Origin of the sequence: Mycobacterium sp. DL99 (assembly GCF_004762045.1) — a bacterium.
Lineage (GTDB): Bacteria > Actinomycetota > Actinomycetes > Mycobacteriales > Mycobacteriaceae > Mycobacterium.
This window is the reverse complement of sequence record NZ_SJOM01000007.1, coordinates 4,698,874-4,811,419: the sequence shown is the minus strand read 5'-3', so window position 1 is coordinate 4,811,419 and position 112,546 is coordinate 4,698,874. Positions and strand designations below refer to the sequence as shown.

The 112,546-nt window shown below is 66.0% G+C and carries 110 protein-coding genes, 1 tRNA gene, 2 rRNA genes and 1 other annotated feature (1 of these 114 cut by a window edge); of the genes, 81 read left to right on the top strand and 32 right to left on the bottom strand.

The features are described from left to right. A protein-coding gene (locus EYZ64_RS23450) for an ATP-binding protein (protein WP_135457173.1) crosses the window boundary here: on the bottom strand, positions 1-81 show its 5' portion. Its footprint begins 3,087 nt before the window's first position; the window shows 81 of its 3,168 coding nt (coding positions 1-81); it begins with the start codon at positions 79-81; its stop codon lies off the left edge, out of view. A gap of 84 nt (positions 82-165) precedes the next feature. On the opposite strand from EYZ64_RS23450, the gene EYZ64_RS23445 reads away from it, so the two are divergent. Beyond that, positions 166-441 (top strand): ribosomal protein L7/L12, encoded by a 276-nt coding sequence (locus EYZ64_RS23445; protein WP_135457171.1) that lies wholly within the window; start codon positions 166-168, stop codon positions 439-441. Positions 442-447: 6 nt separating this feature from the next. Here EYZ64_RS23445 and EYZ64_RS23440 read toward each other — a convergent pair whose 3' ends face one another. The 3 genes from EYZ64_RS23440 to EYZ64_RS23430 form a co-directional block, all read right to left on the bottom strand. Then, complete coding sequence (locus EYZ64_RS23440; RefSeq protein ID WP_135457169.1) at positions 448-936, bottom strand: DNA-deoxyinosine glycosylase; 489 nt, start codon at positions 934-936, stop codon at positions 448-450. After that, the gene (locus EYZ64_RS23435; RefSeq protein ID WP_502702985.1) at positions 933-1,637 is read right to left on the bottom strand and encodes a polysaccharide deacetylase family protein; all 705 of its coding nucleotides are present in this window, start codon (positions 1,635-1,637) and stop codon (positions 933-935) included. Before EYZ64_RS23435 ends, EYZ64_RS23440 begins: the two co-directional genes overlap by 4 nt. 88 nt (positions 1,638-1,725) lie before the next feature. Continuing rightward, positions 1,726-3,555, bottom strand: a complete 1,830-nt coding sequence (locus EYZ64_RS23430; protein ID WP_135457167.1) for a flavin-containing monooxygenase — start codon at positions 3,553-3,555, stop codon at positions 1,726-1,728. A 130-nt stretch (positions 3,556-3,685) separates the two neighbouring features. On the opposite strand from EYZ64_RS23430, the gene EYZ64_RS23425 reads away from it, so the two are divergent. From EYZ64_RS23425 to EYZ64_RS23405, 5 genes are all read left to right on the top strand, one after another. Beyond that, on the top strand, positions 3,686-4,741 hold the full coding sequence (locus EYZ64_RS23425) for a 2,3-butanediol dehydrogenase (RefSeq protein ID WP_135457165.1): 1,056 nt from the start codon (positions 3,686-3,688) through the stop codon (positions 4,739-4,741). Continuing rightward, entirely contained in the window at positions 4,738-5,517 is a 780-nt protein-coding gene (locus EYZ64_RS23420) for an acetoin reductase (protein ID WP_135457163.1), read from the top strand. Before EYZ64_RS23425 ends, EYZ64_RS23420 begins: the two co-directional genes overlap by 4 nt. 45 nt (positions 5,518-5,562) lie before the next feature. Next, positions 5,563-6,849 (top strand): GAF domain-containing protein, encoded by a 1,287-nt coding sequence (locus tag EYZ64_RS23415; RefSeq protein ID WP_210115560.1) that lies wholly within the window; start codon positions 5,563-5,565, stop codon positions 6,847-6,849. Continuing rightward, positions 6,849-7,958, top strand: coding sequence for an adenylate/guanylate cyclase domain-containing protein (locus tag EYZ64_RS23410; protein WP_135457159.1), 1,110 nt, complete (start codon positions 6,849-6,851; stop codon positions 7,956-7,958). Before EYZ64_RS23415 ends, EYZ64_RS23410 begins: the two co-directional genes overlap by 1 nt. Positions 7,959-8,034: 76 nt before the next feature. Continuing rightward, complete coding sequence (locus EYZ64_RS23405) at positions 8,035-8,709, top strand: DUF305 domain-containing protein (RefSeq protein ID WP_135460204.1); 675 nt, start codon at positions 8,035-8,037, stop codon at positions 8,707-8,709. Here EYZ64_RS23405 and EYZ64_RS23400 read toward each other — a convergent pair. After that, entirely contained in the window at positions 8,706-9,794 is a 1,089-nt protein-coding gene (locus tag EYZ64_RS23400) for a HAMP domain-containing sensor histidine kinase (protein WP_135457157.1), read from the bottom strand. The genes EYZ64_RS23405 and EYZ64_RS23400 overlap by 4 nt on opposite strands. Continuing rightward, positions 9,791-10,507, bottom strand: coding sequence for a response regulator (locus EYZ64_RS23395; RefSeq protein ID WP_135457155.1), 717 nt, complete (start codon positions 10,505-10,507; stop codon positions 9,791-9,793). Before EYZ64_RS23395 ends, EYZ64_RS23400 begins: the two co-directional genes overlap by 4 nt. A gap of 99 nt (positions 10,508-10,606) precedes the next feature. Here EYZ64_RS23395 and EYZ64_RS23390 point away from each other — a divergent pair, with 99 nt between their 5' ends. The 6 genes from EYZ64_RS23390 to EYZ64_RS23365 all read left to right on the top strand — a co-directional run bounded on the left by EYZ64_RS23390 (position 10,607) and on the right by EYZ64_RS23365 (position 16,807). Beyond that, positions 10,607-10,813: a heavy-metal-associated domain-containing protein gene (locus EYZ64_RS23390; RefSeq protein ID WP_044519704.1), complete on the top strand. Its 207-nt coding sequence runs from the start codon at positions 10,607-10,609 to the stop codon at positions 10,811-10,813. A 13-nt stretch (positions 10,814-10,826) separates the two neighbouring features. Next, positions 10,827-11,654, top strand: a complete 828-nt coding sequence (locus tag EYZ64_RS23385) for a DUF8832 domain-containing protein (protein WP_135457153.1) — start codon at positions 10,827-10,829, stop codon at positions 11,652-11,654. After that, the gene (locus EYZ64_RS23380) at positions 11,651-13,867 is read left to right on the top strand and encodes a heavy metal translocating P-type ATPase (RefSeq protein ID WP_135457151.1); all 2,217 of its coding nucleotides are present in this window, start codon (positions 11,651-11,653) and stop codon (positions 13,865-13,867) included. Before EYZ64_RS23385 ends, EYZ64_RS23380 begins: the two co-directional genes overlap by 4 nt. A gap of 100 nt (positions 13,868-13,967) precedes the next feature. After that, on the top strand, positions 13,968-14,360 hold the full coding sequence (gene lpqS, locus EYZ64_RS23375) for a putative copper homeostasis (lipo)protein LpqS (RefSeq protein ID WP_135457149.1): 393 nt from the start codon (positions 13,968-13,970) through the stop codon (positions 14,358-14,360). Positions 14,361-14,459: 99 nt separating this feature from the next. Further along, a complete protein-coding gene (locus tag EYZ64_RS23370) occupies positions 14,460-15,548 on the top strand; it encodes a PLP-dependent cysteine synthase family protein (protein WP_135457147.1) in 1,089 nt (362 codons plus the stop codon). Continuing rightward, positions 15,545-16,807 carry an MFS transporter gene (locus tag EYZ64_RS23365; protein ID WP_135457145.1) on the top strand — a complete coding sequence of 421 codons (1,263 nt, stop codon included), beginning with the start codon at positions 15,545-15,547 and terminating at the stop codon, positions 16,805-16,807. Before EYZ64_RS23370 ends, EYZ64_RS23365 begins: the two co-directional genes overlap by 4 nt. On the opposite strand, the gene EYZ64_RS23360 is transcribed toward EYZ64_RS23365, so the two are convergent. After that, on the bottom strand, positions 16,788-17,657 hold the full coding sequence (locus EYZ64_RS23360; RefSeq protein WP_135457143.1) for an AIM24 family protein: 870 nt from the start codon (positions 17,655-17,657) through the stop codon (positions 16,788-16,790). The two genes, EYZ64_RS23365 and EYZ64_RS23360, sit on opposite strands and share 20 nt — an antisense overlap. A gap of 118 nt (positions 17,658-17,775) precedes the next feature. On the opposite strand from EYZ64_RS23360, the gene EYZ64_RS23355 reads away from it, so the two are divergent. The 3 genes from EYZ64_RS23355 to abmR all read left to right on the top strand — a co-directional run bounded on the left by EYZ64_RS23355 (position 17,776) and on the right by abmR (position 19,653). Continuing rightward, positions 17,776-18,804, top strand: a complete 1,029-nt coding sequence (locus EYZ64_RS23355; RefSeq protein ID WP_135457141.1) for a zinc-binding dehydrogenase — start codon at positions 17,776-17,778, stop codon at positions 18,802-18,804. A gap of 28 nt (positions 18,805-18,832) precedes the next feature. Continuing rightward, positions 18,833-19,036: a hypothetical protein gene (locus tag EYZ64_RS23350; protein ID WP_135457139.1), complete on the top strand. Its 204-nt coding sequence runs from the start codon at positions 18,833-18,835 to the stop codon at positions 19,034-19,036. 77 nt (positions 19,037-19,113) lie between these two features. Further along, positions 19,114-19,653, top strand: a complete 540-nt coding sequence (gene abmR / locus EYZ64_RS23345) for an ATP-binding transcription factor AbmR (RefSeq protein ID WP_135457137.1) — start codon at positions 19,114-19,116, stop codon at positions 19,651-19,653. Here the strand turns inward: abmR and EYZ64_RS23340 are convergent. From EYZ64_RS23340 to EYZ64_RS23330, 3 genes are read right to left on the bottom strand one after another with little or no spacing between them, the layout of a single operon-like run. Further along, positions 19,650-21,815 carry a molybdopterin-containing oxidoreductase family protein gene (locus EYZ64_RS23340; RefSeq protein WP_135457135.1) on the bottom strand — a complete coding sequence of 722 codons (2,166 nt, stop codon included), beginning with the start codon at positions 21,813-21,815 and terminating at the stop codon, positions 19,650-19,652. The genes abmR and EYZ64_RS23340 overlap by 4 nt on opposite strands. A 36-nt stretch (positions 21,816-21,851) precedes the next feature. Then, on the bottom strand, positions 21,852-23,744 hold the full coding sequence (locus EYZ64_RS23335) for an ABC transporter ATP-binding protein (RefSeq protein ID WP_167857939.1): 1,893 nt from the start codon (positions 23,742-23,744) through the stop codon (positions 21,852-21,854). After that, entirely contained in the window at positions 23,741-25,486 is a 1,746-nt protein-coding gene (locus EYZ64_RS23330; protein ID WP_135457133.1) for an ABC transporter ATP-binding protein, read from the bottom strand. Before EYZ64_RS23330 ends, EYZ64_RS23335 begins: the two co-directional genes overlap by 4 nt. Before the next feature lie 147 nt (positions 25,487-25,633). On the opposite strand from EYZ64_RS23330, the gene EYZ64_RS23325 reads away from it, so the two are divergent. Both EYZ64_RS23325 and EYZ64_RS23320 read left to right on the top strand, forming a co-directional pair. Next, positions 25,634-26,197 carry a DUF3558 domain-containing protein gene (locus tag EYZ64_RS23325; protein WP_135460202.1) on the top strand — a complete coding sequence of 188 codons (564 nt, stop codon included), beginning with the start codon at positions 25,634-25,636 and terminating at the stop codon, positions 26,195-26,197. A 26-nt stretch (positions 26,198-26,223) separates the two neighbouring features. Then, entirely contained in the window at positions 26,224-26,751 is a 528-nt protein-coding gene (locus EYZ64_RS23320; protein ID WP_286175105.1) for a DUF3558 domain-containing protein, read from the top strand. On the opposite strand, the gene EYZ64_RS23315 is transcribed toward EYZ64_RS23320, so the two are convergent. Next, the gene (locus EYZ64_RS23315) at positions 26,748-27,269 is read right to left on the bottom strand and encodes a SixA phosphatase family protein (protein WP_210115559.1); all 522 of its coding nucleotides are present in this window, start codon (positions 27,267-27,269) and stop codon (positions 26,748-26,750) included. The genes EYZ64_RS23320 and EYZ64_RS23315 overlap by 4 nt on opposite strands. Before the next feature lie 117 nt (positions 27,270-27,386). On the opposite strand from EYZ64_RS23315, the gene EYZ64_RS23310 reads away from it, so the two are divergent. Then, positions 27,387-28,538 (top strand): metallophosphoesterase family protein, encoded by a 1,152-nt coding sequence (locus EYZ64_RS23310; RefSeq protein WP_135457129.1) that lies wholly within the window; start codon positions 27,387-27,389, stop codon positions 28,536-28,538. Then, positions 28,535-31,168 (top strand): AAA family ATPase, encoded by a 2,634-nt coding sequence (locus EYZ64_RS23305; RefSeq protein WP_135457127.1) that lies wholly within the window; start codon positions 28,535-28,537, stop codon positions 31,166-31,168. The genes EYZ64_RS23310 and EYZ64_RS23305 overlap by 4 nt, the downstream gene beginning before the upstream one ends. Before the next feature lie 107 nt (positions 31,169-31,275). On the opposite strand, the gene EYZ64_RS23300 is transcribed toward EYZ64_RS23305, so the two are convergent. Next, a complete protein-coding gene (locus EYZ64_RS23300) occupies positions 31,276-32,493 on the bottom strand; it encodes an acyl-CoA dehydrogenase family protein (protein WP_135457125.1) in 1,218 nt (405 codons plus the stop codon). Positions 32,494-32,558: 65 nt separating this feature from the next. Then, a complete protein-coding gene (locus EYZ64_RS23295) occupies positions 32,559-33,155 on the bottom strand; it encodes a TetR family transcriptional regulator (protein WP_135457123.1) in 597 nt (198 codons plus the stop codon). Between the two features lie 122 nt (positions 33,156-33,277). On the opposite strand from EYZ64_RS23295, the gene EYZ64_RS23290 reads away from it, so the two are divergent. Genes EYZ64_RS23290 through EYZ64_RS23265 form a run of 6 tightly spaced genes read left to right on the top strand, consistent with a single transcriptional unit; the run spans position 33,278 to position 37,173 of the window. Continuing rightward, positions 33,278-34,021 (top strand): hypothetical protein, encoded by a 744-nt coding sequence (locus EYZ64_RS23290; protein WP_135457121.1) that lies wholly within the window; start codon positions 33,278-33,280, stop codon positions 34,019-34,021. Beyond that, a complete protein-coding gene (locus EYZ64_RS23285) occupies positions 34,018-34,740 on the top strand; it encodes a hypothetical protein (RefSeq protein ID WP_135457119.1) in 723 nt (240 codons plus the stop codon). The genes EYZ64_RS23290 and EYZ64_RS23285 overlap by 4 nt, the downstream gene beginning before the upstream one ends. An 8-nt stretch (positions 34,741-34,748) precedes the next feature. Continuing rightward, the gene (locus EYZ64_RS23280) at positions 34,749-35,345 is read left to right on the top strand and encodes a cytochrome c oxidase subunit 3 (protein ID WP_135457117.1); all 597 of its coding nucleotides are present in this window, start codon (positions 34,749-34,751) and stop codon (positions 35,343-35,345) included. A gap of 2 nt (positions 35,346-35,347) precedes the next feature. Beyond that, entirely contained in the window at positions 35,348-35,614 is a 267-nt protein-coding gene (locus EYZ64_RS23275) for a cytochrome C oxidase subunit IV family protein (protein ID WP_135457115.1), read from the top strand. 25 nt (positions 35,615-35,639) lie between these two features. Next, complete coding sequence (locus EYZ64_RS23270; RefSeq protein ID WP_135457113.1) at positions 35,640-36,908, top strand: alpha/beta fold hydrolase; 1,269 nt, start codon at positions 35,640-35,642, stop codon at positions 36,906-36,908. Further along, a complete protein-coding gene (locus tag EYZ64_RS23265; protein WP_135457110.1) occupies positions 36,892-37,173 on the top strand; it encodes a hypothetical protein in 282 nt (93 codons plus the stop codon). Before EYZ64_RS23270 ends, EYZ64_RS23265 begins: the two co-directional genes overlap by 17 nt. A 25-nt stretch (positions 37,174-37,198) precedes the next feature. Here EYZ64_RS23265 and EYZ64_RS23260 read toward each other — a convergent pair whose 3' ends face one another. Together EYZ64_RS23260 and EYZ64_RS23255 are read right to left on the bottom strand one after the other, a co-directional pair. Continuing rightward, a complete protein-coding gene (locus EYZ64_RS23260; RefSeq protein ID WP_135457108.1) occupies positions 37,199-37,708 on the bottom strand; it encodes a hypothetical protein in 510 nt (169 codons plus the stop codon). 8 nt (positions 37,709-37,716) lie between these two features. Then, a complete protein-coding gene (locus EYZ64_RS23255) occupies positions 37,717-39,399 on the bottom strand; it encodes an ABC transporter family substrate-binding protein (RefSeq protein WP_210115558.1) in 1,683 nt (560 codons plus the stop codon). 124 nt (positions 39,400-39,523) lie between these two features. Here EYZ64_RS23255 and EYZ64_RS23250 point away from each other — a divergent pair, with 124 nt between their 5' ends. After that, a complete protein-coding gene (locus EYZ64_RS23250) occupies positions 39,524-40,852 on the top strand; it encodes a DoxX family protein (protein WP_286175104.1) in 1,329 nt (442 codons plus the stop codon). Positions 40,853-40,854: 2 nt separating this feature from the next. Here EYZ64_RS23250 and EYZ64_RS23245 read toward each other — a convergent pair whose 3' ends face one another. From EYZ64_RS23245 to EYZ64_RS23235, 3 genes are read right to left on the bottom strand one after another with little or no spacing between them, the layout of a single operon-like run. Further along, positions 40,855-42,699, bottom strand: a complete 1,845-nt coding sequence (locus EYZ64_RS23245) for an ABC transporter ATP-binding protein (RefSeq protein WP_135457104.1) — start codon at positions 42,697-42,699, stop codon at positions 40,855-40,857. Beyond that, entirely contained in the window at positions 42,696-43,634 is a 939-nt protein-coding gene (locus EYZ64_RS23240; RefSeq protein WP_135457102.1) for an ABC transporter permease, read from the bottom strand. Before EYZ64_RS23240 ends, EYZ64_RS23245 begins: the two co-directional genes overlap by 4 nt. Continuing rightward, the gene (locus EYZ64_RS23235) at positions 43,631-44,608 is read right to left on the bottom strand and encodes an ABC transporter permease (protein ID WP_135457100.1); all 978 of its coding nucleotides are present in this window, start codon (positions 44,606-44,608) and stop codon (positions 43,631-43,633) included. The genes EYZ64_RS23240 and EYZ64_RS23235 overlap by 4 nt, the downstream gene beginning before the upstream one ends. Before the next feature lie 162 nt (positions 44,609-44,770). On the opposite strand from EYZ64_RS23235, the gene EYZ64_RS23230 reads away from it, so the two are divergent. The 3 genes from EYZ64_RS23230 (at position 44,771) to EYZ64_RS23220 (ending at position 45,676) form a co-directional block, all read left to right on the top strand. Beyond that, the gene (locus EYZ64_RS23230; RefSeq protein WP_135457098.1) at positions 44,771-45,028 is read left to right on the top strand and encodes a hypothetical protein; all 258 of its coding nucleotides are present in this window, start codon (positions 44,771-44,773) and stop codon (positions 45,026-45,028) included. Positions 45,029-45,102: 74 nt separating this feature from the next. Continuing rightward, complete coding sequence (locus tag EYZ64_RS23225; protein ID WP_135457096.1) at positions 45,103-45,363, top strand: hypothetical protein; 261 nt, start codon at positions 45,103-45,105, stop codon at positions 45,361-45,363. A 76-nt stretch (positions 45,364-45,439) separates the two neighbouring features. Next, positions 45,440-45,676 carry a hypothetical protein gene (locus tag EYZ64_RS23220; protein ID WP_135457093.1) on the top strand — a complete coding sequence of 79 codons (237 nt, stop codon included), beginning with the start codon at positions 45,440-45,442 and terminating at the stop codon, positions 45,674-45,676. Here the strand turns inward: EYZ64_RS23220 and EYZ64_RS23215 are convergent. Further along, complete coding sequence (locus EYZ64_RS23215; protein ID WP_135457092.1) at positions 45,673-46,104, bottom strand: hypothetical protein; 432 nt, start codon at positions 46,102-46,104, stop codon at positions 45,673-45,675. The genes EYZ64_RS23220 and EYZ64_RS23215 overlap by 4 nt on opposite strands. A 178-nt stretch (positions 46,105-46,282) precedes the next feature. Between EYZ64_RS23215 and EYZ64_RS23210 the strand changes: the two genes are divergently transcribed. The 6 genes from EYZ64_RS23210 to EYZ64_RS23185 all read left to right on the top strand — a co-directional run bounded on the left by EYZ64_RS23210 (position 46,283) and on the right by EYZ64_RS23185 (position 54,379). Next, the gene (locus tag EYZ64_RS23210) at positions 46,283-46,987 is read left to right on the top strand and encodes a response regulator transcription factor (RefSeq protein ID WP_135460199.1); all 705 of its coding nucleotides are present in this window, start codon (positions 46,283-46,285) and stop codon (positions 46,985-46,987) included. Beyond that, positions 46,965-48,572, top strand: coding sequence for a sensor histidine kinase (locus tag EYZ64_RS23205; RefSeq protein WP_135457090.1), 1,608 nt, complete (start codon positions 46,965-46,967; stop codon positions 48,570-48,572). Before EYZ64_RS23210 ends, EYZ64_RS23205 begins: the two co-directional genes overlap by 23 nt. A 130-nt stretch (positions 48,573-48,702) precedes the next feature. Beyond that, on the top strand, positions 48,703-50,475 hold the full coding sequence (locus tag EYZ64_RS23200; RefSeq protein WP_286175323.1) for a glycosyltransferase family 39 protein: 1,773 nt from the start codon (positions 48,703-48,705) through the stop codon (positions 50,473-50,475). 55 nt (positions 50,476-50,530) lie between these two features. Then, positions 50,531-51,817: a bifunctional glycosyltransferase family 2/GtrA family protein gene (locus tag EYZ64_RS23195; protein WP_135457085.1), complete on the top strand. Its 1,287-nt coding sequence runs from the start codon at positions 50,531-50,533 to the stop codon at positions 51,815-51,817. Then, positions 51,814-53,754: an ArnT family glycosyltransferase gene (locus EYZ64_RS23190; RefSeq protein WP_135457083.1), complete on the top strand. Its 1,941-nt coding sequence runs from the start codon at positions 51,814-51,816 to the stop codon at positions 53,752-53,754. Before EYZ64_RS23195 ends, EYZ64_RS23190 begins: the two co-directional genes overlap by 4 nt. 133 nt (positions 53,755-53,887) lie before the next feature. Beyond that, complete coding sequence (locus EYZ64_RS23185; protein WP_135457081.1) at positions 53,888-54,379, top strand: beta-class carbonic anhydrase; 492 nt, start codon at positions 53,888-53,890, stop codon at positions 54,377-54,379. A gap of 124 nt (positions 54,380-54,503) precedes the next feature. Here the strand turns inward: EYZ64_RS23185 and EYZ64_RS23180 are convergent, their stop codons facing one another. Then, the gene (locus tag EYZ64_RS23180) at positions 54,504-54,917 is read right to left on the bottom strand and encodes a PaaI family thioesterase (RefSeq protein WP_135457079.1); all 414 of its coding nucleotides are present in this window, start codon (positions 54,915-54,917) and stop codon (positions 54,504-54,506) included. 119 nt (positions 54,918-55,036) lie between these two features. On the opposite strand from EYZ64_RS23180, the gene EYZ64_RS23175 reads away from it, so the two are divergent. The 4 genes from EYZ64_RS23175 to EYZ64_RS23160 all read left to right on the top strand — a co-directional run bounded on the left by EYZ64_RS23175 (position 55,037) and on the right by EYZ64_RS23160 (position 59,989). Further along, positions 55,037-56,371: an MFS transporter gene (locus EYZ64_RS23175; protein ID WP_167858170.1), complete on the top strand. Its 1,335-nt coding sequence runs from the start codon at positions 55,037-55,039 to the stop codon at positions 56,369-56,371. 95 nt (positions 56,372-56,466) lie between these two features. Beyond that, positions 56,467-57,405 (top strand): sulfate adenylyltransferase subunit CysD, encoded by a 939-nt coding sequence (gene cysD / locus EYZ64_RS23170; RefSeq protein WP_135457075.1) that lies wholly within the window; start codon positions 56,467-56,469, stop codon positions 57,403-57,405. After that, on the top strand, positions 57,405-59,249 hold the full coding sequence (gene cysC, locus EYZ64_RS23165; protein WP_135457073.1) for an adenylyl-sulfate kinase: 1,845 nt from the start codon (positions 57,405-57,407) through the stop codon (positions 59,247-59,249). Before cysD ends, cysC begins: the two co-directional genes overlap by 1 nt. Then, positions 59,246-59,989 (top strand): 3'(2'),5'-bisphosphate nucleotidase CysQ, encoded by a 744-nt coding sequence (locus EYZ64_RS23160; protein ID WP_135457070.1) that lies wholly within the window; start codon positions 59,246-59,248, stop codon positions 59,987-59,989. Before cysC ends, EYZ64_RS23160 begins: the two co-directional genes overlap by 4 nt. A 5-nt stretch (positions 59,990-59,994) precedes the next feature. Here EYZ64_RS23160 and EYZ64_RS23155 read toward each other — a convergent pair whose 3' ends face one another. Continuing rightward, positions 59,995-60,486 carry a hypothetical protein gene (locus tag EYZ64_RS23155; RefSeq protein ID WP_135457068.1) on the bottom strand — a complete coding sequence of 164 codons (492 nt, stop codon included), beginning with the start codon at positions 60,484-60,486 and terminating at the stop codon, positions 59,995-59,997. A 43-nt stretch (positions 60,487-60,529) separates the two neighbouring features. On the opposite strand from EYZ64_RS23155, the gene EYZ64_RS23150 reads away from it, so the two are divergent. Together EYZ64_RS23150 and EYZ64_RS23145 are read left to right on the top strand one after the other, a co-directional pair. After that, the gene (locus tag EYZ64_RS23150; protein WP_135457066.1) at positions 60,530-61,126 is read left to right on the top strand and encodes a cysteine hydrolase family protein; all 597 of its coding nucleotides are present in this window, start codon (positions 60,530-60,532) and stop codon (positions 61,124-61,126) included. A gap of 73 nt (positions 61,127-61,199) precedes the next feature. Beyond that, positions 61,200-61,670 (top strand): Rrf2 family transcriptional regulator, encoded by a 471-nt coding sequence (locus tag EYZ64_RS23145; protein ID WP_135457064.1) that lies wholly within the window; start codon positions 61,200-61,202, stop codon positions 61,668-61,670. Positions 61,671-61,679: 9 nt separating this feature from the next. On the opposite strand, the gene EYZ64_RS23140 is transcribed toward EYZ64_RS23145, so the two are convergent. Further along, complete coding sequence (locus EYZ64_RS23140) at positions 61,680-62,063, bottom strand: VOC family protein (protein WP_135457061.1); 384 nt, start codon at positions 62,061-62,063, stop codon at positions 61,680-61,682. A gap of 55 nt (positions 62,064-62,118) precedes the next feature. Between EYZ64_RS23140 and EYZ64_RS23135 the strand changes: the two genes are divergently transcribed. Beyond that, the gene (locus tag EYZ64_RS23135; RefSeq protein ID WP_135457059.1) at positions 62,119-62,643 is read left to right on the top strand and encodes a GNAT family N-acetyltransferase; all 525 of its coding nucleotides are present in this window, start codon (positions 62,119-62,121) and stop codon (positions 62,641-62,643) included. Then, entirely contained in the window at positions 62,643-63,659 is a 1,017-nt protein-coding gene (locus tag EYZ64_RS23130; RefSeq protein ID WP_167857938.1) for a nitronate monooxygenase, read from the top strand. Before EYZ64_RS23135 ends, EYZ64_RS23130 begins: the two co-directional genes overlap by 1 nt. Before the next feature lie 86 nt (positions 63,660-63,745). Here EYZ64_RS23130 and EYZ64_RS23125 read toward each other — a convergent pair whose 3' ends face one another. Genes EYZ64_RS23125 through EYZ64_RS23115 form a run of 3 tightly spaced genes read right to left on the bottom strand, consistent with a single transcriptional unit; the run spans position 63,746 to position 66,615 of the window. Next, complete coding sequence (locus EYZ64_RS23125; protein ID WP_135457055.1) at positions 63,746-64,630, bottom strand: DUF4097 family beta strand repeat-containing protein; 885 nt, start codon at positions 64,628-64,630, stop codon at positions 63,746-63,748. A 33-nt stretch (positions 64,631-64,663) separates the two neighbouring features. Beyond that, positions 64,664-65,308 (bottom strand): response regulator transcription factor, encoded by a 645-nt coding sequence (locus EYZ64_RS23120; RefSeq protein ID WP_135457053.1) that lies wholly within the window; start codon positions 65,306-65,308, stop codon positions 64,664-64,666. Continuing rightward, positions 65,296-66,615: a sensor histidine kinase gene (locus EYZ64_RS23115; protein WP_167857937.1), complete on the bottom strand. Its 1,320-nt coding sequence runs from the start codon at positions 66,613-66,615 to the stop codon at positions 65,296-65,298. The genes EYZ64_RS23120 and EYZ64_RS23115 overlap by 13 nt, the downstream gene beginning before the upstream one ends. 150 nt (positions 66,616-66,765) lie before the next feature. Between EYZ64_RS23115 and EYZ64_RS23110 the strand changes: the two genes are divergently transcribed. Continuing rightward, positions 66,766-67,191 carry a DoxX family protein gene (locus tag EYZ64_RS23110; RefSeq protein ID WP_135457051.1) on the top strand — a complete coding sequence of 142 codons (426 nt, stop codon included), beginning with the start codon at positions 66,766-66,768 and terminating at the stop codon, positions 67,189-67,191. A 3-nt stretch (positions 67,192-67,194) separates the two neighbouring features. On the opposite strand, the gene EYZ64_RS23105 is transcribed toward EYZ64_RS23110, so the two are convergent. Beyond that, the gene (locus EYZ64_RS23105; protein WP_135460197.1) at positions 67,195-67,608 is read right to left on the bottom strand and encodes a VOC family protein; all 414 of its coding nucleotides are present in this window, start codon (positions 67,606-67,608) and stop codon (positions 67,195-67,197) included. Positions 67,609-67,659: 51 nt separating this feature from the next. Between EYZ64_RS23105 and EYZ64_RS23100 the strand changes: the two genes are divergently transcribed. The 6 genes from EYZ64_RS23100 (at position 67,660) to EYZ64_RS23075 (ending at position 73,521) form a co-directional block, all read left to right on the top strand. Then, positions 67,660-68,541, top strand: a complete 882-nt coding sequence (locus EYZ64_RS23100) for an LLM class flavin-dependent oxidoreductase (RefSeq protein WP_135460196.1) — start codon at positions 67,660-67,662, stop codon at positions 68,539-68,541. A gap of 385 nt (positions 68,542-68,926) precedes the next feature. Beyond that, the gene (locus tag EYZ64_RS23095) at positions 68,927-69,328 is read left to right on the top strand and encodes a hypothetical protein (RefSeq protein ID WP_135457049.1); all 402 of its coding nucleotides are present in this window, start codon (positions 68,927-68,929) and stop codon (positions 69,326-69,328) included. 168 nt (positions 69,329-69,496) lie between these two features. Continuing rightward, positions 69,497-70,852 carry an LLM class flavin-dependent oxidoreductase gene (locus EYZ64_RS23090; protein WP_135457047.1) on the top strand — a complete coding sequence of 452 codons (1,356 nt, stop codon included), beginning with the start codon at positions 69,497-69,499 and terminating at the stop codon, positions 70,850-70,852. Between the two features lie 13 nt (positions 70,853-70,865). After that, the gene (locus EYZ64_RS23085; protein WP_286175102.1) at positions 70,866-71,924 is read left to right on the top strand and encodes an ABC transporter substrate-binding protein; all 1,059 of its coding nucleotides are present in this window, start codon (positions 70,866-70,868) and stop codon (positions 71,922-71,924) included. Beyond that, positions 71,921-72,802 (top strand): ABC transporter permease, encoded by an 882-nt coding sequence (locus EYZ64_RS23080; RefSeq protein WP_135457045.1) that lies wholly within the window; start codon positions 71,921-71,923, stop codon positions 72,800-72,802. Before EYZ64_RS23085 ends, EYZ64_RS23080 begins: the two co-directional genes overlap by 4 nt. Beyond that, positions 72,778-73,521: an ABC transporter ATP-binding protein gene (locus EYZ64_RS23075; RefSeq protein WP_135457043.1), complete on the top strand. Its 744-nt coding sequence runs from the start codon at positions 72,778-72,780 to the stop codon at positions 73,519-73,521. Before EYZ64_RS23080 ends, EYZ64_RS23075 begins: the two co-directional genes overlap by 25 nt. Positions 73,522-73,582: 61 nt before the next feature. On the opposite strand, the gene EYZ64_RS23070 is transcribed toward EYZ64_RS23075, so the two are convergent. The 3 genes from EYZ64_RS23070 to EYZ64_RS23060 form a co-directional block, all read right to left on the bottom strand. Beyond that, positions 73,583-73,927: a hypothetical protein gene (locus EYZ64_RS23070; RefSeq protein ID WP_135457041.1), complete on the bottom strand. Its 345-nt coding sequence runs from the start codon at positions 73,925-73,927 to the stop codon at positions 73,583-73,585. Between the two features lie 199 nt (positions 73,928-74,126). Continuing rightward, positions 74,127-74,768: a GntR family transcriptional regulator gene (locus tag EYZ64_RS23065; protein ID WP_286175101.1), complete on the bottom strand. Its 642-nt coding sequence runs from the start codon at positions 74,766-74,768 to the stop codon at positions 74,127-74,129. Positions 74,769-74,806: 38 nt separating this feature from the next. Beyond that, complete coding sequence (locus EYZ64_RS23060; RefSeq protein WP_210115557.1) at positions 74,807-75,964, bottom strand: acyl-CoA dehydrogenase family protein; 1,158 nt, start codon at positions 75,962-75,964, stop codon at positions 74,807-74,809. A gap of 542 nt (positions 75,965-76,506) precedes the next feature. On the opposite strand from EYZ64_RS23060, the gene EYZ64_RS23055 reads away from it, so the two are divergent. From EYZ64_RS23055 to EYZ64_RS23045, 4 genes are all read left to right on the top strand, one after another. Next, complete coding sequence (locus EYZ64_RS23055; protein WP_135457038.1) at positions 76,507-77,796, top strand: hypothetical protein; 1,290 nt, start codon at positions 76,507-76,509, stop codon at positions 77,794-77,796. Positions 77,797-77,883: 87 nt separating this feature from the next. Continuing rightward, positions 77,884-78,048: a hypothetical protein gene (locus EYZ64_RS32100; protein ID WP_167857936.1), complete on the top strand. Its 165-nt coding sequence runs from the start codon at positions 77,884-77,886 to the stop codon at positions 78,046-78,048. A 217-nt stretch (positions 78,049-78,265) separates the two neighbouring features. Next, complete coding sequence (locus tag EYZ64_RS23050) at positions 78,266-78,514, top strand: hypothetical protein (RefSeq protein WP_135457036.1); 249 nt, start codon at positions 78,266-78,268, stop codon at positions 78,512-78,514. A gap of 18 nt (positions 78,515-78,532) precedes the next feature. Then, positions 78,533-78,742 carry a hypothetical protein gene (locus EYZ64_RS23045; protein WP_135457034.1) on the top strand — a complete coding sequence of 70 codons (210 nt, stop codon included), beginning with the start codon at positions 78,533-78,535 and terminating at the stop codon, positions 78,740-78,742. Between the two features lie 265 nt (positions 78,743-79,007). On the opposite strand, the gene EYZ64_RS23040 is transcribed toward EYZ64_RS23045, so the two are convergent. Continuing rightward, positions 79,008-79,080 (bottom strand) — tRNA-Arg (locus EYZ64_RS23040). Between the two features lie 105 nt (positions 79,081-79,185). Between EYZ64_RS23040 and argS the strand changes: the two genes are divergently transcribed. From argS to rho, 6 genes are all read left to right on the top strand, one after another. After that, on the top strand, positions 79,186-80,835 hold the full coding sequence (argS, locus tag EYZ64_RS23035) for an arginine--tRNA ligase (protein ID WP_135457032.1): 1,650 nt from the start codon (positions 79,186-79,188) through the stop codon (positions 80,833-80,835). 83 nt (positions 80,836-80,918) lie between these two features. After that, positions 80,919-82,256, top strand: a complete 1,338-nt coding sequence (lysA, locus tag EYZ64_RS23030) for a diaminopimelate decarboxylase (RefSeq protein WP_210115688.1) — start codon at positions 80,919-80,921, stop codon at positions 82,254-82,256. Beyond that, a complete protein-coding gene (locus EYZ64_RS23025; protein ID WP_135457028.1) occupies positions 82,253-83,572 on the top strand; it encodes a homoserine dehydrogenase in 1,320 nt (439 codons plus the stop codon). Before lysA ends, EYZ64_RS23025 begins: the two co-directional genes overlap by 4 nt. Further along, positions 83,569-84,669 carry a threonine synthase gene (gene thrC, locus EYZ64_RS23020; protein WP_135457026.1) on the top strand — a complete coding sequence of 367 codons (1,101 nt, stop codon included), beginning with the start codon at positions 83,569-83,571 and terminating at the stop codon, positions 84,667-84,669. The genes EYZ64_RS23025 and thrC overlap by 4 nt, the downstream gene beginning before the upstream one ends. A 5-nt stretch (positions 84,670-84,674) precedes the next feature. Further along, positions 84,675-85,622: a homoserine kinase gene (gene thrB, locus EYZ64_RS23015; protein WP_135457024.1), complete on the top strand. Its 948-nt coding sequence runs from the start codon at positions 84,675-84,677 to the stop codon at positions 85,620-85,622. 313 nt (positions 85,623-85,935) lie between these two features. Then, the gene (gene rho / locus EYZ64_RS23010) at positions 85,936-88,035 is read left to right on the top strand and encodes a transcription termination factor Rho (RefSeq protein ID WP_135457022.1); all 2,100 of its coding nucleotides are present in this window, start codon (positions 85,936-85,938) and stop codon (positions 88,033-88,035) included. A 51-nt stretch (positions 88,036-88,086) separates the two neighbouring features. Here rho and EYZ64_RS23005 read toward each other — a convergent pair whose 3' ends face one another. After that, entirely contained in the window at positions 88,087-88,692 is a 606-nt protein-coding gene (locus tag EYZ64_RS23005; protein WP_286175100.1) for a TetR/AcrR family transcriptional regulator, read from the bottom strand. Between the two features lie 125 nt (positions 88,693-88,817). Between EYZ64_RS23005 and fadD1 the strand changes: the two genes are divergently transcribed. The 18 genes from fadD1 to EYZ64_RS22915 all read left to right on the top strand — a co-directional run bounded on the left by fadD1 (position 88,818) and on the right by EYZ64_RS22915 (position 104,978). Next, a complete protein-coding gene (gene fadD1 / locus EYZ64_RS23000; protein ID WP_135457017.1) occupies positions 88,818-90,371 on the top strand; it encodes a fatty-acid--CoA ligase FadD1 in 1,554 nt (517 codons plus the stop codon). A gap of 70 nt (positions 90,372-90,441) precedes the next feature. Beyond that, positions 90,442-90,798 carry a YciI family protein gene (locus EYZ64_RS22995; protein WP_135457015.1) on the top strand — a complete coding sequence of 119 codons (357 nt, stop codon included), beginning with the start codon at positions 90,442-90,444 and terminating at the stop codon, positions 90,796-90,798. Continuing rightward, positions 90,795-91,988: an RNA polymerase sigma factor gene (locus EYZ64_RS22990; protein WP_135457013.1), complete on the top strand. Its 1,194-nt coding sequence runs from the start codon at positions 90,795-90,797 to the stop codon at positions 91,986-91,988. The genes EYZ64_RS22995 and EYZ64_RS22990 overlap by 4 nt, the downstream gene beginning before the upstream one ends. Positions 91,989-92,104: 116 nt before the next feature. Continuing rightward, on the top strand, positions 92,105-92,347 hold the full coding sequence (gene rpmE / locus EYZ64_RS22985; RefSeq protein WP_019344296.1) for a 50S ribosomal protein L31: 243 nt from the start codon (positions 92,105-92,107) through the stop codon (positions 92,345-92,347). An 84-nt stretch (positions 92,348-92,431) separates the two neighbouring features. Next, positions 92,432-93,508 carry a peptide chain release factor 1 gene (gene prfA / locus EYZ64_RS22980; protein WP_135457011.1) on the top strand — a complete coding sequence of 359 codons (1,077 nt, stop codon included), beginning with the start codon at positions 92,432-92,434 and terminating at the stop codon, positions 93,506-93,508. Beyond that, a complete protein-coding gene (gene prmC, locus EYZ64_RS22975; RefSeq protein WP_135457009.1) occupies positions 93,505-94,374 on the top strand; it encodes a peptide chain release factor N(5)-glutamine methyltransferase in 870 nt (289 codons plus the stop codon). Before prfA ends, prmC begins: the two co-directional genes overlap by 4 nt. Before the next feature lie 30 nt (positions 94,375-94,404). Next, positions 94,405-95,067 (top strand): L-threonylcarbamoyladenylate synthase, encoded by a 663-nt coding sequence (locus tag EYZ64_RS22970; RefSeq protein ID WP_135457006.1) that lies wholly within the window; start codon positions 94,405-94,407, stop codon positions 95,065-95,067. Positions 95,068-95,077: 10 nt separating this feature from the next. Continuing rightward, complete coding sequence (locus EYZ64_RS22965; protein ID WP_450070148.1) at positions 95,078-96,322, top strand: glycosyltransferase family 4 protein; 1,245 nt, start codon at positions 95,078-95,080, stop codon at positions 96,320-96,322. 266 nt (positions 96,323-96,588) lie between these two features. Further along, a complete protein-coding gene (locus tag EYZ64_RS22960) occupies positions 96,589-97,035 on the top strand; it encodes an ATP synthase subunit I (RefSeq protein ID WP_135457002.1) in 447 nt (148 codons plus the stop codon). Positions 97,036-97,045: 10 nt separating this feature from the next. Then, positions 97,046-97,822 carry a F0F1 ATP synthase subunit A gene (atpB, locus tag EYZ64_RS22955; protein ID WP_167857935.1) on the top strand — a complete coding sequence of 259 codons (777 nt, stop codon included), beginning with the start codon at positions 97,046-97,048 and terminating at the stop codon, positions 97,820-97,822. Positions 97,823-97,903: 81 nt separating this feature from the next. Further along, a complete protein-coding gene (locus EYZ64_RS22950) occupies positions 97,904-98,164 on the top strand; it encodes a F0F1 ATP synthase subunit C (protein WP_003888102.1) in 261 nt (86 codons plus the stop codon). A 9-nt stretch (positions 98,165-98,173) separates the two neighbouring features. Next, positions 98,174-98,689 carry a F0F1 ATP synthase subunit B gene (locus EYZ64_RS22945; RefSeq protein WP_135457000.1) on the top strand — a complete coding sequence of 172 codons (516 nt, stop codon included), beginning with the start codon at positions 98,174-98,176 and terminating at the stop codon, positions 98,687-98,689. Further along, the gene (locus tag EYZ64_RS22940) at positions 98,690-100,024 is read left to right on the top strand and encodes a F0F1 ATP synthase subunit B/delta (RefSeq protein ID WP_135456998.1); all 1,335 of its coding nucleotides are present in this window, start codon (positions 98,690-98,692) and stop codon (positions 100,022-100,024) included. Positions 100,025-100,070: 46 nt separating this feature from the next. Then, complete coding sequence (gene atpA, locus EYZ64_RS22935; protein WP_135456996.1) at positions 100,071-101,720, top strand: F0F1 ATP synthase subunit alpha; 1,650 nt, start codon at positions 100,071-100,073, stop codon at positions 101,718-101,720. Between the two features lie 7 nt (positions 101,721-101,727). Continuing rightward, on the top strand, positions 101,728-102,651 hold the full coding sequence (locus EYZ64_RS22930) for a F0F1 ATP synthase subunit gamma (RefSeq protein WP_135456995.1): 924 nt from the start codon (positions 101,728-101,730) through the stop codon (positions 102,649-102,651). 41 nt (positions 102,652-102,692) lie between these two features. Next, complete coding sequence (gene atpD, locus EYZ64_RS22925) at positions 102,693-104,120, top strand: F0F1 ATP synthase subunit beta (protein WP_090428634.1); 1,428 nt, start codon at positions 102,693-102,695, stop codon at positions 104,118-104,120. Between the two features lie 30 nt (positions 104,121-104,150). Continuing rightward, positions 104,151-104,516: a F0F1 ATP synthase subunit epsilon gene (locus EYZ64_RS22920; RefSeq protein WP_135456993.1), complete on the top strand. Its 366-nt coding sequence runs from the start codon at positions 104,151-104,153 to the stop codon at positions 104,514-104,516. Positions 104,517-104,531: 15 nt separating this feature from the next. Further along, positions 104,532-104,978 (top strand): DUF2550 domain-containing protein, encoded by a 447-nt coding sequence (locus EYZ64_RS22915; protein WP_167857934.1) that lies wholly within the window; start codon positions 104,532-104,534, stop codon positions 104,976-104,978. Here EYZ64_RS22915 and EYZ64_RS22910 read toward each other — a convergent pair. Then, positions 104,972-105,544, bottom strand: a complete 573-nt coding sequence (locus EYZ64_RS22910) for a cob(I)yrinic acid a,c-diamide adenosyltransferase (protein WP_135456990.1) — start codon at positions 105,542-105,544, stop codon at positions 104,972-104,974. The two genes, EYZ64_RS22915 and EYZ64_RS22910, sit on opposite strands and share 7 nt — an antisense overlap. Before the next feature lie 97 nt (positions 105,545-105,641). On the opposite strand from EYZ64_RS22910, the gene murA reads away from it, so the two are divergent. The 3 genes from murA to EYZ64_RS22895 all read left to right on the top strand — a co-directional run bounded on the left by murA (position 105,642) and on the right by EYZ64_RS22895 (position 112,295). Continuing rightward, positions 105,642-106,898 carry a UDP-N-acetylglucosamine 1-carboxyvinyltransferase gene (gene murA, locus EYZ64_RS22905; RefSeq protein ID WP_135456989.1) on the top strand — a complete coding sequence of 419 codons (1,257 nt, stop codon included), beginning with the start codon at positions 105,642-105,644 and terminating at the stop codon, positions 106,896-106,898. A gap of 374 nt (positions 106,899-107,272) precedes the next feature. Further along, positions 107,273-108,790 (top strand): 16S ribosomal RNA (locus EYZ64_RS22900). 380 nt (positions 108,791-109,170) lie between these two features. After that, positions 109,171-112,295, top strand: a 23S ribosomal RNA gene (locus EYZ64_RS22895). Together the 16S and 23S rRNA genes form the textbook arrangement of a ribosomal RNA operon. Before the next feature lie 152 nt (positions 112,296-112,447). After that, positions 112,448-112,533, top strand: a sequence feature (5S ribosomal RNA rRNA prediction is too short). The last annotated feature ends 13 nt before the right edge of the window (positions 112,534-112,546 follow it).

Below are 112,546 nucleotides of genomic sequence, written 5' to 3'. Positions count from 1 at the left end.
GGGCGCCCCGCACGCATCGCAATACCGGGCACCCGCTCGCGGCTCGGTACCACACGCGCGGCACGTCGCAGTTTCCGTCATTCGAAGCCCCCGCCATCGGAGAACCTGCTGCAACGAGGATAGAACGCAGCAACGCCGAAAGGGCAGGGATGCGACACTTGCACGATGGGACTTTTCGCCGACCGTGACGAATCGAGCAACGACCTGCGCCGACGCGTCGAGCAACTGGAGCGCCGGGTCGCCGCCCTGGAACGGGCAGCCTCGGCGGCCGGGCACCCGGTGTCACTGCCGGCCACGGGTCAGCCCAGTGAGATGATGGCCAGCCAGATGGTCCGCCAGCTCGTCCTGCAGGGCAACAAAATCGGCGCAATCAAACTGTTGCGCGATGAGACCGGGCTGCGGCTCAAGGAGGCCAAGGACATCGTGGACCGGCTGGCCTGACCGAGCCTAACCGTCCAGTGCTGTCCGCCAGGCGTCCAGTTTGTTCTCGTAGCGCATCGTCTGTGCGGGGCTGGTCGACGGTACTCGCACACTGGGCAGCGACGGCGTGCCGACCAGACGCCGGTAATTGGCTTCGGCGGCTGCCCCGTTGAACACCACCCGCTCGAGCGTGGGATGTAGGGCGAAGAACGCCGCAAAGTCGTTGGGCACCATGCTGTCCCGCTCCACGGCCGAATCCAGGCTGCCCACCCGGTGGCAGGACCGCAGTACATCCCACACGGCAACCTGGTGTGCGCACAGGGCCGTCACCCGATCCGGGTAGGGCACATCGGCACTGAATCCGAAGAGGGAGCCGGTGATCCGCCAGAACGCGTTACGGGGATTGCCGTAGTACTGACCGGCAGTCAGCGACATCACGCTGGGCATATTGCCCAGGATCAGTACCCAGGGCGCCTCGCCCAGGATGGGATCCAACCCGTGCAGCAGCTCGGTCATCGGTACGTCAGCAGTTCGGACACGGTGACGAACCGGTAACCAGCCGAGCGCAATTCGTCGATGATGCGGGGGACCGCGGCCCGCGACGACTCGCGGCTGTCATACATGGCATGCAGCAGGACGATCGAGCCCGGCCGCGCCTGGGAGACGGTTTCGGCCACGATCGCATCGGCACCGGCTCCGGTGGCCGAATCGGGTTCGACGTCCCAGGTGACCATGGTCCGATCATGGGTGGACAGGTAGCGCGGCAGCGTCCAGAGCTTCTTGCCGTAGGGCGGTCGGAAGGTGATCGGACCGTGGTACCCGGTGGCCCGGATCGCTGCGTCGGTCCGTTCGATCTCGTTCGCGACGGTGGTCGGCGACATCAGCACCATCCGCGGATGCGAGTAGCTGTGATTGCCGATCTCGTGGCCTGCCGCGGCGATCGCGGTGCCGAACTGCGGCGCGACAGTCAACTCGGCGCCGGTGAGGTAGAACGTGGCCCGAACGCCCGCGTCATCGAGCATCCGCAGCACGCCCGGGGTGTGGCTCGTAGGGCCGTCGTCAAAGGTCAGCGCAACGACTTTGGCCGAGGTGTCGACTCGATTCACCACCTGCCCGGCGAGCGCGAAAGTACGCGAGTTCATCACCCGGTAGCCACCGGCGAGCACGGTCACCGCCACGGCGAGCAGGACAACCAGACTCCATATCCATCGGCGCACTACTGTTGTATACCAAGCACCGCACACACGCGGGCGCCCCGAACGGTGTGGGGGTTATGTCACGTTCGGGGCGCCATGTCGTGAGTCGTCAGCTCAGGTGGTGGACCTCCTGCAGTCCGTACACCGGCGTTGCCAGGCCCTCATAGCGGGCCTTGAGCTGCAACGCCAGATACAGCGAATAGTGGCGGGACTGGTGCAGATTGCCGCCGTGCAGCCACAGATTGGGCTGTTGGGTGGGCTTCCACATGTTGCGTTGTTCGCCTTCCCACGGCCCCGGATCCTTCGTGGTGCCCGAGCCCAGGCCCCACACCTTGCCGATCCGGTCGGCGACTTCCTGACTGATCAGGTCGGCGGCCCAGCCGTTCATCGAGCCGAACCCGGTGGCGTAAACCACCACATCGGCGGGCAGCTCGGTGCCGTCGGCCAGGATCACCGAGTCCTCCGTGAGGCGGTCCACCTCGCCGTGGGCCAGTTTGATGCTGCCGTCGGCGATCAGCTCGCAGGCACCGACGTCGATGTAGTAGCCCGAGCCGCGGCGCAGGTACTTCATGAACAGGCCGGAGTCGTCGTCGCCGAAGTCCAGGTCGAATCCGGCTGCTTCCAATCGCGCGTAGAAATCCTTGTCGCGCTGGCGGATTGCATCGTAGATGGGCCGCTGGAAGTCGGCCATGATGCGATAGGGCAGGGACGCGAAGGTGAGATCGGCCTTCTCGGTGGTCATTCCCGCGGCGACGGCCCGCTCCGAATACAGGTCGCCCAGGCCGAGCTCCATCAGCGAGTCCGATTTCACGACGTGTGTCGAGGAGCGCTGCACCATCGTGACGTCGACGTAGTTCTCGTACAACGCTTTACAGATGTCGTGGGCGGAGTTGTTCGAGCCGATCACCACGACTCGCTTCCCCGGATACCGGTCCGGGCCGGGGTGGTGGCTGGAATGGTGCTGCTCGCCGCGGAAGGTCTCCTGGCCCGGGAGCGTCGGGATGCTGGGCTTGCCCGACATGCCTGTCGCCAGCACCAGCTGCGCCGGCCGCAGCGTCACGGGTTCGCCGTTGCGGTTCACCTCGACGGTCCACCGCTGTTCGGCTTCGTCGTAGGACGCCGACAGGCAGGCGGTCGAGCTCCAGTACGGCACCTCCATGACCCGGGTGTAGAACTCCAGCCAGTCGCCGATCTTGTCCTTCGGCGCGAACACCGGCCAGTTGGCCGGGAACGGCAGGTAGGGAAGATGGTCGTACCAGACCGGATCGTGCAGGCACAGCGACTTGTAGCGGTTGCGCCACTGGTCGCCGGGGCGTTCGTGCTGGTCGACGACGATGGCGGGCACACCGAGCTGGCGCAGCCGCGCGCCCAGTGCGATACCGCCCTGGCCACCGCCGATCACCACGATGTAGGGCTGCTCGGTGTAGCCGAGCGTGAGGTCCTCGTCGAGGCGTTTCTCGGACCAGGACCGCCGGTCCGGATCGGAGCCGTGCACGGCGCCCAGCGGCCGGTTGGCGCCCTTGCGCTCCTCGTGGCCCTTGAGCTCCTGCAGGGTCGTCAGCAGGGTCCAACCCAGCTCGTCGCGCAGGCGCAGGTGCCCCTTGCCGCGGCCCACCGCGGTCTCGAACTCGATGAACGCCGAGGTGACGACGTGTTCCCCGTCGAATTCCTCGGTCGGGGTCTCCGCCGTCCGGAACCCGGACGGGTCGGTGTCCGCCAGCCGCGCGGTCAGCATGTCGGCGATGCCGTCGTGGCCCTCGAGGGTCTTGAGGTTCCAGGTGAAGGCGACCAGGTCACGCCAGAAGCTGTCGGTCGCGAACTTTCCGACGACGCGTTCGACGTCCCGGTCGGCCAGTGCGGATTCGAAATCTGCCAGCCAGGCGTCAACCCGTTCCTGCGGTGACAGTGTGGCCAGCGGTGCGGCGGTGGTCTGTGTCATGTGGCACAGCCCACACCGTGTCGAACACCGCAACAAGGGTTGCACGGGGTTGCAACTGACCCGGCGTTTGAGACCGCAACGTCTTGCAACCCTTACGGCGCACCCGGCAGGTCGCCTAAGAACGTCCACTATGAAAGCAGCCGTGTACTACGGACCGAACAAGGTCGAAGTCGCCGACGTCCCCGAGCCCGACCCTGCCCCGGGCACCGTCAAGGTCAAAGTCGGCTTCAACGGAATTTGCGGCACTGACCTGCATGAATACTATGCAGGACCGATCTTCGTGCCGACCGAGCCGCATCCGCTGACCGGCCGGCAGCTGCCGCTGACCATGGGCCACGAGTTCTCCGGGACCATCACCGACGTGGGTGCGGGCGTCACCGGCTTCGCCCCGGGAGACCGGGTGGCCGTCGAGCCGATTTACCGATGCGGACACTGTGCACCGTGCCGGGCGGGCGCCTACAACATCTGTCAGCAGATCGGTTTCCACGGTCTGATGTCCGACGGCGGCATGGCCGAATACACCGTGGTGCCGACCGACATGCTGCACCGGCTTCCCGACAACGTCTCCCTCGAGCTCGGCGCGCTGGTCGAGCCGATGTCGGTGGCCTACCACGCCGCCACCCTCGGTGAGGTCGGCCCGCTGCACACCGCGGTGATCTTCGGGGCCGGACCGATCGGAATCGGTCTGTGGTTCGCGCTGCGCGGCAAGGGACTCGACGACGTGTTCGTCGTGGAACCCTCGCCCACCCGCAGGTCCGCGATCGAGTCGCTCGGCGCCTTGACCCTGGACCCGACGGCCGTCGACGTCCCGGCGTTCATCGCCGATCACACCGGAGGACGCGGTGCCGACGCGGCATTCGATGCCGCGGGCGTGGCCCCCGCGATCGAGGCAGCCACAGCGTGTGTGGGTGCGCGCAAACCGACGGTCAGCGTTGCGATTTACGAGAAGCCGCTGACGACACCGTTGCTCAACCTGGTGATGAACGAGTCCAGGATCCAGGGTTCGCTGTGCTACACCTCGGCCGACTTCGAGGCGGTCATTGATCTCATGGCGCGGGGGGTGTACGACACGAGGGGATGGGTCACTTCCATCGCCATCGACGACGTGATCGACGAGGGATTCGAAGCCCTGCACGCAGGCAAGAAGATGAAGGTTCTGGTCGACCCGAGCGGAGGCGCATCGTGACATTGCAGAGCAAGGTGGTGCTGGTGACAGGCGCGGGCCGGGGGATCGGTCGGGGCATCGCGCTGCGGCTGGCGCGGGAAGGTGCCGACCTCGCACTGGTCGACGTGGTGCCGGACGGTATCAACGCTGTCGCCGAGGAGATAGCCGAAATCGGCTCGAAAACAACGACTTTCGTCACCGACGTGAGTGACCGCGACTCGGTGTACGCGGCGGTCGAGCATGCCGCGGCCGCTCTGGGTGGGTTCGACATCATGGTCAACAATGCCGGGGTGGCGCTGGTCGGACCGATCGCCGAGGTCACGCCCGCCGACGTCGCCCGGGTGTGGTCGATCAACGTCGACGGCGTGCTGTGGGGAATCCAGGCTGCCGCAGCCAAGTTCATCGAGCTTGGCCGGCCGGGCAAGATCATCAACGCCTCGTCGATCGCCGGTCATGACGGCTTCGCCATGCTCGGGGTGTACAGCGCCACCAAGTTCGCGGTGCGTGGCCTGACCCAGGCCGCGGCCAAGGAGTACGCGTCGGCGGGCATCACCGTCAACGCCTACTGTCCAGGCATCGTCGGCACCGACATGTGGGTCCAGATCGACAAGCGGTTCGCCGAGCTGACCGGTGCCGCCGAGGGGGAGACATTCCAGAAGTACGCGGGCGGCATCGCGTTGGGGCGGCCGGCAACACCCGAGGACGTGGCCGGATTCGTTGCTTATCTGGCCGGACCGGATGCCGATTACATGACTGGTCAGGCGGGTCTCATCGACGGGGGGTTGGTGTATCGGTAGCCGGAGTTTGGCGTCCCGATGTGATGTGGAGCACAATCGGCGATGATGGCCGGTTCATCGATACCTGAGCCCGCGGTCTCGCCTGGTGAGGATCCGCGGCGGTACGCCATGCTCTTGTCGGCGGTGTACGACGCGACCATGTCGGGTGACCGCGCGCCTGCGCGTCCTCGGGCGGTGATCGAAGACTCCTGGAACAGGTTGCGCGCCAAGGGGATAAATCCGGATCATCACATTCCGCCCCAGGTCGAGACGACCGGCCTGGACTTGCTGCGGCAGCAGTCCGGACTCATCGCTGTGCTCGACGATGTGTCGCGAGGGCTGGACTCGGTGATCGATGAGGGCCACAACATCCTGGTGGTGGCGGATGCCAGGGGTCGGGTGCTGTGGCGCTCGGGCTCGCCGCGCGTGCTCAGCCTCGCCGACCGCCTCGGTTTCATCGAGGGCGCGACGTGGAGTGAGAACGCGGTGGGCACCAACGGGATCGGTACCGCGCTGGCCTCCCATCGTGCGGTGCAGATCTTCTCGGCTGAGCATTTCCTGCGCAGCCACCACCCGTGGACGTGTGCCGGCGCGCCGATCCGAGATCCGCGGACCGGTCAGGTGATCGGCATCGTCGACGTGTCCGGCCCGGCCTCCACCGTGCATCCGACGACGGTCGCCCTGGTGGACCTCGTGGCGCGGCTCGCGGAGTCGCAACTGCGCGAGGCGCATGACAGAACGTTGAACCGGCTGCGCGCGGTGGCGGCGCCCATCCTGGCCAGGGTGGGCAGCCCGGCGCTGGCCGTCGACGCGGACGGCTGGGTCGCGGCGGTGGACTCCTTGCCGTTGCACAACCGGATCTTGTTGCCCGAGAGCGGGTTACCCGGCCGGGTGTGGATTCCGCCGTTGGGCATGTGTGATGTCGAGGCGCTGCCGGGCGGGTGGCTGGTCCGGGTGGCTGACGACGCCGAGCCCAGTGCGGCGCCGTCGCGGGTCATCCTCGACCTGCGCGATGGCGAACCGTCGCTGGAGATGGCCGGCCAGTTCGGCAACTGGCGGCGCAGCATCTCCAGCCGCCACGCCGAGATCTTGCTGGTCTTGGCGACCAGTCAGCAGGGCCGGTCGGCGCCGGAGCTGGCGGAGGATCTCTATGGCGATCGGTCCAGGGTGGTGACCGTGCGCGCCGAGATGTCGCGGCTGCGTAAGCAGTTCGTCGGCCTGCTAGCCGGTAAGCCGTACCGGTTCGGGGACTCGGTGGTCGTGGACGTCCGTTATCCCCAGGACATGTCGACACTGCTGACTTCCTCGACAGCTCCGGCGGTCCACGCGGTGCGTGGGTATACCTTGACCTGATGGTGGCCGATCTCACGCTCTTGGACGGGCTCGACGGTGAGGCCGGCGCGCAGCGTGCCGAGCTTGTCGAATGGCTTCTGGCCCGAGGTATCAGCGCCGACCAGATCCGGCAGGCCGGTACCCCGATGCTGCTGGCCTCGCGCCGGGTGGCAGGGGACGACGGCACGTACGTCTCGACCCGCGAGATCAGCGAGCAGACCGGGATGGACGTCGAGCTCGTGCAGCGACTGCAGCGGGCAATGGGGCTGGCGACTGTCGAGGACGCCGATGCCGCGGTGCTGTTGCGCGCCGACGCCGAGGCGGTGGGCTTCGCCGAGCGGTTCCTGGAGCTGGGTATCGCGCCCGACCAGATCGTGTTGATCACCCGGGTGCTCTCGGAGGGGCTCGGCCGAGCCGCCGAGGTGATGCGTTACGCCGCGCTGGCGGCAGTGTTGACGCCGGGGGCGACGGAACTGGAAACCGCCAAGGCGAGCGAGGCGCTGGTGGCCGAGGCGGCCCCGCTGATCGGGCCGATGATCCGGGACATGCTGTTCGTGCAACTGCGCCACGCGATGGAGACCGAGGCGGTCAGCGCTTCCGAGCGGGCCGAGGGCGTGCCGCTGCCGGGTGCCCGGTTGGTCACCATCGCGTTCGCCGACATCGTCGGCTTCACCCGGCTGGGTGAGGTCGTGCAGCCCGAAGACCTTGAGCGGCTGGCGAATCGGCTGGCCGACGCGGCACGTGAGGTGGCAGTAGGCCCGGTGCGGCTGATCAAAACCATCGGTGATGCGGTGATGTTCGTCAGCACCGATCCGGCGGCACTGCTGGACGCGGCCCTGCAATTGGTGGCCGCCACCGAAACCGACGAGGAATTCCCTCGGCTGCGGGTCGGGCTGGCGACCGGGCCGGCGGTGAGCCGGGCCGGTGACTGGTTCGGTGGTTCGGTCAATCTGGCCAGCCGGGTCACCGGGGCGGCGCGGCCCGGGACCGTACTGGTGGCCGAGTCCACCCGCACGGCGATCGGCGAGACCGAAGGCGGCGAGAGCCGGTTCGGCTGGTCGTTTGCCGGAGCCCGTCACCTCAAGGGCGTCAAGAATGACGTGAAGCTCTTCCGGGCCCGGCCCGCATAGAGATCTCCAGAGCTTTATCGAATCTTCATCGAACCACTAGAGCAGCCACATCGAGTCTCGGGACGCTTGAGATGTGATGAAACTGATGATGCTGAGCGCCGGCGCGGTGGTCGCGGCGGCCCTGGTGGCCGGCTGTAGCAATGACCAGGCTGACCGGACTGCCGAGCCGATGACGAACACCCAGAGCACCTCGGCGGCAGCGAGCTCACCGGTCGCCGGCGAGGCTCACAACGATGCCGACGTGATGTTCGCCCAGCACATGATTCCGCACCACCAGCAGGCGGTCGAGATGAGCGATGTGCTGCTGGCCAAGCAGGGCATCGATGCGCGGGTGACTGATCTGGCCACCCAGATCAAGGGTGCCCAGGCCCCGGAGATCGAGCAGATGCAGGGCTGGCTGAAGCAGTGGGGCAACCCCCCGATGCCCCCCATGCCGCCGATGCCGGAGCAGGGCCACGGAAACATGGGCCACGGCGACATGGGCCACGGAAATATGGGTCAGGGTGGCATGCCCGCCATGCAGGGCATGGTGTCGGACACCGATATGACCGCGCTGCGCAACGCCCAGGGCGTCGAGGCGGCCAAGCTGTACCTGACGCACATGATCGCTCATCACGAGGGCGCGATCACCATGGCGCAGGATGAGATCAAGGATGGTCGTTACCCCGCTGCGGTTGAGATGGCCCACACCATCGTGAAAACGCAGCAGGCGGAGATCGACACCATGCGCCAGATCCTGGGTTCGCTCTAACCGGTCGGCAGGATGATCGTGAAGGTGGTCCCAGCGCCCGAACTGCTGACGCTGATGCGGCCGCGGTGCGCTTCGACCAGGGCCTTCACGATCGCCAGTCCGATACCGGACCCGCCGTGGTCGCGGTCGCGTGCGGCGTCGGCCCGGTAGAACCGTTCGAAGACATGGGGCAGATGCTCGGCGGGGATGCCCTCGCCGGTATCGGCCACCGTCAGCATGACGCTCCTGTCGGCGGCCGTGCCGGCATCGATCGTCACCCGGCCCCCGGTCGGGGTGTGTCGCAGCGCGTTGTCGAGCAGATTGCCCAGGATCTGGGCCAGCCGGTGCGGGTCGGCCCACAGCGACGGCAGGCTCTCGTCCGCCCGCCAACTCAGCGTCACCCCCTTGTCGTCGAACCGGTCCTGGGCCGCGGCGACCGCGGCGGCCACCAGGGTGTCCGTCGCCACGGGGACCGGGGTGACCGTGGTGGGGCTTTCCTCTGCCTTGGCCAGGGCGCCGGCGTCGTCGGCAAACCGGACCAGGCGGTGGGTCTGCTGGCGCAACATCGAAACGGTCTCGGGGTCAAGAGCTCTCACGCCGTCCTCGATGGCCTCGAAGTAGGCCTCCAGTACCGAAACCGGAGTCCGGATCTCATGGGCAAGATCGCTGAACAACCTGCGGCGGCTGGCGTCGACGGCCTCCAATCGCCCGGCCATCTGATTGAAAGAACTCGCCAGGGAGTCGAACTCGTCACCGAGATGGGCCGGCGGAACCCGCGAGTCGTAGTGGCCGTCGGCGATGGCCGTGGCGGCCTGCGACACCTGGGTCAGCGACTTCTGCAGACGCCTGCCGAAATACCAGGTGACGATCAGGGCTGCCAGTATGGCGACGCACGACGCCACCCCGACCGAGATCACCGTGGCATAGACATAGGCCTCTTCGGCGTGCATCTGCTCGGCCGAGTCGCCGGATACCCCTGCGCGGTGCAGATGTTCGCGGAACAACGGCGGACCGACGATGGCGGCCACCAGTCCGGTGGTGCCTGCTCCGGCGACGAGCACCAGGGCCTGGGCCGAGAGCAGTCGGGTGCGCAGGCCGACGCTCACCGTTGGCCGTCCTGCCCGGTACCCATTCGGTATCCGACCCCGCGCACCGTCATCACGTACAGCGGATCGGCAGGGTCGTCGCCGAGTTTGCGGCGGAGGTGACCGATATGGACGTCGACGAGGTGTTCGTTGCCGACGTAGGTGGTCTCCCAGACGGATTCGAGGATCTGGCGACGGCTGAGCGCCACCCCGGGGCGGGCCGAGAGCGCGGCGAGCACGTCGAATTCGGTGCGCGTCAGCATGATCGGATCGTCATCGAGGAACACCTGGCGGCCATTGACGTCGATACGCAGCGCGCCGAACACCCGGCCGTCGGTCGCGGCGGGGGAGGAGACGCGCGGGCGGCGCAGCATGGCCCGGATCCTGGCCACCAGTTCCCGCGGGCTGAACGGTTTGGTCATGTAGTCGTCGGCGCCCACCGACAGGCCGACGATGGTGTCCATCTCGGTGTCGCGGGCGGTCAGCATCACCACGTAGGCATCGGAGAACGTGCGCAGCGATCGGCAGACTTCCACGCCGTCGATACCCGGCAGGCCGAGGTCGAGGACCACTACGTCGGGGTCGACCTCACGGGCCAGTCGCAGTGCCTCGGACCCGTCGTGGGCGAGGGTGACCTCGAACTGTTCGCGGGTCAGATAGCTGGCGATGACCTCGGCGAGTGGCGCTTCGTCGTCGACCACCAGGGCCCGGTAGCCGCCCGGAATGTGCTCCATCAGCCCATAGTGCAGGAGTGAGGTAGGGGACATAGGATTTTCATACCCTAGGGGGGTATAGTATGAAGCGATATCGAATCCGGTTCAGGAGGAAACTGTATGAGTACCCAGACTGTCACCGTCACCGGGATGACCTGCGGGCATTGCGTCACGTCGGTGCGTGAAGAGGTCGGCGGCCTTCCCGGCGTGCGCACCGTCGAGGTCGACCTGTCGACCGGGCTGGTGACCATCGACAGTGACAGTCAGCTCGATCCGTCCGCCATCAGCGACGCGGTCGCCGAGGCCGGCTACGCCGTCGCGGGTTGAGCAGGGGTAGATCATGAGTGCGCCGCAGAAGCTCATCGGGTTCGTTGTCGGACTCGTCGTGGTTTTCGCCGTGTCCTTCGGGATCGGTTCTGCGGTCACGCCGAGCAGTGTCCCCGCCGAAGGCCACGACGCCGGCCACGGTTCAGCCCATGGGGCGGGGTACACGCTGCAACTCGATGAGACTGCGCTGCCGTCCGGCACCGAGGTACCGATGCGGTTCCGCATCGTCGACGGCTCCGGCGCCCCGGTGACCGACTACATCGAGAGCCACGAAAAGCTGCTGCATCTGATCGTGGTGCGCCGCGATCTCGCCGACTACCAGCATGTGCATCCCGTACTCGACGATTCCGGCACCTGGAGCGTTCCGCTGGATCTGACCGAGCCCGGCGACTATCGGGTATTCGCCGACTTCGTGCCGGCCGACGGTCGTGCGGTCACGCTCGACGCGGACATGGCCGTTGCCGGGAAGTACCAGCCGCAGCCGCTGCCTGCACCTGCCACCACTGCGACGGTCGACGGTTACACCGTCTCACTCGCCGGGGTGACCAGGGCGGGGCAACCATCGGAGTTGACGCTATCGGTCAGCCGCGACGGCAAGCCGGTCACCGATCTGCAGCCGTACCTGGGCGCCTACGGGCATCTGGTCGCGGTGCGTGCGTCGGATCTGGCCTACCTGCACGTCCATCCGATGAGCGATGCGGCCGACCCGTCCACCGCGCCCGGTCCGCAGATCGCGTTCCACACCACGCTTCCCAGTGCCGGTGAGTACCGGCTGTTCCTGGACTTCAAGCACCGCGATGCGGTGCACACCGCCGAATTCACCGTTGAGGGGACACCGTGAGCACCGCCACCGGACACGTCGTACTCGAGATCGGCGGGATGACGTGTGCCTCGTGCGCCGGACGTATCGAGCGGAAGCTCAACCATCTGGACGGCGTCACCGCGACGGTGAACTTCGCCACCGAGAAGGCCACCGTCGACGTAGCGGGTGAGGTGACGCCCGAGCAGCTGATCGAGGTCGTCGAATCCGCGGGCTACACAGCACAACTGCCCGCCACCGAACCGGGTGGGAGCCATGTCGAAGGCGATCCGACCGTCGCGTTGCGCACCCGGCTGATCGTGTCGGCGGTGCTGACCATCCCGGTGGTGGCCATGGCGATGGTCCCGGCGCTGCAGTTCACCAACTGGCAGTGGCTCTCGTTGACCTTGGCCGCGCCGGTCGTGGTGTGGGGCGCGCTGCCGTTCCACCGGGCCGCCTGGAGCAACCTGCGCCACGGCACCGCCACCATGGACACGCTCATCTCGATGGGCACCATCGCGGCGTTCGGCTGGTCGCTGTACGCGCTGTTCTGGGGTACCGCCGGAATGCCGGGTATGACGCATCCGTTCTCGCTGTCGATCTCTCAATCGGACGGCACCGGCAACATCTACCTGGAAGTCGCCGCGGGAGTCACCACCTTCATCCTGGCCGGCCGGTATTTCGAGGCGCGATCCAAGCGGCGTGCCGGGGCGGCGTTGCGCGCGTTGCTCGAGCTCGGCGCCAAGGACGTCGCGGTGCTGCGAAACGGTGTGGAACAACGCATTCCGATCGAGTCGCTGGCCATAGATGACGAGTTCGTGGTCCGGCCTGGCGAGAAGATCGCCACCGACGGAGAGGTGGTCGACGGTTCGTCAGCGGTGGATGCCTCGATGCTCACGGGCGAATCGGTGCCGGTCGAAGTCGCCCCGGGAGACCAGGTGGTCGGCGCGACGGTCAACGTCGGCGGTCGGCTCGTGGTGCGGGCCAAGCGAATCGGATCCGACACCCAGCTGGCCCAGATGGCCCGGTTGGTCGAGGATGCGCAATCGGGCAAGGCGCAGGCACAACGCCTGGCCGACAAGGTTTCCGCGGTGTTCGTGCCGATCGTCATCGCGCTCGCGGTGGGAACCTTGGGTTTCTGGATGGGCACCGGCGGATCGGTGGCGGCGGCCTTCACCGCCGCGGTGGCGGTGTTGATCATCGCCTGCCCGTGTGCGCTGGGCCTGGCCACACCGACGGCGCTGTTGGTCGGCACGGGCCGCGGTGCCCAGCTCGGCATCCTGATCAAGGGGCCCGAGGTGCTGGAGTCGACCCGTCGCGTGGACACCGTGGTGCTGGACAAGACCGGGACGGTGACCACCGGGGCGATGACGCTGCTCGACGTGTTCACCGCGCCCGGAGAGGATCCCGCCGAGGTGCTGCGGCTGGCCGGTGCGGTCGAGGACGGCTCCGAGCATCCGATCGCGCGGGCCATCGCCAAGGGCGCCCGCGAGAAGGTCGGGGACCTGCCCCCGGTGGAAGATTTCACCAACTTGGCGGGCCTCGGGGTGCAGGGCGTCGTCGACGGCCATGCCCTGGTGGTGGGCCGGCGTCAGCTGCTGGCCGACTGGTCGCAACAGTTGCCCCAGGAGTTGGATGCCGCGATGCGCGAGGCTCAGGCGCTGGGCCGCACGGCGATTGCCGTGGGGTGGGACGGGCAGGCGCGCGCGGTGCTGGTGGTCGCGGACTCGGTCAAGCCCACCTCGGAGGAGGCGATCGGGCAGCTGCGTGCCCTCGGTCTGGAGCCGATCATGCTGACCGGCGACAACGAGGCGGCAGCGCACGCGATCGCCGAACAGGTTGGTGTGCAAGAGGTATACGCCGAGGTCCTGCCGCAGGACAAGGTCGATGTGATCAAACGCCTGCAGGACGAGGGCCGGGTGGTGGCCATGGTCGGCGACGGTGTCAACGACGCCGCGGCGCTGGCCCAGGCCGACCTCGGCCTGGCCATGGGGACCGGTACCGATGTGGCGATCGAGGCCAGTGACCTGACCTTGGTCCGCGGTGATCTGCGGGCGGCCGCAGATGCCATCCGGTTGTCCCGGCGCACGCTGGCCACGATCAAGGGCAACCTGTTCTGGGCATTCGCCTACAACGTCGCCGCGTTGCCTCTGGCCGCAGCCGGACTGCTCAACCCCATGTTGGCCGGCGCCGCGATGGCGTTCTCCTCGGTGTTCGTGGTCAGTAACAGCCTGCGGCTGAGACGATTCCGATGATCGCGGATCAATCACAGGCTGGATTCGATTCACGCACAACCGGAATCGTGGGTATCGCGTGGTTACAGTTGGAAACATCGTGATATCGCGCAGCTCTCGCATGCACTCACTGTCACGGCTGGCAGCCATGATGGCGATTGTCTTGTGGGCCGGGGTACTCACCGGGCAGTGGCAGGCGACGAGCCACGACCACCCGACGCATCTGCCGCACGCGGTCTCGGCAGCGATCGGCGAGGGCGCCGATCTGATGATGCTGGACCACCCGCACGTCAGTGATGGTTCGCCTGCACACATGCCGGATGGCTTCACCGCCGCCGTTCTGCCCAGGCCCTCCGTTACCCCCGCAGCGCTTTCGGTTGTGGCGCTCGTCCTCGGCTGTGCGGTGGTGTGCGCGTGCGCCGCGGTGCGCGCGCAGCGAGGTCCACCCGGCCGACACGGTGTCCTCCTCGCCGGACAGGAACTTCTGACCCGGATCTGTATCGCACGCCGCTGATCTGCCGGCGGGGGTGCCGGCGCTCGATGCGCCGTTGCCCCAACGCTGTCCAGGTCAGTTGCCGCGCGCGGCCGCGGCGGATACAGAAACGGCAAATCCATGAACCATGCCCTGTCCACCCGTTCATTCCACATCCTGCGCCGAAACCATGGTCCCAACACCATGGTCGGTCACACTCCCACCCTGTGGGTGTCCACTCCGTTCGCCGACGCCGGGCGCGGATTCTGGGCGAAACTCGAAGGTTTCAACCCCGGCGGCATGAAGGACCGGCCCGCCATGCACATGGTCGAGCAGGCCCGGGCCCGCGGCGATCTGAAACCAGGTGGCCGCATCATCGAATCAACCAGTGGCACATTGGGCCTGGGGCTGGCATTCGCCGGCACGATCTACCACCACCCGGTGACCCTGGTGACCGATCCGGGTCTGGAACCCATCATCGAGCGCATGTTGACCGCCTACGGTGCCCAGGTATCGATGGTGACCGAACCGCATCCCACCGGGGGCTGGCAGCAGGCCCGGCGGGACCGGGTGGCCGACCTGCTCGCAACCGATGAAAACGCCTGGTACCCGGACCAGTACAACAACCCGGACAACGTCGAGGCCTACCGGCCGCTGGCGCTGGAACTCAATGCCCAGATCGGTCATGTCGACGTGCTGGTCTGCTCTGTCGGCACCGGCGGGCATTCGGCCGGGGTGGCGCGGGTGCTGCGGGAGTTCAACCCGGATCTGCGCCTGATCGGGGTCGACACCATCGGCTCGACGATCTTCGGCCAACCTGCCGCGACCCGCGTCATGCGGGGCCTCGGTTCGAGTATCTATCCCCGCAACGTGGATTACGCCGCGTTCGACGAGGTGCACTGGGTCGCACCGGCCGACGCGGTGTGGGCCGCCCGGACGCTGGCGTCGACGTACTACGCGAGTGGGGGCTGGAGCGTCGGGGCAGTCGGTCTGGTCGCCGGCTGGGCAGCCCGAAACCACCCGGCCGGCACCACGATTGCCGCGGTGTTCCCCGACGGCCCGCAGCGCTACTTCGACACTGTGTACAACGACGACTACTGCCGTGAACTGGGTCTGCTCGATCACCAACCTGCCGATGAACCGGAGACGATCGCCAACCACGCCGACCGCGTGGTGCAGACCTGGACCCGCTGCGAGACGGTCGTCGACCCCACGGTGGTGGCTCGATGAGCGGACTCATCACTCAGTTCCGCAGTTTCGACCTGCCGAGCCGGCTGCTGATGGTCAACCAGTTCGGCATCAATCTCGGCTTCTACATGTTGATGCCGTACCTGGCCGGCTACCTCGCCGGGCCGCTCGGTCTGGCGGCGTGGGCGGTGGGCCTGGTGCTGGGAGTGCGCAACTTCTCGCAGCAGGGCATGTTCATCGTCGGCGGCACCCTGGCCGACCGGCTGGGCTACAAGCCGCTGATCGTCGCCGGGTGTCTGTTGCGCACTGCGGGGTTCGGTCTGCTCGTCGTCGCGGATTCCCTGCCGGCGATGCTGATCGCCTCGGCGGCAACAGGTTTCGCCGGAGCGCTGTTCAATCCCGCGGTGCGGGCCTATCTGGCCGCCGACGCCGGTGACCGGCGGCTCGAGGCCTTCGCCACGTTCAACGTGTTCTACCAGGCCGGGATCCTGCTGGGCCCGCTGGCGGGAATGGCGTTGCTGGCCTTCGATTTCCGGGTGACCGCCGCTGCAGCGGCCGGAGTCTTCGCGGTGCTGACCGTGGCCCAGCTGCTCGCTCTGCCGCGGCACCGCCCCGAACCGGTCACCGAGCGGAGTTCGGTACTCGACGACTGGCGCAGCGTCATCGCCAACCGCGGGTTCGTGTTGTTCGCGCTGGCGATGATCGGCTCCTACGTGCTGTCCTTCCAGGTCTATCTGGCGTTGCCGCTACAGGCTGCGGCGCTGCGGCCCGGGAACGAAACGGCACTGGTGGCAGCCGTGTTCGTGGTGTCCGGCCTGATCGCGGTGGGCGGCCAGTTGCGCATCACGCGGTGGTTCTCCGACCGCTGGGGCCCGCGCCGCAGCCTGGTAGTGGGTCTGCTGGTGCTGGCGGCGGCCTTCGTCCCGATGGCCGTGGTGCCGGACGGCGACCGGTTCGGTAGCGCCGCCGCGGTGGCCGCACTGCTCGGCTCGTCCGCGCTACTGGCCCTCGGCTCGGCCGCGGTGTTCCCGTTCGAGATGGACACCGTCGTGGCGCTGTCGGGCGATCGGCTGGTGGCCACCCACTACGGGTTCTACAACACCGTCGTCGGAGTCGGGATCCTGCTGGGCAACGTGGCGACCGGCTCGCTGATCGGCGCGGCGCGCGCCGCGGACCTGGCCGAATTGGTGTGGCTGGGCCTCACGGCAATCGGGCTGGTATCCGCGGCCGCGCTCTACGCGCTGACTCGGGACGGCGGGAAGCTGGCGCCCAGCGCACCGCTTACTGCATCGGAACCGTGACACCCTCCGAGGGCTGCACGATCACGAAGCCGTTGCCGTGGAACGCGACCTGAATGGCCTCGCCGGAGCCCCTGCCGATCAGCGCGCCCGCCTTGAAGCTGGTCTTGAGTTGGGTCTGCAGGTGCGCCGACCACGCCACGACGGCATTGGTGTCGGCGAAGGTCGGGGCCTCCGAGGCGTTGAGCACCACGGGCGGGCCGTCGGTGGTCAGCGCCACCCACCCGGTGCCGCGCAGGGTGGTGTTGAACAGGCCGCCGGTGGCGATGCTGCCGCCGCGGACCCGTTCGATGTTCCAGTCCAAGCTCGATGAGAAGGCCAGCACGTTCTTGCCGCTGATCGACAGACCTGAGTTGGACAGCTGCAGCAGGTGTACGTCGAAACCCTGATCGGCCAGGAACACATCGCCCTGGCCCTGGCAGCGCATCAGCGGAAGGCCTTCACCGGTGAGAGCTTTCTTGATGAACTTCGACGCGCCACCACCCTCAAAGGCGAAGTCGACGTTGCCCTGGTAGGCGACCATCGAGCCCTGCCGGGCCATGAAGGGTTCGCCGAGGCGTACCCGCAGCATCTTCTTGTTCTGGTTGGCGATCGGCGTCGCCTCTTTCTCGCTGAACCGCCCGTCGACGAGATCCCCGCTGATGCCGTTGAACCCGTCACCCGTGGGTTGGGTCTGAACCTGGGGCTGTGGCTGTTGCGGGGCCTGCTGTGGGGCAGCGCCCATCGGCGCCTTGCCGGCCTGACCCTGATGGGACACCTGGTCGGTCCAGGATTGCCCGTCCCACCACCGGTATTCGTAGCGGCCCTCGGGGTCGGGCAGCCAGCCGGGTTGCCAGTTTCCGTTCACAGTCATTCCTCGAATCGTCGGGTGGAGGCGAAATCGACACCAGGCTACAAGTCGTGGATCTCAGCAAGTACCGTGACGACTACGGTAACTTCGTCCAGATGTCCGGCGAGAGGTTCGGTGGTTGATGAAAGCCGTTATCGCGCAGCGTGGTTCGGTGAGCGTCGAGGACGTCGTCGAGCCGGTACCCGGCCATGGGCAGGTACTCGTAGCCCCTCTGGCCTGCGGGATCTGTGGGTCCGACCTGCACCTGGTCGAGTCACAGGCCGCGATGCCGGACCTGATGCCGGCCATCGTGCTCGGGCACGAGTTCGTCGGTGAGGTGCTCGACTACGGTCCCGGCACCGAACGCATCGTCCCGATCGGTACGGCGGTCACGTCCGTCCCTTACCTGGACACCGGCGACGGGCCGCAGCTGTTGGGGCTCTCCCCGGGGGTGACGGGCGGGCTGGCCGAACGCCTTGTTCTGCAAGAGAAGCGCCTGGTCCCGGTGACGGGCGATGTCCCCGTGCACTACGCGGCCTTGGCAGAACCTCTGGCGGTGGGTGTGCACGCCGTTGCCGCGGCCGACTTGCAGCCTGGAGACGCCGTGCTCGTCGTCGGTTGTGGGCCGGTGGGGCTGTCGGTCATCGCGTGCCTCAAGGCGGCCGGGGTGGGGCCCGTCGTCGCGGCGGATTTCTCGCCCGGCCGCCGTGCTCTGGCTGAGCAGATCGGCGCCGACATTGTCATCGATCCCGCGGTGACCAGCCCGTACCAGAGCTGGGCCGAGCTGGCCGGCGCCCCGGTGCCCATGTCTCCGCTGATGGATACGCCGCAGCGAGCCAATACGGTGGTGTTCGAATGTGTCGGAGTACCAGGCATTCTGGCGACCGTGATGGACTCGGTGCCGCCGCAGACCCGGATTGTGGTGGTCGGGGTGTGCATGCAGCCGGACACCATCACACCCGTAATCGGCACCACCAAGGAACTCTCGATCCGGTTCGTGTTCGCCTATCGCCCCGACGAGTTCGCCAGGGCCCTGGACTGGATCGTCAGCGGCACCGTGGACGTGGCGCCGTTCGTGACGGCGACGCTGCCGCTGGATTCGGCCACCGATGCCTTCGCGGAACTCCGGCAGCCTGACAAACACTGCAAGATTCTGCTGCTGCCCACCTGAGCGGCCGGTCAGCTGGCATTCTGGTGCCATGGCAAAGGAAATCGACCCGATCCGCGCCCAGGGTGCGCTCGCGGTCTTCAAGCAGCACCCCGGCATGGTGCTGTTCGCGGTGTCGCCGGCGATCGTGGTGCTGGGCGCCGTGTGGTGGATAGCCGGTCCAGGGTGGGCGGGGCTGCTGCTGGTGGCCCTCGTGCTCGCCGGCGGCGCCGCACTGCTGCTCAAGCGCAACTGACCGCTTAGCCGCAAAAACCGCGTTCGCCGTGGGTGAACGCTGTCCCATCTGCGGTGTAACGGTGTAATCATGTAATCATGTACAAACATCAACACCATCGCCGGTCTGCAGATGAGGCCGCCGAATGGTTCGCGGGGCGACTGCCCGATACCTGGTTCACCGGCGACCCGACCGTGATCGTCGACCGTGAAGAGATCACCGTCATCGGCCGGCTTCCCGATGCCACAGACAATCCAGAAGGCGAGACCGCTGCCCGCGCGTCCGGGCGGGCAGCCCGGTTCCGCGAGGAGACTCGTGGCGAGCGCATGCGCATCGCCGACGAGGCGCAGGGCCGTTTCGATCGCAAGGTCTCCTGGGGTGTCGAGGTCAGTGCCGGCGACGGCGGCACCGAGCGAATCCTGTTCACCCACATCGCCGTACCGGTGATGACCCGGCTCAAGCAGCCCGAGCGGCAGGTGCTCGACACCCTGGTCGACGCGGGCGTGGCGCGGTCGCGCTCGGACGCGCTGGCCTGGTCGGTGCGCCTGGTCGGTCAGCACACCGAGGAGTGGCTGGACAAGCTGCGCGACGCCATGAAGACGGTCGACGATCTGCGCTCCGAAGGCCCCGGCGCCTAGACCCGCTCGATCCCGACGTACACCGAGCCCAGCGTCGAGGTCTGCGAGAGCGGATCGATCGATGTGCGGTCGGCCAGCAGATTGCGGTTGACCCCGTAGGAGTCCGGTGCGCCGCCGTGTCGCGTGTCGAATACCCGTGAGCCCCAGCCATGGTCGAGCACGACGACCCCGCGGCGGGGCCGGTCGCTGAGGGCGGCCGTCACTTCCAGGCGCCCGACCGGCGAGACCACCCGCACCCGGTCGCCGGCCGCGATGCCCAGCGCTGCGGCGTCGTCGGGGTGGACGAGCACCTCGTTGCCCTTGCCTGCCGGATGCAGGCCCGGCAACTCGTTGAGCCACGAGTTCATCGAGTGCCGTCGGCGCCGGTTGCCCAGCAGGAACGGGAAACCCTCGGGCGCCCCGAGATCCGGTGTGGCGAGCAGTTCACGGGTCCGCGTCACGAACTCCGCCGGCGCCGCACGGACCTTGTGGTCCGGCGTCCGCAACGCCTCGCGGAACCGGCCGAACTGCCGGGGCCCGAGCACCAGGCCGTGCGGGTGCGCTTTGAGCTCGCGCCAGGTGAGCTTGTGCCCGTCGAACTTCCGTGAGGTGAGGATGATCAGGCGGTCCATCCACTGCGGCCCGAACGACAACCCGGGCCGCCCGAAGCGCTTTCCCAGCCACCGGGTAGCGCGGACAAAACCGTTGAGACCTCTGGCGCCGAACAGCGGACGGCGCATGGCCAGCGCCAGATCGGTGAATATCCGCCATTCCTCGCGGGCACCGTCCGGCGGCTCGACAGCCTTCACGCCGTACTGCACATAGGGCTCGTCGTGCATGCCGCTGGTGAAGGCCAGCAGATCATCGCGTTCCAGCCAGTGCACCGCGGGCAACAGCCAGTGCGCATGCCGGTGGCTCTCGCGCTGCACCAGATCGATGGCCACCAGGAGATCCAGCTGGGCCAGGGCCTCGTCGAGGCTGGCCCCGTCGGGTCCGGAGACCACGGGGTTACCGGAGTTGATCACCAATGCCCGGATCTGACCGCGACCGGGTGTGGTGATCTCGTCGGGCAGTTCGGCCAGCGCGTGGGCGCCGGCCACCAGATCCCGCCCGGCCAGCCGGCTCGTGTGCGGGCGGGTCGCCGCCAGCCCGGCCAGTCGCAGCGTGTCGACATAGCCGGGCTCGAAGCGGCGTCCACCCGGACGGTCCATCCGCCCGGTGATCAGGTTGAGCACGTGCCCCAGCCATTCGGCCACCGTGCCCGCGGCCTGCAGCGACACGCCGGTGCGCGTGATGGCCATCGCCCCTGGCGCCGAGGCGAATTCGCGGGCCACCTGCTCGATGACGTCGCGGGCGATGTCGCACCGCGCGGCCAGGTCGTCGAGGTCGGCTTCGGTGGTCAGGGCGCGCAGATTGCCCACCCCGGTGGCCAGCTCGGCGCAATCGCCGCGGTGCTCGCGCCCCTCGTCGAGGATCACCTTGACCATCGCCAGCAGTAGCGCCCAGTCCTGGCCGGGGCATACCGCCAGATGCAGATCGGCGGCCTGCGCGCTCTCGGTACGGATCGGGTCGACCACGACGATGCGCGCACCCTGCTTCTGGCGAGCCAGCGCGCGACGCCAGCCGCCCGGCACCGATTCCACCCAATTCCAGGCGCTCACAGCGGGATTGGCCCCGACGATCAGGAAGTAATCGCAGTTGTCGACATCGGACACCGGCACCATCAGTGGCGATCCGTACATGGCCTCGGCCACCACGTGCAGCGCGTTCTGGTCCACCGATCCGACCGCGTACCGGTTGTGCGTGCCGATGGCGTCCAGCCAGGCGTTCATGAACACCAGGTTCGACGACGAATATCCGGCCGGATTGCCGTAGTAGGCCGCCACCGCATCTGGGCCCCCGGCCTCGATGATGCGGTTCATCCGCTGCGCGATGTCGCTGATCGCCTCGTCCCAGCTCGCCTCGACATAGGTGTCACCGACCCGGCGCATCGGCGCGATGATGCGCCGCGGGTGTTCCACGACCTGACCGGCGGTGCGGCCCTTGGCGCAGAAATCTCCCCAGGTGTGCGGGTTGAGCTTGTCGGCGGCGATCTTGACCACGTGGTTGTCCTCGACCGTCACCTCGAGGCCGCACGAGGCCAGGCAGTACCGGCAGAACGTATGCACGGTACCGGTCGCCATTACACCGACACTACGGTTTGTAACGGATTTCGGGCGCTAAACCCGGGTCATTTCCCAGTACCGGCCATGCCGCGACATGAGCTCCTCGTGGGTACCGCGTTCGATGATCCGGCCGGCGTCCATCACCAGGATCAGGTCCGCATCGCGGATCGTCGAAAGCCGGTGGGCGATGATGAAACTCGTCCGGTCCCGGCGCAACTCGGCCATCGCCTGCTGGATCAGCAGTTCGGTGCGGGTGTCCACCGCGCTGGTCGCCTCGTCGAGCACCAGCACCCGCGGCCGGGCGAGCACCGCCCGCGCGATCGTGATGAGCTGCTTCTCGCCGGCACTGATGGCGCCGCCGTCGTCGTCGACGCGGGTGGCGTAGCCATTCGGGAGGGTGCGCACGAACCGGTCCACATGGGCCGCCCTGGCCGCCTCGATCACCTCGTCCTCGGTCGCGTCCGGTCGGCCGTAGGCGATGTTGTCGTAGATGGTGCCGCCGAACAGCCAGGTGTCCTGCAGCACCATGCCGATCGAGGACCGTAGCGACTGCCGGCTGACCGTCGAGATGTCTACGCCGTCGATCAGGATCCGGCCGGAGTCGACGTCGTAGAACCGCATGAGCAGGTTCACGCATGTCGTCTTCCCTGCACCGGTGGGGCCGACGATCGCCACGGTGCTGCCGGCTTCGGCCACCAGCGACAGGTCCTCGATCACCGGGGTGTCCGGGAGGTAGCTGAAATTCACCCGGTCGAATTCGACGCGGCCCGTGTGGATCTGCAGCGGGGGATCCGGGTCGGGCGACTGTTCCTCGGCGTCGAGCAGGTCGAAAACACGTTCGGCACTGGCGATCCCGGACTGCAGCGTGTTGTACATCCCGGCCACCTGGCCCAGCGGCTGGTTGAACTGGCGCACGTACTGGACGAATGCCTGGATGCTGCCCAGGGTGATCTGCCCTCCCGCCACCTGCAGGCCGCCGACCACCGCGACGGCCACATAGCTGAGATTGCCGATGAACATGGTCGCCGGCCCCACCAGGCCCGAGAAGAACTGCGCCCCGATGCTGGATCGGTAGACCTCCTCGTTGAGTTCGTCGAACCGCCGTTGCGCTGCCTCCCGGTGCCCGAACGTCTTGACGATGGTGAAACCGCTGTAGGTCTCTTCGATATGGGCGGCCAGCCGCCCGGTGTTACGCCACTGCGCCACGAACAGCGGCTGAGAGCGGCGGGTGATCCAGTGGATCACCCACAGCGACAGCGGCACGGTGATGACGGTCAGCAGCGCCAGCAGCGGCGAGATGGTCAGCATCATCGCGAGCACCGCGAACACTGTCAGCAGTGCGGTCAGCAGCTGGCTGACTGTCATGGACACCGAGGTCTGAATGTTGTCGATGTCGTTGGTGACCCGGCTGAGTACCTCGCCGCGCTGCCGGGAATCGAAGTAAGACAGCGGAAGCCGATGCAGTTTGTCCTCGACCTCGGCCCGCAGCGCCACCATAGTGCGTTGCACGGTGACGTTCAGCAACCGGGCCTGCAACCAAACCAGCACGGCGGCAAGCACATACAGGCCCAGCGCCAACGCGAGGGTGCGGGCCACCGCAGCGAAGTCCACCCCGTGACCTGGGACCACGTTCATGCCCGACAGCAGGTCGGCGAACGTGGTGTCGCCGCGGGCCCGGGCCGCCGCGATGGCCTGCTCCTTGGTCTGCCCCGCGGGTAGCCCGCGCCCGATCACGCCGTTGAACAGCAGGTCCGTGGCGTGGCCGAGAATCCGCGGGCCGATCACCCCGATCGCGACACCGGCCACGCCGAGCAGCACCACCGAGATCGCCAGACCGCGTTGCGGCACCAGGCGTCTGAGCAGACGCAGGGCCGACCCGCGGAAGTCGCGGGTGTGTTGGGGAGGTGCGACGGGCGTCCCCGAGCGACGCAGCACGGGCCCCGTCATCGCCGGTCTCCGGCGGTGATCGCCTGCGATGCGGCGAACTCGGCGTAGGTGGGGCAGTCGGCGAGCAGTGACTCATGGGTGCCGATGCCGACGACGCGGCCGTCCTCCACCACGACCACCTGATCGGCCTCGACCACCGTCGAGATCCGTTGCGACACGATCACGACGGTCGCGTCGGCCGATACCTCGCGCAGGGCGGCGCGTACCCGGGCATCGGTGTGCACGTCGAGTGCCGAGAACGCGTCGTCGAACAGATAGACCGCGGGCCTTCGGATCACCGCCCGGGCGATCGCGAGCCGCTGGCGCTGGCCACCGGAGAAGTTGATGCCGCCCTGGGCCACCGGGCGCTGCAGTCCGTCGGGGTGAGCGGCAACGAAGTCGTCGGCCGCCGCGATCCGCAGCGCCTCCCACATTTGTTCGTCGGTGAGTTCCTGCCCCGGTGCCGCGCCGTAGCGCAGGTTCTCGGCGACGGTCCCGGAGAACAGGTAGCCGCGCTGGGGGACCAGGCCGATCGACGCCCACAGCTGTTCGAGGTCGAGTTCTCGGACGTCGAGGCCGTCGATGCGGACCGCCCCGGAGGTGACGTCGTAGAACCGGCAGATCATGGCGAGCAGGGTGGACTTGCCCGAGCCGGTGGACCCTACGACCGCGGTGGTGGTACCGCGCCGGACATGCAACGAAACCTGCTGCAGCACCGGGCGATCGGCGCCGGGGTAGCTGAACGATGCGTCGTCGAAGGCGATCTCGCCGGTGAGAGTTCGCGGTCGGACCGGATCGTGCGGGCTGGTGATCTGGGGACGGGTGGACAGCACGCCGGTGACGCGCTCGGCGCACACCGATGCGCGCGGGATCATCACCGCCAGCACCGCCGCCATCAACACGGCCATCAGGATCTGCATGAAGTAGGCCAGGAACGCGATCAGCGAGCCCACCTGCATGTGCCCGGCATCGATGCGCAGCCCGCCGAACCAGATCAGTGCGACGCTGGAGATGTTCATGACCAGGGTGGTGGCCGGCAGCATCAGCGCCTGCCACCGCCCGGCGTCCAGTGCGGTGGCCGAAAGGGCCTGGCTGGCCTCGGTGAACCGGCGCTGTTCGACGGGTTCGCGGGCGAACGCCCGGATCACCCGGATGCCCGACAGCTGATCGCGCAACACGCGGTTGATCCCGTCGATCAGCCGTTGCATGCGACGGAAGATCGGCCACAGGTGGCGGATGATCCAGTAGTTGGTCAATGCCAGCACCGGCACGCTGACGAGCAGCAGCCACGACAACCCGGCATCCTGGTGCAGCGCCATGAGGATGCCGCCGACCGACATGATCGGAGCGGTGATCAGGATCGTGGCGGTCATCTGCAGCAGCTGCTGGATCTGCCCGACGTCGTTGGTGGTTCGGGTCAGCAGCGATGGGGCGCCGAAGCGGCCGGTCTCCTCGGCCGAGAACGTGGTGACATGGTGGAAGATCGCCGAGCGCAGATCGCGGCCGAAGCTCATGGCTGCCCGCGACCCGAAGAACACCGCGCCGATGGCGCATGCCACCTGTAGACCGGTGACGCCCAGCATCACTCCGCCGAGCTCGACGATGTGCCCGGTGTCGCCCTTGGCCACCCCGTCGTCGATGATGGCCGCGTTGACCGTCGGCAGGTACAGCGAGGCCAGGGTGCTGATCACCTGAAGTGTCGCGACGACCGCGAGCAGCCGCCGGTACGGCCGCACGTACTGTCGCAGCAGCGCCCAGAGCATCTGGCTACTCTCGCACACCGGCGCGGTGTCGTCGGTGTCCAGCCGCCGTCGTGTCCTTGCTGGTGAAAGTCCAGGTCAGTCGGCATGTCGGGATAGGGCATAGGTGTTGCCGCTACAGTGCATGGCGTGACTGTCCGCACGGCCGCCATGCCACGATTCGCCCACGCCAGAGCCTTCGCGGTGTTGGCTGCGGCAATGGTTCCGGTGTTCGCCGCCTGCTCGTCCGGCGAGCCGGCATCCCCGCAGGTTCCGCAGACCGAGTCGCCGAGTGCCGGTGGAACGGGCAAGCACGGCCCGCACTTTCCGCATTGCGGTGGCGTGACCGACCAGACGGTGACCGAGTTGACCCAGGTGCAGGGGCTGGTCAACACCGCGACCAATTCCTCGGGCTGCCAGTGGCTGCAGGGCGGCAGCATCCTGGGACCGCACTTCTCCTTCACCTGGTTCCGGGGCAGCCCGATCGGCCGCGAACGCAAGACCGAGGAGCTGTCGCGGACCAGCGTGGAGGACATCAACATCGAGGGCCACGGCGGTTTCATCGCCGTCGGGGAGAACCCGCTCAAGGCCGGTGACGTGAACCTGTGTGAGATCGGCATCCAGTTCGACGACGATTTCATCGAATGGTCCGTGAGCTTCGATCAGAAGCCCTATCCCGATCCGTGCGAGGTCGCCAAGGAGCTGACCCGCCAGTCGATTGTGAATTCCAAATGATGAAGCGACTTGGGATCAGAGGACCGATGGCTGTGCTCGCCGGGCTGGCGGTGTTCGTCGGGCTGACCGGCTGCACCACCACGGTGGACGGCACCGCGGCCAAGGAGGGGTCCAGTGGCGGCCCCAGCAACAACAAGTCCGAGAAGACCTACCCCAACCTGCTCAAGGAATGTGATGTCCTGACCCAGGACATCCTGGCCAAGACGGTGGGTGCCGACCCGCTGGACATCCAGAGCACGTTCGTCGGCGCGGTGTGCCGCTGGCAGGCGGCCAACCCGGCCGGCCTGGTCGACATCACCCGGTTCTGGTACGAGCAGGGCAGCCTGGCCAACGAGCGCCAGACCGCCGAGAAGCTGCAGTACGCGATCGAACAACGCCGGATCGCCGGTGTCGATTCGATCGTCATGAGGCCCAACGGGCTCAACGGTGCATGCGGCGTGGCCAGCGACGCGGCCGGTGTGGTCGGTTGGTGGGTCAATCCGCAGGCGCCGGGAATCGATGCCTGCCCCATGGCCATCAAGCTCATGGAACTGACGCTGGCCACCAACTCCTAGCGAGGCACGTGGAAACGCACCAGCGTCGCGCCGCCGAGCTCGAGCTGGTCCCACGGGTGGCTGGTGCGCAGCGTGGCGATCGCCGAGGTCGGGAATTTCAACGAAATGCTCTCCGCCGCAGCGCGGTTGGATCCGTCGGCCAGTCCGAGCGCGACGGCGGACATGGCGGGTTCGTGCCCGATGACCAATACCGTGGAAGGGTCGGTGCCGAAACGTGACGACACACCGTTGATCTCGTCGATGACGGTGCCCGGCCGGGCGTCGTAGATGCGTTCGGCGAACTGCACGGGTGCCTCGATGCCGGTGCGTTCCAACGTCTGACGGGTCCGCGTCGCCGTGGAGCACAACACCGCGTCCACCGCGGGAAAATTGGCCCGGATCCAGTCGCCGGCCAGCGCGGCCTCCCTGATGCCGCGGGCGGCGAGCGGACGGTCGTGGTCGGCCACCCCGTCGGGATAGTCCGACTTGGCGTGGCGCATCAGCAGCAGGGTTCTGATCGGACTGATCGGGTCGGCCATTCCAACCAGGTTAGGCCATGCCGCTGCAGGTCCCAGGACTTGTCGGCCCCCGGTTTTAGACTCGCCTTGCTCGGAAGATGAACCCACAGGCAATGGACACAGAAGGGACGGGGCCCGATGCGTTTTCTGCATACCGCCGACTGGCAGCTCGGCATGACCCGTCACTTCCTGAATGGTGAGGCGCAGCCCCGCTACTCGGCGTCGCGCCGGGAGGCTGTGGCGGCCCTGGGCCCCGTGGCCGCGGCCGCGGGTGCGGAGTTCGTCGTGGTGTCCGGGGACGTCTTCGAGCACAACCAGTTGGCCCCGCGTGAGGTCAGCCTGTCGCTGGAGGCCATGCGGGCCATCGGCGTGCCGGTGTATCTGCTGCCCGGCAACCATGACCCGCTCGATGCCGCGTCGGTCTACACCAGTGCGCTGTTCACCGCCGAATGCCCGGACAACGTCGTGGTCCTCGATCGTGCGGGCGTGCACGAGGTGCGGCCGGGGCTGGAAATCGTGGCGGCGCCGTGGCGCTCCAAGGCGCCGACTTCGGATCTGATCGGGGACGTGCTGGCCGATCTGCCCGCCGACGGTGTCACCCGCGTGGTGGTCGGCCACGGTGGCGTCGACATCCTCGATCCGGACAAGGACAAGCCGTCGCTGATCCGGCTGGCCGGCGTCGAGGACGCGCTGGCGCGCGGTGCGGTTCACTATGTGGCATTGGGGGACAAGCACTCCCGCACCGAGGTCGGGTCGACCGGCCGGGTCTGGTACTCGGGCTCACCCGAGGTGACGAACTACGACGACATCGAATCCGATCCGGGACATGTGCTGCTGGTCGAGATCGACGAGACCGATCCGCACCGCGGCGTCCGGGTCGACTCCGAGCGGGTGGGCCGCTGGCGGTTCGTCACGCTGCGCCGTGAGGTGGACACCGACCGCGACGTGGCCGATCTGGACCTGAACCTGGATCTGTTGGAGGACAAGGAACGCACCGTGGTGCGTCTGGCGCTGTCGGGCTCGCTGACGGTGACGGACAAGGCCGCACTCGACGCCTGCCTGGACCGTTACGCCCGGCTGTTCGCCGCGCTGACGCAATGGGAGCGGCACACCGAGATCGCGGTCCTGCCCGCCGACGGAGAGTTCGACGACCTGGGAATCGGCGGGTTCGCGGCGGCAGCGGTGGACGAGTTGGTGGCCACCGCCCGCACCGACGGCGCCGGCGCCGACGACGCGCGGGCGGCACTGGGGCTGCTGCTGCGCCTGGTTGAGCGGGGGAGTGCGGCATGAAACTGCACCGCCTGGTCCTGACCAACTACCGCGGCATCACCCACCGCGAGATCGAGTTCCCCGATCACGGTGTGGTGGTGGTCAGCGGCGCCAACGAGATCGGCAAGTCGTCGATGATCGAGGCGCTGGACCTGCTGCTCGAGGCCAAAGATCGCTCGGGCAAGAAGGAAGTCAAGCAGGTCAAGCCGACGCACGCCGATGTCGGTGCCGAGGTGATGGCCGAAATCTCCACCGGCCCTTACCGGTTCATGTACCGCAAGCGCTTTCACAAGCGCGCCGAGACCCAGCTGACGGTGCTGGCGCCGGTCCGCGAGCAGCTCAGCGGCGACGAAGCTCATGAGCGGGTGCTGGCCATGCTCGCCGAGACGGTGGACACCAACCTGTGGCAGGCCCAGCGGGTGCTGCAGTCGAGTTCGACGGCACCGGTCGACCTGTCGGGCTCGGATGCACTGGCCCGGGCACTGGATGTGGCCGCGGGCGAGGCGGTCGCGCTCTCCGGGGACGAGCCGCTGCTGATCGAGCGCATCGACGCGGAGTATCTGCGCTACTTCACCGCCACCGGTCGGCCGACCGGCGAGTGGGCGGCAGTGACGAAGCGGCTCGCGGCCGCCGAGGGTGAGGTGGCGCAGTGTGCTGCCGCAGTGGCCGAGGTCGACGACGCGGTGCGCCGGCATGCCGAACTCACCGTCGAGGTCGCCGGTGTCGCCGGTCAACGCGAACAGGCCCGGGCCGGCCTGGCCGCGGCCCGCAAGGCCGCCGATGAGGTTGCCGCACTGCTGCAGCGGCTCAAGGAGGCCGAGGTGGTCGCCGAGGCCGCCCGGGTAGCCCAGGCCGCGTCGGCCTCTGCGCTCACCGAACGCCGACGGCTGCGCGCCGAGCTCGAAGAGCGCGCCGCCACCATCACCGAGTTGCAGGCCGCCCTTGGTGTGACCGAGGGTGAAACCACCACGGCCCGTGAGGTTCACGAGGCTGCCGAGGAAGCGGCCGAACAGGCTCGGGTGGCAGCGCAGGAACATGAAGCCCGGGTGGAGACGGCCCGCACCACGCTGACGCGCATGACCGATCGCGACGAGGCCGACCGGCTGGCCACCCGGCTGAGCAAGATCGACGCCGGAGTACGGGATCTGGACCGGATCAAGACTGAACTCGCTGAGATCACCCTCGACGATGCTGGGATGCGGACCATCGAGACCGCCGCGGTGGCGGTGGAACGTGCCGCGGGACAGGCTGAACTCGCCTCGGCGCGAATCGAACTCGTGGCCGTCGCGGACTGCGATGTCCGGGTGGATGAAGCGCAGGTATCCCTGGAGGCGGGCCAACCCTGGTCGGTCAACACCACTGCAGACACCGAGATCGATGTGCCCGGGGTGCTCACGGTCCGCGTGGTGCCGGGCACCCCCGCCGCGCAGACACAGGCCCGTCTCGACGAGGCGCAGAACGCGCTGACCGCCGTGCTGGCCGCGGCCGGGGTCGGCGATGTGGAGGCCGCGCGTGTCCTCGACGCCCGACGCCGGGAACTGCTCGGTAGCCGGGACCGGTTGCGCGCCACGGTCGATGCGCTCACCGGTGAGGACGATCTGGCGGATATGCGCTCACGGCTGACGCAGTTGCGGGCCGGCCAGCCCCACGAGGCCGGGCTGTTCGAGCTGGCCGGGCCCACCGACACCGCCACCGCCCGAACCGAGCTCGACACCGCTGTGGCAACGCACCGCCAGGCGGTGGCCGACAGTGAGACCAGCCGCAAGGTGGTGGCCGCCGCGGCCAAGAAGCTGTCGGAGAAGTCGACCCGGCTCAGTGTGCTGCGCGACAAGCTCACCACGGCCCAGGCGGAGATGACGGTGGCCGGCGGCCGGTTGGAAGTCCAGCGCGCGCAAACCGGCGACGACGAGCTGGCCGTCAAGGCCCAGGCCGCCGATGAGGAGGCCGGTGCCTCCGCGGGCCGGGTGGCCGCGCTCCGTACTGAATTGTCGGCCAACGAACCGGATTCGGTGAAGGCCGCGCTCGACGAGGCGGCGCGCCGCGCCGCGCTGCTGGACACCCGTCACGAGACGGCGGTCGAGGGGTTGCGGGAGGTGTCCGCTCAACTCAAGGTGTACGGCACCCAGGGGCGTAAGGGACATCTGGATGCCGCCGAGACCGAACGTGAACATGCCCATGCCGAGTATCTACGGGTGCACCGCCGGGCTCGCGCGGCCGAGACGCTGCGGTCGGTGATGGCGCGCCACCGTGATGCCACCCGGCAGCGCTACGCCGATCCGTTCCGCCTCGAGGTGCAGCGGCTGGGCCGGCTCGTGTTCGGTGAGGATTTCGAGGTCGACGTCGACAGCGATCTCAACATCCGGACCCGCACATTGTCGGGGCGGACGGTCCCGTACGAATCGCTGTCCGGCGGCGCCAAGGAGCAGTTGGCGATCGTCGCGCGGCTGGCCGGTGCGTCCATGGTGGCCAAGGAGGACAGCGTGCCCGTCATCATCGACGACGCGCTCGGTTTCACCGATCCGGCCCGGTTGACCAAGATGGGCGCGGTGTTCGACGCTGTCGGCGGGGATGGGCAGGTCATCGTGTTGACCTGCAGCCCGGAGCGCTACGCGAGCGTCGGCGGCGCACACCACATCGAACTGAGCGCCTGACGCAGGACGTGTCGTCGTTTTCGACGCCGGGGTCGCCTCTCTGTGGCGGCCACGACCCAGACGTAGGAAATGAAGCGGACCCTAAGTCTGGGACGTCACTCCCGCACTCAGAAGTAGGCGTTGGCCGGAACGGGCGTGCCGTGCAACAGGTTCTGGCCGATCACCCGTGCCTTGTAGGCCACCGGGTTGTGCAACGTGATCGTGCGGATGTTGCGCCAGTGCCGGTCCAGGTTGCGCTGCCGGGAGGCGGCACTGGCCCCTCCGAGTTCCAGCAGTCGGGTGGCGGCTTCGGGGGCGACGTCGTCGAGGTGGACTTTGACCTTGGCGACTTTGAGCTGCGCTTCCGCGGCGAGGCGAGTATCGGGAACCCCGTCGACCGCGGAATCGGTCGCGGCTCCGATCGCCGCGGCTGCATCAAGGACCGCGGCCCGCGCCACATAGGCCGTACTGGCGAGAACCCCGAGCTGGCGTTGCAGCAGGGGATCGTCGGTCGGCCGCTCGGTGACGGCATGGCTGAAGTTGCGTTCGCGGGAGCGCAGTAGCGTCACACCGTCGTCGACGACATTGGCCAGGATGCCGGCGACCACCGCATGGATGAACAACTGGAGCGAGGCGTATTGCACGGTCGGCACCGGTTCGGCGTCATACGGTGTGTCGGTGAGTATCTCGTCGGCGGCGACGGCGACGTCGGTGAATGTCGTGGTACCCGTCCCGGTGCGGCGCTGACCGAATCCGTCCCAATCGTCGACGAGCCGCACTCCTTCCCGGTCGGTGGGTACCAGGACGTTGGCCACCGAGTCGTGGTCGGTGGTTGCGGTGACAGTCAGATAGTCCGAGAACAAGGTGCCGGTGCTGTAGTACTTCTCGCCGGTCAGCCGGAACCCCGACCCGGCTGGATCGGCCAGCAGCCGGGTGTTGAACACCAGGCTGCCCACGGCCAGGGAACCCTTCTCGCTGAACGCGTTACCGAAGATCTTTCCCTCGGCGATCTTGCCCAGCCAGCGCTTGGACACCGGATCGTCGGCACTGCGCAGCCGCTCCTCGGTGAACCAGAAGTGGGTCCGGAAGATGTGGGCCACGACGGGATCGGCCTTGGCCACGTCAATCACCGCGGAGAACAGCTGCGGCACAGTGAATCCGGCACCACCGAGGGACTCGGGCAGGCGCAGGGTGCCGAACCCGGCGCGCTTGAGCGCGGCGACCTGATCGAAGGGATTCTCGTCGTTGAGGTCGCGGTCCTTGGCGCCCGCGGCGATCGAGGCCAGCAGGTCATCCCACTCCGGCGTACCGGGCAAAACACGGGTCACGTTCTCGACGGTCGTCATGGCACCGTTGTATCCGCATCGCCTATGGGTGGGCACGCGTTTGGATCAGCCCGAACCTAAGCCACCTAGACCGCCCGCAGGCCATACACATACGTGGTCAGGTACTCGGCGATCACCGGGGCCCGGACTTCGGCCGCGTCCGGGATGGTGATCAGCAGCGCGTACAACCCGACCAGAAATGACACGCCGTTGTGCATCACGTCCACGTCGGCAGGGATCTCATTGCGTTCCTGCGCCCGCTGCAACTCCTCGACCACAGCGACGATCACGGGATGACCGGCCCACTCCTCGGACGGTGGCCGGGTGGTGGAAAAGTGCAGGGCCAGAAAATCTTTGAACAAACGGAGACCAAGGCGCCGTTCGAGTTTCTCCAGCATGCGGACGGATTCGGCCAGGGTGGCCCGCACATCGTGCGGTGTGGCGAAGAACCGGGTGAGTTCGGTGGCCATGCGGACCTGCTCGCGTTGTTCCAGCTCCACCAGGATGTGTTCCTTGGTGGGGAAGTGGAAGAAAAAGGTGCCGTGGGCGACACCGGCGGCCGACGCGATCGCAGCGGTATCGGCCGCCGCCATGCCGTCGCGTTTGAACTCGGAGATCGCGGCCCCCAGCAGCCGTTCCCGCGTCTGGAGGCCTTTGCGGCTGCGTGGTGGTCCAGTGCGCACGGCCCGATGCTACGACACCGACAAACTGACTGCGCTCAGTATTGACTCTTTCAATTCGTGCCTGCTGCCGTTACGGTTTCGACAACAAGTGGTTCTGACTCAAGTCAGTTTTGGAGGTTGGCGTGCAGATCCTGGAGCAGGTTCAAGACCTGCCTGAAGCCGGGAACATCAAGGCCCAGTGGGTGAGCCTGTGGACCGGGCCGGTTGTCGGCGCAGTGCTGCTGGTGGCGCTGCTGGCGTTCCCCGGCTTCTGGCCGCCGATGTCGCCGACCTGGAACGCACAACAGGTCGCCGAGTTCTACGCCGATCACAACGCCTGGATCCGATTCAGCCAGGTGACGTTCAACCTGTGCGGGATCCTGATCCTGCCGTTCTTCATGGTGATCGTCGTCCAGATGAAGCGTATGAAGACCCAGAGCCATGTGTTCGCGTACTGCTACCTCACCGCGGCGGTCAGCGGCGCCACGATCTTCGCGCTGTCCAACGTGTTCTTCCTGGTGGCCGCGTTCCGTCCGGACCGCAACCCCGAGCTGATCCTGCTGCTCAACGACCTGGCCTGGATCGTGTTCGTCGCGCCGGTGGGCATGGTGGTGTCGCAGTTCGCGCTGCTGGCAGTCGCGGTCTACTTCGACAACGGGCCCGACCCGGTGTTCCCCCGATGGGTAGGGCATTACTCGCTGGCCACCGCAGTGGCCATGATCCCGGCGGCGGGCGCGGCGGTGTTCCACACCGGGCCGCTGGCCTGGGACGGCGTGCTGGCCTTCTGGTTGCGCAACGGTGCCTTCGCGGTCTTCGTCGTCGTGATGTTCTTCGTACTGCGTCGCGCGGTGCTCAACCAGGCCGTCAACGAGGGCGTCGTGGCATGACCCTGGTGACCGCCGCATCCCCGGGCAAGCCCGATGTGCGGTTGATGACCTGGTTCTTCCCGATCTGGTACGGAGCTTTCGGCGTCATCATCTGCATCCTCACCCGGGTGACACCGCCACCGCGGCCCGATGTCACCGCGGCCGACAAGGTGGCGTTCTTCACCGAACACGGTCTGACCATCAAGATCGGCTTCTGCCTGCTGCTGATCCTGCTGGGCGGTGCGGCGATGACCAACGGACTGGTCGCCTATCAGATCAAACGGATGTCGGTGGGGTCGGTGTTCGCCTACGGCTACATCGGCGGCATGGGCGTCGGCGCGCTGCCCGGGTTTCTGTTGGTGTCGGTGTGCTTTCTGACCGCGGCCTTCCGGCCCGACCGTGACCCGGAACTGATCAGCTTGCTGTATGACCTCGGAATGCTTTCGTACAACGGCTCATTGGGCTGTTTCACGGCTGCCTACCTGGTGTTGGCGATCGCCATCCTCTACGACAAGAACAACGTGTTCCCGGCCTGGTTCGCGTACGTGACCATCTGGCAGATCATCACCGAGGTCATCGCCACCCAGATGTTCGTCTTTTCGTCGGGACCGTTCGCATGGAATGGCTCGATCGCGTTCTGGTGGGCAGTGGTGGTGTTCTCGGTCTGGCTTTCGGCACTGATCGTGCTGTTGCGGCAGGCCGCGATGCGTGAGGGCGCGGAAGAGTCGGGACTGGAATGAGTGACGCGATGACGAGTAATCCCATTCTGGCGCAATCTGACTCGCAACGCCGAGCCACGTCCGGACATCTGCCGGGCGACGGCCACATGTGGGTGATGGTGCTCGGTGATCTGGTCATCTTCGGTGGCTACTTCATCGTCTTCATGATCTACCGGACCATGCATCCGGACGAATTCCTCCGTGCTCAACAGCATCTCGACATAACCATCGGGGTCGTCAACACGGTGATCCTGCTGACCAGTTCCTGGTTGGTGGCCCGAGCCGTGCTGGCCGCCCGGGCCGGTCGCCCCGAGTCCGCGATCCGGCTCACCTATGCCGGCGGTGTCGGCGGCGTGATGTTCATGGCCTGCAAGGGTTATGAATGGGTGGTCAAGATCCGGGCCGGCCACACCAACTCCGAGATGTTCTACTCGTTCTATTACGTGCTGACGGGTGTGCACCTGATCCACGTGCTGATCGGGCTCATCGTGTTGGGTGTGATCGTGCGGGAATTGCGCAATCCGGCCCGCCGTCGGACATCGGTGGTGGAGGCGGGCGCGGTCTACTGGCACATGGTCGACCTGCTCTGGGTGATCATCTTCGGCCTGCTGTACGTGGTGAGGTGATCATGACCGACAAGGCCGTGACTCAGACGTGGCTACTGCTGGTCGCCATCACCGTCGGATCCTGGTGGCTGGCGCCGGCCCAGTACTCGGATGCCCTCCGAGCCAGTGTGCCGATCACCGCGCTGGTGCTCGCGCTGACGCTGATCAAGTCTCGGTTGATCATCCGGCAGTTCATGGAGGTCCGGACCGCGCCGACGTGGCTCAAGCTCGCCACCGACGGGTGGCTGGTGGTGCTGTTCGGGGCGATCTTCGCCATCTATCTGATCTGAACGTTGCGCGGCACAATGGAGCGCAATGACGATGAACGCCAAGCGCAGGCGGGTGCACGACAAACTGGCTGCGCTACCGGGGGCGCGGGCGGTGCGACGCCCGGTCAGTCCGGGTTCCGACGAGCAGTTCGACCTGTTCTACGTACGGGCCGGGCGCAAATCGGCGCACCCGGTGGTGATCATCCCGGGTGGTCCCGGCGTCGCATCGATCCAGCCCTACCGCGCTCTGCGCAGGCGCGCGGCCGCGGCCGGATTCGACGTGATCATGATCGAGCACCGGGGCATCGGGATGTCGCGGCATACCGATGGGGGTGCGGATCTGCCTCCGGCGGCCATCACCGTCGAGCAGGTGGTGGATGACATCGCCGCGGTGCTCGACGACGCCGGTGTGCACGAGGCGGTGCTCTACGGCACGTCGTACGGCAGCTACATCGCCGCGGGGTTCGGGGTGCGGCATCCCGACCGGATCGCGGCGATGGTGCTCGACTCTCCGCTGCTGTCCACCGCCGATATCGAAGTCATGCGCAGTGCCATTCGCGGGCTGCTGTGGGAGGGCACAGACCCGGAGACCGCCGGCCTGGCGCCCAAGGTGCGCCGCCTGGTGGCCGATGGGGCGTTGGCCACCAGAGGGGGAGAGCTGGCCGGCCTGCTCTATGGGTTGGGCGGTGCCGCACTGCTGGACCGCCAACTCGATCTGCTGCTGCGCGGGCGCACGCTGGTGTGGTCGGGTCTGGCCCGGCTGAGCCGGCTCTCGACGCGAAAAGCGCCGTACCGCAACGAGGTAGATCTTGTCGGGCGGATCGCGTTTCGCGAGTTGAACTACGCCGGCGTGCCCGACGGCCTGCCGCTGGACCCGGCTCTGGAGATGGCCGACATGATCGGCAGCGCGAAGTTCTACGAACCGTTCGAAGCCGAGCCCTTCGACTTGCTCGCCGAGCTGCCGGAGTTCCACTGGCCCACCGTCGTGCTGTCCGGTGGCCGGGATCTGACCACTCCGCCGGCTGTGGCCGAGCGGATCGCGGCACTGGTCCCCGAATCCGTGTTGGTTCGGATGCCGACGGTGGTGCACAGTGTCGTCGACACCCGCGAGCGTGCTGCGTTCGCGGTGATCCGTGCGGTGCGCGACGGTGTGGCCGAACAACTTTCGGCCACCGCCGCCGAGCTGGACGCCCTGCCTGCGCGTCCCGTGATCCGGGTGGCGGTGTCTGCGATCGCGGTGGCCACTGTCGTGGAGACGGCGCTGCCCACTGCTCTGTCACCGGGACGTCATCCCGGCGATGAGGGAACACGATGAGCGCGAAGCGCTTCGAGACGACGCACGTCAGCCGCATTGGTTCTCGCTCGGGGTCGATACGACCACCGGCGGCCATTATCTGTCGATACCGGTGAGCCTCCAGATCGTCGATTACGCGGAGTTTGACGCGATCGACGACGCCGAGTATCGGGCATTTGCCGCCGACCCTGCCTCGGCGATCCCGTTGGCGGACGGGTGCCGGCGCCGTGAGTGCGACGACCGTCTGATCGTGCCGCCGCCGCCCAACCGCGGATCGGCGATCTGAATTCGGCTTGTCCGACTCGGCAACCTCAGTCGTCCGAGGCGATGATGACGGTGGCGGCGGCGCGCTGACGGCAGACGGCGACGAACTCATGGAACCCGTTGAGGCCGACAACCCATCCATACGAGTGCTCGTTGCCCTCCCTCGGCACGCTGAGCCGATAGATCTCATCGGCGGTGCTCAGGATCGGTGATGTCCATGCCATCACCAACTCACGCGACAGCAGGAACTCTGAGCTGACCCAGGGGCTCAGGTTGGCCGCAGGCCACGACCACAGGGACGCCACTGCCTCTGCCCGTGAACATCGCTGGAAGCCATCGGAATTCAGGGACTCGAGTCGATACGGACCATGCACGGGGTCAGGTTTCCCCGTCCACGGGGAAGCGCAGTCGTCGCCGTAGCGGGGATGGGCGAGGACACTGTTGATCACGTCTGTGCCGGACCCCGTGGCCGGGATCGCGAACGTCAGCAGGGTGCACCAGCTGTACATCCCGGGGGCCATGTGCACGGTGATGTCATCGACCAGCTCCAGGTGCACGGGCACGACTACTTGAGGAAGCCGACCTTGGTGTAATCGGTGTCGGCCAGCCCCGGGGCCCCGAAATTGGCCAGGTTGCTGCGCACCGCCACGTTGCCGGGTGATTGGAACAGCGGGAGGCTGAACACCTCGGCGAACAACATCTGGTCGAGCTCGTTGGCCAGGGCGCGCGACTTGACCGGGTCCAGTTCTTCCAGCGTCTGCTCGATCTTGGCGTCCACCTCAGGGCTGCCGATCCTGCCGAAGTTACTGGCCCCGTCCTGCGTATAGATCTGGGTCAGCGAGCTCAACGGGAAAGCGTCGCCGAGGAAAGCGAACTGGGCAATGTCGAAGTCGCCCTTGATGATGTAGTTGGTGAAAAATCCCGTGCCCGGCTTGGTGTCGAGCTTCAGGTTCACCCCGATCTGGCCGAGCATGTTCTGCGCGATCTGGGCCACCTGCCGGGTGCTGCCCGCGTCGTAGAACACGTTGCGGATGACGAGTTCCTTGCCGTCCTTCTCCCGGAACTGCCGTCCCTCAGGCACTTTCCAGCCCAGCGCGTCGAGTTCGGCCTTGGCTTTCTCGGGATCGAAGGCCACCGACGCCGCGTTGTCCTGATAACCCTGCTGGCCCGCGACGTAGATGTGGTTGTTCAGCGGCACCGGATTGTCGGTGAGACCCCGCTGGGTGATGTTGGCGATGGCCTGCCGGTCGATGCCCTTGGCGACCGCGCTGCGCAGGGCCGGATCGGCCAGGATCGAGCCGGGTGCGCCGTTGAAGGTCAGGTGGTACCAGCTGGCCGACGGCGCCCGTCGGATGCTGATGCCCGCGGTCTTGCGGGCGATGGTCAGTTCATCCAGCGACGCGGTACCGGTTGCGTCGATGGTGTTGTTCTGCAGCGCCGGGATGCGTGCGGCGTCATCGAGCACCAGGTAGGTGATGGTGTCCAACACGGGAGGGGGACCCCACCATTTCGGGTTGCGGCTCAACGTGATCCGCTGCGCGCCCCGGTCGATGTTGGACACCACGAACGGGCCCGCCGACGGCCCGGGCTGGGTGAGTTGAGCCTTGTTGAAGGCCTCGGGGGTGGCGGTCATGCTCTTGGGCAGCAGGCTGCCGTTGCCGGCGAACATGCCCTGCCAGTCGGCGTAGGGCTTGGCGAAGGTCATCACGGCCTGGCGGTCGTCCACGCCGCGGGTCACCGAGGCTACCCGCTCGAAGCCGTTGGGCGCGGCGATGACGAACGCCGGGTCCTTGCCGCTGTTGGCCTCGGTCTGGGACTTGATGTCCTCCCAGGTGATCGGGGTGCCGTCGGTCCACACCGCCTTGGGATTGATCGTGTAGGTGACAACCTGCGGGTTGGTGCCGGTCAGTTCGACATTGGTGAAGTAGTTGGTGTTCACGCTCGCCGACCCGTCGGCCGCGATCACGAAGGCGCGGGGCATCGTGGATCTGGTGAGCGCGCCGACGTCGCCGGTGTTGCCGTCGAGGTGCAGCGGGTTGAAGTTCGGCGGGAACTCGGTCAGTGCCAGGCGAAGGTTGCCGCCCTGGCGCAGGTTCGCCACATCCTGCGGATTCATGTCGTTCGTGGTGCCCACCTCGGCGTTACCCCCGGCCGACGGGGTTTCCCGCTCGCCGCCCGAACACCCGGCCAGGGCCAGTGCGGTGACCGCTGCGACGACGGCGAGGCGTCGGATCTTCAATCCGTTCATCTCGCCGATGCTAGAGGGAGCCGGGGCAATTTGGGGACAGGACCCCGAGGTGTCAGTTGGCGGTTGCTGGGTCTGCGGGGGCCGATACCGTGATGACGGGGTGTGGTTGACGGGGAGGGGCGTCGTGACAGACACAGATGCAGGCGATGTTCGCTGGCCGCTTGCGACGCGGATCGGCTTCCGGTTCGGATCCTGCTACTTCGGCCTGTTCGGCCTGGCCTGCCTGCTGGGGTTGATCCCGATCCTGCTGGCTGGGGTGGGGATCAGGCTGCCGTGGTCGTCGGTGTCGGGGCTGATCGCGACGCTGCGCCCGCCCATCGAGTGGACGGCGTCGCACATTCTGGGGCTGCGGGTCGAGAGTACGCAGGTGGGCAGCGACAGCGCCTTCCAGTGGACCGCTCTGTTTCTCATGGTGGTGGTGTCGACGGTGGCCACGCTGCTGTGGTCGGTGCTGGACCGCCGTCGCGGCGGGTATCCGCGGATGTGGGCCTGGATGTCGCTGTACTTGCGGCTCGTGCTGGCCGCCGCGATGTTCTATTTCGGGATGGCCAAGGCCATCCCGACACAGATGCCATTCGTCCTGAACCGCCTGGTCGAGCCGTTCGGCAATTTCAGCCCGCAAGGCGTGCTGTGGACGCAGGTGAGCATCTCCCAGCCGTACCAGATTGCGCTCGGCTCGGCTGAACTGCTTGCCGGTGTGCTACTGCTCATCCCGCGGGCGGTGCCGGCGGGAGCGCTCCTCTGCGCAGTCGACATGACGCAGGTCTTCCTGCTCAACATGACCTACGACATCCGACTCAAGACGGTCTCGTCGATGCTGCTGATGATGAGCCTGTTCCTGCTGGCTCCGTATGCCGCGCGGCTGGCTGCGGCGCTCTTCTCCGATCAGGCGGTCCCTGCGGCGCGTACACCGCAGCTGTTCGCCGCCCGGCGGGCCAACCGGATTGCGCTGGTGGCCCAGTTGATTCTCGGCGCGAACCTGCTCGGCGTCATCGCCGTGCAGAACTGGCGGCAATGGGCCAGACCGGTCCCGGAGTTGTACGGCATCTATCAGGTCGACGGTTTCTCCGCCGAAGGCTACCGGCGTGATCCGCTCCTGACCGATGAATTACAGTGGCGCCGAGTGATTTTCGACCGATCGTTCAGCATGGTCGATCCCGTGAGGCTGACCATCCAGCACATGGACGATTCGTTCGAGGAGTACGGCGGCACCATCGACCCGGGCCGGCATTTCATCGACCTGAACCACTACGTCGAGGTGGGTACCTTCAAGGAGACGCCGGTGCGGGTGCGCCTGACATATTGGTGGCCGGGTCCGAACCGGTTGGTCATCGACGCCGACGACTACGCCGGGCACCGCATCCACGCCTGGTGCACCAAGGTGGATCCGAATTCGTTTCCGGTGGTGGAACGTGGGTTCAGTTGGGTCCGTGAGGGCTCGTACAACAGGTGAACTCAGTCGACCGGCTTTGGTTGCGGAACCGCGGCCAGCAATTTGCGGGTATAGGCGTGCCGCGGGTTGGCGAACACCTCGTCGCCGGAGCCCTGTTCGACGACCGCCCCCTTGTGCATCACCGCGACATCGTGAGCCAGGTGCTTGACCACCGACAGATCGTGGGAGACGAACAGATAGGCCAGGCCGAACCGGTCCTGTAGGTCCAGCAGCAGGTTGATGATCCCGGCCTGGATCGAGACATCGAGAGCGGAGACCGGTTCGTCGAGTGCGATGATCTTGGGCTGCAATGCCAGGGCGCGGGCGATCCCGATGCGCTGTTTCTGCCCGCCGGAGAACTCGGCCGGATAGCGGCCCGCGTCGGTGCGTCGCAGGCCCACCAACTCGAGTAGCTCGGCCACCCGCTCGTCGATCCGCGGTTTGTCGAAACCGTTGGCGGTCAACGGCTCTGCCAACACATCCGACACCGGCAGCCGCGGGTCCAGTGAAGCCACCGGATCCTGGAACACCACTTGAAGGTCGGTGCGCAGGGCGCGGCGCGTTCGCCGGTTCAGGGTGGCCACGTCGGAGCCGAGGACTTCGATCGAACCCGACTGCGGTGCAGACAGATTCAGAATCTGGTGCAGGGTGGTGGATTTGCCCGATCCGGACTCGCCGACGATGCCGAGGGTGCGGCCGCCGCGCAGGTCGAAGCTGACGTCGTCGACGGCCCGGACCTCACCGACCTGCCTGCGCAGCACCGCCCCTTTGGTCAGTTTGTAGGTCTTGGACAGGTTGCGCACCCGCAGCACCACGTCGGCATCGGCGGGCCGGGCCTCGGGGGCGGCGGTGGTGCCGGTGCCGGTCACCTGATAGATCTCGGCGGCGCTGTGCCCGCTGACCTGGTCGGTGCGGATGCAGGCGGCGTGGTGGCCCGGCGCCAATTCGATCAGTTCGGGTTCGGCGGCGTCGCACTCGTCGATGGCCAGCGGGCAGCGCGGGGCGAAGGGGCAGCCGTGCGGCGTCGTGGTGAGCGACGGCGGCGCCCCGGGGATCGGGACCAGGCGGGTGCCCTGCGGGGCATCCAGGCGTGGCACCGAGCCGAGCAGGCCGACGGTGTAAGGCATCCGGGCCTTCTCGTACAACCGGGTCACCGGAGCGTCCTCGACAGCCCGCCCGGCATACATCACCAGGGCGCGGTCGGCGAATTCGGCCACCACCCCGAGATCGTGGGTGATGATCAGTACCCCGGCGCCGGTGACGTCGCGTGCGGTCTTGAGTACCTCGAGAATCTGGGCCTGCACCGTGACGTCGAGGGCGGTGGTGGGCTCGTCGCAGATCAGCAGATCGGGGTCGTTGGCGATGGCGATGGCGATGACCACCCGCTGGCGTTCGCCGCCGGACAACTCGTGCGGGAAGGCCCGGGCACGCTGCTCGGGTTGAGCGATGCCCACCAGCTCGAGCAGTTCGACGGCCCGGATACGGGCCGCGCGTCGGCCCAGATCGCGGTTGTGGACGGTGAGAGCCTCGGCGATCTGATCGCCCACGGTATAGACCGGCGTGAGCGCGGACATCGGGTCCTGGAACACGGTTCCGATGGTGTTACCGCGGACCTGTGACATCTGCGCGTCGGACAAGCCGACGAGCTCCTCGCCGCGCAGCCGCACCGATCCGGAGACTTCGGCGAATTCGGGCAGCAGCCCGACGACGGCCATGGCACTGGCCGATTTCCCGGCGCCGGATTCGCCGACGAGCGCGACCACCTCACCGGCGCCGACGTGAAAGTTGAGGCCCCGCACCGCGTGTACCACGTCGGTGTCGGTCGGAAAGTCCACGGTCAGGCCGGATACTTCGAGTAGTTCGCTCATCGGCGTGCCTTCTTGCGTCGCAGCCGGCCGCTTCCCGGGTCGAGTGCGTCGCGCAGGCCGTCACCGATCAGGTTGGCACACAGGATGATCAGCACCAGTACCCCGGCCGGGAACAGGAATACCCACGGGAACGTGGTGGCGGATTTGGTGCCGTCGGCGATCAGAGTGCCCAACGATACGTCGGGCGCCTGGATGCCGAATCCCAGGTAGCTCAAACCGGTTTCGGACAGGATCGCCACCCCGACATTGAGCGCGGTGTCGATGATCAGGATGGATGCCACGTTGGGCAGGATGTGCCGGACGATGATGCGCCAACTGCTGACACCCATATAGCGTGCAGCCAAAACGAATTCGCGCTCCCGCAGGCTCAGGGTCATCCCGCGCACGATGCGCGAACTGATCATCCAGCTGAACGCCGAGAGCAGCACGATCAGCCAGAACACCCGGTCGGACTGGCTCAAGCGCGGCGTGACGATCGCGATCAGGATGAAGCTGGGTACCACCAGCAGCACGTCGACGATCCACATGAGCGTGCGATCGCGCCAGCCGCCGAAGTATCCCGCCACCGATCCGACCGTGGCGGCGATGACGGTCGAGATGAACGCCACGCAGACACCGATCAGCATGGATTTCTGCATGCCGCGCAGGGTTTGGGCGAAGATGTCCTGCCCGAGTGCGTTCGTGCCGAACCAGTGGTCGACCGACGGCGGCTCTTGCAGCGCGTAGTAGTCGAGGTCCGAATAGCTGTAGGGAAGCACCGAGGGCAGCGTGTAGCAGGCCACGAACATGATCACGAGCAGTGCCAGCGAGACCACGGCGGGCCAGTTGCGCAGGAACCGCCGGAACACCAGGGTGCGCCGGGTGGCGAACTCCTCGGTGTGCAGACCGGAGCGGGCCGCGGCGGCATCACCGGTGGGGGCGGAGGTCTGGGTCATGTGACTCTCACCCTCGGGTCGAGCATCGCGTAGATGACGTCCGAGAGCAGGCCGGCGACCAGGATCACGGTGCCGGTGAACACCGTGATGGCCGCGATGATGTTGGTGTCCTGGGTGGCGATGCCCTGTACCACCCATTCGCCCATGCCGTGCCAGCCGAAGATCTTCTCGACGAACACCGCACCGGTGACCAGCCCGGCCACGCCGTACGCGAACAGGGTGGCCATCGGGATGAGTGCCGTTCGCAGCCCGTGCTTGAACAGGGCGCGACGCCGGGTCAGCCCTTTGGCCCGCGCGGTGCGGATGAAGTCCTGGCCGAGCACGTCGAGCATCGCGTTGCGCTGGTAGCGGCTGTAGCCGGCGATGGCTATCAGCGCCAGCGTGAGCGTCGGCAGCACGAGGTGCTGAAGCCGGTCGACGAACTGGTCCCAGGCGCCGCCGACGGGCACCGGCGCCGTTTCCCCCGTGTACTCGAAAATCTGGACGCCCAGTACCGAGTTCACGTTGAGCGCGGCGAGGATCAGCATGTTGGCGATCACGAACGATGGTGTGCTGATCACCAGCAGGGACACCACGGTGATGACGCGGTCCGACAGCCGGTACTGGCGGATCGCACCCCAGGCCCCGACCACCACGCCGATCACGGTGCCCGATATCGCGCCGATGACGAGCAACCGCAAGGTCACCCCGATGCGTCGCCACAACTCGTCAGCTACCGGCTGGCCGGTCACCGTGGTGCCGAAGTCGCCGCGGACCGCGTCGGCGGCCCAGTTCGCGTAGCGCAGCGGAATGGGCTGGTCGAGGCCTAGCTCAGCGGCTTTTGCGTCGATCGCGGACTGCGGTGGCCGCGGATTGCGCTGCTCGAGACTGTCGAGCGGTTTGAAGTTCAGCGACGTCAAGGTGAACGTCAGAAACGATGCCAGGGCCAGCAGCACGATGTAATTGAGCAGCCGGCGCGCCAGAAAGCGCGTCATCCGGTTCTTCCCACCCACGGCTGCATGCCAGACAGGGTAGATCAGCCGGAACCTGAATCCGGTCACCGTCGTGATGTGAGATCACGGGCGCGCCCGCACTCGGTGGGTAACTGACAGTCGAGCCACAGCCTCGGCATAGAAATCGGGAGTTCACTGAATTACATGAAGGTCAGCGGGCTCAAGAATGTGAAAGTGATCGCTGCGGTAACCGGTGGTGCGGCAGTGGTGGGGCTGGGAGTCATCGGAGCTATTTCGGACAGTGTCGGGGCCCCCGGCTCGCCGGCGCTCGCGTCCGGATCCCACATGAACGTCGGCCAGACCAGCACGGATACGACGCCTCCGACTGCACCGGCGGTTTCGATGGCCGTACCTGGGATCAGGGGCTATACGCCGCCGTCCGGGTTCGCCGTCACCCACTGATCGCCGGGCGAGGCGCCTGGTAGTGGTTTCGCCTCCGGCCGCATCGGATATATGAGGCGGCGGGAGGTGAGCGCATGGGTAGCGCGAAGGAAAACAATCAGCGAAATCTGAAATTGATCTCTGCCGGCATCGGCGCGATCGGCGGGTTAGCCACAGCGATGCTCGGAGTCGGGGTGGGCGGTGGTCTCACCGGCGCCCAGCAGCGGGTCGAACCGCCGGCCATCACCACAGGACAGACCGTCACTCCGACGACTCCGCCGACGGCTCCGGAGACATCCGAGGCCTCACCGACGGTATCGGCGACGACTCCGCCTGGGTTTGCCACTCCGCACTGATCACGGCTGATCCCGTAAGCCGGTACGCGACGCGGCCGGTTTACCTTGCCCGTGGGTCCCGGGTAGGGAGGTCTGTATGACAGGAGCCGAACGCAACAAACGGACCAACCATGCGATGGCCGGTGTGGGAGCGATCGCACTGGTAATGATGTGCGCCCTCGGCGCGATGCTGGCCGAGGCGCCGACGAGCACAGCGGTGCCTGCGGTCAATGTCGGTGAAACCGTAACGAAGACAACAGCTCCCAGTGAGTTGGAAACGTCTTTCGCGAAGCCGACGGTGAAAGCGGAACTGCCCGACGGCTACGGCAACTAGGGGAAGGGCCGACGGTTCGGGGCCTCACCGATGCTGGTGACGGTCGGCCTTTCGGTTGATGCCGGCCCGGTGCGGGTGGCCCGGACCAGGACCCGGTCGTCGACCCCGAACGGGGTCTGGGCGGAGGCCGGCAAGGTGTAGCTCTGGATGAACCCGTCGTTGCTGCGCACCGTGACCGAGGTGGCCGTCAGTTCGGTGATCGTGCCGGTTTGCGTCAGCGCCGTGGTGTAGCTGCCATCGTGGTCGGCCAGCACCGACTCGCTGTGGACGGTGGCCGGGTCGGGCCGGTCTCCCGGCCCGGGCATGCCGGGCGGTGGCCCGGGAAAGCCCGAGCTGTGGGTTTCGGTGGCGGCGTAGATCGTCGCGCCGCCGAGCCCGGCAATCGCCGCCGCAATGCCGACTGCGGCGGCCGTGTGTCGGATGCTCATGCGGTCCACGGTGCAGGCATTGTCTGTGAGTCGGCTGTGTGCGTGCTCTGCGCCGGATATGGCCTTCTTTCACAGCTGGCGCATAGACAGCGCTCAGTTCGGGCCTATCGAGCCGGCGAATACTGAACGGGTGAGCATGACGACCAATGGCACCGATTCCGAGTCCGGGCGCGCTGTCATGCGCCGCGCCGACGGCAACCCGATCCAGGTCCTGGTGGTTGACGACGAGCCCGTATTGGCCGAACTGGTGTCGATGGCGCTGCGCTATGAGGGTTGGGACATCGCCACGGCAGGAGATGGCGCGAGCGCGATCACCGCGGCCCGGGAGAACCCGCCGGATGTCGTCGTCCTCGACGTGATGCTGCCCGACATGAGCGGTCTGGACGTTCTGCGCAAACTGCGCGAGCAGATTCCCGGCCTGCCGCTGCTGCTGCTGACCGCCAAGGATTCGGTGGAGGACCGCATCGCGGGTCTCACCGCGGGCGGCGACGACTATGTCACCAAGCCTTTCAGCCTGGAGGAAGTGGTGCTGCGGTTGCGGGCACTGCTCCGGCGCACCGGGGTGACGAGCGAGGACGGCGGCGCGAAGATCATCGTCGGCGATCTCGTGCTCGACGAGGACAGTCATGAGGTGACCCGCGGCGGTGACTCGATCACATTGACTGCCACCGAGTTCGAGCTCCTGCGATTCATGATGCGCAACGCCAAGCGGGTGTTGAGCAAGGCCCAGATCCTGGACCGGGTGTGGAGTTACGACTTCGGTGGCCGGTCCAACATCGTCGAACTGTATGTGTCGTATCTGCGCAAGAAGATCGACAGCGGGCGCGATCCGATGATCCACACTCTGCGCGGTGCGGGTTATGTCCTCCGTCCCGCGCGCTGAGGTGACTGCCGGGACCGGAAGCGCCACTCGGTGGTGGTCACCGCGGACCTGGTCGCTGCGCGCCCGGCTGGTTGTCACCCAGGTGGCCCTGCTGGCCGTGGTGTGCGCCAGCATCGGGGTGGCCACAGAGTTTGCGCTGCAGCGGTTTCTGATGCACCAGCTGGACGAGCAACTCATCGAGGCCGGAAGGCGCTCGGCGGCCATCTTCGAATTGCCGCCTCCGCCACCGGGATCCCCGCCTCCGCCGGGGATGCGCGGCCACCATCGCGTGCCGTTCGATCCAGAGGAAGGGCCGGGCCCCGGATTTCTCAACGCGCCAGGGCAGGCCGCTCGCACGGTCGGTGCCGTGGTGTCGCCCCATCGGCCCGTGGATGCCGGGGTGATCACGGGTGAAGGGGAGCGGATCGAGGTGACCGCAGCCGCGGCGGCACAGCTGGCCCAGATTCCGGGAACCCGGGATCCCCAGACCGTCGACCTCGATGGGTTGGGCCGCTACCGGCTGATCGGCCTGCACCCGCGCCACGGCGGCTCGCAGATCATCGTGACCGGCCTGCCGACCGCCGTCGTCGACGACACATTGTTGTGGGTGCTGGGAATGTTCTGTCTGCTGGCGGCCATCGCATTGATCGCCGCGACGACCGCGGGCACGCTGATCATCCGGCGTCAACTCGCCCCGCTGTCACGGGTTTCGGCGGCGGCACGGAAAGTGGCCGATCTCGAACTCGATCGTGGGGAAGTGCAGTTGCCCACGCGGATCGTGCCCGTCGACCCGGCCGTCGCCCACACCGAAGTCGGTCAGCTGGGCACCTCGCTGAACCGGATGCTCGACCGCATCGCCGGCGCGCTGTCGGCCCGCCACGCCAGTGAGACCCGGGTACGCCAATTCGTCGCCGATGCCAGCCATGAGTTGAGAACGCCCCTCGCGGCGATCAGGGGTTACACCGAGCTGGCCCAGCGCAAACGCGATGACCTGCCCGCCGATGTGGCCCACGCGATGAATCGGGTGGAGTCCGAGACGACGCGGATGACGCAACTGGTCGAGGACATGCTGTTGCTGGCCCGCCTCGATGCCGGCCGGCCCCTGGAACGCGAGAGCGTGGACCTGTCCCGGCTCGTGGTCGACTCGGTCAGCGACGCGCACATCGCCGGCCCCGACCACCAGTGGGCACTCGACCTGCCCGAGGACCCGGTGATGGTCGAGGGGGATGAGGCCCGGCTGCATCAGGTACTGGCGAATCTGCTGGCCAATGCCCGGACCCACACCCCAGCGGGAACCTCGGTCACGGTTGCGCTGAAGCCCGGCAACAATGACGAGGGCGCGGTACTGCTGAGCGTCGCCGACGACGGCCCCGGTATCCCGGCGGCATTGCTGCCCGACGTATTCGAGCGGTTTGCCCGCGGCGATTCGTCGCGGTCACGACGGGAGGGCAGTACCGGGTTGGGTCTGGCGATCGTCGCCGCAGTGGTCAAGGCGCACGGTGGCACCATCGAGGTGAGCAGCACCACCGGTTCGACCGAGTTCGTGGTGCGGCTGCCTGGGACGAGCTCACAGGGCACACACAGGACGGACCAATCGGACACCTAGCGGCCGCGGCAAACATGGAGGAGTGACCCTTGTTGCCGCAGATCCCGCTGCCGAGCAGGAGACGGCAACGCCGGCTGCCTCGGGGCCCGGCCGCACGAATCCCGGCCCCTCCAGCCCTGTCGCCCGACACATCGCGCTCGCGGCGTTGTTGGCCGGCACGGCCGTGCTCTATCTGTGGAACCTGTCGAGCAGCGGGTGGGCCAACGCGTTCTACTCGGCCGCGGCGCAGGCCGGGGCCCAGGACTGGACCGCCATGCTGTTCGGGTCCAGCGATGCGGGCAATGCCATCACCGTCGACAAGACACCCGCGGCGTTGTGGATCATCGACCTCTCGGTGCGCCTGTTCGGACTGAACTCGTGGAGTGTTCTCGCGCCGCAGGCGTTGATGGGTGTCGGAGCGGTCGCGATGCTCTACGCCGCGGTGCGCCGGGCCGCCGGCCCGTGGGCCGGTCTGCTGGCCGGTACGGTGCTGGCGCTGACGCCGGTGGCCGCATTGATCTTCCGGTTCAACAACCCCGACGCACTGCTGGTGCTGCTGCTCGTCACGGCGGCCTACTGCGTGCAGCGCGGGATCGAAAAGGATGCCAGCCGTTGGTGGTTCGTGGGCGCCGGGGTCGCGGTCGGCTTCGGGTTCCTCGCCAAGATGTTGCAGGCGTTCCTGGTGCTGCCGGCCGTTTCCGCCGCGGCGCTGATCGCCGGAGACCGCCCACTGGGCCGGCGGGTGCTCGATGTCGTCGCCGCCGGTGTCGCCATGGTCCTCAGCGGTGGTTGGTATCTGGTGTTGGTGGAGCTGTGGCCGTCCTCGGCACGGCCCTATATCGGTGGTTCGCAGAATGACAGCATCGTCGAATTGGCCCTGGGCTATAACGGTTTGGGACGACTGACCGGGGACGAGACGGGCGGCCTTGGAAACCTCAACTTCGATGTCGGGCCGGGCCGGTTGTTCGGATCCCAGATGGGCGCCGACATCGCCTGGCTGCTGCCCGCCGCCCTGATCTGCCTGGTGGCCGGGCTCTACCTGACCCGCCGCGCGGCCCGCACCGATCCGACCCGTGCCGCTCTGATCCTGTGGGGCGGTTGGCTGTTGGTCACCGCGGTGGTGTTCAGCTTCATGAACGGCATCGTGCACCCCTACTACACCGTCGCACTCGCCCCTGCGATCGGCGCGGTGACCGGGATCGGCGCCACGCTGCTGTGGCGGCACCGCGCCGATATCCGTGCCGCCACAGCGATGTCGGGTGCGGTTCTCGTGACCGCGATCCTGACGGCGGTACTGCTGGCCCGCCACGACGATCCGTATCCGTGGCTGCGGGCCGCGGTGGCAGTCGGCGGAGTGGGGGCGGCGGTACTTCTGCTCATGGTGGGACGGCTGGATCGCCCGATGGTGCGGGTGACCGCGGCGCTGGCCGTCGGGGCCTGTCTGGCCGGTCCGGCCGCATACTCGATCGCCACCGCGGCAAGTCCGCACAACGGGGCGATACCGTCCGTCGGGCCGTCGCGCGGCGGCGGTTTCGGCGGACTGTTCGCCGCACCGGAACCCGGTCCGACTCTGACCGCGACGCTGGCCGCCGATGCCGACCGCTACACCTGGGCGGCAGCAGTGGTGGGTTCGTCCAATGCCGCTGGATACCAATTGGCCACTCGTGCACCGGTAATGGCCGTCGGCGGTTTCAACGGCACCGATCCCGCGCCGACGCTTCAGGAGTTCCGACAGCTGGTCGACGACGGCGCGATCCACTACTTCATCCGCTCCCACATCATGGCGGGCGGATTCGGCGGACATATGCCGAGCGGCAGCCAGGCGTCCACCGAGATCGCGGAATGGGTACAGGCCCACTACAACCCGGTCGCCGTCGACGACGTGACCATCTACGACCTGACACAGCGTGCGACGAACACATAGCAGGCGCATAGCTTCGCCCCACCCAGATCACAAGCCGCCGGAGAACGATGAAGTCATGACAACCTTGGTCCAAGACCCCGAGCAGCGGTTCCAATTCGCGTCACGGCCCAACGCCGCACTGGCCGCCCGGGAGGCCGGGGTTCCAGTGCTCGACATTGTCGTGCCGGTGTACAACGAGCAGGCGGCGCTTGCCCATTCGGTACGGCGGCTGCACCGCTACCTCGAAGAGAACTTCGCCGTGCCCGTCCGCATCACCATCGCCGACAATGCCAGCACGGACGACACCCCGCGTATCGCCGCCGAACTCGCCTCCGTACTCGACGGTGTGCGGGTGGTGCGACTGGAGGAGAAGGGGCGCGGACGCGCACTGCGCGCCGTGTGGTCAACCTCGGACGCACCGGTGCTGGCCTACATGGACGTCGACCTGTCCACCGATCTGGCCGCGCTCGCGCCGTTGGTGGCGCCGCTGATCTCCGGTCACTCCGACCTGGCCATCGGCACCCGGCTGGGTCGCGGCTCACGGGTGGTCCGCGGAGCCAAGCGCGAGTTCATCTCGCGCTGCTACAACCTGATCCTGAAATCAACTCTGGCAGCTCGGTTCTCCGATGCCCAGTGCGGATTCAAGGCGATCCGGGCCGATGTTGCCCACCGGCTGTTGCCGTATGTCGCCGATACCGGGTGGTTCTTCGACACCGAGCTGCTGGTGCTGGCCGAGCGCAGTGGCCTGCGTATCCACGAGGTGCCGGTGGACTGGGTGGACGATCCGGACAGCCGGGTCGACATCGTCGCCACCGCCACCGCAGACCTCAAGGGCATCGGCCGGTTGCTACGCGGATTCGCCAACGGCTCGATCCCGGTGAACACCATCGCCGCGCAGCTGGGATCGTCGCGGAAATCGGGTGCCCCCCAATCCCTGCTGCGCCAGGCGGTGCGCTTCGGCGCCGTCGGCGTGGTGTCCACGCTGGCCTATCTGCTGCTGTTCACGGCGCTGCGGGCCGGCGTCGGCGCCCAGGCCGCCAATCTGGTGGCCCTGCTGGTGACCGCGATCGGAAACACCGCCGCCAACCGCCGTTTCACGTTCGGTATCGCCGGCGCCGGCAACATCACCCGCCATCATCTTGAGGGGTTGACGGTGTTCGCGATCGCGCTGACGATCACCAGCGGATCCTTGGGACTCCTGCACTTCGTGGCGCCCGTGCCGCACCGCGGCGTCGAACTTGCAGTGTTGGTGGCAGCCAACCTGTTGGCCACCGTGGTGCGCTTCGTACTGTTGCGGGGGTGGGTATTCCATCCCTCGCGGACGCGGCGTGCCGCCGGGTCGAACCGAGAGACAGGGCTATGACGACCATCGTTGACACGGCACCGGCTTCCGCGGAAGCGACCGCGGAATCTCCGAAGGCTCTCACCCCGCGCTGGGTTCGCCCCTCTTACTGGGCTCTGCTGGCCGGCACCGCGGTGCTCTACCTGTGGGGCCTGGGATCGTCGGGATGGGCCAACAGCTACTACGCAGCCGCGGCCCAGGCCGGCACCCAGTCCTGGAAGGCCTGGCTGTTCGGGTCATTGGACGCCGGGAACGCCATCACGGTGGACAAGCCGCCGGCCGCGATGTGGGCAATGGGGTTGTCAGGCCGGCTGTTCGGCTTCAACGAGTTCACCATGCTGCTGCCACAGGCACTGATGGGCATCGGTGCGGTGGCACTGCTCTACGCCACCGTGCGGCGGACCAGCGGTCCGGGCGCCGCGCTGATCGCCGGGGCGGCGCTGGCGTTGACGCCGGTGGCGGCCTCGATGTTCCGCTACAACAATCCCGATGCGCTCCTGGTACTGCTTCTGGTGCTCGCCGCCTACTTCATGGTGCGCGCGGTCGGCCCGGTATCGGCCAGGGCCAGCGCCGGGTGGGTGGCACTGGCAGGATGTGCGCTCGGTTTCGCCTTCCTGACCAAGATGCTGCAGGCGTTCCTGGTCGTGCCGGGCCTGGCGTTGATGTTCCTGGTGGCCGCACCCGCGGTCGGTATCTGGAAACGATTGGGCACCTTGCTGATCGGCGCGGCGACGATGGTCATCTCGTCCGGTTGGTACATCGCCCTGGTGGCATTGTGGCCGGCCGACTCCCGGCCCTACATCGCCGGTTCGACCGACAACAGCCTGCTGCAACTGGCATTCGGCTACAACGGCCTGCAACGCATCATGGGGCAGGAGGGCCCGGGGCCCGGCCACGGCCCGGGCGGCCCCGGACCCGGTCAGGGACCCGGCAGCGGCGCAAATCTGATGTTCGGCGGCGATCCGGGCATCGGCCGGATGTTCGGAATGTCCATGGGTACCGAGGCATCGTGGTTGTTGCCCGCCGCGCTGATCGGCCTGGTCGCCGTACTGTGGCTGACGCGGCGCACCGCGCGGACCGCCGGGCTGCGGGCCGGCCTGCTGATGTGGGGCGGCTGGCTCCTGGTCACCGCCGTGGTGTTCAGCTTCATGGACGGGATCATCCACCCTTACTACACCGTGGCGCTGGCGCCTGCCGTGGCCGCGGTCGTGGGCATATCGGTCGCCGAATTGTGGCGGGTTCGTGCACGGCTGGCTTCGCGGCTGGTACTGGCGGTCATGCTGGCCGGCACCGGGGTGTGGGCGTTCGTCCTGCTCGACCGGACCCCCGACTGGCTACCGGCGCTGCGCTGGATCGTGCTGGTCGGCTCGGTGCTCATCGCGGTGGTCCTGGCTGTCGTCGCCCACCGTCCCGGCAGGCTGACCGCGGTGGTGGCCTTGGCCGCCATGATGTTCGGCTTCGGTGCGACCGCGGCCTACACCGTGGAGACGGTGGCTGCGGGTCACAGTGGTGGACCGATCGCGATGTCGGGTCCCGAGCGGGACTCCGGGTTCGGCGGTCCAGGTGGACCGGGCGGCCCGCCGCCGGGCTTCGGGCGCGCCGATGATCCGGCCCTGGCCGAGCTCATCTCGGGCGCCGAAGGGCGTTGGGCCGCAGCGAGTGTGGGTTCGATGATGGTCAGCGACCTCGAGCTCAGGACGGGGGAGTCGCTGATGGCAATCGGCGGGTTCACCGGCAGCGACAATTCGCCGACACTTGCGCAGTTCCAGCAGTACGTCGCAGACGGTCAGGTCCGGTACTTCCTGGATCGGCCCGAGGGCGGTCGCGGTGGGCCTGCAGGGCCGCCGCGCGAAGAGCACGGGAGTGCCGCAGAGATCACCGACTGGGTGAAGGCGCACTTCACCAAGACCCTGGTCGGCGACACTCCGGTGTACGACCTGTCGTCGCCACGTCCCTGACGTCCCGACTGCGGCGGCCGTCCTGCACCCCCCGGCAGGACGGCCGTCGCTCGTTCCACGCAGCGGGCACCCCATCGACTCAGCCTGATTCTGCGGCTAGCCGTGCCGCCCATTGCGGGGTTAGCGTCGAAATATGTCTGTCACCGATCAGTACCTGGCCAACAACGAGGTCTATGCCGCGACCTTCACCGGGCCGTTGCCGCTGCCGCCGAGCAAGCACGTCGCGGTGGTGGCGTGCATGGATGCCAGGCTGAACGTGTATCGGATCCTCGGTCTGGGTGACGGCGAGGCACACGTCATCCGCAATGCCGGCGGTGTCATCACCGATGACGAGATCCGGTCGCTGGCCATCAGTCAGCGGCTTCTGGGGACCAAGGAGATCATCCTGATCCACCACACCGATTGCGGCATGCTGACTTTCACTGATGACGGTTTCAAACAGCAGATCCAGGACGACACCGGTATCAAGCCGAACTGGGCGGCTGAGTCATTCGTCGACCTCGAAGAGGACGTGCGTCAGTCATTGCGGCGGATCGAGGCCAGCCCGTTCGTCACCAAGCATGAGTCGTTGCGCGGCTTCGTCTTCGACGTCGCCACCGGCAAGCTCAACGAGGTCACGCTGTGAGGATGCCTCGTCAGTGCGTCGCGCAGGGCTGAAGCTGGCGTTGGTAGCGCTACGGCGGGAATCCGGCCGTTTTTTCGCCACAGCGCTACGAACGCGAACGTCGCACCTGATTTTCGCGGCAGGCTCACCCAACCTTGTACGTCGCGATGGCCTTGGCCACCGCCTCGCCGTCGGGCGTGACGATATCGATGTCGCAGTTCACCAGGGACCTGCCCTGGCGCAGCACGCGCCCGAGGCCGATCAGATCGGTCGCCCGCGCCGGCGCCAGATAGCTGATGGTCATCGAGACCGTCACTCCGCGAAGCGAATCCGGAACCTCGGCCTGAGCCCAGGCCGCGGCCATCACCGTCACGTCGGCCAACGCCGCGATCGCACCGCCGTGCACCATGTCGGCGATCGTGATGTTCGAAGGATCCCACGGCAACCGCAGCCGGACCTCGGGGCCCTCCAGCGTTTCGGCAACGATCCCGAGCTTGGTCACGAAAGGCGACTGGGGCAGGAAATCCGCCATCACGGCCGGGCCGGTCTGGATACTCATGGCCGCCAGTGTGTGCCGACGGCGGTCGGCGTCTCAATTACCTGCGGGGTAACCGTCCCGGCTCGTGGGGGCGGGCAGCTGTGATGTCAGTACCCGAGAATCCGCCCTTCCCGCGGGGCATGGCGCTGCTGGTGGCCGGCAGCCTCTTCATGGAAATCCTGGACGCGACGATCATCACGCCGGCCATCCCGCTGATCGCCGCCTCGTTCGGTGTCGAGGCCATCGACGTCAATGTGGCGATCTCGGCCTATCTGGTCACGGTGGCGGTGCTGATCCCGGCCAGCGGCTGGTTGGCCGACCGATTCGGCACGCGCCGGGTGTTCATCGGGGCCATCGCGGTGTTCACCTTGGCCTCGGTCGGCTGTGCGGCGAGTACGTCGCTCCCGATGCTGGTGCTGATGCGGATATTGCAGGGGGTCGGCGGCGCCATGATGGTGCCGGTCGGCCGGCTGGCCGTGTTGCGTCAGAGCGGCAAGTCGGACCTGGTGCGTGCCATCGCATTGCTGACCTGGCCGGCGCTGACCGCGCCTGTGTTGGCCCCCGTTCTGGGCGGGGCGATCGCGACGCTGGGCAGCTGGCGATGGATCTTCGCGGTCAACATTCCGATCGGCGTGATCGGAATTGTTCTGGCGCTCAAACTCGTCCGTGGCGAGCCACAGCGCACGGCCCGATCTTTGGATTGGCCGGGTCTGCTGGCGCTCGGCTCGGGGATTGCTGCGGCCCTGATCGCCCTGGAGAACATCCGGGTCTCGGGGACCGACTGGGGTCTGGTCGGCGGGTGCGGCGCCGCAGCGGTCCTGCTGCTCGCCGGCGCGGTGTGGCGGCTGCTCAGCGCGACGGCCCCGCTCGTGCAGTTGCGGGTGCTGCGGGTGCACACGCTGCGCATCACCGTGGTGGCCGGGTCGCTGTATCGACTGGTCATCACCGCGGTGCCGTTCCTGCTGCCGCTGCAGTTCCAGCTGGAGTTCGGCTGGACGCCGCTGGCCGCCGGTGTCATGGTGGCCGCGCTGTTCGCCGGGAACCTGACCATCAAGCCGGCCACCACGCCGCTCATGCGCAGATTCGGCATCCGCACCGTGCTCCTGGTCAACGGGCTGGCCTCGGTCGCGTGTTTCGGCCTGCTGGCCCTGTTGCGGCCGGGCCTGCCGGTGGTCGTGATGGCCGTCGTTCTCTATCTGAGCGGGGCGCTGCGGTCGATCGGCTTCACTGCATACAACAGCCTGGCGTTCTCCGATGTCGAGGGGGAGGAGCTGACGCATGCCAACACGCTCAACGCCTCGGTGCAGGAGCTGGCCGCCGGGCTCGGCATCGCGGTGGCGGCGTTACTGCTCAGCCAACTGACCTCATATTCGGTGACCTACCTGGTTCTGGGCGCTTTGCTGGCGCTGACCCTGCTCGCCACGGTGCTCCTGCCCCGGCAGGCGGGTGCCCACGTCAGCGGGCACCGGGCCTGACGGGTAGACCACCATTGACACCGCGGCGACCGGGCGGCTAGATTCCTGGCCATGCTTGCAATTCTGGCCATTCCTACCAACTTAATGGGGAAGTGATGACCACCGCGCAGAAATCCGATCAGCAGACCGGCCGTGCCGGCCACTACGAGCTGAGCCACCTGCGGTCCCTGGAGGCCGAGGCCATCCACATCATCCGCGAGGTCGCCGCGGAGTTCGAGAAGCCCGTGCTGCTGTTCTCCGGCGGCAAGGACTCGATCGTCATGCTGCACCTGGCGGTCAAGGCGTTCGCGCCGGGGCGGCTGCCGTTCCCGGTCATGCACGTCGACACCGGCCACAACTTCGACGAGGTCTACGCGGCCCGCGACGAACTCGTCGAGCACTACGGTGCGCGGCTGGTCGTCGCCAAGGTGCAGGACGATATCGATGCGGGGCGTGTGGTGGAGACGATCCCGTCCCGCAACCCGATCCAGACCGTCACGCTGCTGCGCGGCATCCGGGAGAACAAGTTCGACGCGGCCTTCGGCGGGGCCCGGCGCGACGAGGAGAAGGCCCGCGCCAAGGAGCGCGTGTTCTCCTTCCGCGACGAGTTCGGCCAGTGGGACCCCAAGGCCCAGCGGCCCGAGCTGTGGAACCTGTACAACGGTCGTCACCACAAGGGCGAGCACATCCGTGCCTTCCCGATCTCCAACTGGACCGAGTTCGACATCTGGTCCTACATCGGCGCCGAGAAGATCAAGCTGCCGTCGATCTATTACGCGCACCAGCGCAAGGTGTTCGAGCGCGACGGCATGCTGCTCGCGGTGCACAAGTACATGCAGCCGCGCAAGGACGAACCGGTGATCGAGAAGACCGTGCGGTTCCGCACCGTCGGCGACGTCACCTGCACCGGGTGCGTCGAGTCAACGGCCGCAACGGTTTCTGAGGTGATCGCCGAGACCGCGGTGTCTCGGCTCACCGAGCGTGGCGCCACCCGCGCCGATGACCGGATCTCCGAGGCCGGAATGGAAGATCGCAAGCGAGAGGGTTACTTCTGATGTCGACGCTTCTTCGCATCGCCACCGCGGGATCCGTCGACGACGGCAAGTCCACGCTGATCGGACGGCTGCTGTTCGACTCCAAGGCTGTGATGGAGGATCAGCTGGCCGCGGTCGAGCGGACCTCCAAGGAACGTGGCCACGACTACACCGACCTGGCTCTGGTCACCGACGGCCTGCGGGCCGAGCGCGAGCAGGGCATCACGATCGATGTCGCCTACCGCTATTTCGCCACGGCCAAGCGCAAATTCATCATCGCCGACACCCCGGGTCACATCCAGTACACCCGCAACATGGTGACCGGGGCTTCCACCGCACAGCTGGTGATCGTGCTGGTCGACGCGCGCCACGGCCTGCTCGAGCAGTCCCGCCGGCACGCGTTCCTGGCCTCGCTGCTGGGCATCCAGCACATCGTGCTGGCCGTGAACAAGATGGACCTGATCGACTGGGACCAAGAGCGTTTCGAGGCGATTCGCGACGAGTTCCATGCGTTCGCCGCCCGGCTGGACGTGCACGATGTGACGACGATCCCGATGTCGGCACTCAACGGCGACAACGTGGTGACCAAGTCCGATGTGACGCCCTGGTATGAGGGACCCTCGCTGCTGAGTCACCTCGAAGACGTCTACATCGCCGGTGACCGCAACCTGGTCGACGTGCGTTTCCCGGTGCAGTACGTGATCCGTCCGCAGACTCACGAGCACGCCGACCACCGCAGCTACGCCGGCACCGTGGCCAGCGGCGTGCTGCGTCCCGGTGACGACGTGATCGTGCTGCCGGCCGGAAAGCCCACGCGCATCACCCAGATCGACGGCCCCAGCGGTGTCGTCGAAGAGGCGTTCCCGCCGATGGCGGTGTCGATCAGCTTGTCCGACGACATCGACATCTCGCGCGGCGACATGATCGCCCGGCCCAACAACCAGCCCCGGGTCACCCAGGACTTCGACGCCACCGTGTGCTGGATGGCCGACGAGTCGTCGCTGGAGCCCGGTCGCGAGTACCTGATCAAACACACCACCCGCACCACGAGGGTCAAGATCACCGGTCTGGACTACCGCCTCGATGTCAACACCCTGCATCGGGACAAGTCCGCCAGTGCGCTCAAACTCAATGAGCTGGGCCGTATTTCGCTGCGTACCCAGGCCCCGCTGCTGCTCGACGAGTACAGCCGCAACGCGGCCACCGGATCGTTCATCCTGATCGATCCCAACACCAACGGCACCGTCGGCGCCGGCATGGTGTTGCGCGACACCCGCAACGAGACCGCGAGCCCCAATGCGGTCCGGCACGATTCGCTGGTAACCCCGGGGGATCGACTCAGCCGTGGCCGCACCGTGTGGTTCACCGGCCTGTCGGGCTCGGGCAAGTCCTCGGTGGCGATGCTGGTCGAGCAGAAACTGCTCGAAAAGGGCGTGCCGGCATACGTTCTGGACGGCGACAACCTGCGCCACGGCCTCAACGCGGACCTCGGCTTCTCGATGGCCGACCGGGCCGAGAACCTGCGCCGGCTGGCCCACGTCGCCGCGCTGCTGGCCGACTCCGGCCAGATCGTGCTGGTGCCTGCGATCAGCCCGTTGGAGGAGCACCGTGAGCTGGCCCGGAAGGTGGCCAACGAGGGCGGCGTCGACTTCTACGAGGTGTTCTGCGACACCCCACTGGAAGACTGCGAACGTCGTGATCCCAAGGGTCTGTACGCCAAGGCCCGGGCCGGTGAGATAACCCATTTCACCGGCATCGACAGCCCGTACCAGCGGCCGAAGAACCCGGATCTGCGGCTCACTCCGGACCACGGCACCGCTGAACTGGCCGACATGGTGATCGAGCTGCTGGAATTACCGTCGTGAACGATCACGAACTGGCTGCCCGGCTGGCCACCAGGGCCGGGGATCTGCTGCTCGACGTCCGTGCCGACTTTGCCGATGCCTCGGCCGCCGAGCGAAAGGCGGCCGGGGACAAGCAGTCCCACGATTTCCTGATGGCCGAGCTGGCCGCGCTGCGTCCCGGCGACTCGGTGCTGTCCGAGGAGGCCACGGCCGACGAGCGGGCCGACCCGGCACGGCTGAGCGCCGAGCGGGTCTGGATCGTCGACCCGCTCGACGGCACCCGGGAGTTCTCCGAACTCGGCCGCGACGACTGGGCCGTGCATGTGGCGCTGTGGAGCGCAGGCGAACTCGTGGCCGGCGCGGTCGCGCTGCCCGCGCAGAACACCACGCTGTCCACCCCCGAGGTGGCGGCACCGCGTCCCTTCGACGGTCCGCCGCGGGTCGTGGTGTCGCGCACCCGCCCGCCTGCGGTGGCGCTGGCCGTCCGCGAGGCACTCGGCGGAACCCTCGTCGAAATGGGCTCGGCCGGAGCCAAAGTCGCCGCGGTGGTCCGCGGAGTCGCTGATGTGTACGTACACGCCGGTGGTCAGTACGAGTGGGATTCGGCCGCGCCCGTCGCGGTGGCCCGTGCCGCCGGCCTGCACACCTCACGCATCGACGGCTCGCGGTTGGTCTACAACTCGGCTGATCCGACGCTGCCCGACCTGATCGTGTGCCGGCCCGAGCTGGCCGAACGGGTTTTGGCCGTCACGGCGGGGTAGCCCTCTCAGCTGCCCGGCAGAGGTGGGACGCCCTCGGGGAGCTGATCGGTGCCGACATTCGGACAGGCGAGCTTCAGTTCGTGGAGCGTGCTGAATGAATTCTGGTATCCGCCCATGTAGTTCTTGTCGGGCCACCCGTTCGGCGGCGCGCTGGGATTGCCCTGACTGAACTGGCGCAGTGCGTCCGCGAATGCCAGCGCTTTCCGTTTCAAATCGGGGTCTTCGATCGACGCGGCTTCGTCCCGAGCCGCTGCAGCCGCTGCAGCCGCTGCAGCCGCTTCAGCGGCTTTTCGGGTCACGTTCGGGTCGGCGACTCCGTCCCCTCCCGGGAGGGCGCCTGCCGTGACGAGGTGGTGGGCAATCTGATCGACGCGTTGGCAGTCCGCGCTCGGGGCCTTCTCGCTCGGTGCGGTGACGATCAGGATCACCGCGATGGGCGCCGCGACAGCGCCCATGACCAGCGTGATCTTGCCTCTCGACCAATCCGGTAGTCCCACCGATGCAGCCTAACCAGCGCCGCTGGTCACTAGGCTCATCAACATGACCCGCCCCACGCTGCGCGAACTGGCCAGCCTCCCCGCCGCACCGGCCCGCCTCGCCGATTCCACCCTGGTCCTGATCGACTGCCAGAACACCTACACCCAGGGAATCATGGAGCTCGAAGGGGTGCAGGCCGCGCTCGAGCAGACGGCGCAACTGCTCGACCGGGCCCGCCGCGCGGGCATACCGATCATTCACATCCAGCACTCCGACGGTCCGGGCTCGCTGTATGACATCGAGGGGGAGAGCGGTGCGATCGTCGCGTCGGTGGCTCCACGCGAGGGAGAACCGGTGGTGGTCAAGCAGTTCCCCAATTCATTCGTCCAGACCGACCTCGACGATCGGCTGAAAGGCCTCGATGCGTCGAACCTGGTGCTGGCCGGATTCATGACGCACATGTGCGTCAACTCCACCGCGCGTGGCGCCTTCAACCTCGGATACGCCCCGACGGTGGTGGCCGCCGCCACCGCCACCCGTACGCTGGCCGGCCCCGACAGTGCACCGGTGCCCGCCGCGGTCATGCAGTCGGCGAGCCTGGCCGCGATGTCGGACTTGTTCGCCATCGTGGTCCCGGACGCCGCGGGAATTCCTGATTAGGCACGCCGACCCAGCGGGCACCCAGCTTCGGTGCATCGGTGCGGGCGATGAGTGAACTGGCACAATCCTGAGCATGCGGATGTCGGCGAAGGCGGAGTATGCCGTCCGAGCCATGGTCCAGCTCGCGACGGTCGCTGACGGCGAGCTGGTCAAAACCGATGACCTGGCCAAGGCGCAGGGCATCCCGGCGCAGTTCCTGGTCGACATCCTCACGGCCCTGCGCACCGATCGGCTGGTCCGCAGCCATCGAGGCCGCGACGGCGGCTACGAGCTGGCCCGTCCGGCCGGTGAGATCAGCATCGCCGACGTGCTGCGCTGCATAGACGGACCGCTGGCCAGCGTGCGCGACATCGGGCTGGGAGACCTGCCGTACTCGGGTCCTACAGCGGCGCTGACCGATGTCTGGCGTGCACTGCGCGCGAGCATGCGCTCGGTGCTGGAGGAGACCAGCCTGGCCGATGTGGCGGCCGGTTCGCTGCCTGGTCACGTCGACAAGCTGGCCGACGCCTACCGCGATCAGGAGCACAAGCGCGGTCACCGCTAGTCGCAGCGATCAGCCCCCGTACGGGCGCGTGATGATCTCCAGGTAATGCCCCGACGGGTCCTGGAAGTAGACCCCGCGGCCGCCGTCGTTGTGGTTGATCTCGCCCGGGTGCTGACCGTGCGGATCGGCCCAGTGCTGGATGCCGCGGTCGTGGATCTTGCCGTAGATCGAGTCGAACTCGTCCTCGGACACCAGGAATGCGTAGTGCTGCGGCCGGACTTCGTCGTCGGGGCCGATCTGGGCGTAGTCCAGGCTCACTCCGTGATTCAGTGTCACGGCGAGAAACGGCCCGAATTCCTGCGGGCCGGGCAGCCCGAACAACTCGGTGAAGAACTCGGCTGAGACCCGCCGATCCTTGGCGGCGACGATCGTGTGATTGAAGGTGATTGCCATTCAGTCCAGTAAACCGCTGGACGGGTGGCCCCGGCAACGGTGCAGGATAGAGACCATGCCCAACACCCAGATCCTGGCCGGGCCACAGGTGCGGCTGCGGCCACCGGTTGTCGAGGACGCCGAGGTGCTGTACACCCGCATCGCCTCCGATCCCGAGGTGACGAGATATCTGTCTTGGCGCCCGCACTCGGGGGTGGCCGAAACGCGCCGCGTCATCACCACGTTGTTCAACGCCGGTGATGAGCAGACCTGGTTGATCGAAGTCGACGGCGAGGTGGTCGGGTTGTGTGCGCGGCGTCGCCCGCAGCCGTTCTCGGTGGAGTTCGGTTACTGCCTGGCCCGTCAGTGGTGGCGACGGGGCCTGATGTCGGAAGCGGTTTCGTTGATGCTGACCGACGTGCAGCCCGATCCCACGGTGTACCGGGTCACGGCGTACTGCCACGTCGACAATGCCGGCTCGGCCGGGGTGCTGCGCCGGTGTGGTCTGTCGCTGGAGGGAAGGCTTGCGCGGTGTGCGACGTTCCCCAATATCAGTGACGAACCGCAGGACGTGCTGCTGTTCGGGAAGGCGGTGCGGTGATGGGCACATTCGATGTTCGCGGGCTGCGGCACCCGGTGATCGTGGCGCCGATGGCCGGTGGCCCCTCGACCCCGGAGCTGGCCGCGGCGGGCAGCGATGCCGGTGGGCTGGGGTTCCTCGCGGCCGGATATCTCACCGCTGATGCGCTCGTCGAAAGGGTCACGGCCGCACGCGGTTTGACCACCGAGCCGCTCGGGGTGAATCTCTTTGCACCGCAACCCAGTGCGGGTACGCCAGAACAGATCCAGGCCTATGCCGCCGATTTGGCCGGTGAAGCACAGCGCTACGGTGTGGAACTCGGTGCCCCGCGCTACGACGACGACGCGTGGGCGGCCAAGCTGGACGTGGTGTTCGATCTACGTCCCGAGGTGGTGTCGTTCACTTTTGGATTGCCCAGCGAGCCCGAGGTGGCCCGGCTGCGCGGCGCCGGCATCACCACCGTGGGGACGGTGACGACGCTGGACGAAGCCTGGCTGGCGGTGCACCGCGGGGTCGACGTCCTCGCCGTCCAGGGGCCGGGAGCGGGGGGACACCGCGGCACGTTCGATCCGGCGGCCTCGCCCGCATCGCAGTCACTGGACCATCTGCTGGCCGACGTGCTGGCGGCGGTGGATATCCCGGTTGTGGCCGCCGGCGGGCTGATCAACGCTGACGATGTCGCGGGGGTGCTGGCTGCCGGTGCGGCGGCCGTCCAGCTCGGCACCGCGTTCCTGCTGGCCGATGAAGCCGGGAGCAGCCCGGTGCACCGCGCCGCCCTGCAGAGTTCTGAGTTCACCGAAACCGTTGTCACCCGGGCGTTTTCCGGCCGCTATGCCCGCGGGCTGCGCAACCGCTTCATCATCGACCACGACGGTCAGGCCCCGCTGGGCTACCCCGAGATCCATTACCTGACAAGCCCGGTACGCAAGGCCTCGGTGGCCGCAGGCGATCCGCAGGGCACCAATGTGTGGGCCGGAACCGGGTGGCGCCAGGGCCGGACCGGTTCGGTGGCCGAGATCATGGCCGGGTTGGCGTAGAGGTCGAACGTGGACGGTTGAAATTGCACTCAGGGTCGTGAAAGTCGAGAAATCACGACCCTGCACGCAATCTCACAACTCAGCTTCTAGCCCCGTCCCGGACCCACCCGCTCCACCACGACGTCGCCGTCGTCGGAGCGGACGGTGATCTCGGCGGCCGCGGTGTCGGGGTCGGTGGTCTCGGGCACCCGTACCTCTGTCGATGCTCCGGATTGTGCGTGTACGAGATACGGTCCCCGCTCCGGCAGTCCGATCACGACATCGCCGTTGCGGCTCACCGCATCGACGCGGCGCGGCGCGGAGTCGCGGAAGTCAACGGTGATGTCACCGTCAGACGTGGTGGCGCTGAATTCTTCGGTGACCGCGATCGGGTCGCGCGAGACGATCTCGCCGTCGACGGTGTGGGCCTCGACGCGGCGGGCAGCGCCGCGCAGGATGATCGCCCCATCGGTGACGCGGGAGATCAACTGGTCCACGTCGGCCTGCGCAATCACCGTGCCGATCTCCTGCTCGGTGCGCACCGTCAGCCGCCGGGCCTGCTCCGGCGGCACGGCGATCGTGATCTCCCCGCCGCGGGCCCATGCCAGCATGCGAGAGGGATTGCCCGCGATGGCGATCCGGGTCTCGTTGCCGTCTGTGGTGACCTGCAGTCGGTGCGCGCCGCTGTGAGAGGTGTTCACCAGGCGTAGATCCGCGGTGGCATCCCGAGTTTCGCGGTCCGCGGTGATACGGATCGCGACCGGGATGCTCGCGGTGTCGATCACCAGTGACCGCATCGTCGCGGGCAGCCCCTGACGATCGGTGACGACCCGGACGGCACTCACGGCCCAGGCCGCCACACCGAGCGTGGCCACGGTGCCGGCCACCAGCAGCGTCGCCGCGGCGATCAGGACGAGGCGGAATGTAGTGCGTCCACCGGGGTTCAACTGAGGCGGCGGGTTCACCGGCGGCGGAGGGGCGATGGTGGTCACGATGGAAAGTCCTTCCCGGTAGGGATATTCGGTCTAGGTCTCGAGGTAACGCAGTACCGCCAGCACCCGGCGGTTCTCGCTCTCGTCGGGAGCGAGGTCGAATTTCGTGAAGATCGAGGCGATGTGTTTCTCGGCCGAGCCGACGGAGATGTGCAGCGCGGCGGCGATGGCTGAGTTGGTTCTGCCCTCCGCCATCAACTGCAGGACGTCGCGCTCGCGCGGGGTCAGCTGGTCGAGGGCGCTATGGCGGGCCGAACGTAGCAAGATCTGTGACACCACCTCGGGATCGAGCACCGTGCCTCCGCCACCCACCACCGCGACGGCGTCGAGGAATGCAGGCACATCGGCCACCCGGTCTTTGAGCAGATAGCCGAATCCTCTTGTGTCCGAGGCGATCAGATCGGCTGCGTAACGCTCTTCGACGTAGTGGGAGAGCACCAGGACGGGGGACTCGGGGTTCTGGCTGCGCAGTAGCGCCGCCGCCCGGATGCCCTCATCGGTGAAGGTCGGCGGCATCCGGACGTCGAGAATGGCCAGGTCGGGGTGATGCTCGTTGACCAGGCGCAGCAGGTTGGTGGCGTCGGGTACCCCGGCGACGATCTCGTGCCCGGCGTCGGCCAGGATCCGCTCGATGCCTGCCCGCAGTAGCGCCGAGTCCTCGGCGATCACGATCCGCATGGCAGCACCGCCGTGACGATCGTCGGTCCGGTGGCGGGGCTGGAAACCCCGAAGGTCCCGCCTGCGGCACGTACCCGTTCGTCCAGACCGCGCAGACCCGTCGCGTTCTCGCCGGCATCGATGACTGCGGCGCCCTGACCGTCGTCGAACACCGAGACGTGGAGCACGTTGGCGGTCTCATCCAACCGCACGGTGACGACGGCCTGAGTGGCGTTGGCGTGCTTGGCGATATTGGTCAGCGCCTCGGCGACGACGAAGTAGGCGACCGATTCCACCTCATCGGGCAGCCTGCGCGGAAGTTCGATGTGCAATGTGGTCGGTACTCCGGAGGTCTCGGCACGGTGCACGACCGATGACAGCGCAGCGTCGAGACCTCGATCCGACAGGATCGTCGGGGCGATACCGCGCACCACGTTGCGCAGTTCCACCAGTGCGCTCTTGGCGTCATCGTGGGCCTCGGCGATCAGTGCCTTGGCGGCGGGCGGATCCGAATCCAGCTTGGTCTGGGCCAGCCCGATCGTCATCGCCAGGGACACCAGCCGGGGCTGCACGCTGTCGTGCAGATCGCGTTCGATGCGGTGGCGTTCGGTCTGAGCCGAGGACACCGCTCCCTGCCGGGCATCGGCCAGCGCGTTGACCTGATACTCCAGGGCTGCGGTGGGCGACGGCGACAAGAGCCAACGGTCGATCGCGGCATCCATGGCCGGGGCGAGGATCAGGATGGCCGCCGCGGCGATGACGGCGACGATCGCCAGCAGCCAGGCGATCGGCGGCGAGAGGAAGATCAGCCCGGCGTCGTTGTCGCTCTGCCGGATGGCGACGGCAGCGGCCGGACCCAAGAACGCGAAGGCGAGTAACGCGAACGCGAGGCCGGCGGCCAGCATGTCGTAGGTCATCCGAAGGTAGTGGTGGCATACGGCTTTCCAGAACCGGGTACTGCTGATGTCCAGCCACTGCTGGTGCGCCCAACCCTGGAACCCCGTGTGAGGCGACAGCTGGCGCGGCGGAATCCCGATACCGAGGCCGAATACCGCTTCGCTGCGCGTTCGCTCGACCCACTCGACACCGCGCATCAGGTAGATGAAGACCACCCCCGAGAGCAGGAATCCGATCACCGAAGGAATCGAGGAGAACCCGATGACCATGATGGACAACGGAATCCAGAACCACACCAATGCCACTGCGGCACCGGTGATCATCGATGCGGTCGGCACGAGGCCGATGTTGCGTGATGTCGTCACGGGCTCAGGCGCCGGCGGGGGCGATACGGGCAGGACCGGCGATCCGGTTTCGCTGATTGCGACCATGCCCTTCAACCTACGAAGTTGCGCGGCCCGGCGACACAGCGTTTTCCCCAGACCCGGGTGGGGGATAACCACCCCTGTCCTTCGCCGATGAGTTTCGCCCGGAGGACCGGTCTACCCGCTGTCGCCCTCTCGAAACGCTAGGAGCAACCCATGACCGTCCTGTCCACATCCGACACCCATGCCGAAGGCCCTGTCGCCAAGTCGCTGAGCCGCAAGATCGGAATAGGGATCAGCGGGCTTGTCGGTGCCTTTCTCGTGTTCGACGCATTCGGCAAGTTCACCCTTCCCCAGCAGGTCAAGGACGGAACTGCCGCCCTCGGTTTTCCCGATGGGCAGGCCCTCGTGATGGGAGTCGTCCTGGCGGTGTGCGTTGTCGTCTACGCCGTCCCGCGCACGGCGGTGCTGGGCGCGGTGGGCATCACCGCCTACCTCGGTGGCGCGGTAACCGCGAACATGCGTGTCGAGGCACCGCTGTTCAGCCACACCCTGTTCGCGGTCTACCTGGGTGTGCTGATGTGGATCGGACTGGTGCTCCGACGCCCCGAGCTGCTCAGGGTCGCCGGCCTGCGTCGTTGAAACCTACTTCGGTGCGGTGAGCTCCAACGCGATGTTGTCGGGGTCGCGGAACTCCAGGATGTAGGAGGGGCCGATGTCTTTGACGGGTTCGTGCACGATGTCCAGATCGTCGAGGTGCTGCGCGGCATCGTTCAGCTCCGCGAGGTTCTTGAGCCGGAAGGCCAAGTGGTCCAGCCCGGTTCGGTTCTCGTCGAACGCGTCGCGCCCGACCGGACGCAGGCCGATCAGCGTTGCCCCGGCGTCGTAGATGACGCCTCCGTGCAGAAAACTGAGAAGGGCGCGGGTGGAGGCATCGGCGTCCTGCGGCAGTTCGATCAGAATCGGCCAGCCGAAAACGCTCTCGTAGAACTGCCGGGACCGTTCGATGTCGGTGACCGTGAGCCGCACATGGGCGACCGAGGACGTGGTGATGGCCATGGGGTTCATGCTGCCACCTGGACGTGACAGAATCCGTGCGTGCGCGTGGGAATGACGATGCCGGTCATGGAACCTCAGTTGGATGCGACGACGCTGCGGTCCTGGGCGCACGTCATCGACGGAGGCCCGTTCTCGTCGCTGTGCTGGGGCGAGCGCATCGCCTTCGACAATCCCGACAGCCTGACCTTGCTGGGCGCACTGGCGGCGTGGACCGACCGGGTGCGGCTGGTGACCACGGTGGTGGTGCCGCAGCTGCATGACCCCGTGATGCTGGCGAAAGGGCTGGCGACCGGTGATCTGCTGAGCGGCGGCCGGTTGACCGTGGGCATCGGCGTCGGTGGCCGCCACGAGGATTACCACGCGGTCGGCGCCGACCCGTCGTCCCAGACCCGGCGGGGAATGGCCGAGCGCGTCGCGGTGATGAAACGGGTCTGGGCCGGTGAGAAAGTCACCGACTCGGTGCTTCCGGTGGGGCCGCCACCGGTTCAGACCGGTGGCCCGCCCCTGCAGATCGGCTCCATCGGGCCGAAGACCATCCGTGACGCCGCAGCCTGGGCCGACGGCGTAGCCGGCACGACTCTGGATCTGGATCTGACCCGCCAGGCCGAGTTGTTCGACATCGCCCGCACCGCCTGGGCCGAGGCGGCCAAACCCAAGCCGCACCTCGCCACGTCGTTCTGGTTTGCGCTCGGTAAACCCGAGGAAGCCCGCGCCCAGGTGCACCGGCACCTGCGCCGGTACATGAACTGGATCCCGGCCGAATATGTCGACGCCATGGCTCCCATGACCGGTTGGGCCGGCACCGAAGAGGAGTTGATCGAGGTGCTCGGCAAGTTCGAGGACATCGGCACCGACGAGGTGCACCTGATCCCCACCAGCTCCGATATCGACCAGTTGCGCCGGGTGGCCGAGGTGGCCAAAGTCTTCGCCTGAGGCATCCTGGCCGGGCCACTCCAGCAAAACGTGAGCAAGATCATTCCGAGGCCTGCCGCGTAGTCTGGGTCTCGAAATCGCGATGAGTTTCCCTGCGTTGTCGTCTTCAAGGTGAACTGTCTGCGGCGTCCTCGAATATCGAGTAAGCGCATGATAGATCGGCGTACCGCGCGGCTGTTAACCCGGCGGTTACCTGCTGTTCGGTTACGGTGACCGGTCCGGTCGGGTGCAATGGGCTGCGGCCAGGGGCCACCCCATGCAGGCGCAGCTACAGCAAACGATCTCGGGCGTCTGACATGGCAGGACGCCAGCGGGGTTCTGGGACTAGCGTGTCAAATTGGCGTCGCCGTCAGGCGATGCCGGACACGACAGTTGGGGACTCAGAATGCAGAAGAGTTTGATCGCCACGACCCTCGCCGCGGGGGCCATCGGCGCTGCGGTGGCGCTGTCCGCGCCCGCGTCGGCCGATTCCAAGGGCAACAGCACCGTCGGGTGCTCGCCGTGTGACCGTGTGTCTTCGTCGGTCACCGATGCCGTCACCGACGCCGCCAAGAGCGCGCTCACCGGTGGGGTCGATCTGCCCGAGAGCCCCATCGTCGACAAGTGGACGTCGTTCCCCGGTAAGACCGCTGAGAAGTGGACGTCGTTCCCAGGCAAGACCGCTGAGAAGTGGGCGACGTTCCCAGGCAAGACCGCTGAGAAGTGGGCGACGTTCCCAGGCAAGACCGCAGAGAAATGGGGAAGCTTCCCGGGCAAGGTTCTGAAGAAGTGGACCGGCTTGGGCTGAGGCCGACCGAAGGCACCAAACCCCTCACGAGCGTGCGGCAGGCAAGCCGCACGCTCGTGTGCTGTCTGCGGGTTAGCTGAAATTTCACTGATCCTAACTGTTCTCGCAGCACAGCCCGCCCCCTGAAATAGACGCAGCCCGGTTCACCGACCAAAGGAGCTCGTCTCGATGGCTGCGCCCGCAAGGCAGTTGCACCTCAACGCATTCCTGCGCAACATCGGTCAACACGAAGCGGCGTGGCGTCTTCCGGAAACCGATCTGTCGGGCGTCACCGACATCGCCCACTACATCGAACTGGCCCACATCGCCGAGCGTGGCAAGCTCGACGCGGTCTTCTTCGCCGACCATCCAGTCCTCAAGGACCAGACCGAGTTTCGCCCGTTCGATGCGCTCGACCCGATCACGCTGGTTGCCGCACTGGCCGGGGCGACCACCAACGTCGGGCTGATCGCGACGGCATCCACCACGTACAACGACCCGTACGGTTTGGCGCGGCGGTTCGCCACACTCGACCACGTGAGCCGAGGCAGGGCCGGCTGGAACGTCGTGACGACGGCCAATGCGTCGGCCGCGGCCAACTTCGGGGTGCCGAATCACCCGGACCCGGCCGATCGGTACCGGCGTGCCGATGAGTTCCTCCAGGTCGCGTTGAAGTTGTGGGACAGCTGGGAAGACGACGCCATCGTCGGCGACAAGGTCGCGCCACGCTTCGTTGATCCCGCCAAGATCCACGCGATCAACCACTCCGGCCTGCATTTCGATGTGGCCGGGCCGCTGGAGGTGCCGCGTTCCCCGCAGGGGCATCCGGTGCTGTTCCAGGCCGGGTCTTCCGAGCCGGGTAAGGATCTCGCGGCCAGGTACGCCGAGGCCATCTTCACCGCGCAACCCACAATGGACGAAGCCCGCGACTTCTACCGCGACGTCAAGGCCCGTATCCGGCGCTACGGTCGCAACCAGGACCAAGTGCACATTCTCCCCGGGCTGTCGACGATCATCGGTGGCACCGAAGCCGAGGCGCGCGAGCGGCAACGCGAGTTCGAAGAACTCACCGTGCCCGATTACGGGCTCGAACAACTGAGCGCCATCGTCGGATTCGCGGTCACCAAGGACGATCTGGACCGGAAACTGAGCTTCCCGGCCGAGGATCCGGGCGACACGTTCATCAAGAGCCGGCTTGCGCTGGTGAAGCGGTTGGTCGAGACCGACAACCTCACCGTCCGTGAGCTGCTGCTGCGGCTCAGCAGCGGTCGGGGACACCGGTTGTTCGCAGGCACGCCCGAACAGGTGGCCGACACCATCGAGGAATGGTTCACCACAGGCGCTGCTGACGGTTTCAATCTCATCCCGCCGGCCCTGCCGTCCTCACTGACCGACTTCGTCGACCACGTCGTCCCAGAGTTGCAGCGCCGCGGCATCTTCCGCGAGGAATACACCGGCAGCACACTCCGTGACCACCTCGGTTTGGACCGGCCGGCCAACCGATTCACCACCGGCGCGGACGCTCCCGTGTCGGCCGCGAGCTGACAGGGAACCAGATATGCGTAATCCGTTGACCCGCTTGACCCGGGTGATCCTGGCCGCCGGCCTCGTCGCGGGCGTGGTGGCCGGCTGCCAGTCGTCCGGATCCGGGGCGCAAGGCAGCGGCGGACTGTCCGCGGACGCACTGCTTCCGGTGGCGGTTCCGGAGGGGACCAGCCTGGTGGTCGCCGACGACGCGAACCGGCTCAAGACATTGTTCAAACTCTCCGGTGAGCAGGACCGGCTCAGCGCCGACGTGACCTACGCCAACTTCAGCAGCGGACCGCTGCGCCTGGAGGCGATCCGTTCGGGCAACGCGCAACTGGGCCGAGTCGGCGATGTTCCGCCCATCCTCGCGCAGTATTCGGACGCCGGGGTGCCGATCGTCGGGGCGGTGAAGTACGACGGGAACGGGCTGGTGCTGGCAACCTCACCGGGTTCGGGTATCAAGTCACTGAAAGACCTGGCAGGCAAGAAGATTGCGATCAACGAGGGCACGGCGCAGCAGGCGGTCGTGCTACGCAACCTCAAGTCCGCCGGCCTGAGCATCAAGGACGTACAGCCCATCAATCTGGGTCTGGCCGAGTTCGCCGACGGCCTGCGTGCCGAGCAGGTCAACGCCGCGGTGCTCAAGCAACCGGACCGCGTCCGGTACCTCGCGTCCACGCAGGGGGAGGGGAGCATCGAAATCCCCAATGCCCCAGGTGCCTATCCCGGCCTGTACTACGTCTACGCCAGCAGGGAAGCGCTGTCCGACCCGGCTCGCGCGGCGGCCATCCGCGAGTTCGTGATCGCCTGGTACCGCGCCGAACAGTGGCTCAACGACAACAAGCAGACCTGGATCGACGAGTACCTGATCAAGGATCAGAAGGTCAGCCCGGAAGACGCAAAGGCCATCGCCGCGGCCGACGGAAAGTCCTCGGTGCCGGGGTTCACCGATGAGCTGATCAACACCCAGCAGGAGACCATCGACCTGCTGCAGCAGGCGGGCGCATTCTCCGGGAAACAACTGCCCGCCGAGGACGAATTCGATTCCCGGTTCGCCGATCTCAATGCGACGTCGACGGGCAAACAGTGACCACCGTCCAGACGGCGCCCGCTTCGGCGGTGACAGTGGGAGCGGAGGCTGCCGGACGCCAGGACTATCCGCATTTGGAACACCGGTCGGGCAGTGAACGCCGCCGGCGGCTGGGGCCGGGGCGCGCCATCCCCGCGTCGCTGGCCGTCGGACCGCTTCTGCTGGTTGTCATCTGGATCGTCACGTCGCAGCTGGGCATCCTCGATCCGCGTACCCTGCCGCACCCGCTGGACATCGTGCGCACGATCGGCGAGATGTGGTCGGACGGTCGCTTGCCCACGAACATCCTCGCCTCACTCAAGCTGGCATCGATCTCGTTGGCCATCGGCGTGGCACTGGGTCTGGTGCTCGCGTTGATCTCGGGGCTCAGTCGCATCGGCGAGGCCATCGTCGACGGGCCCATCCAGGTCAAGCGCGCCGTGCCGACCCTGGCCATCATCCCGCTCGCGATCATCTGGTTCGGCATCGGCGACACCATGAAGATCATCATCATCGCCACCAGCGTGCTGATTCCCGTCTACATCAACACCACCGCACAGCTCAAGGGTGTCGACCTGCGCCACGTCGAACTCGCGGAAACCGTTGGGCTTTCCCGCAGTCAGTTCATCCGCAAGGTGGCCATCCCCGGTGCCCTGCCCGGTTTCTTCACCGGGCTGCGGCTCGCGGTCACCATCTCGTGGACCGCGCTGGTGGTCGTCGAACAGGTCAATGCGACCAGTGGTATCGGCTATCTGATGACCCAAGCCCGGCTGTATGGGCAGCTGGACGTCGTGGTGGTCGGCCTGCTCGTCTACGCGGTGTTCGGACTCACCGGCGACTACGCGGTCCGGGCCATCGAGAGGAGAGCGTTGTCGTGGCGGCGCGCACTGGGAACCTGACCGACGAAGTCGCCGTCGTCCGGCAACTGAGCCGATCATTCGGTGGCACAACGATTCTCGACGCGGTGGACCTCAGCATCCGCAAGGGTGAGTTCGTGGCCCTGCTGGGGCGCAGCGGCTCCGGCAAGAGCACGCTGCTGCGGGCGCTGGCCGGGCTGGATCACGGAGTCGCCGGAACAGGGGACCTGTTCGTCGCCCGCGATGTGTCGGTGGTGTTCCAGGACTCCCGGCTGCTGCCGTGGGCGCGGGTACTCGACAACGTCGCGCTCGGTTTGTCCGGTCGCGAGGTCAGACAACGGGCGAGCACGGTGCTCGCCGATGTCGGCCTGGCCGGACGCGAACAGGCCTGGCCGTACGAGCTGTCCGGGGGTGAACAACAACGGGTGGCGCTGGCCCGGTCGCTGGTGCGCAATCCCGCGCTATTGCTGGCAGATGAACCCTTCGGGGCGCTCGACGCGCTCACCCGGGTTCGCATGCACCACCTGCTCAAGGAACTGTGTGCGAAGTACGAACCCGGGGTCCTGCTGGTGACGCACGATGTCGACGAAGCCGTGACGCTGGCTGATCGCGTGCTCGTCCTCGACGGCGGATCGTTCGTCGTCGATCGTCACCTGGACTTCCAGACGCCGGATGCCCGCACCTACCGCAACCCCGAGTTCGTCGCGCATCGCGAGGCGCTGCTCGCCGCGCTCGGGGTGGCGGCCGACGACGGGCCGTAAACAGATCAGTGGTGACCCGCTGTAAACGGATCACCACTGATGTGAGGCGGTGTTCGGAGGATTACTCCGCTTCGTCACCGCCCCCGGTCCACTTGTCCTTCAGGTTCTTGGGGAAGTCGTTCCACTTCTTGGCGACATCAGCGGGGGCTTTGGCCCACTTGTCGGCGGTGTTGGCGGGGAAGCTGCCCCACTTGTCGGTGATGTTGCCCGGGAAGATGGCCCACTTGTTCGCCTGGATCTCGGTGGCGCAGGACCACTTCTCGCCGCTGGTCGGCGTGTAGCCATCCTCGCTGTTGATCTTGTCGACGATGTCGGAGCAGTTCGGTGCCGCCGCGGCCGGCGCGGCGAGTGCGAGTCCGGCGCCCAAGGCTCCAGCGGCCACCGCTGCTGCGACGAACTTCTGCATGCTTGTGTCCCCCCACTGACGGAATCCCGAAATGTTGGGGTCACTGTATACCCTTGGGGCAGTTAGCTGAAGGCTTTTCTTCCGCTGCTTTGGAGTCCGGGTCCACGTTCTGCTCAGGGCAGGCAGGACCCTCGGAACCGGGGTAGCGATGGATTCAAACTTTCGTTCGCCAGAACCGCACGGTCGGGTGAAGTGGCGATCATGCGGAGTCGCCGTTCTGGGCCAGGTGCTCGGCAAGTAATGCGCCGGCATTGCGGATGTGCCGGGCCATCGCGCCACGGGCCTTCTCGGGGTCGTTGGTCCGCAGATGCTCGATGATGGCGCGGTGATCCTGGGCTGAGGCCTCGGGCCACCCTTCCACCGCGGCGAAGAATTTTCGCGGTGCGTATGCCAGCGTTGTCTTGATCAGCCAGCGCATCTTGCGCGATCCGCTCAGCTCGTAGATCAGGGCGTGGAACTGATGGTTGAGGCGTTCCTCTTCATCGAAATCGTTGGCGGCAGCGGCACGTTCGAGCGCCTCCTGGATGCGTTCGAGTTCATCGACCGCGGTCGGCGTGATCGTGGCGGCAGTGCGGGCCGTGAGCTCACCGCCCAACAGCGCCTGGGCGTCATAGATGTCGCGAATGTCGTCGCTGGACAGCGCGGTCACCATGAAACCGCGCCGAGGCTCCACGGACAGAAAGCCCTCGGTCTGCAGTTGGAGCAGGCCTTCGCGCGCCGGAGTGGCGCTGATCCCGAGTTCATCGGCGACCGTTTCCGGTCGGATGAACTCTCCGGACTGCAGCTGTCCCGAAACGATGAGTTCGCGAACGTGGGCCGAGGCGACGTCGGACAACCGCATCGGTACGAGTCTTTTCGAGTTCCCGGTCATGGCATGCCTCAGATGTCGAGTCCGCCGCGTTTGACCAACTGCTTGGCGATCACGCCGCGCTGGATCTCGTTGGTGCCTTCACCGACGATCATCAGTGGCGCGTCACGGAAATAGCGTTCGACGTCGTACTCGGTGGAGTATCCGTAGCCGCCGTGGATCCGCACCGCGTTGAGCGCGATTTCCATCGCGGTCTCGGAGGCGAACAGCTTGGCCATGCCGGCCTCCATGTCGCAGCGCCCGCCGGCGTCGATCCTCTCGGCCGCATCGAGCAGGAGGCTGCGGGCGGCGTAGAGCTTGGTGCCCATGTCGGCGAGCATGTTGCCGACCGATTGGTGCTGCCAGATCGGCACCCCGAAGCTCTCCCGGTCCTGCGCGTACTGCAGTGCGTCGTCGAAGGCGGCACGGGCGACCCCGGTTGCCCGGGCCGCGACCTGGATTCGGCCGACCTCGAGTCCCTTCATCATCTGCGCGAAGCCACGTCCTTCGACGCCACCGAGCAGTGCCTCCGAATCCACCTGGCAGTCAACGAAATTGATCTCACAGCTCTCGACGCCCTTGTATCCCAGTTTCGGCAGGTCCTTCGAGACCGTGAAGCCGGGGACCTTCTCCACCAACAGGATCGACACCCCCTTGTGTGCGGGGGTCGCCGCCGGATCGGTCTTGCACAGCAGTGCGACGAGGCCGGCCTTGCGGGCGTTGCTGATCCAGGTCTTGGACCCGTTGATCACATAGCCGGATGCGTCCTTCGTCGCGACCGTCCGCATGGCCTGCAGGTCGGAGCCGCCACCGGGTTCGGTCAGGGCCATCGTCGCGCGGAGCTCACCGGTGGCCATCCGGGGGAGGTATTTCTGCTTCTGCTCCTCGGTGCCGAACTGCAGCAGCAGCTTGGAGACCACGGTGTGCCCGCCCATCGCGCCGGCCAGGCTCATCCAGCCGCGTGCCAGTTCCTCGGTGACCTGGGCGTAGCACGGCATCGAAACAGCGGCGAAGCCATACGGTTCCGGGATCGCGAGCCCGAAAATGCCCATCTCCTTCATCGCCTCGATGAGCTCTTCGGGGTAGGTGTTGGCGTGCTCGAGTTCGCGGACCACGGGCCGGACCTGCTTGTCGACGAAGTCGCGGACGGTACTGACGATGGCCTGCTCTTCTGCGGACAAGGTGATCACTGTGGCGGCCTTCCATCAAACTCTATAGAAAATATTCTATAGAGTTTAGGCATGCGGTGCGCCGAGCGGATATCTGGGCGTGATTCATGGCGGTGACTGTCACTAACTTTCGCTGCTTTCGAGCGTGGTTCGGCAGGACGTCGCGATCGGATGCCCGAGAGCGCCGACGCGCGGAACGCCGACGTCCCTGCGATCAATGTCTAACCGATATGCCGCCCGCGGTGCCCGACTGGCCAGAAAGCGCAGCGTAAACGTGACTGCCGGAACCGGTATTGGAGGCAAGTGGAGGCTCGCCGCAGGAGAAGCTGCTACTGGCGAGAGTTAGTAGACTGCGCCGTCGGTTGCCTTCGAAGCGTCTGCGCATTGGATGTCTCCGCAGATATTGTCGAGTCAGTATCTGCGCTGGCGCTGAGGAGCTATTGTCCCTCTGTGCGGAGCGCCCTCCCCTGGATCAGCCGGTCCAGCAAATTTATACGCCCCCGATCTAGTGACTCTGAGGACTGAAATTGTCAATTTCGCTCTGGGATAAGATTGATACTTCCGTGGCTGAAGTTCAGGCCGAGGATTTTACGCCCCCCTGGCGCTCAGATAAGCAGGACGCACCTAATCGCAAGTGGCGTCGGATTTCTCTTGTGGGCGATGTGGCGGGAACTATTGTATGGTGTTTCGGTCTGTCGAAAGTGTTCTTCTTCGATTTCGATGTCTTCATTGCCAACAAACTTGGCAGTCCATGGAATCATTTTGTTCAGTTCCGCTGGCTTGTAGCGCTACTCGCGGTTGCCGTGATCCTTGTGGCTACTAAGAAAAGTGTATTTGTACTTCTCTATGTGATCTTCTTTCCGCTGATCATCATGTTTTGGAAGATTCCTCGCTTGCTGATGTGGTTTCGGAGCTGGAATCTCCTGCTGGCACTGTCGACATTGTGTATATCCGTATTCTCACACTTTCGCTGGAGATTTTTCATACGCGCCTTCGAGATATTGGTTGTGGTAACTGCAATTGCGAGTGATTCTCCACGTGTCGCAGCAGTCTGTGCAATGCTGCTGTCTCTCGCCCTTGTATACCACTACGTACAGACCATCGTTGGGGGAGTCCGCGCATCGAAATTCCTTGGCTATCAACAGAAATTTGTTCGGACAGTCACGTCGAGATCGCGGATTGAGCCCCTCCAGATAGGGGATGAGCTTCGAAGCGATGAAGTTGAGCGGTTCAACAAAGAGCAGCTCACAAAGTTCACTAATAGCATTACAATCGGCCTCTTCACCCTCAAATTGATGGCCTTTTACTCCGACCTGCTTCAGCAGTACCGACGTAGTTACGCGCTGATCTTCCTCAACGTGCTTTCGTATATCTGGCTATTACTGCAATCAATCATTCTTCTAACAATGATCAATCGCTCTGTTTATATCGCTGCGCCCGGGCAATACGAAGTTTCTGGCTCGTCGTCGATAGTCGGGTTTTTGTTCTACTCGGTGACGTCCTTGTATGGGAACACAATTGCTCAGATCGTGGCTGTTGGCGATATTGCTCTATCTATAGCCACGGCGGCAGCCGTTTACGGGCCAATTTTTGTTTTGACGTTGGGTGCGCAGCTGGTCATGACTTTTCGGCAATCCAAAGATGATGCTGCTTTCGGAGATCTGATAAAGTTCGTAAAATCGCGACAGACCCGACTAGCCGAATTGCTTGAGGCCGACTACGAGGTGACTCCGGACGAGGCTGTCCAACGGCTTCGAGACCTTGGATTAGGCGCCCAACTCTTTTTCGCTTACCTCGCATCTAAGATTCCGGATGATATCGGCACTGTGGGGCCGCCGAGACCTTCTAGCTGATTTACTCTCGATTTCGGCACGCTTTCATAGGCGTCGGCGAGTGTGCGCCCCTCAGTACGAGGGGCCTTAGCGTCGAATCGTTTGAACGTGATCGCCGCCTGGGCGCACACCCGGTTGCGTCGGGTGACGTTCTCGGTCGCCCTGCATTTCGCGCTCGTCTGGGTGACCGCCGACCAGTGCTTCACGGGGAGCCCGTCGAAGGGCTGGTTTGTCGCGGTCCGCGGCCACCTCGGCGTGGCCAGACCACCGTGATAATCGGTTGCACCGGAATCGGCGGGTTCCCACGACGTATGAGGTCCTGTTCTCGAGCCTTGGATGTGGAATCTACGAGGAGACCACCCTGGGCCACAAACCTCACTTGGCATCTCGGCGACCAACTGCGAAAGTCGTGCTGGGATTGTCGCCGTCACCCGCTAACGTCGACCTGGCCGCCATCCTGCGGCAAAGCCGTACAACGGGGAAGGTAGTGATGGACGCCGACATTTTGGAGAAGCTAACTCACATCGAGGATGTGTTGCGAGACATTCGCGATGGAAGAGCCGAGCCGCCAAAGGGCACCGGAAGTGAGATTGCCGCTACGCCGGAAGACATCTATAACAACCTGAACTCGATAATCGCACTGCTGGAGCGTCAGAACACCCTGATCTACAACCTTGGCAGAGCACTCTGCGATGTGAACGATTCCGTGCCCACATACTGGCAGAACTTGAACCGCTGAGTGCTTAGGGGAGACACGATGCCTGACACGTATGGAAACACCTGGGATGTCCTGGCCGAGACAATCGGTGCAGCTGAGGGGAAGTCCTCGGGTTCGTTCATGGAGATCGACCACCTCACTGTCGACCAGCGGCTCAAGGTCGCCGAGATCGGTGCATTATTGGCGATTGCGGAGGAGTTGTCTGCGATTCGGCACCGCGGCATTAACCCTGAGTTTAGTGCTGGCTGATGGTCCATAGCGGCTAGTAGGGACGCATCTGGCATGCGCCCTTACTAGCCCTGACGTCATCGTTCAGCTTGATATGCCAGTGCGGTTCCGTCTTGCGCCGCATCTCAACGTCCAGTGCTTCGGTGGAGTTCACCCATGCTGATCATGTTGCACGTCGCCTCGCTCAGCGTGCGGTGAGTGGTCGCCTACAAAACGCGGGCATCGAATCCGATGGCACCGGAATCACGGCGCGCTACTCGAATACTGTTTCCGCAGGTCAAAGGAGTGCCCCCGGCAGGATTCGAACCTGCGGCCTTCTGCTCCGGAGGCAGACGCTCTATCCCCTGAGCTACGGGGGCGCGGGCTGGAGACCAGCTGCGCCGATTGGGCTTGCATAGCGTAGCGCATACAAGAGCGAATACGGATTCGGGGCGCGGGGACCCCAGACCATAGGATGGACCCTCGTGACCCCCGCTGACCTTGCAGAGCTGCTCAAGGCTACTGCCGCCGCAGTGCTGACCGAACACGACCTGGACACCGCCGCGCTGCCCGACACCGTCACGGTCGAGCGCCCGCGCAACCTTGAGCACGGCGACTACGCGACGAACCTCGCGCTGCAGCTCGGCAAGAAGGTCGGCGTCAATCCGCGCGAGCTGGCCGGCTGGCTGGCCACCGCACTGGCCGCGGCCGACGGCATCGCGGCCGCCGAGGTCGCCGGGCCCGGTTTCGTCAACCTGCGTATCGAAGCCTCCGCGCAGGGCGTCATCGTCACCAACGTGCTCGACGCGGGAGCGGCGTACGGGAACTCCGCCGAGCTGAACGAGAAGGTCAACCTGGAGTTCGTCTCGGCCAACCCGACCGGACCCATCCACATCGGCGGCACCCGGTGGGCTGCAGTCGGCGACGCGCTGGGCCGGTTGCTGACCACGCAGGGCGCGGACGTCACCCGCGAGTACTACTTCAACGACCACGGCGCCCAGATCGACCGGTTCGCCCGCTCGCTGGTCGCCGCGGCCAAGGGGGAGCCGGCCCCGGAGGACGGCTACGCCGGTACCTACATCAACGACATCGCCGCGGCCGTGCTGGCCAAGCGGCCCGATGCGATGAGCCTGCCCGACGATGAGCGGCAGGAAGCCTTCCGTGAGATCGGCGTGGACCTGATGTTCACCCACATCAAGGAATCGCTGCACGAGTTCGGCACCGACTTCGATGTGTACACCCACGAAGACTCGATGCACACCTCCGGCCGCGTCGACCAGGCCATCGCCAAGCTGCGCGAGACCGGCAACATCTACGAGAAGGACGGCGCAACCTGGTTGCGCACCACCGAATTCGGTGACGACAAGGACCGCGTCGTCATCAAGAGCGACGGCAACGCGGCCTACATCGCCGGTGACCTGGCGTACTACCTCGACAAGCGCGAGCGTGGATTCGACCTGTGCATCTACATGCTCGGCGCCGACCACCACGGCTATATCGCACGGCTGAAGGCCGCCGCGGCCGCGCTCGGTGACAACCCGGACACCGTCGAGGTGCTGATCGGCCAGATGGTCAACCTGGTCCGCGACGGCCAGCCGGTACGGATGAGCAAGCGCGCAGGCACCGTCATCACTCTCGACGATCTCGTCGAGGCCATCGGCGTCGACGCCGCACGGTACTCACTCATCCGCTCCTCGGTGGACACCCCGATCGACATCGATCTGGCGCTGTGGTCCAGCGCGTCCAACGAAAACCCGGTCTACTACGTGCAGTACGCGCATGCCCGGTTGTCGGCGCTGGCCCGCAATGCCGCCGACCTCGGTGTCGCCGCCGACACGGCTCACCTGGATCTGCTGACCCACGACAAAGAGGGCATTCTGATCCGCAACCTGGGAGAGTTCCCCCGGGTGCTCAAAGCCGCTGCCGCGCTGCGTGAGCCGCACCGCGTGTGCCGGTACCTGGAAGACCTGGCCGGCGACTACCACCGGTTCTACGATGCCTGCCGCGTGCTGCCGCAGGGTGACGAGGAACCGGGCGATCTGAACGCGGCGCGGTTGGCGCTGTGCGAGGCCACCCGCCAGGTGATCGCCAACGGACTGGCCATCCTCGGTGTCACTGCTCCGGAGCGCATGTGAACGCGCATCCCGCCGGGCCGCGGCACGCCGAAGAGGTTCACCACCCCGGCGCGCCGGTGAAGCCGCAGAGTCCAGACGAGGTCATGTTGCTGGCCCCGAATGTGTGGCCGCGCAACCTGGTTCGCGGTGACGGCGGTGTGGTGTCGATCGCCGGGGTGCCGGTCACCGAATTGGCGGCCGAATACGGCACTCCGCTGTTCGTGATCGACGAGGACGACTTCCGGTCCCGCTGCCGCGACATCGCCGCGGCGTTCGGCGGCGGCGACTATGTGCACTACGCCGCCAAGGCGTTCCTGTGCAGTGAGATCGCGCGCTGGGTCGACGAGGAAGGTCTGTCGCTCGACGTGGCCACCGGGGGCGAGCTTGCGGTGGCGCTGCACGCCGACTTCCCGCCGGAGCGAATCACCCTGCACGGCAACAACAAATCCGTCGCCGAGCTGACCGCGGCGGTCAAGGCCGGGGTCGGGCATGTGGTCGTCGATTCCCTGATCGAGATCGCGCGTCTGGACGAGGTCGCCGGAGCGGCGGGCATCGTCCAGGACGTGCTGGTGCGGGTGACGCCCGGGGTGGAGGCGCACACCCACGAGTTCATCTCCACCGCCCACGAGGACCAGAAGTTCGGATTGTCACTGGCCAGTGGCGCGGCGATGGACGCGGTACGCAAGGTGTTCGCCACCGACAACCTGCGCCTGGTCGGACTGCACAGTCACATCGGCAGCCAGATCTTCGACGTGGCCGGCTTCGAGGTGGCCGCACACCGGGTGATCGGCCTGCTGCGTGACGTCGTATCGGAATTCGGTGTCGAGAAGACGTCTCAGATGTCGATCATCGATCTCGGCGGCGGTCTGGGTATTTCCTATGTGCCGCAGGATGATCCGCCGCCGATGCAGGAGCTTGCCGACAAGCTGCTGGCCATCGTGCGTAGCGAGTCCGAGGCCGTTGGGCTCCCGACACCGAAGCTCGTGGTCGAGCCGGGCCGCGCCATCGCCGGGCCGGGCACCATCACGCTCTACGAGGTCGGCACCGTCAAGGACGTGGCGATCAGCGCCACCGCGCAACGGCGCTACGTGAGTGTCGACGGCGGGATGAGCGACAACATCCGCCCCGCCCTGTACGGCGCCGAGTACGACGCGCGGTTGGTCTCCCGGGTCAGCGATGCACCCGCGACGCTGGCGCGGATCGTCGGAAAGCACTGCGAGACCGGTGACATCGTCGTTCGCGACACCTGGGTCTCGGAGGACATCGCGCCCGGCGACCTGCTGGCAGTTGCCGCCACCGGCGCCTACTGCTACTCGATGTCAAGCCGGTACAACCTGCTGTGCCGACCTGCTGTGGTGGCCGTGAAGGACGGCAAGGCGCGTTTGGTGCTCCGTCGGGAGACCGTCGACGATCTTTTGAGCCTGGAGGTGAGTGGTCAATGAGTGAGAAGCCCATCGGCGTAGCGGTATTGGGGCTGGGCAACGTCGGCAGCGAAGTGGTGCGCATCATCAACGAGAGCGCCGCCGATCTCGCCGCCCGCATCGGCGCCCCGCTCGAGGTGCGCGGCATCGGGGTGCGCAAGGTCTCCGGTGACCGTGGTGTGCCCAAGGATCTGCTCACCGACGACATCGTCGAGCTGGTATCGCGCGACGACGTCGACATCGTGGTGGAGTTGATGGGGCCGGTGAAGCCGGCCCGCAAGGCCATCCTGGCCGCGCTCGAGCAGGGCAAGTCGGTGGTCACCGCTAACAAGGCGTTGATGGCGCAGTCCACCGGCGAGCTGGCGCAGGCCGCCGAAAAGGCGCGCGTCGACCTGTATTTCGAAGCCGCAGTGGCGGGCGCCATCCCGGTGATCCGCCCGCTCACCCAGTCGCTGGCCGGTGATTCGGTGCTGCGGGTGGCGGGCATCGTCAACGGCACCACCAACTACATCCTGTCCGAGATGGACAGCACCGGAGCCGATTACGCCTCGGCATTGGCCGATGCCAGTGCTCTGGGTTATGCCGAGGCCGATCCCACGGCCGATGTCGAGGGCTACGACGCCGCGGCCAAGGCAGCGATCCTGGCCTCGATTGCGTTCCACACCCGGGTCACCGCCGACGATGTCTATCGCGAGGGCATCACCAAGGTGAGCGCGACCGACTTCGAATCCGCTCGTGCCCTGGGTTGCACCATCAAACTGCTGGCCATCTGTGAGCGGCTGACCAGCGATGAAGGCAAGCAACGTGTCTCGGCGCGGGTCTACCCGGCGCTGGTGCCGTTGTCGCATCCGCTGGCGGCGGTCAACGGTGCCTTCAATGCCGTGGTGGTCGAGGCCGAGGCGGCCGGTCGGCTGATGTTCTACGGCCAGGGCGCGGGGGGAGCGCCGACCGCGTCGGCGGTGATGGGTGACGTCGTGATGGCCGCGCGCAACCGGGTCCAGGGTGGACGCGGCCCGCGCGAATCCAAGTACGCCAAGCTGCCGATCGCCCCGATCGGGTTCATCCCCACCCGCTACTACGTGAACATGAACGTCTCGGACCGGCCCGGCGTGTTGTCTGCCGTGTCGGCCGAGTTCTCCAAGCGTGAGGTCAGCATCGCCGAGGTACGTCAGGAGGGCATGGTCGACGAGGGCGGCCGGCCGTGTGGTGCACGCATCGTGGTGGTCACCCACCAGGCCACCGATGCCGCGCTCTCCGAAACCGTCGAGGCGCTGGCCGATCTCGACGTGGTGCAGACCATCAACAGCGTGCTGCGTATGGAAGGAACGGACGCATGAACCCCGGGACGCAAGGAAAGACCAGCGCAGGGCCGGTGCACCGGCCCTGGCCGGGATTGATCGAGGCCTACCGCGATCGGCTGCCGGTCGGCGACAACTGGACGCCGATCACCTTGCTCGAGGGTGGCACGCCGCTCATCCATGCCAAGCGCCTGAGCGAACTCACCGGTTGCACAGTGCATCTCAAGGTCGAGGGGCTCAACCCGACCGGCTCGTTCAAGGACCGCGGCATGACCGTGGCGGTCACCGAGTCACTGGCGCGCGGACAGCAAGCCGTGATGTGCGCTTCCACCGGTAACACCTCGGCCTCGGCTGCGGCCTATGCCGCGCAGGCCGGCATCACCTGTGCCGTGCTGATCCCGCAGGGCAAGATCGCGATGGGCAAGCTGGCGCAGGCGGTCATGTACGGCGCCAAGATCATTCAGGTCGACGGCAACTTCGACGACTGCCTGGAGCTGGCTCGCAAGATCACCGCGGATTTCCCGACCATCGCCCTGGTGAACTCGGTCAACCCGTACCGCATCGAGGGGCAGAAGACCGCCGCGTTCGAGATCGTCGACGCGCTGGGCACCGCGCCCGATGTGCACGCGCTGCCGGTGGGCAACGCCGGGAACATCACTGCCTACTGGAAGGGCTACTCCGAGTACCACCGCGACGGCCTGTCGGACCGACTTCCGCGCATGCTCGGCACCCAGGCGGCCGGAGCTGCCCCGCTGGTGCTGGGTGAGCCGGTCAAGGAGCCCGAGACCATCGCGACTGCCATCCGGATCGGTTCGCCGGCGTCGTGGTCCGGAGCGGTCGAGGCCCAACAGCAGTCCAAGGGCCGGTTCCTGGCGGCTACCGACGACGAGATCCTGGCGGCGTATCACCTGATCGCCCGCAGCGAAGGCGTGTTCGTCGAGCCCGCGTCGGCGGCCAGCGTGGCAGGTCTGCTCAAGTCGATCGAGGACGGCTGGGTCGCGCGTGGCTCGACCGTGGTCTGCACCGTCACCGGCAACGGCCTCAAGGATCCCGATACCGCGCTCAAGGACATGCCCACCGTCACCCCGGTGCCGGTCGATCCGGTTGCCGTCGTCGCCAAGCTCGGACTGGTCTGAGCCTGGTGAATCAGACCCTGCCCGCCGGACTCACGGCCACCGCTGTCGTCGCAGCGTCCAGCGCCAACCTCGGCCCAGGCTTTGACAGCCTCGGGTTGGCGTTGAGCCTTTACGACGAGATCATCGTCGAGACAACCGAATCCGGCCTTCAGCTGGAGGTCGAGGGGGAGGGTGCGGGCCAGGTGCCACTTGATGCGACGCACCTCGTGGTGCGGGCCATCGAGGCGGGGCTGGCGGCCACCGGCCATCGCGTGGCCGGACTGATCGTGCGCTGCCGCAATGAGATTCCGCATTCGCGTGGTCTCGGGTCGTCGGCCGCCGCTGTCGTGGGCGGCTTGGCTGTGGTCAATGGTCTTGTGGCGCAAGCTGGTTCGGATCCGATGAGCGCTGAGCAGCTGATTCAGCTGTCCAGTGAGTTCGAGGGGCATCCGGACAATGCCGCGGCGGCAGTTCTCGGCGGGGCGGTGGTGTCCTGGACCGAAACCGATGACGACGGGCGGCCGCGCTACCGGGCGGCGCCGGTTCGGGTACATCCGGACATTCGGCTGTTTCCCGCGGTTCCGCAGCAGCGGTCGTCCACCGCCGAGACCCGCGCCGTGTTGCCCGAACAGGTCAGCCACGACGACGCGCGATTCAATCTGAGCCGTGCGGCCTTGCTGGTCGTGGCGCTGAGTGAGCGCCCGGATCTGCTGATGGCCGCCACTCAGGACGTGTTGCATCAGCCACAGCGCGCCGCGGCCATGCCGGCCTCGGCGGAATACCTGCAGCTGCTGCGGCGTTGTGGTGTGGCAGCGGTGCTGTCCGGAGCCGGACCTACGGTGCTGGGGCTGAGTTCGGCGGCGGGATTGCCTGATGAGGCCATGGATTACGGCACTGCCAATGGGTTCACCGTCAGGGAAATGTCGGTCGGAGCGGGCGTCCGCTGGACGTCTGGTGTGGTCGCCAGGAACTGACGATTGAGCGGCACGAGAAGAAGCAAACACCACACGCCCAGCGTCGATGTTGCTTGATTACTTGACCAAAGCGAGTTATTCTCGCTCTCGTCCAGCACTCGCAGGGTCTCTGCCTGCGTCGACACCAGGACGACCACCCAATCTTCTTGTGTTCTACTCGTGGACTGACGGTTCGCCGTATATCGGCGAATCCTGGCGATCGCCGTTGCGCAGGCGACGGTGTGAGCTACGCGCTCAGCGGTTCAGCTGAACGCGCATCGACCTTTGGGGAACCCTCGTACGACCTGATGAGCGAGGGAAAGAAAGGAAATCCGTGACAGATACGGACCTCTTCACGGCTGACAGCGCCAATGGCGCTGGGGATCTACCGCACGCCGTGACATCTGAAAGCACTGCGACCGCTGACACTGCGGCGCCGGCTGCTGCCTCTGCGCCCGGATCGGACACCGCGCGGCGCGCTTCGAGCGCCCGGCCCGCGTCGCTGTCGACCATGGTGCTGCCTGAGCTGCGAGCGCTGGCCAAGGAAATCGGTGTTGAAGGCGCGTCCGGTTTGCGCAAGAGTGAGTTGATCGCAGCTATCCGCGCCCACCGTGGCGAATCCAACGGTGCCGCCGAGGCCCCGCAAAAAGCCCCCGCCGACGTCCTGCCGGACGCCGGAGCCGAGGCCGCTGAGCCGCCGGCGACCCGTCGTCGTGAGCGTCGTGGTTCTTCGCGTCAGGCCGGTGCCCCGGTCGCCGACGCCGCCAATGACGACACCGCCAAGGCCGACGCCGCCAAGGGCGACACCACCAAGGGTGACGCCGCCAAGGGTGACGCCGCCAAGGGTGACGCCGCCAAGGGTGACGCCGCCAAGGTTGAGGCGAAGGCCGATTCCGCTGTTGAGGCCGTCACCAAGGACGCCGAGCCTGCCGCTGAGCAGCAGGAAAAGCCTGCCAGGCAGGACAAGCGTGACCGCCAGGAACGGCGGGATAAGCGCGAGCAGTCCGGCGACGAGAACAAGGCCGACAACAAGCAGGACGACAAGCGCGACCAGAAGCAGGACCGCGACCAGCGGCAGGACAAGGGCCAGGCCCGCGAGTCCGATCAGCAGGACAACCAGCAGAACCGGGGCGGCAACTCGTCGGGCAACAACGACGACGACGGCGATGGCGATGGCCGTCAGGGCCGCCGCGGCCGCCGGTTCCGTGACCGCGACCGCCGCCGCCGCGGAGAGCGTGGCACCGAGGGCGGTAACGAGACCGAACTGCGTGAGGACGACGTCGTCCAGCCGGTCGCCGGCATCCTCGATGTCCTCGACAACTACGCCTTCGTCCGTACCTCGGGCTACCTGGCCGGGCCGAATGACGTCTACGTGTCCATGAACATGGTCCGCAAGAACGGTCTGCGCCGCGGCGACGCGGTCACCGGTGCGGTCCGTGTGCCCCGCGAGGGTGGTGAGAGCGGCGGCAACAACCCGCGGCAGAAGTTCAACCCGCTGGTGCGCCTGGACAGCGTCAACGGCGGTCCGGTCGAAGCGGCCAAGAACCGGCCCGATTTCACCAAGCTGACCCCGCTGTACCCGAACCAGCGGCTGCGCCTGGAGACCACGCCTGAGCGGCTGACCACCCGCGTCATCGACCTGATCATGCCGATCGGTAAGGGTCAGCGTGCCCTGATCGTGTCGCCGCCCAAGGCCGGTAAGACCACGATCATGCAGGACATCGCCAACGCGATCACCAAGAACAACCCGGAATGCCACCTCATGGTGGTGCTCGTCGACGAGCGCCCGGAAGAGGTCACCGACATGCAGCGTTCGGTGAAGGGCGAGGTCATCGCCTCGACCTTCGACCGTCCGCCGTCTGACCACACCCAGGCTGCCGAGCTGGCGATCGAGCGGGCCAAGCGCCTGGTCGAGCAGGGCAAAGACGTGGTTGTCCTTCTCGACTCGATCACCCGTCTGGGCCGCGCGTACAACAACGCGTCGCCGGCCTCGGGCCGCATCCTGTCCGGTGGTGTGGACTCCACCGCGCTGTACCCGCCGAAGCGGTTCCTCGGCGCGGCCCGCAACATCGAGCACGGCGGCTCGCTGACCATCATCGCCACGGCGATGGTCGAGACCGGCTCGACCGGTGACACCGTGATCTTCGAGGAGTTCAAGGGCACCGGCAACGCCGAGCTCAAGCTCGACCGCAAGATCGCCGAGCGCCGGGTGTTCCCGGCGGTCGACGTCAACCCGTCGGGTACCCGCAAGGACGAGCTGCTGCTCTCCACCGACGAGTTCGCCGTCGTGCACAAGCTGCGCCGGGTGCTGTCCGGGCTGGACAGCCACCAGGCCATCGACCTGCTGATGAGCCAGCTGCGCAAGACCAAGACCAACTACGAGTTCCTGGTGCAGGTCTCCAAGACCGCCCCGGGCAACATGGACGTCGACTAAACGCGAGCGACGCGCGAATGGCCCCCGTACGCGGGGGCCTTTTGCGTATCGTCAGGCAGTTGCGTCGGGGCGTAATCCGGGCATCACGTAACGCCGGACGAACGCGAGCACCGCGTCGCCATCGCTGGGATCCAGTGTGTTCCCGGGCAAGGTTGCCAGCGAGATCAGAACTCGCGCAACCCATTCCGACGCCTCGGGGACATCGATGTCGGCGCGGACCTCGCCGCGGTCGCGGGCGGCCACCAGGTATCGCGACCAGAATTCGGCGAGATCGGGGATCATGCCCTGCACGCCGGCGCCCGCACACGCGGCGAACTCCTCGGGCTCGTCGTTGCGTAGCTTCATCAACACCGCGCCCGGATCGTCATAGGCTCGCAGGCCGTTCGCGACACCCGCGACGAGTTGGCTGTCCAAGCCGTCGACCTGCTCGAGCATGGCGTGGGCTTCCGACCAGAATGTGTCGTTGAGTCGCACGATCACCGCGCCCAGCAGCGTCGCCTTGTCCGGGAAGTGGCGATAGAGCCACCCGCGGGACACGCCTGCGGCCTCGGCCACCTCTGAGACGGTGGTCGCGCGAATGCCCTTGGTGCGCAGACATTCTTCGGCAGCGTCTATCAGTCGATCTCGCACGCTGCGGGGTGCCGTGGTGCTGGTCAACTGTGGTGTCTCCTGGTCATCTGATGGGGTTAGGTACATGATTCTGCCAAGGGTGTATCCCGTCGCGCCACAACCATGGTAGACAGTTTTCTAAATCTGTTCACTGAACTTTGGGGAATCATCGGATGGCCGAAACGCTGCAGCAGTTGCTCCGCGAGCGCGAAAGTGGCGACGCGGTCGCCATCAAGTACGGCGAACGTACCTGGACCTGGCGCGAGCACATCGCCGAGGCGAAGGCCCAGGCCGCCACGCTGATCGGGCTGGCCGATCCGCGGCGTCCACTGCATGTCGGCACACTCCTCGGCAACACCCCCGACATGCTGACCGCACTGGCCGCCGCGGCGCTCGGCGGTTACGTGCTGTGCGGCATCAACAACACCCGTCGGGGCGATGCGCTGGCCCGCGATATCGCGCGGGTCGAATGTCAGATCGTGCTCGTGGACCCGCAGCACCGCGACCTGCTCGACGGCGTCGACCTGCCCGGCGTCACCGTGATCGATGTATCGGAGGCCGCCTGGTCACCGCGGGAACTCACGCCACAGCGCGAGGTCGGGCCCGATGACACGTTCATGATGATCTTCACCTCGGGGACCAGCGGCGAGCCCAAGGCTGTCGAGGTGGCGCACTCCATCGTGCTGTTCTCCGCCGCGGCGCTGGTGCAGCGGTACGACCTCACCGAGGCGGACACCTGCTACCTGGCCATGCCGTTGTTCCACTCGAACGGGGTGTACGCGGGCTGGGGCGTGGCGCTCAGTTCGGGCGCGGCCATGGCGCCCGCACAGTTCTCCGCGTCCGGCTTCCTTCCGGACGTCCGCCGGTACGGTGCCACCTACATGAACTACGTCGGCAAGCCGCTGGCCTACATCCTGGCCACCGCCGAACAGGCCGACGATCATGACAACACGCTGCGGGTGGCGTTCGGCAACGAGGCGGCCGACCGCGACATCGACGAGTTCAGCCGCCGGTTCGGCTGCAGCGTGTGGGACGGCTTCGGCTCGACGGAACTGGCGATCATCATCACCCGGTCCGAGGGCACCCCGGCCGGCAGTGTCGGCCAGGGATTTCCCGGGGTGGCGATCTACGACCCGGAGACCGTCGAAGAATGCGCAATCGCAGAATTCGATGACACCGGCGCCCTGGTCAACGCCGACGCCGCCACCGGGGAGCTGGTCAACACCAACGGCAGCGGGATGTTCCGCGGCTACCACAATGATCAGGGCGCGACCGATGAACGCCTTCGGCACGGCATGTACTGGTCGGGTGACCTGGCCTACCGCGACGCCGACGGTTGGATCTACCTGGCCGGGCGTACCGCGGACTGGATGCGGGTGGATGGTGAGAACATCACCGCGGCACCCATCGAGCGAATCCTGTTGCGGCAGCCGGTGATCAGCCGTGTGGCGGTCTACCCGGTGCCCGACGAGTTCGTCGGCGATCAGGTGATGGCGGCCGTCGTGCTGCGCGATGGCCAGGAGCTCACTCCGGAAGGGCTGACCGAATTCCTTGCCGGTCAGGCGGATCTGTCGCCCAAATCCTGGCCGCGGTACGTCTGGCTTGCCGACGATTTGCCCAGCACCGCGACCAACAAGATTCTCAAGCGTGAACTGGTCGCCCTCGGCGCCGATCCGGCCGGTCGGGTGCTCTGGAAGCGCGACGGCACCACTTACTCGATTATTTGATCGTGTTGTCCCCTCGGGTCCCGCCCGTTCGTCTTGATGCTGTTAGACGATTCCCCCGAAGGAGACAACGATGAAATACGCAATCCTGATCTACCCCAAGCCGGGCACGCACGACGGTCTGCCGCCCGAGGAATATGCCGCACTCAACGCCGAGTACGTCGGGCTGCGTCAGGATCCTCGGTGCGTCGGCGGCGCCCACTTGGAGCCGGCCGAGACGGCGACGACGATCCGTAGCGGTCCGGGACAGGGACTGATCACCGACGGCCCGTTCGCCGACAGCAAGGAAGTTCTCGGCGGCTACTTCGTGCTGAAGGCCGCTGACCTGGATGAAGCCCTGGAGTTCGCGCAGCGCGTCCCGGCGATCAGGCTGGGTGGTGCGGTCGAGGTACGACCGCTCATCGATACCCCCGGGGAGGGGGCGCACTGATCGAGGCGATTTTCCAGCGCGAGTGGGGCCGGGTCCTGGCCGCACTCATCGGCTTCCTCGGCGACTTCGACCTCGCCGAGGACGCCGCGCAGGAGGCGTTCGTCATCGCCGCCGAACGCTGGCCCCGCGACGGAATGCCGCAGGCGCCGGTGGCCTGGTTGGTGCGCACCGGGCGCAACCGCGCGATCGACCGGGTGCGTCGGGAACAGACTCGGCGAACCAAGACCGGGCTGCTCCGAGTCGATCAACGGACTGTGTTCCTGGACGACGTCGATCTGGACGACAACGCCATCCCCGACGAACGCCTGGAACTGATCTTCATGTGCTGCCATCCGGCGCTGGCCACCGAGGCGCAGGTGGCGCTCACATTGCGGGCCCTGGGTGGGCTCACCACGGCCGAGATCGCCCGGGCGTTCCTGGTTTCCGAGGAGACCATGAAGCGCCGGCTCTCTCGGGCGAAGGCCAAGATCAAGGCGACGAACATCCCGTTCGGGCTGCCCGCCGACCGTGTCCTGCCGGACCGCGTATCGGCTGTGCTCGCGGTGATCTACCTGATCTTCAACCAGGGGTTCACCGATCGCGACGACCTCGCCGCGGAAGCGATCAGGCTCGGGCGCTTGGTCGCTGGGCTGAAGGCCGACGAGCCCGAGGTGCATGGGCTGCTGGCCCTGATGCTGCTGCACGATTCGCGACGTGCCGCCCGGATCGTTTCCGGTGCTTTGATCCCGTTGGCCGAGCAGGACCGGTCTCTGCACGATCAGACCAAGGTCGATGACGGCCGGGCCGCCCTCGACCGTGCGCTGGCCATGCGGCGACCCGGCGGACCGTACGTGCTGCAGGCTGCGATCGCCTCACTGCAGGCCGACCCGGAGATCGATTGGCCCGCCGTCGTCGCGCTCTATGAGCGGCTCGAGTACCTGACGGGATCGGCAGTGGTCGGGCTGAACCGTGCGGTGGCCACCGCCGAGGCGGGTGATCCGGCCCGCGCCCTCGAACTCATGGACGCGCTGGAGCTCGGCGATTATCGCTATCTGCCGTCGAGTCGAGCGGAACTGCTGCGCCGCCTGGGTCGAGACGACGAGGCGCGGCAGGCGTTCGAGCGTGCCCTGCTGCTGGCCACGACGGATCCGGAACGGCGATTCCTCGAGCGCCGGTTGTCCGAGTTCCGATCGAGACCGGGGGAGGAATAGCGGCCGGTCATCCCGCGTTTAGGAGGTTGGCGGTTGACCTGGCATAATGAACCGCCGACCCTCGGTCCCGGTTCACGTCCGCGTGGGCGACCCGGGCCAACGATTGAAGAGGAACCATGAAAACAGGCATTCACCCTGAGTATGTCGAGACCACGGTGCACTGTGGTTGCGGCAATACCTTCCAGACCCGTAGCACCAAGCAGAGCGGCCAGATCGTGGTCGAGGTCTGCTCGCAGTGCCACCCGTTCTACACCGGCAAGCAGAAGATCCTCGACAGCGGCGGCCGCGTGGCCCGCTTCGAGAAGCGGTACGGCAAGCGCAAGCCTGCCGGTGATCAGGCTGCCGCAGCCGACAAGTAGCTACGTCAACGGCGCCCGATCTGTCGCATATGCGTCAGATCTGGGCGCTGTTCTCGTTTCCGGAGAAAGTTGGAGGAGGCTGACGTGACGGATACCGCACCCGCGATCGAGGCGCTGCTCGCTGAGTACGCGGACCTGGAGCGCCAGCTCGCCGATCCCAACCTGCACGCCGATGCATCCGCCGCCCGCAAGGTGGGCCGGCGCTTCGCCCAGGTGTCGCCGGTCGTGGGTACCTACCGCAAGTTGGACGCCGCCCGCGGCGACCTGGAGGCTGCCCGCGAACTCGCCGCCGACGACGCCAGCTTCGCCGCCGAGGTGGACGAGCTGACCGCCAAGGTCGCCGAACTCGACGCCCAGCTGACCGATCAGCTAGCCCCCCGCGATCCCCACGATGCCGATGACATCGTGTTGGAGGTCAAGTCCGGGGAAGGCGGGGAGGAGTCGGCACTGTTCGCCGCCGACCTGGCCCGCATGTACATCCGGTATGCCGAACGGCACGGCTGGACCGTCACGGTGCTCGACGAGACGTGGTCTGACCTCGGCGGCTACAAGGACGCCACCATCACCATCGCCAGTAAGGGCGATTCCGCCGACGGTGTGTGGTCGCGGATGAAGTTCGAGGGTGGCGTGCACCGGGTGCAGCGCGTGCCTGTCACCGAATCGCAGGGCCGCGTGCACACCTCGGCCGCGGGCGTGCTCGTCTACCCCGAGCCCGAAGACGTCGAGCAGGTGCAGATCGACGAATCCGACCTGCGCATCGACGTGTACCGGTCCTCGGGCAAGGGCGGCCAGGGCGTGAACACCACCGACTCCGCGGTCCGCATCACCCACCTGCCCACGGGTATCGTCGTGACCTGCCAGAACGAGCGCTCGCAGCTGCAGAACAAGGCCCGGGCCATGGTGGTGCTCGCCGCTCGATTGCAGGCACTGGCGGAGGAGCAGGCATCGGCCGACGCATCGGCCGACCGGGCCAGCCAGATCCGCACGGTCGACCGCAGCGAGCGGATCCGCACCTACAACTTTCCCGAGAACCGGATCGCGGATCACCGCATCAACTTCAAGGCGCACAACCTCGACCAGGTGCTCGACGGGGACATGGACGCACTGCTCGACGCGCTGGCCGCCGCCGACAAACAGGCCCGGCTGCAGCAGCAGTCATGACCCGGCCCGCCGGGGGAGGCACCACCCGGCTGCGGCAGACGATCGAAGCCGCAACGGCACGCCTGGCCGCCGCCGGCGTCGCCTCCCCGCGCATCGACGCCGAACTGCTCGCCGCGCACGTCGCGGGTGTCGACCGCAGCCGGCTGCTGTTCCTCGACGATCCCGGTGACCGGTTCGAGCAGGCCTACGACGAACTCGTCGCCGCCCGGGCCCGCCGGATTCCCCTGCAACACCTGATCGGCACCGCGCCGTTCGGCCCGTTGACGCTCGCGGTCGGCCCCGGGGTTTTCATTCCCCGGCCGGAGACCGAGGCGCTGCTGGAATGGGCTTGGGCGCAACAACTTCCGGACAACCCGGTGATCGTCGACCTGTGCACGGGTTCGGGTGCGTTGGCGCTGGGGCTGGCCGCGAAGTGGCCCGACGCCCGGGTGCTGGCCGTGGAGAACTCGCCGGCGGCCCTGGAGTTCGCGCGTCGCAACGCGGCAGGGACGCGCGTCGAAATCTTGGACGCCGACGTCACCACCCCGGGACTGTTGCCCGAACTCGACGACCGGGTGGACCTGCTGGTGTCCAACCCGCCCTACATCCCCGAGGCTGCGGTCCTGGAACCCGAAGTGGCCGAACATGATCCTGTGCCTGCGTTGTTTGGCGGCCCCGACGGCATGTCGGTGATCCGGCCGATCGTCACGCTGGCCGCCCGGTGGTTGCGCGACGGTGCGCTCTGCGCCGTCGAGCACGACGACACCACATCCGAGCTCTCCGTCGAGGCCTTCACCCGCGACGGGCACTTCACCGAGGTCACCGCGCGCCGTGACCTCGCCGGGCGACCCCGCTTTGTGACGGCGACCCGTATTGGGAGAAGCTGAGTTGATGCGCGCACCGACCGGGGAGTCGACATGACCATCTTCGATTGCACCGACGCCGATCAGCGTGCGACCGGTATCGCCTCGGCGGTCAGCGCGGTCAAAGGTGGCCGCCTTGTGGTGATGCCGACCGACACCGTCTACGGCATCGGCGCCGACGCGTTCGACTCGGACGCGGTGGGTTCGCTTTTGGCCGCCAAGGGCCGGGGCCGCAACATGCCGGTCGGTGTGTTCGTCGGTTCGTGGAACACCATCGACGGGCTCGTCTATTCGGTCCCCTCAGCGGCCCGCGAATTGATCCGGGCATTCTGGCCGGGGGCGCTGAGCCTGGTGGTTACGCAGGCCCCCTCACTGCAGTGGGATCTCGGAGACGCCAACGGCAGCGTCATGCTGCGGATGCCGCTGCACCCGGTGGCCATCGAGTTGCTACGGGAAGTCGGCCCCATGGCCCAGTCCAGCGCCAATGTCTCGGGCCAGCCCGCCGCGGTGACGGCAGCGCAGGCCCACGAGCAACTCGGCGACAAGGTCGAGGTCTATCTCGACGGCGGGCCCGCCGAACAACAGGCCGCATCCACCATCGTCGACCTCACCGGCACCCAGCCCCGCATCCTGCGGACCGGCCCGATCAGTGCGGGGGACATCGCTAGGGTCCTTGGCGTGGAAACGTCCACGCTCACAACAACACCTACGGAGTGATCTCAGCTTGCTGCAGTACGGTTCATCGGTGATGTCGGCCGGTGACGCAGTGATCCCCGCGGTCAATTCCGGCCTTCTCGCGCTGTCGGACCGGGGGGCCGGTGTGCCGCTGCGTGAGCTGGCGCTCGTCGGGTTGACCGCCGCGATCATCACTTACTTCGCCACCGGTTGGGTGCGGGTGGTGGCCATCCGGCTCGGCGCCGTCGCCTATCCCCGCGAACGTGACGTACATGTGCAGCCGACTCCGCGGATGGGCGGGCTCGCGATGTACATCGGGGTGGCTGCCGCGGTGCTGCTGGCCTCCCAACTGCCGGCACTCACTCGGGGTTTCGTCTACTCCACCGGCATGCCCGCGGTCGTGGTCGCGGGCGGGCTGATCATGGCCATCGGGCTGATCGACGACCGCTGGGGCCTGGACGCCCTGACGAAGTTCGCCGGGCAGATCACCGCGGCCAGCGTGCTGGTGACGATGGGTGTGGCGTGGAGCGTGCTCTACATCCCGTTCGGGGGAGTGGGCACGATCGTGCTCGACCAGGTGTCCTCGATCCTGCTGACGCTCGCACTCACGGTGTCGATCGTCAACGCGATGAACTTCGTCGACGGGCTCGACGGTCTGGCCGCGGGCCTGGGGCTCATCACCGCCCTCGCCATCTGTGTGTTCTCGGTCGGGCTGCTGCGCGACCACGGCGGCGACGTCCTGTTCTATCCACCCGCGGTGATATCGGTGGTGCTGGCCGGGGCCTGCCTGGGTTTCCTGCCGCACAACTTCCACCGGGCCAAGATCTTCATGGGCGACTCCGGGTCGATGCTGATCGGCCTCATGTTGGGCGCGGCGTCGACGACGGCTGCCGGGCCGATCTCGCAGAATGCCTACGGCGCACGCGACGTCTTCGCGCTGATGTCGCCGTTCCTCCTGGTGATCGCCGTGATGCTGGTGCCTGCCCTGGACACGTTGCTGGCCATCGTGCGGCGCACCCGGGCCGGCCGCAGTCCGCTCAGCCCGGACAAGATGCATCTGCATCACCGCTTGCTGCAGATCGGGCACTCGCATCGCCGCGCCGTGCTGCTGATCTACCTGTGGGTGGGCATCATCGCCTTCGGTGCGGCAGCGACGATCTTCTTCGATCCGCGCTACACCGGAGCAGTCGTGGTGGCCGCCATTCTGGTGGCGATCGTGGTGACTCTGATTCCCCTGTTACAACGTGGAAGCGAAGGCTCCGAGGACGAGCACGAGGCGAAGTACGACGAAAAGTAGTAGGCCAGATTTAGGGGTGCCTACCATGTGTTAGTCTGCTGCCAGAACCCGAAAAACCTCGCGGGTTGCCGGCCCGGCCCATCGGTTCGACGAACCGTCAGGTGCCGATCAACGACCGACAAAGGGAGCTACCCCGTGGGTGATTCGAGCCCGCCCGCAGCCCTCCGATATTCTCGGCGGGCATGCACAGGCTTTTGCCAGGGGATAGCAACCGTTGGCACCTCCGAGGGTGCAGCTTTTTGTGACAGCGGGATTGGGGTGAAGCAGTGACGACGCCAGCGCACGACGCGCCGTTGGTGTTCCCGTCGGTGGCCTTCCGGCCGCTGCGTCTGCTGATTGTTTGCGTTGTCCTGACCGCGCTGGCCATCTTGGCCGCCGGATTCACCGGACACATTTTCTTCGGCGTCTTCTTCGGTGTCGGCCTGGCCCTCGGCTTGGTCAACGCCTTGCTGGTGCGCCGGGCCGTCGAAGCGATCACGGCCGAAGACCACCCGCTCAAGAAGAAGATGGCCGTGAACTCCGCGACACGGCTGTTGATCATCACCGCGATCGCCCTCGGCATCGCATTTGTCTTCAAAACCTCGGGCGGCATCGCGGTGCTGTTCGGGCTGGCGATTTTCCAGGCTCTGCTGGTGATGAGCACCAGCATCCCCGTGCTGCGGAAGATCCGCTCGAACGGCCTGGATGTCTTGGATACGGAATCGAAGGGTTGAGCTGACCTATATGACTCAGACGACGACCGTGCTCGCCGCCGAAGAGGGTGGCGCTGCCATCCACGTCGGCCACCACACGATGGTGTTCGAGCTGTTCGGGATGACGTTCAACGGTGACACCATCCTGGCCACCGCGGTCACCGCGGTGATCGTGATCGCCCTGGCATTCATCCTGCGGGCCAAGGTCACCTCGACCGGCGTCCCGGGCGGTGTGCAGCTGTTCTGGGAGGCCCTGACCATCCAGATGCGCGGCCAGATCGAGGCCGCGATCGGCATGAAGGTCGCGCCGTTCGTGCTGCCGCTGTCGGTGACGATCTTCGTCTTCATCCTTGTCTCCAACTGGCTGTCGGTGCTGCCGCTGCAGTACGGGGGAGCGGACGGCGCCGCCGCCGAGTGGTACAAGCCGCCGGCCTCTGACATCAACTTCGTGCTGGCGCTGGCCCTGTTCGTGTTCATCTGCTACCACGCGGCCGGCATCTGGCGCCGCGGCATCATCGGCCACCCGGTGAAGGTGCTCAAGGGTCACGTTCCCGCGCTGATGCCGATCAACATCGTCGAGGAACTCGCCAAGCCGATCTCGCTGGCCCTCCGTCTTTTCGGCAACATCTTCGCCGGCGGCATCCTCGTCGCGCTGATCGCGATGTTCCCCTGGTACATCCAGTGGGCGCCCAACGCGATCTGGAAGACCTTCGACCTGTTCGTCGGCCTGATCCAGGCCTTCATCTTCTCGCTGCTGACGATCCTGTACTTCAGCCAGTCGATGGAGCTGGATCACGACGAGCACTGAGCATGACCGGCTAGACCCCTACAACTGCAGGACACGAACCTCTGGCGGCACAGCCACCAGTTATCAAGGAGGATAAAAGGAATGGAACTCGACCCCAACGCCCTCATCACGGCCGGCGCGCTGATCGGTGGCGGTTTGATCATGGGCGGCGGCGCCATCGGCGCTGGTATCGGTGACGGTATCGCGGGTAACGCGCTGATCTCGGGCATCGCCCGTCAGCCCGAGGCCCAGGGCCGGCTGTTCACCCCGTTCTTCATCACCGTCGGTCTGGTGGAGGCCGCGTACTTCATCAACCTGGCCTTCATGGCGCTGTTCGTCTTCGCCACCCCGGGCCTGCAGTAGTCCATCAGCATGGGTGAACTGAGCGCAACGATCCTGGCTGCGAGCCAGGCAGCCGAGGGAGGCGGTGGGGGCCAGAGCAACTTCCTGGTCCCCAACGGCACCTTCTTCGCCGTGCTGATCATTTTCCTGATCACGCTCGCCGTGATCGCGAAATGGGTTGTGCCACCGGTCGGCAAGGTGCTGGCAGAGCGCGAAGCGATGCTGGCGAAGACCGCCGCCGACAATCGGAAGTCGGCCGAACAGGTGGCCGCGGCACAGGCCGATTACAACGAGGCGATGGCCGGGGCACGCACCCAGGCATCGGCAATCCGTGACGAGGCTCGCGCAGCGGGTCGCGAGGTGGTCGACGCCAAGCGCGCCGAGGCGAGCACCGAAGTGGCCGAGACCGTGCGCCAGGCCGATGAGCAGCTTGCTGCTCAGAGTGCCGAGGTGCGGTCGGGCCTGGAGTCGTCCGTGGACGGACTCTCGCAGACCCTGGCCAACCGAATTTTGGGCGTCGACGTGAAATCAGGTGGGACGCAGTAGATGTCGATATTTATCGGGCAGCTGATCGGCTTTGCCTTCATCGCATTCATCATCATCAAGTGGGTGGTGCCGCCGGTGCGGAGCCTGATGCAGAAGCAGCAGGACGCCGTGCGGGTCGCGCTCGCCGAGAGCGCCGACGCGGCCAAGAAGCTCGCCGACGCCGATGAGATGCATGCCAAGGCGCTCGCCGAGGCCAAGGCCGAATCGACCAAGGTGACCGACGAGGCCTCGCAGGACTCCGAGCGGATCACCGCTCAGCTGGCCGAGCAAGCCGGCACCGAGGCCGAGCGGATCAAGGCGCACGGCGCCCAGCAGGTTCAGCTGATGCGCCAGCAGCTCATCCGCCAGCTGCGGACCGGTCTGGGATCGGAGTCGGTGGCCAAGGCCGACGCTCTGGTCCGGGCACACGTCGCCGACCCGGCCGCCCAGGCGGCCACCGTCGACCGGTTCCTCGCCGAGCTGGACCAGATGGCCCCGTCGGCCGTGCTGATCGACACCGCCGCAACCGCGAAGCTGCGAGCCGCGAGCCGCGAGTCGCTGGCGGTCGTGGTCGACAAGTTCGACTCCGTCGCAGGCGGTCTGGATGCCGACGGGCTGACCACGCTGGCCGAGGAACTGACCTCGGTGGCCAGGCTGCTGCTGTCGGAGTCGATGCTCACCAGGCATCTGGCCGAGCCGACCGACGACGCTGCCGCCAAGGTCGAGCTGGTCGACCGACTGTTGTCGGGCAAGGTCGGCAACACCGCACTGGACGTGCTGCGGACCGCCGTCTCGCAGCGCTGGTCGACCGAAGCGAACCTGGTCGACGCGATTGAACACACCGCACGTCTGGCGCTGCTCAAGCGCGCCGAGACCGCCGGTGAGGTCGACGAGGTGGAGGACCAGCTGTTCCGGTTCGGCCGCCTCCTCGACGCCGAGCCCAAGCTCTCGGCCCTGCTCAGTGACTACACCACCCCGGTCGACGGTCGGATTGCCTTGCTGGACAAGGTGCTTGGCGACGCGGGTGGGACCGGGACGGCGGCCGCGCTGTTGGCCCAGACTGTGGGACTGCTGCGCGGCGAGCGTGCCGACGAGGCCGTCATCGACCTCGCCGAGCTCGCAGTTTCCCGCCGCGGCGAGGTGGTCGCTCACGTGACTGCCGCGGCTGACCTGACCGATGCCCAGCGGACCCGGCTGTCGGAGGTGCTCACCCGCATCTACGGACACCCGGTGTCAGTGCAGCTGTATGTCGACCCGGAACTGCTCGGTGGTCTGTCGATCACCGTCGGTGACGAAGTGATCGACGGCTCGATCTCGTCCCGACTGGCCGCCGCGGCGACCCAGCTGCCGGACTAACCCGAACCAAGAACCACCCAAGAACAAGGTAGGAAGACGAAAAACCATGGCAGAGTTGACAATCTCGGCTGCTGATATCGAAGGTGCCATCGAGGACTACGTATCCTCGTTTTCCGCCGACACCGAGCGTGAAGAGATCGGCACCGTCGTCGATGCCGGTGACGGCATCGCTCACGTCGAGGGCCTGCCCTCGGTCATGACCCAGGAGCTCCTCGAGTTCCCGGGCGGTGTGTTGGGTGTGGCACTCAACCTCGACGAGCACAGCGTCGGCGCCGTCATCCTGGGTGAGTTCGAAAAGATCGAAGAAGGCCAGCAGGTCAAGCGCACCGGCGAGGTGCTCTCGGTGCCGGTCGGCGACGCGTTCCTCGGTCGCGTCGTCAACCCGCTCGGCCAGCCGATCGACGGCCAGGGCGACATCGAGTCCGAGACCCGGCGCGCACTCGAGCTGCAGGCCCCTTCGGTGGTGCAGCGCCAGGGCGTGTCCGAGCCGCTGCAGACCGGTATCAAGGCCATCGACGCCATGACCCCGATCGGCCGTGGCCAGCGTCAGCTGATCATCGGTGACCGCAAGACCGGCAAGACCGCGGTCTGCGTCGACACCATCCTCAACCAGCGCGAAGCCTGGGAGACCGGCGACCCCAAGCAGCAGGTGCGCTGCGTGTACGTCGCCATCGGCCAGAAGGGCACCACCATCGCCAGCGTGAAGCGCGCGCTGGAAGAGGGTGGCGCGATGGAGTACACCACCATCGTCGCGGCCCCCGCGTCCGATCCGGCCGGCTTCAAGTGGCTGGCACCGTACACCGGTTCGGCCATCGGCCAGCACTGGATGTACGACGGCAAGCACGTGCTGATCGTCTTCGACGACCTCTCCAAGCAGGCCGACGCCTACCGCGCCATCTCGCTGCTGCTGCGCCGCCCGCCGGGCCGCGAGGCATTCCCCGGCGACGTCTTCTACCTTCACTCCCGTCTGCTGGAGCGTTGCGCCAAGCTCTCCGACGAGCTGGGCGGTGGTTCGATGACGGGTCTGCCGATCATCGAGACCAAGGCCAACGACATCTCGGCGTTCATCCCGACCAACGTCATCTCGATCACCGACGGCCAGTGCTTCCTGGAGTCCGACCTGTTCAACCAGGGTGTGCGACCGGCCGTCAACGTCGGTGTGTCGGTGTCCCGCGTCGGTGGCGCCGCGCAGATCAAGGCCATGAAAGAGGTCGCGGGTTCGCTGCGTCTGGATCTCTCGCAGTACCGCGAGCTGGAGGCCTTCGCGGCCTTCGCCTCGGATCTGGATGCGGCCTCCAAGGCTCAGCTGGATCGCGGTGTCCGCCTCGTCGAGCTGCTCAAGCAGGCGCAGTACAGCCCGCTGGCGGTCGAGGATCAGGTCGTCTCGATCTTCCTCGGTACCCAGGGCCACCTGGATTCGGTTCCGGCCGAGGACGTCACCCGCTTCGTCGACGAGCTGCTGGAGCATGTCAAGGCCAGCCACTCCGACATCCTCAAGAGCATCAAGGAGACCAAGAAGCTCTCCGAGGAGTCCGAAGCCAACCTTGTTGCGGTGATCAACGAGTTCAAGAAGGGCTTCGCCGCCACCGACGGCAGCTCCGTGGTTGTCAAGGAGGCCGATGCTGATGCACTGGACCCCGAGGACCTGGAGAAGGAATCGGTCAAGGTCCGCAAGCCGGCTCCGAAGAAGGCCTAGGTAACCAATGGCAGCCACACTTCGCGAGCTACGCGGGCGTATCCGCTCCGCTTCGTCGATCAAGAAGATCACGAAGGCACAGGAGCTGATCGCCACGTCGCGGATCGCCAAGGCGCAGGCCCGGGTCGACGCGGCCCGGCCCTACTCCACCGAGATCACCAACATGCTCACCGAGCTTGCGGGCGCCAGCGCGCTGGATCACCCGCTGCTCGTGCAGCGGGAGAACCCCAAGCGGGCCGGTGTGCTCGTGGTGTCCTCGGATCGCGGTCTCTGCGGCGGTTACAACGCCAACGTGCTGCGCCGGGCCGAAGAACTGTTCTCGCTGCTGCGGGAACAGGGCAAGAGCCCGGTGCTCTACGTCGTCGGCCGGAAAGCGCTGGGCTACTACAGCTTCCGGCAGCGGACGGTCACCCAGTCGTGGACCGGCTTCTCCGAGCGGCCCACCTACGAGAACGCCAAGGAGATCGCCGACACTCTGGTGGCGACGTTCATGTCCGGCGCCGATGACGAGGGCGACGATGCAGGAGCCGACGGCATCTTGGGTGTCGACGAACTCCACATCGTCTCCACCGAATTCCGTTCGATGCTCTCGCAGACCGCGGTGGCCCATCAGATCGCGCCGTTGGTCGTCGAGTACGTCGGGGAGCCGGACACCGGTCCGCACACGCTGTATTCGTTCGAGCCGAATGCCGAGGACCTGTTCGACGCATTGCTGCCGCGTTACATCGCCACCCGCGTGTACGCAGCACTGCTGGAGGCGGCCGCCTCGGAGTCGGCTTCGCGCCGGCGCGCCATGAAGTCGGCCACCGACAACGCCGACGATCTGATCAAGGCACTCACGCTCGCGGCCAACCGCGAACGTCAGGCGCAGATCACCCAGGAAATCAGCGAGATCGTGGGCGGCGCGAACGCGCTGGCCGACGCGCGCTAGCCGGACCAAAGACGAAAGCCTCGTAGGAAAGCGAAGAGAGAATGACTGCTACTGCAGAAAAGACCGCGGGCCGCGTAGTCCGCATCACCGGCCCGGTGGTGGATATTGAGTTTCCGCGCGGCGCCGTGCCCGAGCTGTTCAACGCGCTGCACGCCGATATCACCTATGGCGCGCTCGCCAAGACCCTGACGCTTGAGGTTGCCCAGCACCTCGGCGACAGCCTGGTTCGCTGCATCTCCATGCAGCCCACCGACGGCCTGGTGCGTGGCACCGACGTCCGCGACACCGGCGCCTCGATCTCGGTGCCGGTCGGCGACGGTGTCAAGGGCCATGTGTTCAACGCCCTCGGCGACTGCCTCGACGAGCCCGGCTACGGCAAGGACTTCGATCACTGGTCGATCCACCGCAAGCCGCCGGCCTTCGCCGACCTGGAGCCCCGCACTGAGATGCTGGAGACCGGTCTGAAGGTCGTCGACCTGCTCACGCCGTACGTGCGTGGTGGCAAGATCGCCCTGTTCGGTGGTGCCGGTGTGGGTAAGACGGTTCTGATCCAGGAGATGATCAACCGTATTGCCCGCAACTTCGGTGGTACCTCGGTGTTCGCCGGCGTGGGTGAGCGCACCCGCGAGGGCAACGACCTGTGGGTCGAGCTCGCCGACGCAAACGTGCTCAAGGACACCGCATTGGTGTTCGGCCAGATGGACGAGCCGCCAGGCACCCGTATGCGCGTCGCCCTGTCGGCGCTGACCATGGCCGAGTACTTCCGCGACGAGCAGAACCAGGACGTGCTGCTCTTCATCGACAACATCTTCCGGTTCACCCAGGCCGGTTCCGAGGTTTCGACCCTGCTGGGTCGTATGCCTTCGGCCGTGGGTTACCAGCCGACGCTGGCCGACGAGATGGGTGAGCTCCAGGAGCGCATCACCTCGACCCGTGGTCGCTCGATCACCTCGATGCAGGCCGTGTACGTGCCTGCCGACGACTACACCGACCCGGCCCCGGCCACCACGTTCGCCCACCTGGATGCCACCACCGAGCTTTCGCGTGCGGTGTTCTCCAAGGGCATCTTCCCCGCGGTGGACCCGCTGGCTTCGTCCTCGACGATCCTGCACCCCAGCGTCGTCGGCGACGAGCACTACCGCGTCGCTCAGGAAGTCATCCGGATCCTGCAGCGCTACAAGGATCTTCAGGACATCATCGCCATCCTCGGTATCGACGAGCTGTCGGAAGAGGACAAGGTTCTGGTGTACCGCGCCCGTAAGATCGAGCGCTTCCTGAGCCAGAACATGATGGCGGCCGAGCAGTTCACCGGCCAGCCGGGTTCGACCGTGCCGCTCAAGGAGACCATCGAGGCCTTCGACAAGCTGGCCAAGGGCGAGTTCGATCACCTGCCCGAGCAGGCGTTCTTCCTCATCGGTGGCCTGGACGACCTGGCGAAGAAGGCCGAAAGCCTCGGCGCCAAGCTGTGATGAGCGCTCTAGCCCGAAAGGTGGTGTGGAATGGCTGAATTGAACGTTGAGATCGTTGCCGTCGAGCGTGAGCTCTGGTCCGGCACCGCTACGTTCGTCTTCACCCGGACCACCGCTGGTGAGATCGGCATCCTGCCGCGGCACATTCCGTTGGTGGCGCAGCTGGTCGACGACGCCATGGTGCGAGTCGAGCGCGAAGGCGAGGACGACCTGCGTATCGCCGTTGACGGTGGTTTCCTGTCGGTGACCGAGGAGACAGTCCGGATCCTGGTGGAGAACGCTCAGTTCGAAACCGAGATCGACGCCGACTCGGCCAAGCAGGATGCAGAGTCCGACGACGAGCAGACTGCGGCCTGGGGCCGTGCACGCCTGCGCGCGCTCGGCCAGATCGACTGACGACAGAGACGACAGATGAGCGCGCCCATGATCGGCATGGTCGCGCTCGTCTGCGTTCTGCTCCTTTTGGTCAGTGCCCTGAGTTACCGGCTGTGGAAACTACGTCAGGTTGGTGGAACAGCCGCCATCCTGCGTGACTTTCCCGCCGAAGGCGGTAGTGGCTGGCGCCATGGTGTGATGCGCTACCGCGGAGGGGAGGCCGGTTTCTACCGGCTGTCCAGCATGCGGTGGTGGCCTGACCGGCAATTGAGCCGGCGGGGGCTGGAAGTGGTGTCGCGTCGCGCCCCGCGTGGCGACGAGTTCGACATCATGACCGCCGCGACGGTCATTCTCGAACTTCGCGACCACAGTCCCGAGCGCCGGCAAGGGTATGAGATCGCCCTGGACCGGGGCGCCTTGACGGCATTCACCTCCTGGCTGGAATCGCGGCCATCGCCGCGGGCCCGGCGGCGCAATTACTGAGCGGCTCCGGGCTTCCAGAGCACGTCCCCATCCGGGTTCGCCACCCGCGACAGGATGAACAGCAGGTCTGACAACCGGTTGAGGTACTTCGCCGGCAGAACGCTCACCGATTCACCGTGCTCCTGCACCGCGATCCATGCCGACCGCTCAGCGCGGCGGGCCACAGTTCGCGCGACGTGCAACAGTGCGGACAGGGGAGTTCCGCCGGGCAGGATGAACGAATTCAGCGCAGGCAGCGCCTCGTTGAACTCGTCGCACCACTTCTCCAGCCGGTCGATGTAGGCCTGCGAGATTCGCAGCGGTGGGTGCTCGGGGTTCTCCACGACGGGGGTGGACAGATCGGCGCCGGCGTCGAACAGATCGTTCTGAATCTGCCGCAATACCGCCAGGATGTGCTGATCGGGTCCGCCGAGAGCGACTGCGACGCCGATGGCAGCGTTGGCTTCGTCACAGTCGGCGTAGGCCGCCAACCTCGAATCATTCTTGGAAACCCTGCTGAAATCACTCAGCCCGGTCGTGCCGTCGTCGCCGGTGCGGGTGTAGATACGGGTGAGATGAACCGCCATAGCTGAACCGTACCGGGCTCGTGGACACGTTGGCCGGGCCCGCCGGATCTGTGCGAGCAGGCGGAAACTCGACGCCGGGCTGTTTACACTAACCGGCGTGAGCGAGCGTTTCTTGGTGACCGGAGGCAGCCGGTTATCAGGCGAAGTTGCTGTCGGTGGCGCGAAGAACAGTGTGCTGAAACTGATGGCGGCCTCGTTGCTTGCCGAGGGCACGAGCACGATCACCAATTGCCCTGACATCCTTGACGTGCCGCTGATGGCCGAGGTCCTGCGCGGGTTGGGCGCCACCGTCGAGCTGGACGGCGACACCGTGCGCATCACATCGCCCGACGAACCCAAGTACGACGCGGATTTCGCGGCGGTCCGTCAGTTTCGCGCCTCGGTGTGTGTGCTGGGCCCGCTGGTAGGACGGTGCAAGAAGGCGAAGGTTGCGCTTCCGGGTGGTGACGCCATCGGATCGCGGCCCCTGGACATGCACCAGGCCGGGCTCCGCCAACTGGGTGCGACCTGCAATATCGAGCACGGTTGTGTGGTGGCCGAGGCCGACCATCTGCGGGGTGCCGAGATCCAACTGGAGTTCCCGTCCGTGGGGGCGACGGAGAACATCCTCATGGCCGCGGTGCTGGCCGAAGGTGTCACCACCATCCACAACGCGGCGCGCGAGCCGGACATCGTCGACATCTGCGCCATGCTCAACCAGATGGGTGCCAAGGTCTCCGGCGCGGGGACCTCGACGCTGACGATCACCGGTGTCGATCGGCTCTATCCCACGGAACACCGGGTGATCGGTGACCGGATCGTGGCGGCGACCTGGGGGATAGCCGCGGCGATGACGCGCGGCGACATCTCGGTGACGGGCGTGGACCCACAGCACCTGCAGCTGGTTCTGCACAAGTTGCACGACGCCGGTGCCACCGTGACCCAGAACGATGACGGCTTCCGGGTGGTGCAGTACGAGCGGCCCAAGGCGGTCAACGTGGCGACGCTGCCGTTCCCGGGATTCCCGACCGACCTGCAGCCGATGGCGATCGGGTTGGCCGCAGTGGCCGACGGTACGTCGATGATCACCGAGAACGTGTTCGAAGCTCGCTTCCGGTTCGTCGAGGAGATGATCCGGTTGGGTGCCGATGCGCGGACAGACGGCCACCATGCCGTCGTGCGCGGGATCCCGCAGCTTTCGAGCGCGCCGGTGTGGTCGTCGGACATTCGCGCCGGCGCCGGCCTGGTGCTCGCCGGCCTGGTCGCCGACGGCGAGACCGAGGTCCACGACGTGTTTCACATCGATCGCGGGTACCCGTTGTTCGTCGAGAACCTGCTGATTTTGGGAGCGGAGATCGAGAGGGTAAGCTCTTAGAAAGTGCCGGAGCGCAGCAAGTTTCACCAGCTGCTGAAGGCCTAGCTCAGGGAGTTTGACTCCCCGCCAGTTCGGTACTAGGCTGGCGGAGTTGCCTCGGTCCGGATGAAACAAGCCAGGACGGGCAGCTTGACAAGCCAGTGAGACTTGATTAAGCTGGTGAGGTTGCCCCAAAACAGGGCGGCGAAGAAGTAAAGTCTGTTGTTTGAGAACTCAATAGTGTGTTTGGTGGTTTTTGTTTGTTGTTTTTTGGCCACGCTCTTTTTCCCGTTTAGGGTGTGGTTGTTTGTTTTTTGATGCCAGTTTGTTGGTGTCTTTTGTTTTGATCGGATTTTTCTGATTCGAATTCTGCCTGTCTTTGGATGGGAAGTTTTTGTTTGGAGAGTTTGATTCTGGCTCAGGACGAACGCTGGCGGCGTGCTTAACACATGCAAGTCGAACGGAAAGGCCCTTCGGGGTACTCGAGTGGCGAACGGGTGAGTAACACGTGGGTGATCTGCCCTGCACTTTGGGATAAGCCTGGGAAACTGGGTCTAATACCGAATATGACCATGCTCTTCATGGAGTGTGGTGGAAAGCTTTTGCGGTGTGGGATGGGCCCGCGGCCTATCAGCTTGTTGGTGGGGTAATGGCCTACCAAGGCGACGACGGGTAGCCGGCCTGAGAGGGTGACCGGCCACACTGGGACTGAGATACGGCCCAGACTCCTACGGGAGGCAGCAGTGGGGAATATTGCACAATGGGCGCAAGCCTGATGCAGCGACGCCGCGTGAGGGATGACGGCCTTCGGGTTGTAAACCTCTTTCAATAGGGACGAAGCGCAAGTGACGGTACCTATAGAAGAAGGACCGGCCAACTACGTGCCAGCAGCCGCGGTAATACGTAGGGTCCGAGCGTTGTCCGGAATTACTGGGCGTAAAGAGCTCGTAGGTGGTTTGTCACGTTGTTCGTGAAAACTCACAGCTTAACTGTGGGCGTGCGGGCGATACGGGCAGACTAGAGTACTGCAGGGGAGACTGGAATTCCTGGTGTAGCGGTGGAATGCGCAGATATCAGGAGGAACACCGGTGGCGAAGGCGGGTCTCTGGGCAGTAACTGACGCTGAGGAGCGAAAGCGTGGGGAGCGAACAGGATTAGATACCCTGGTAGTCCACGCCGTAAACGGTGGGTACTAGGTGTGGGTTTCCTTCCTTGGGATCCGTGCCGTAGCTAACGCATTAAGTACCCCGCCTGGGGAGTACGGCCGCAAGGCTAAAACTCAAAGAAATTGACGGGGGCCCGCACAAGCGGCGGAGCATGTGGATTAATTCGATGCAACGCGAAGAACCTTACCTGGGTTTGACATGCACAGGACGCCAGTAGAGATATTGGTTCCCTTGTGGCCTGTGTGCAGGTGGTGCATGGCTGTCGTCAGCTCGTGTCGTGAGATGTTGGGTTAAGTCCCGCAACGAGCGCAACCCTTGTCTCATGTTGCCAGCACGTAATGGTGGGGACTCGTGAGAGACTGCCGGGGTCAACTCGGAGGAAGGTGGGGATGACGTCAAGTCATCATGCCCCTTATGTCCAGGGCTTCACACATGCTACAATGGCCGGTACAAAGGGCTGCGATGCCGTGAGGTGGAGCGAATCCTTTCAAAGCCGGTCTCAGTTCGGATCGGGGTCTGCAACTCGACCCCGTGAAGTCGGAGTCGCTAGTAATCGCAGATCAGCAACGCTGCGGTGAATACGTTCCCGGGCCTTGTACACACCGCCCGTCACGTCATGAAAGTCGGTAACACCCGAAGCCGGTGGCCTAACCCTTGTGGAGGGAGCCGTCGAAGGTGGGATCGGCGATTGGGACGAAGTCGTAACAAGGTAGCCGTACCGGAAGGTGCGGCTGGATCACCTCCTTTCTAAGGAGCACCAATTCGATTCCCCCGCCCCCGCGACTGTGGGATCAGTGCGGTTGGGATATTCAGTCAGGGATCTGTAGTGGGTTCCTGGTGGGTGCAAATGACAAACGTTGAGCCGGCGAGGGAAATCGCTGGTGATGAAACTGCTGAACACACTATTGGGCTTTGAGACAACAGGCCCGTTTTTCCCTGGCCCCTGTGTGGGGTGGGAGGCGTGTTGTTGCTCCATCTTTGGTGGTGGGGTGTGGTGTTTGATTTGTGGATAGTGGTTGCGAGCATCTAGCACGCGAAATGTGTGGTCTCACTCCTTGTGGGTGGGGCCTGGTTTTGTGTGCGATTGATGTGCAATTTCTTTTGAAACTCATTTTTTGGTTTTTGTGTTGTAAGTGTTTAAGGGCGCATGGTGGATGCCTTGGCACTGGGAGCCGATGAAGGACGTTGGAGGCTGCGATATGCCTCGGGGAGCTGCCAACCGAGCGTTGATCCGAGGATGTCCGAATGGGGAAACCCAGCACGAGTGATGTCGTGTTACCTGTATCTGAATACATAGGGTGCAGGAGGGAACGCGGGGAAGTGAAACATCTCAGTACCCGTAGGAAGAGAAAACAAAAGTGATTCCGTGAGTAGTGGCGAGCGAAAGCGGAGGATGGCTAAACCGTATGCATGTGATACCGGGTAGGGGTTGTGTGTGCGGGGTTGTGGGACCTGTTTTTCCAGTTCTACCTGACTGGAGGGTAGTGAGAAAATGTCGTGGTTAACGGAAGTGGTTTGGGATGACCTGCCGTAGACGGTGAGAGCCCGGTACGTGAAAACCTGACATCTACCTTAATGGTGTTCCCGAGTAGCAGCGGGCCCGTGAAATCTGCTGTGAATCTGCCGGGACCACCCGGTAAGCCTGAATACTTCCCAGTGACCGATAGCGGATTAGTACCGTGAGGGAATGGTGAAAAGTACCCCGGGAGGGGAGTGAAATAGTACCTGAAACCGTGCGCTTACAATCCGTCAGAGCCCTCGACTTGTCGTGGGGTGATGGCGTGCCTTTTGAAGAATGAGCCTGCGAGTCAGGGACATGTCGCGAGGTTAACCCGTGTGGGGTAGCCGCAGCGAAAGCGAGTCTGAATAGGGCGTATCCAATCCGTAGGGGTTGGTGTAGTGGTGTGTTCTGGACCCGAAGCGGAGTGATCTACCCATGGCCAGGGTGAAGCGCGGGTAAGACCGCGTGGAGGCCCGAACCCACTTAGGTTGAAGACTGAGGGGATGAGCTGTGGGTAGGGGTGAAAGGCCAATCAAACTCCGTGATAGCTGGTTCTCCCCGAAATGCATTTAGGTGCAGCGTCACATGTTTCTTGTTGGAGGTAGAGCTACTGGATGGCCGATGGGCCCCACAGGGTTACTGACGTCAGCCAAACTCCGAATGCCGACAAGTCCAAGAATGTGGCAGTGAGACGGCGGGGGATAAGCTCCGTGCGTCGAGAGGGAAACAGCCCAGATCGCCGGCTAAGGCCCCTAAGCGTGTACTAAGTGGAAAAGGATGTGCAGTCGCGAAGACAACCAGGAGGTTGGCTTAGAAGCAGCCACCCTTGAAAGAGTGCGTAATAGCTCACTGGTCAAGTGATTGTGCGCCGATAATGTAGCGGGGCTCAAGTACACCGCCGAAGCCGCGGCAACGTATTTATACGTTGGGTAGGGGAGCGTCCTGCATCCGGTGAAGCAGCAGAGTGATCTAGCTGTGGAGGGTGTGGGAGTGAGAATGCAGGCATGAGTAGCGAATAGGCAAGTGAGAACCTTGCCCGCCGAAAGACCAAGGGTTCCTGGGCCAGGCCAGTCCTCCCAGGGTGAGTCGGGACCTAAGGCGAGGCCGACAGGCGTAGTCGATGGACAACGGGTTGATATTCCCGTACCCGTGTATGTGCGTCCATGATGAATCCATTGTGCTAACCATCCAAAACCGTCGTGACCGATCCCTTCGGGGTGAGGCGTTGACGGGGCTGCGTGGGACCCCGGTGGGTAGTAGTCAAGCGATGGGGTGACGCAGGAAGGTAGCCGTACCAGTCAGTGGTTGTACTGGGGTAAGCCGGTAGGGAGAAACGTAGGCAAATCCGCGTTTCATTAATCCTGAGAGGTGATGCATAGCCGTTTGAGGCGAATTCGGTGATCCTATGCTGCCAAGAAAAGCCTCTAGCGAGGACATACACGGCCCGTACCCCAAACCAACACAGGTGGTCAGGTAGAGAATACTAAGGCGTACGAGTGAACTATGGTTAAGGAACTCGGCAAAATGCCCCCGTAACTTCGGGAGAAGGGGGACCCACATGGCGTGACGGATCTTTACGGTCTTGAGCGTGAGTGGGTGGCACAAACCAGTGAGAAGCGACTGTTTACTAAAAACACAGGTCCGTGCGAAGTCGCAAGACGATGTATACGGACTGACGCCTGCCCGGTGCTGGAAGGTTAAGAGGACCTGTTAACCCTTCGGGGTGAAGCAGAGAATTTAAGCCCCAGTAAACGGCGGTGGTAACTATAACCATCCTAAGGTAGCGAAATTCCTTGTCGGGTAAGTTCCGACCTGCACGAATGGCGTAACGACTTCTCAACTGTCTCAACCATAGACTCGGCGAAATTGCACTACGAGTAAAGATGCTCGTTACGCGCGGCAGGACGAAAAGACCCCGGGACCTTCACTACAACTTGGTATTGGTGCTCGATACGGTTTGTGTAGGATAGGTGGGAGACTGTGAAATTCACACGCCAGTGTGGGTGGAGTCGTTGTTGAAATACCACTCTGATCGTATTGGGCCTCTAACCTCGGACCGTATATCCGGTTCAGGGACAGTGCCTGGTGGGTAGTTTAACTGGGGCGGTTGCCTCCCAAAATGTAACGGAGGCGCCCAAAGGTTCCCTCAACCTGGACGGCAATCAGGTGTTGAGTGTAAGTGCACAAGGGAGCTTGACTGCGAGACATACATGTCGAGCAGGGACGAAAGTCGGGACTAGTGATCCGGCACCTCTGAGTGGAAGGGGTGTCGCTCAACGGATAAAAGGTACCCCGGGGATAACAGGCTGATCTTCCCCAAGAGTCCATATCGACGGGATGGTTTGGCACCTCGATGTCGGCTCGTCGCATCCTGGGGCTGGAGCAGGTCCCAAGGGTTGGGCTGTTCGCCCATTAAAGCGGCACGCGAGCTGGGTTTAGAACGTCGTGAGACAGTTCGGTCTCTATCCGCCGCGCGCGTCAGAAGCTTGAGGAAATCTGTCCCTAGTACGAGAGGACCGGGACGGACGAACCTCTGGTATACCAGTTGTTCCACCAGGAGCACCGCTGGATAGCCACGTTCGGACAGGATAACCGCTGAAAGCATCTAAGCGGGAAACCCCCTCCAAGACCAGGCTTCTCACCCTTTTAGAGGGATAAGGCCCCCCGCAGACCACGGGATTGATAGACCAGACCTGGAAGCCTAGTAATAGGTGTAGGGAACTGGCACTAACCGGCCGAAAACTTACAACAACCAACAAACACCAAATGTTTGATGAGTTTCAGTAAGACGCACATCTGCTACGCAACCACACCACAAACACACACGACACTTGTGTCGGGCGTGCTACACGCACCCCACCACCAAAACACAAGATGTACACTCAACAACGAGTGAATAGAGTTACGGCGGTCCATAGCGGCAGGGAAACGCCCGGTCCCATCCCGAACCCGGAAGCTAAGCCTGCCAGCGCCGATGATACTACCCTTTCGGGTGGAAAAGT

Coding starts and splice junctions, on each gene's coding strand:
- prmC (WP_135457009.1), top strand. CDS start 93,505: ATGACCCGGCCCGCCGGGGGAGGCACCACCCGGCTGCGGCAGACGATC.
- atpD (WP_090428634.1), top strand. CDS start 102,693: ATGACTGCTACTGCAGAAAAGACCGCGGGCCGCGTAGTCCGCATCACC.
- EYZ64_RS23050 (WP_135457036.1), top strand. CDS start 78,266: ATGGACGCCGACATTTTGGAGAAGCTAACTCACATCGAGGATGTGTTG.
- EYZ64_RS23315 (WP_210115559.1), bottom strand. CDS start 27,269: ATGGCCGACCCGATCAGTCCGATCAGAACCCTGCTGCTGATGCGCCAC.
- EYZ64_RS23185 (WP_135457081.1), top strand. CDS start 53,888: ATGTCTGTCACCGATCAGTACCTGGCCAACAACGAGGTCTATGCCGCG.
- EYZ64_RS23150 (WP_135457066.1), top strand. CDS start 60,530: ATGACCCGCCCCACGCTGCGCGAACTGGCCAGCCTCCCCGCCGCACCG.
- EYZ64_RS23065 (WP_286175101.1), bottom strand. CDS start 74,768: ATGCGGTTGTCCGACGTCGCCTCGGCCCACGTTCGCGAACTCATCGTT.
- cysD (WP_135457075.1), top strand. CDS start 56,467: ATGACCACCGCGCAGAAATCCGATCAGCAGACCGGCCGTGCCGGCCAC.
- EYZ64_RS22940 (WP_135456998.1), top strand. CDS start 98,690: ATGTCGATATTTATCGGGCAGCTGATCGGCTTTGCCTTCATCGCATTC.
- EYZ64_RS23390 (WP_044519704.1), top strand. CDS start 10,607: ATGAGTACCCAGACTGTCACCGTCACCGGGATGACCTGCGGGCATTGC.
- EYZ64_RS22945 (WP_135457000.1), top strand. CDS start 98,174: ATGGGTGAACTGAGCGCAACGATCCTGGCTGCGAGCCAGGCAGCCGAG.
- EYZ64_RS23100 (WP_135460196.1), top strand. CDS start 67,660: ATGACGATGCCGGTCATGGAACCTCAGTTGGATGCGACGACGCTGCGG.
- EYZ64_RS23300 (WP_135457125.1), bottom strand. CDS start 32,493: ATGACGACCGTCGAGAACGTGACCCGTGTTTTGCCCGGTACGCCGGAG.
- EYZ64_RS23110 (WP_135457051.1), top strand. CDS start 66,766: ATGACCGTCCTGTCCACATCCGACACCCATGCCGAAGGCCCTGTCGCC.
- EYZ64_RS23265 (WP_135457110.1), top strand. CDS start 36,892: ATGAGGGAACACGATGAGCGCGAAGCGCTTCGAGACGACGCACGTCAG.
- lpqS (WP_135457149.1), top strand. CDS start 13,968: ATGCACTCACTGTCACGGCTGGCAGCCATGATGGCGATTGTCTTGTGG.
- EYZ64_RS22920 (WP_135456993.1), top strand. CDS start 104,151: ATGGCTGAATTGAACGTTGAGATCGTTGCCGTCGAGCGTGAGCTCTGG.
- rpmE (WP_019344296.1), top strand. CDS start 92,105: ATGAAAACAGGCATTCACCCTGAGTATGTCGAGACCACGGTGCACTGT.
- EYZ64_RS23410 (WP_135457159.1), top strand. CDS start 6,849: ATGGTGGCCGATCTCACGCTCTTGGACGGGCTCGACGGTGAGGCCGGC.
- EYZ64_RS23135 (WP_135457059.1), top strand. CDS start 62,119: ATGCCCAACACCCAGATCCTGGCCGGGCCACAGGTGCGGCTGCGGCCA.
- abmR (WP_135457137.1), top strand. CDS start 19,114: ATGTACAAACATCAACACCATCGCCGGTCTGCAGATGAGGCCGCCGAA.
- EYZ64_RS23235 (WP_135457100.1), bottom strand. CDS start 44,608: ATGACGCGCTTTCTGGCGCGCCGGCTGCTCAATTACATCGTGCTGCTG.
- fadD1 (WP_135457017.1), top strand. CDS start 88,818: ATGGCCGAAACGCTGCAGCAGTTGCTCCGCGAGCGCGAAAGTGGCGAC.
- EYZ64_RS23275 (WP_135457115.1), top strand. CDS start 35,348: ATGACCGACAAGGCCGTGACTCAGACGTGGCTACTGCTGGTCGCCATC.
- EYZ64_RS23340 (WP_135457135.1), bottom strand. CDS start 21,815: ATGGCGACCGGTACCGTGCATACGTTCTGCCGGTACTGCCTGGCCTCG.
- EYZ64_RS23085 (WP_286175102.1), top strand. CDS start 70,866: ATGCGTAATCCGTTGACCCGCTTGACCCGGGTGATCCTGGCCGCCGGC.
- EYZ64_RS23280 (WP_135457117.1), top strand. CDS start 34,749: ATGACGAGTAATCCCATTCTGGCGCAATCTGACTCGCAACGCCGAGCC.
- thrC (WP_135457026.1), top strand. CDS start 83,569: ATGAACCCCGGGACGCAAGGAAAGACCAGCGCAGGGCCGGTGCACCGG.
- EYZ64_RS23370 (WP_135457147.1), top strand. CDS start 14,460: ATGAACCATGCCCTGTCCACCCGTTCATTCCACATCCTGCGCCGAAAC.
- EYZ64_RS22970 (WP_135457006.1), top strand. CDS start 94,405: ATGACCATCTTCGATTGCACCGACGCCGATCAGCGTGCGACCGGTATC.
- EYZ64_RS23440 (WP_135457169.1), bottom strand. CDS start 936: ATGACCGAGCTGCTGCACGGGTTGGATCCCATCCTGGGCGAGGCGCCC.
- EYZ64_RS23285 (WP_135457119.1), top strand. CDS start 34,018: ATGACCCTGGTGACCGCCGCATCCCCGGGCAAGCCCGATGTGCGGTTG.
- EYZ64_RS23270 (WP_135457113.1), top strand. CDS start 35,640: ATGACGATGAACGCCAAGCGCAGGCGGGTGCACGACAAACTGGCTGCG.
- EYZ64_RS23310 (WP_135457129.1), top strand. CDS start 27,387: ATGCGTTTTCTGCATACCGCCGACTGGCAGCTCGGCATGACCCGTCAC.
- EYZ64_RS23325 (WP_135460202.1), top strand. CDS start 25,634: ATGCCACGATTCGCCCACGCCAGAGCCTTCGCGGTGTTGGCTGCGGCA.
- EYZ64_RS23355 (WP_135457141.1), top strand. CDS start 17,776: ATGAAAGCCGTTATCGCGCAGCGTGGTTCGGTGAGCGTCGAGGACGTC.
- EYZ64_RS23130 (WP_167857938.1), top strand. CDS start 62,643: ATGGGCACATTCGATGTTCGCGGGCTGCGGCACCCGGTGATCGTGGCG.
- EYZ64_RS23405 (WP_135460204.1), top strand. CDS start 8,035: ATGAAACTGATGATGCTGAGCGCCGGCGCGGTGGTCGCGGCGGCCCTG.
- EYZ64_RS23105 (WP_135460197.1), bottom strand. CDS start 67,608: ATGGCCATCACCACGTCCTCGGTCGCCCATGTGCGGCTCACGGTCACC.
- EYZ64_RS23025 (WP_135457028.1), top strand. CDS start 82,253: ATGAGTGAGAAGCCCATCGGCGTAGCGGTATTGGGGCTGGGCAACGTC.
- EYZ64_RS23070 (WP_135457041.1), bottom strand. CDS start 73,927: ATGCAGAAGTTCGTCGCAGCAGCGGTGGCCGCTGGAGCCTTGGGCGCC.
- EYZ64_RS23190 (WP_135457083.1), top strand. CDS start 51,814: ATGACGACCATCGTTGACACGGCACCGGCTTCCGCGGAAGCGACCGCG.
- EYZ64_RS23240 (WP_135457102.1), bottom strand. CDS start 43,634: ATGACCCAGACCTCCGCCCCCACCGGTGATGCCGCCGCGGCCCGCTCC.
- EYZ64_RS22915 (WP_167857934.1), top strand. CDS start 104,532: ATGAGCGCGCCCATGATCGGCATGGTCGCGCTCGTCTGCGTTCTGCTC.
- EYZ64_RS23255 (WP_210115558.1), bottom strand. CDS start 39,399: ATGAACGGATTGAAGATCCGACGCCTCGCCGTCGTCGCAGCGGTCACC.
- EYZ64_RS22950 (WP_003888102.1), top strand. CDS start 97,904: ATGGAACTCGACCCCAACGCCCTCATCACGGCCGGCGCGCTGATCGGT.
- EYZ64_RS23205 (WP_135457090.1), top strand. CDS start 46,965: ATGTCCTCCGTCCCGCGCGCTGAGGTGACTGCCGGGACCGGAAGCGCC.
- EYZ64_RS23330 (WP_135457133.1), bottom strand. CDS start 25,486: ATGCTCTGGGCGCTGCTGCGACAGTACGTGCGGCCGTACCGGCGGCTG.
- EYZ64_RS23175 (WP_167858170.1), top strand. CDS start 55,037: ATGGCGCTGCTGGTGGCCGGCAGCCTCTTCATGGAAATCCTGGACGCG.
- EYZ64_RS23180 (WP_135457079.1), bottom strand. CDS start 54,917: ATGAGTATCCAGACCGGCCCGGCCGTGATGGCGGATTTCCTGCCCCAG.
- EYZ64_RS23215 (WP_135457092.1), bottom strand. CDS start 46,104: ATGAGCATCCGACACACGGCCGCCGCAGTCGGCATTGCGGCGGCGATT.
- EYZ64_RS23365 (WP_135457145.1), top strand. CDS start 15,545: ATGAGCGGACTCATCACTCAGTTCCGCAGTTTCGACCTGCCGAGCCGG.
- EYZ64_RS23225 (WP_135457096.1), top strand. CDS start 45,103: ATGGGTAGCGCGAAGGAAAACAATCAGCGAAATCTGAAATTGATCTCT.
- EYZ64_RS23395 (WP_135457155.1), bottom strand. CDS start 10,507: ATGGAGCACATTCCGGGCGGCTACCGGGCCCTGGTGGTCGACGACGAA.
- atpB (WP_167857935.1), top strand. CDS start 97,046: ATGACTCAGACGACGACCGTGCTCGCCGCCGAAGAGGGTGGCGCTGCC.
- EYZ64_RS23245 (WP_135457104.1), bottom strand. CDS start 42,699: ATGAGCGAACTACTCGAAGTATCCGGCCTGACCGTGGACTTTCCGACC.
- EYZ64_RS23425 (WP_135457165.1), top strand. CDS start 3,686: ATGAAAGCAGCCGTGTACTACGGACCGAACAAGGTCGAAGTCGCCGAC.
- EYZ64_RS22910 (WP_135456990.1), bottom strand. CDS start 105,544: ATGGCGGTTCATCTCACCCGTATCTACACCCGCACCGGCGACGACGGC.
- EYZ64_RS23445 (WP_135457171.1), top strand. CDS start 166: ATGGGACTTTTCGCCGACCGTGACGAATCGAGCAACGACCTGCGCCGA.
- EYZ64_RS23385 (WP_135457153.1), top strand. CDS start 10,827: ATGAGTGCGCCGCAGAAGCTCATCGGGTTCGTTGTCGGACTCGTCGTG.
- EYZ64_RS23220 (WP_135457093.1), top strand. CDS start 45,440: ATGACAGGAGCCGAACGCAACAAACGGACCAACCATGCGATGGCCGGT.
- atpA (WP_135456996.1), top strand. CDS start 100,071: ATGGCAGAGTTGACAATCTCGGCTGCTGATATCGAAGGTGCCATCGAG.
- EYZ64_RS23195 (WP_135457085.1), top strand. CDS start 50,531: ATGACAACCTTGGTCCAAGACCCCGAGCAGCGGTTCCAATTCGCGTCA.
- cysC (WP_135457073.1), top strand. CDS start 57,405: ATGTCGACGCTTCTTCGCATCGCCACCGCGGGATCCGTCGACGACGGC.
- EYZ64_RS23115 (WP_167857937.1), bottom strand. CDS start 66,615: ATGGTCGCAATCAGCGAAACCGGATCGCCGGTCCTGCCCGTATCGCCC.
- EYZ64_RS23430 (WP_135457167.1), bottom strand. CDS start 3,555: ATGACACAGACCACCGCCGCACCGCTGGCCACACTGTCACCGCAGGAA.
- EYZ64_RS23335 (WP_167857939.1), bottom strand. CDS start 23,744: ATGACGGGGCCCGTGCTGCGTCGCTCGGGGACGCCCGTCGCACCTCCC.
- EYZ64_RS23360 (WP_135457143.1), bottom strand. CDS start 17,657: ATGACTGTGAACGGAAACTGGCAACCCGGCTGGCTGCCCGACCCCGAG.
- lysA (WP_210115688.1), top strand. CDS start 80,919: ATGTTGCTGGCCCCGAATGTGTGGCCGCGCAACCTGGTTCGCGGTGAC.
- EYZ64_RS23210 (WP_135460199.1), top strand. CDS start 46,283: ATGCGCCGCGCCGACGGCAACCCGATCCAGGTCCTGGTGGTTGACGAC.
- EYZ64_RS22930 (WP_135456995.1), top strand. CDS start 101,728: ATGGCAGCCACACTTCGCGAGCTACGCGGGCGTATCCGCTCCGCTTCG.
- EYZ64_RS23045 (WP_135457034.1), top strand. CDS start 78,533: ATGCCTGACACGTATGGAAACACCTGGGATGTCCTGGCCGAGACAATC.
- EYZ64_RS23145 (WP_135457064.1), top strand. CDS start 61,200: ATGCGGATGTCGGCGAAGGCGGAGTATGCCGTCCGAGCCATGGTCCAG.
- EYZ64_RS23320 (WP_286175105.1), top strand. CDS start 26,224: ATGGCTGTGCTCGCCGGGCTGGCGGTGTTCGTCGGGCTGACCGGCTGC.
- EYZ64_RS23120 (WP_135457053.1), bottom strand. CDS start 65,308: ATGCGGATCGTGATCGCCGAGGACTCGGCGCTACTGCGGGCAGGCATC.
- EYZ64_RS23095 (WP_135457049.1), top strand. CDS start 68,927: ATGCAGAAGAGTTTGATCGCCACGACCCTCGCCGCGGGGGCCATCGGC.
- EYZ64_RS23090 (WP_135457047.1), top strand. CDS start 69,497: ATGGCTGCGCCCGCAAGGCAGTTGCACCTCAACGCATTCCTGCGCAAC.
- EYZ64_RS23305 (WP_135457127.1), top strand. CDS start 28,535: ATGAAACTGCACCGCCTGGTCCTGACCAACTACCGCGGCATCACCCAC.
- EYZ64_RS23230 (WP_135457098.1), top strand. CDS start 44,771: ATGAAGGTCAGCGGGCTCAAGAATGTGAAAGTGATCGCTGCGGTAACC.
- EYZ64_RS22995 (WP_135457015.1), top strand. CDS start 90,442: ATGAAATACGCAATCCTGATCTACCCCAAGCCGGGCACGCACGACGGT.
- EYZ64_RS23415 (WP_210115560.1), top strand. CDS start 5,563: ATGGCCGGTTCATCGATACCTGAGCCCGCGGTCTCGCCTGGTGAGGAT.
- EYZ64_RS23350 (WP_135457139.1), top strand. CDS start 18,833: ATGGCAAAGGAAATCGACCCGATCCGCGCCCAGGGTGCGCTCGCGGTC.
- EYZ64_RS23140 (WP_135457061.1), bottom strand. CDS start 62,063: ATGGCAATCACCTTCAATCACACGATCGTCGCCGCCAAGGATCGGCGG.